The 115,343-nt window shown below is 37.5% G+C and carries 66 protein-coding genes and 37 pseudogenes; 51 read left to right on the top strand and 52 right to left on the bottom strand.

Features of this window, described 5'->3' with window-relative positions; all coding sequences use genetic code 11:
* Positions 1-35: 35 nt before the first annotated feature.
* Positions 36-398: pseudogene (locus tag BTN50_RS00490) on the bottom strand (transposase); the annotation flags it as partial.
* Between the two features lie 542 nt (positions 399-940).
* On the opposite strand from BTN50_RS00490, the gene BTN50_RS00485 reads away from it, so the two are divergent.
* A complete protein-coding gene (locus BTN50_RS00485) occupies positions 941-2,437 on the top strand; it encodes an aldehyde dehydrogenase (RefSeq protein WP_096618632.1) in 1,497 nt (498 codons plus the stop codon).
* Positions 2,438-3,192: 755 nt separating this feature from the next.
* Entirely contained in the window at positions 3,193-3,489 is a 297-nt protein-coding gene (locus BTN50_RS00480; protein WP_096618631.1) for a DUF406 family protein, read from the top strand.
* 139 nt (positions 3,490-3,628) lie between these two features.
* Here BTN50_RS00480 and BTN50_RS00475 read toward each other — a convergent pair.
* Positions 3,629-4,507 (bottom strand): annotated as a pseudogene (locus BTN50_RS00475) (transposase).
* Positions 4,508-4,588: 81 nt separating this feature from the next.
* Between BTN50_RS00475 and BTN50_RS10600 the strand changes: the two are divergent.
* Both BTN50_RS10600 and BTN50_RS00470 read left to right on the top strand, forming a co-directional pair.
* Positions 4,589-4,760, top strand: a pseudogene (locus tag BTN50_RS10600) (IS5/IS1182 family transposase); the annotation flags it as partial.
* Positions 4,761-5,308: 548 nt separating this feature from the next.
* Positions 5,309-5,724, top strand: a pseudogene (locus BTN50_RS00470) (CBS domain-containing protein).
* A gap of 116 nt (positions 5,725-5,840) precedes the next feature.
* Here the strand turns inward: BTN50_RS00470 and BTN50_RS11870 are convergent.
* Positions 5,841-6,639: pseudogene (locus tag BTN50_RS11870) on the bottom strand (transposase); the annotation flags it as partial.
* Between the two features lie 222 nt (positions 6,640-6,861).
* Between BTN50_RS11870 and BTN50_RS00460 the strand changes: the two are divergent.
* Positions 6,862-7,374, top strand: a complete 513-nt coding sequence (locus BTN50_RS00460; protein WP_096618629.1) for a low molecular weight protein-tyrosine-phosphatase — start codon at positions 6,862-6,864, stop codon at positions 7,372-7,374.
* A 173-nt stretch (positions 7,375-7,547) separates the two neighbouring features.
* Positions 7,548-7,685 (top strand): hypothetical protein, encoded by a 138-nt coding sequence (locus tag BTN50_RS09175; protein WP_161492870.1) that lies wholly within the window; start codon positions 7,548-7,550, stop codon positions 7,683-7,685.
* 559 nt (positions 7,686-8,244) lie between these two features.
* Here BTN50_RS09175 and tamA read toward each other — a convergent pair.
* The 4 genes and pseudogenes from tamA to BTN50_RS00440 form a co-directional block, all read right to left on the bottom strand.
* Positions 8,245-9,969, bottom strand: coding sequence for an autotransporter assembly complex protein TamA (tamA, locus tag BTN50_RS00455; RefSeq protein WP_096618628.1), 1,725 nt, complete (start codon positions 9,967-9,969; stop codon positions 8,245-8,247).
* Between the two features lie 94 nt (positions 9,970-10,063).
* Positions 10,064-10,927 (bottom strand): annotated as a pseudogene (locus BTN50_RS00450) (IS5 family transposase).
* A 385-nt stretch (positions 10,928-11,312) separates the two neighbouring features.
* Positions 11,313-12,001: pseudogene (locus tag BTN50_RS10595) on the bottom strand (IS5 family transposase); the annotation flags it as partial.
* Positions 12,002-12,081: 80 nt separating this feature from the next.
* Entirely contained in the window at positions 12,082-13,911 is a 1,830-nt protein-coding gene (locus BTN50_RS00440; RefSeq protein ID WP_096618626.1) for a response regulator, read from the bottom strand.
* A gap of 377 nt (positions 13,912-14,288) precedes the next feature.
* Between BTN50_RS00440 and BTN50_RS00435 the strand changes: the two are divergent.
* The 3 genes and pseudogenes from BTN50_RS00435 to BTN50_RS00425 all read left to right on the top strand — a co-directional run.
* A pseudogene (locus tag BTN50_RS00435) lies at positions 14,289-15,203 on the top strand (IS5 family transposase).
* Positions 15,204-15,737: 534 nt separating this feature from the next.
* On the top strand, positions 15,738-17,423 hold the full coding sequence (locus tag BTN50_RS00430) for an aspartate:alanine antiporter (protein ID WP_096618625.1): 1,686 nt from the start codon (positions 15,738-15,740) through the stop codon (positions 17,421-17,423).
* 498 nt (positions 17,424-17,921) lie between these two features.
* A pseudogene (locus tag BTN50_RS00425) lies at positions 17,922-18,152 on the top strand (transposase); the annotation flags it as partial.
* Positions 18,153-18,206: 54 nt separating this feature from the next.
* On the opposite strand, the gene prc reads toward BTN50_RS00425, so the two are convergent.
* Together prc and proQ are read right to left on the bottom strand one after the other, a co-directional pair.
* Positions 18,207-20,201 (bottom strand): carboxy terminal-processing peptidase, encoded by a 1,995-nt coding sequence (prc, locus tag BTN50_RS00420; protein WP_096618623.1) that lies wholly within the window; start codon positions 20,199-20,201, stop codon positions 18,207-18,209.
* Positions 20,202-20,218: 17 nt separating this feature from the next.
* Complete coding sequence (gene proQ / locus BTN50_RS00415; RefSeq protein ID WP_096618622.1) at positions 20,219-20,875, bottom strand: RNA chaperone ProQ; 657 nt, start codon at positions 20,873-20,875, stop codon at positions 20,219-20,221.
* A 744-nt stretch (positions 20,876-21,619) separates the two neighbouring features.
* On the opposite strand from proQ, the pseudogene BTN50_RS00410 reads away from it, so the two are divergent.
* A pseudogene (locus BTN50_RS00410) lies at positions 21,620-22,534 on the top strand (IS5 family transposase).
* 209 nt (positions 22,535-22,743) lie between these two features.
* Here BTN50_RS00410 and ptsG read toward each other — a convergent pair.
* The 3 genes from ptsG to BTN50_RS09820 form a co-directional block, all read right to left on the bottom strand.
* Positions 22,744-24,177 carry a PTS glucose transporter subunit IIBC gene (gene ptsG / locus BTN50_RS00405; RefSeq protein ID WP_096618621.1) on the bottom strand — a complete coding sequence of 478 codons (1,434 nt, stop codon included), beginning with the start codon at positions 24,175-24,177 and terminating at the stop codon, positions 22,744-22,746.
* Between the two features lie 678 nt (positions 24,178-24,855).
* The gene (locus BTN50_RS09825; protein ID WP_161492869.1) at positions 24,856-25,008 is read right to left on the bottom strand and encodes a hypothetical protein; all 153 of its coding nucleotides are present in this window, start codon (positions 25,006-25,008) and stop codon (positions 24,856-24,858) included.
* On the bottom strand, positions 25,001-25,141 hold the full coding sequence (locus BTN50_RS09820; protein WP_161492868.1) for a hypothetical protein: 141 nt from the start codon (positions 25,139-25,141) through the stop codon (positions 25,001-25,003). The genes BTN50_RS09825 and BTN50_RS09820 overlap by 8 nt, the downstream gene beginning before the upstream one ends.
* A 248-nt stretch (positions 25,142-25,389) precedes the next feature.
* Here BTN50_RS09820 and BTN50_RS00400 point away from each other — a divergent pair.
* The 7 genes and pseudogenes from BTN50_RS00400 to BTN50_RS00375 all read left to right on the top strand — a co-directional run.
* Positions 25,390-25,905 (top strand): annotated as a pseudogene (locus tag BTN50_RS00400) (IS5/IS1182 family transposase); the annotation flags it as partial.
* A gap of 283 nt (positions 25,906-26,188) precedes the next feature.
* Positions 26,189-26,383 (top strand): hypothetical protein, encoded by a 195-nt coding sequence (locus BTN50_RS00395; protein WP_096618620.1) that lies wholly within the window; start codon positions 26,189-26,191, stop codon positions 26,381-26,383.
* A gap of 160 nt (positions 26,384-26,543) precedes the next feature.
* A pseudogene (locus BTN50_RS10590) lies at positions 26,544-27,165 on the top strand (transposase); the annotation flags it as partial.
* 125 nt (positions 27,166-27,290) lie between these two features.
* Complete coding sequence (gene tadA, locus BTN50_RS00390) at positions 27,291-27,785, top strand: tRNA adenosine(34) deaminase TadA (protein WP_096618619.1); 495 nt, start codon at positions 27,291-27,293, stop codon at positions 27,783-27,785.
* A 533-nt stretch (positions 27,786-28,318) separates the two neighbouring features.
* Positions 28,319-29,197: pseudogene (locus BTN50_RS00385) on the top strand (IS5 family transposase).
* 781 nt (positions 29,198-29,978) lie between these two features.
* Positions 29,979-30,631 (top strand): annotated as a pseudogene (locus BTN50_RS10335) (hypothetical protein).
* A gap of 506 nt (positions 30,632-31,137) precedes the next feature.
* Positions 31,138-31,320: a DUF3545 family protein gene (locus BTN50_RS00375; protein WP_096618618.1), complete on the top strand. Its 183-nt coding sequence runs from the start codon at positions 31,138-31,140 to the stop codon at positions 31,318-31,320.
* 236 nt (positions 31,321-31,556) lie between these two features.
* Here the strand turns inward: BTN50_RS00375 and BTN50_RS11865 are convergent.
* Positions 31,557-31,655 (bottom strand): annotated as a pseudogene (locus tag BTN50_RS11865) (IS5/IS1182 family transposase); the annotation flags it as partial.
* Between the two features lie 450 nt (positions 31,656-32,105).
* Here BTN50_RS11865 and BTN50_RS11860 point away from each other — a divergent pair.
* Together BTN50_RS11860 and ygfZ are read left to right on the top strand one after the other, a co-directional pair.
* The gene (locus tag BTN50_RS11860; protein ID WP_394336753.1) at positions 32,106-32,282 is read left to right on the top strand and encodes a hypothetical protein; all 177 of its coding nucleotides are present in this window, start codon (positions 32,106-32,108) and stop codon (positions 32,280-32,282) included.
* A gap of 605 nt (positions 32,283-32,887) precedes the next feature.
* Positions 32,888-33,865, top strand: coding sequence for a tRNA-modifying protein YgfZ (ygfZ, locus tag BTN50_RS00365; protein WP_096618617.1), 978 nt, complete (start codon positions 32,888-32,890; stop codon positions 33,863-33,865).
* A gap of 69 nt (positions 33,866-33,934) precedes the next feature.
* On the opposite strand, the pseudogene BTN50_RS00360 reads toward ygfZ, so the two are convergent.
* The 4 genes and pseudogenes from BTN50_RS00360 to xseB form a co-directional block, all read right to left on the bottom strand.
* Positions 33,935-34,802, bottom strand: a pseudogene (locus tag BTN50_RS00360) (IS5 family transposase).
* A gap of 169 nt (positions 34,803-34,971) precedes the next feature.
* Positions 34,972-36,837 (bottom strand): 1-deoxy-D-xylulose-5-phosphate synthase, encoded by a 1,866-nt coding sequence (gene dxs / locus BTN50_RS00355; RefSeq protein WP_096618616.1) that lies wholly within the window; start codon positions 36,835-36,837, stop codon positions 34,972-34,974.
* Between the two features lie 1,044 nt (positions 36,838-37,881).
* The gene (gene ispA, locus BTN50_RS00350) at positions 37,882-38,781 is read right to left on the bottom strand and encodes a (2E,6E)-farnesyl diphosphate synthase (RefSeq protein ID WP_096618615.1); all 900 of its coding nucleotides are present in this window, start codon (positions 38,779-38,781) and stop codon (positions 37,882-37,884) included.
* Positions 38,774-39,019, bottom strand: a complete 246-nt coding sequence (xseB, locus tag BTN50_RS00345; protein ID WP_096618614.1) for an exodeoxyribonuclease VII small subunit — start codon at positions 39,017-39,019, stop codon at positions 38,774-38,776. Before xseB ends, ispA begins: the two co-directional genes overlap by 8 nt.
* A gap of 208 nt (positions 39,020-39,227) precedes the next feature.
* Here xseB and pomA point away from each other — a divergent pair, with 208 nt between their 5' ends.
* From pomA to thiI, 3 genes are all read left to right on the top strand, one after another.
* A complete protein-coding gene (gene pomA, locus BTN50_RS00340) occupies positions 39,228-39,989 on the top strand; it encodes a flagellar motor protein PomA (protein ID WP_096618613.1) in 762 nt (253 codons plus the stop codon).
* Positions 39,990-40,044: 55 nt separating this feature from the next.
* Positions 40,045-40,929 carry a flagellar motor protein MotB gene (locus tag BTN50_RS00335; protein WP_235610999.1) on the top strand — a complete coding sequence of 295 codons (885 nt, stop codon included), beginning with the start codon at positions 40,045-40,047 and terminating at the stop codon, positions 40,927-40,929.
* Between the two features lie 102 nt (positions 40,930-41,031).
* Positions 41,032-42,477 (top strand): tRNA uracil 4-sulfurtransferase ThiI, encoded by a 1,446-nt coding sequence (gene thiI / locus BTN50_RS00330; protein WP_096618612.1) that lies wholly within the window; start codon positions 41,032-41,034, stop codon positions 42,475-42,477.
* A gap of 471 nt (positions 42,478-42,948) precedes the next feature.
* Here thiI and BTN50_RS00325 read toward each other — a convergent pair.
* Positions 42,949-43,760: pseudogene (locus BTN50_RS00325) on the bottom strand (IS5 family transposase).
* Positions 43,761-43,889: 129 nt separating this feature from the next.
* On the opposite strand from BTN50_RS00325, the pseudogene BTN50_RS09155 reads away from it, so the two are divergent.
* The 3 genes and pseudogenes from BTN50_RS09155 to BTN50_RS09810 form a co-directional block, all read left to right on the top strand.
* A pseudogene (locus BTN50_RS09155) lies at positions 43,890-44,066 on the top strand (IS5/IS1182 family transposase); the annotation flags it as partial.
* Between the two features lie 391 nt (positions 44,067-44,457).
* Positions 44,458-45,054 (top strand): GTP cyclohydrolase II, encoded by a 597-nt coding sequence (locus BTN50_RS00320; RefSeq protein WP_096618611.1) that lies wholly within the window; start codon positions 44,458-44,460, stop codon positions 45,052-45,054.
* 1,324 nt (positions 45,055-46,378) lie between these two features.
* Positions 46,379-46,549, top strand: a pseudogene (locus tag BTN50_RS09810) (IS5/IS1182 family transposase); the annotation flags it as partial.
* Positions 46,550-46,651: 102 nt separating this feature from the next.
* Here BTN50_RS09810 and dapE read toward each other — a convergent pair.
* From dapE to ligA, 3 genes are all read right to left on the bottom strand, one after another.
* Positions 46,652-47,788, bottom strand: a complete 1,137-nt coding sequence (gene dapE / locus BTN50_RS00310) for a succinyl-diaminopimelate desuccinylase (RefSeq protein ID WP_096618610.1) — start codon at positions 47,786-47,788, stop codon at positions 46,652-46,654.
* Positions 47,789-47,854: 66 nt separating this feature from the next.
* On the bottom strand, positions 47,855-48,205 hold the full coding sequence (locus BTN50_RS00305) for an ArsC family reductase (RefSeq protein ID WP_096618609.1): 351 nt from the start codon (positions 48,203-48,205) through the stop codon (positions 47,855-47,857).
* 459 nt (positions 48,206-48,664) lie between these two features.
* Positions 48,665-50,677, bottom strand: coding sequence for an NAD-dependent DNA ligase LigA (gene ligA / locus BTN50_RS00300; RefSeq protein ID WP_096618608.1), 2,013 nt, complete (start codon positions 50,675-50,677; stop codon positions 48,665-48,667).
* A 779-nt stretch (positions 50,678-51,456) separates the two neighbouring features.
* Here ligA and BTN50_RS00295 point away from each other — a divergent pair.
* Positions 51,457-52,192, top strand: a pseudogene (locus BTN50_RS00295) (IS5 family transposase); the annotation flags it as partial.
* A 286-nt stretch (positions 52,193-52,478) separates the two neighbouring features.
* Here the strand turns inward: BTN50_RS00295 and grxD are convergent.
* A complete protein-coding gene (gene grxD / locus BTN50_RS00290; protein ID WP_096618607.1) occupies positions 52,479-52,820 on the bottom strand; it encodes a Grx4 family monothiol glutaredoxin in 342 nt (113 codons plus the stop codon).
* A 245-nt stretch (positions 52,821-53,065) separates the two neighbouring features.
* On the opposite strand from grxD, the gene BTN50_RS00285 reads away from it, so the two are divergent.
* The gene (locus BTN50_RS00285) at positions 53,066-53,650 is read left to right on the top strand and encodes a Fe-Mn family superoxide dismutase (protein ID WP_096619498.1); all 585 of its coding nucleotides are present in this window, start codon (positions 53,066-53,068) and stop codon (positions 53,648-53,650) included.
* Positions 53,651-53,974: 324 nt separating this feature from the next.
* Here the strand turns inward: BTN50_RS00285 and cspD are convergent, their stop codons facing one another.
* Positions 53,975-54,205, bottom strand: coding sequence for a cold shock domain-containing protein CspD (gene cspD, locus BTN50_RS00280; RefSeq protein ID WP_096618606.1), 231 nt, complete (start codon positions 54,203-54,205; stop codon positions 53,975-53,977).
* A 588-nt stretch (positions 54,206-54,793) separates the two neighbouring features.
* Positions 54,794-54,904 (bottom strand): transposase, encoded by a 111-nt coding sequence (locus BTN50_RS11855; RefSeq protein WP_096618605.1) that lies wholly within the window; start codon positions 54,902-54,904, stop codon positions 54,794-54,796.
* Positions 54,905-55,108: 204 nt separating this feature from the next.
* On the opposite strand from BTN50_RS11855, the gene BTN50_RS09805 reads away from it, so the two are divergent.
* Positions 55,109-55,249: a hypothetical protein gene (locus BTN50_RS09805; protein ID WP_161492863.1), complete on the top strand. Its 141-nt coding sequence runs from the start codon at positions 55,109-55,111 to the stop codon at positions 55,247-55,249.
* Between the two features lie 22 nt (positions 55,250-55,271).
* On the opposite strand, the gene apbC is transcribed toward BTN50_RS09805, so the two are convergent.
* Positions 55,272-56,357 carry an iron-sulfur cluster carrier protein ApbC gene (gene apbC / locus BTN50_RS00265; protein WP_096618603.1) on the bottom strand — a complete coding sequence of 362 codons (1,086 nt, stop codon included), beginning with the start codon at positions 56,355-56,357 and terminating at the stop codon, positions 55,272-55,274.
* A 490-nt stretch (positions 56,358-56,847) separates the two neighbouring features.
* Positions 56,848-57,072, bottom strand: coding sequence for a hypothetical protein (locus BTN50_RS00260; RefSeq protein WP_096618602.1), 225 nt, complete (start codon positions 57,070-57,072; stop codon positions 56,848-56,850).
* A 35-nt stretch (positions 57,073-57,107) separates the two neighbouring features.
* Between BTN50_RS00260 and BTN50_RS00255 the strand changes: the two are divergent.
* A pseudogene (locus BTN50_RS00255) lies at positions 57,108-58,027 on the top strand (IS5 family transposase).
* A 236-nt stretch (positions 58,028-58,263) separates the two neighbouring features.
* Here BTN50_RS00255 and pepB read toward each other — a convergent pair.
* From pepB to BTN50_RS00225, 6 genes and pseudogenes are all read right to left on the bottom strand, one after another.
* The gene (gene pepB, locus BTN50_RS00250) at positions 58,264-59,568 is read right to left on the bottom strand and encodes an aminopeptidase PepB (protein WP_096618601.1); all 1,305 of its coding nucleotides are present in this window, start codon (positions 59,566-59,568) and stop codon (positions 58,264-58,266) included.
* Positions 59,569-59,804: 236 nt separating this feature from the next.
* A pseudogene (locus BTN50_RS00245) lies at positions 59,805-59,945 on the bottom strand (IS1 family transposase); the annotation flags it as partial.
* 67 nt (positions 59,946-60,012) lie between these two features.
* Positions 60,013-60,748, bottom strand: a pseudogene (locus tag BTN50_RS00240) (IS6 family transposase).
* A 119-nt stretch (positions 60,749-60,867) separates the two neighbouring features.
* The gene (locus tag BTN50_RS00235) at positions 60,868-61,602 is read right to left on the bottom strand and encodes a UDP-2,3-diacylglucosamine diphosphatase (RefSeq protein ID WP_096618599.1); all 735 of its coding nucleotides are present in this window, start codon (positions 61,600-61,602) and stop codon (positions 60,868-60,870) included.
* A 242-nt stretch (positions 61,603-61,844) separates the two neighbouring features.
* Entirely contained in the window at positions 61,845-62,075 is a 231-nt protein-coding gene (locus BTN50_RS11850) for a peptidylprolyl isomerase (RefSeq protein WP_394336752.1), read from the bottom strand.
* A 453-nt stretch (positions 62,076-62,528) separates the two neighbouring features.
* Positions 62,529-63,209 (bottom strand): annotated as a pseudogene (locus BTN50_RS00225) (IS6 family transposase).
* Positions 63,210-63,388: 179 nt separating this feature from the next.
* On the opposite strand from BTN50_RS00225, the pseudogene BTN50_RS10570 reads away from it, so the two are divergent.
* From BTN50_RS10570 to BTN50_RS00215, 3 genes and pseudogenes are all read left to right on the top strand, one after another.
* A pseudogene (locus BTN50_RS10570) lies at positions 63,389-63,484 on the top strand (IS5/IS1182 family transposase); the annotation flags it as partial.
* Positions 63,485-63,762: 278 nt separating this feature from the next.
* A complete protein-coding gene (crl, locus tag BTN50_RS00220) occupies positions 63,763-64,167 on the top strand; it encodes a sigma factor-binding protein Crl (protein WP_096618598.1) in 405 nt (134 codons plus the stop codon).
* Between the two features lie 101 nt (positions 64,168-64,268).
* Positions 64,269-64,979, top strand: a pseudogene (locus BTN50_RS00215) (IS6 family transposase).
* Between the two features lie 63 nt (positions 64,980-65,042).
* Here the strand turns inward: BTN50_RS00215 and lolE are convergent.
* The 3 genes from lolE to BTN50_RS00200 are packed head-to-tail and all read right to left on the bottom strand — an operon-like array spanning position 65,043 to position 68,180.
* Positions 65,043-66,290, bottom strand: a complete 1,248-nt coding sequence (lolE, locus tag BTN50_RS00210) for a lipoprotein-releasing ABC transporter permease subunit LolE (protein WP_096619497.1) — start codon at positions 66,288-66,290, stop codon at positions 65,043-65,045.
* Entirely contained in the window at positions 66,290-66,991 is a 702-nt protein-coding gene (lolD, locus tag BTN50_RS00205; protein ID WP_096618597.1) for a lipoprotein-releasing ABC transporter ATP-binding protein LolD, read from the bottom strand. Before lolD ends, lolE begins: the two co-directional genes overlap by 1 nt.
* On the bottom strand, positions 66,984-68,180 hold the full coding sequence (locus BTN50_RS00200; RefSeq protein WP_096618596.1) for a lipoprotein-releasing ABC transporter permease subunit: 1,197 nt from the start codon (positions 68,178-68,180) through the stop codon (positions 66,984-66,986). The genes lolD and BTN50_RS00200 overlap by 8 nt, the downstream gene beginning before the upstream one ends.
* Positions 68,181-68,522: 342 nt before the next feature.
* On the opposite strand from BTN50_RS00200, the gene BTN50_RS00195 reads away from it, so the two are divergent.
* Genes BTN50_RS00195 through BTN50_RS00185 form a run of 3 tightly spaced genes read left to right on the top strand, consistent with a single transcriptional unit; the run spans position 68,523 to position 73,459 of the window.
* The gene (locus tag BTN50_RS00195) at positions 68,523-69,089 is read left to right on the top strand and encodes a PilZ domain-containing protein (protein WP_096618595.1); all 567 of its coding nucleotides are present in this window, start codon (positions 68,523-68,525) and stop codon (positions 69,087-69,089) included.
* A 9-nt stretch (positions 69,090-69,098) separates the two neighbouring features.
* Positions 69,099-72,563 (top strand): transcription-repair coupling factor, encoded by a 3,465-nt coding sequence (gene mfd / locus BTN50_RS00190; protein WP_096618594.1) that lies wholly within the window; start codon positions 69,099-69,101, stop codon positions 72,561-72,563.
* A 38-nt stretch (positions 72,564-72,601) separates the two neighbouring features.
* Positions 72,602-73,459, top strand: coding sequence for a peptidoglycan binding protein CsiV (locus tag BTN50_RS00185; RefSeq protein ID WP_096618593.1), 858 nt, complete (start codon positions 72,602-72,604; stop codon positions 73,457-73,459).
* 13 nt (positions 73,460-73,472) lie between these two features.
* Here the strand turns inward: BTN50_RS00185 and BTN50_RS00180 are convergent.
* Positions 73,473-74,185: pseudogene (locus tag BTN50_RS00180) on the bottom strand (transposase).
* 279 nt (positions 74,186-74,464) lie between these two features.
* Between BTN50_RS00180 and BTN50_RS00175 the strand changes: the two are divergent.
* Positions 74,465-75,324 (top strand): annotated as a pseudogene (locus BTN50_RS00175) (fructosamine kinase family protein).
* Positions 75,325-76,085: 761 nt separating this feature from the next.
* On the opposite strand, the gene BTN50_RS00170 reads toward BTN50_RS00175, so the two are convergent.
* Entirely contained in the window at positions 76,086-76,415 is a 330-nt protein-coding gene (locus tag BTN50_RS00170) for a BolA/IbaG family iron-sulfur metabolism protein (RefSeq protein ID WP_096618592.1), read from the bottom strand.
* 287 nt (positions 76,416-76,702) lie between these two features.
* On the opposite strand from BTN50_RS00170, the gene hinT reads away from it, so the two are divergent.
* The 5 genes and pseudogenes from hinT to BTN50_RS00145 all read left to right on the top strand — a co-directional run bounded on the left by hinT (position 76,703) and on the right by BTN50_RS00145 (position 80,913).
* Positions 76,703-77,053: a purine nucleoside phosphoramidase gene (hinT, locus tag BTN50_RS00165; RefSeq protein WP_096618591.1), complete on the top strand. Its 351-nt coding sequence runs from the start codon at positions 76,703-76,705 to the stop codon at positions 77,051-77,053.
* 36 nt (positions 77,054-77,089) lie between these two features.
* Positions 77,090-78,532 carry a COG3014 family protein gene (locus BTN50_RS00160; RefSeq protein WP_223823300.1) on the top strand — a complete coding sequence of 481 codons (1,443 nt, stop codon included), beginning with the start codon at positions 77,090-77,092 and terminating at the stop codon, positions 78,530-78,532.
* Positions 78,533-78,609: 77 nt separating this feature from the next.
* Entirely contained in the window at positions 78,610-79,200 is a 591-nt protein-coding gene (gene lpoB / locus BTN50_RS00155; protein ID WP_096618590.1) for a penicillin-binding protein activator LpoB, read from the top strand.
* 91 nt (positions 79,201-79,291) lie between these two features.
* Positions 79,292-80,179, top strand: a pseudogene (locus tag BTN50_RS00150) (IS5 family transposase).
* Positions 80,180-80,340: 161 nt separating this feature from the next.
* Positions 80,341-80,913, top strand: a complete 573-nt coding sequence (locus BTN50_RS00145; RefSeq protein WP_096618589.1) for a YajG family lipoprotein — start codon at positions 80,341-80,343, stop codon at positions 80,911-80,913.
* Positions 80,914-81,106: 193 nt separating this feature from the next.
* Here the strand turns inward: BTN50_RS00145 and BTN50_RS00140 are convergent.
* Positions 81,107-81,833, bottom strand: a pseudogene (locus BTN50_RS00140) (IS5 family transposase).
* Between the two features lie 189 nt (positions 81,834-82,022).
* A complete protein-coding gene (locus BTN50_RS00135; RefSeq protein WP_096618588.1) occupies positions 82,023-83,357 on the bottom strand; it encodes a sigma-54-dependent transcriptional regulator in 1,335 nt (444 codons plus the stop codon).
* Positions 83,358-83,688: 331 nt separating this feature from the next.
* Here BTN50_RS00135 and BTN50_RS00130 point away from each other — a divergent pair.
* The 3 genes and pseudogenes from BTN50_RS00130 to BTN50_RS10565 all read left to right on the top strand — a co-directional run.
* Positions 83,689-84,315, top strand: a pseudogene (locus tag BTN50_RS00130) (transposase).
* Positions 84,316-85,168: 853 nt separating this feature from the next.
* On the top strand, positions 85,169-86,860 hold the full coding sequence (locus BTN50_RS00125) for an NAD-dependent malic enzyme (RefSeq protein WP_096618587.1): 1,692 nt from the start codon (positions 85,169-85,171) through the stop codon (positions 86,858-86,860).
* A gap of 1,387 nt (positions 86,861-88,247) precedes the next feature.
* Positions 88,248-88,355: pseudogene (locus BTN50_RS10565) on the top strand (IS5/IS1182 family transposase); the annotation flags it as partial.
* Positions 88,356-89,207: 852 nt separating this feature from the next.
* On the opposite strand, the gene gltX reads toward BTN50_RS10565, so the two are convergent.
* On the bottom strand, positions 89,208-90,638 hold the full coding sequence (gltX, locus tag BTN50_RS00110; RefSeq protein WP_096618586.1) for a glutamate--tRNA ligase: 1,431 nt from the start codon (positions 90,636-90,638) through the stop codon (positions 89,208-89,210).
* 81 nt (positions 90,639-90,719) lie between these two features.
* Between gltX and BTN50_RS10560 the strand changes: the two genes are divergently transcribed.
* Positions 90,720-90,860, top strand: coding sequence for a hypothetical protein (locus BTN50_RS10560; protein WP_190319711.1), 141 nt, complete (start codon positions 90,720-90,722; stop codon positions 90,858-90,860).
* Between the two features lie 193 nt (positions 90,861-91,053).
* Here the strand turns inward: BTN50_RS10560 and BTN50_RS00100 are convergent, their stop codons facing one another.
* Together BTN50_RS00100 and BTN50_RS00095 are read right to left on the bottom strand one after the other, a co-directional pair.
* Positions 91,054-92,082, bottom strand: a complete 1,029-nt coding sequence (locus BTN50_RS00100) for an ABC transporter ATP-binding protein (protein WP_096618584.1) — start codon at positions 92,080-92,082, stop codon at positions 91,054-91,056.
* Positions 92,079-93,710, bottom strand: coding sequence for an ABC transporter permease (locus BTN50_RS00095; RefSeq protein WP_096618583.1), 1,632 nt, complete (start codon positions 93,708-93,710; stop codon positions 92,079-92,081). The genes BTN50_RS00100 and BTN50_RS00095 overlap by 4 nt, the downstream gene beginning before the upstream one ends.
* A 1,075-nt stretch (positions 93,711-94,785) precedes the next feature.
* Between BTN50_RS00095 and BTN50_RS10555 the strand changes: the two are divergent.
* Positions 94,786-95,472, top strand: a pseudogene (locus BTN50_RS10555) (IS5 family transposase); the annotation flags it as partial.
* 225 nt (positions 95,473-95,697) lie between these two features.
* Here the strand turns inward: BTN50_RS10555 and BTN50_RS00085 are convergent.
* From BTN50_RS00085 to BTN50_RS00075, 3 genes and pseudogenes are all read right to left on the bottom strand, one after another.
* A complete protein-coding gene (locus BTN50_RS00085) occupies positions 95,698-96,927 on the bottom strand; it encodes an ammonium transporter (RefSeq protein WP_096618581.1) in 1,230 nt (409 codons plus the stop codon).
* Positions 96,928-96,950: 23 nt separating this feature from the next.
* A complete protein-coding gene (gene glnK, locus BTN50_RS00080; RefSeq protein ID WP_096618580.1) occupies positions 96,951-97,289 on the bottom strand; it encodes a P-II family nitrogen regulator in 339 nt (112 codons plus the stop codon).
* A 681-nt stretch (positions 97,290-97,970) separates the two neighbouring features.
* Positions 97,971-98,858 (bottom strand): annotated as a pseudogene (locus BTN50_RS00075) (transposase).
* Between the two features lie 102 nt (positions 98,859-98,960).
* On the opposite strand from BTN50_RS00075, the pseudogene BTN50_RS10550 reads away from it, so the two are divergent.
* Positions 98,961-99,080: pseudogene (locus BTN50_RS10550) on the top strand (IS5/IS1182 family transposase); the annotation flags it as partial.
* A 255-nt stretch (positions 99,081-99,335) separates the two neighbouring features.
* Here the strand turns inward: BTN50_RS10550 and speB are convergent.
* From speB to BTN50_RS11725, 3 genes are all read right to left on the bottom strand, one after another.
* On the bottom strand, positions 99,336-100,274 hold the full coding sequence (speB, locus tag BTN50_RS00070; RefSeq protein ID WP_096618579.1) for an agmatinase: 939 nt from the start codon (positions 100,272-100,274) through the stop codon (positions 99,336-99,338).
* A gap of 84 nt (positions 100,275-100,358) precedes the next feature.
* Entirely contained in the window at positions 100,359-102,281 is a 1,923-nt protein-coding gene (speA, locus tag BTN50_RS00065; protein ID WP_096618578.1) for a biosynthetic arginine decarboxylase, read from the bottom strand.
* A 557-nt stretch (positions 102,282-102,838) separates the two neighbouring features.
* On the bottom strand, positions 102,839-102,964 hold the full coding sequence (locus tag BTN50_RS11725) for a hypothetical protein (protein WP_256386970.1): 126 nt from the start codon (positions 102,962-102,964) through the stop codon (positions 102,839-102,841).
* Between the two features lie 982 nt (positions 102,965-103,946).
* Between BTN50_RS11725 and BTN50_RS00060 the strand changes: the two are divergent.
* Positions 103,947-104,865 (top strand): annotated as a pseudogene (locus BTN50_RS00060) (IS5 family transposase).
* A gap of 371 nt (positions 104,866-105,236) precedes the next feature.
* Positions 105,237-105,722 (top strand): SsrA-binding protein SmpB, encoded by a 486-nt coding sequence (gene smpB, locus BTN50_RS00055; RefSeq protein WP_096618577.1) that lies wholly within the window; start codon positions 105,237-105,239, stop codon positions 105,720-105,722.
* Between the two features lie 764 nt (positions 105,723-106,486).
* On the opposite strand, the pseudogene BTN50_RS10545 reads toward smpB, so the two are convergent.
* The 4 genes and pseudogenes from BTN50_RS10545 to fieF all read right to left on the bottom strand — a co-directional run.
* A pseudogene (locus tag BTN50_RS10545) lies at positions 106,487-106,945 on the bottom strand (transposase); the annotation flags it as partial.
* Positions 106,946-107,087: 142 nt separating this feature from the next.
* Positions 107,088-108,050 (bottom strand): 6-phosphofructokinase, encoded by a 963-nt coding sequence (pfkA, locus tag BTN50_RS00035; RefSeq protein ID WP_096618574.1) that lies wholly within the window; start codon positions 108,048-108,050, stop codon positions 107,088-107,090.
* Positions 108,051-108,321: 271 nt separating this feature from the next.
* Positions 108,322-108,465, bottom strand: coding sequence for a hypothetical protein (locus tag BTN50_RS12605; protein WP_394348996.1), 144 nt, complete (start codon positions 108,463-108,465; stop codon positions 108,322-108,324).
* Between the two features lie 833 nt (positions 108,466-109,298).
* Entirely contained in the window at positions 109,299-110,189 is an 891-nt protein-coding gene (gene fieF / locus BTN50_RS00025; protein ID WP_096618573.1) for a CDF family cation-efflux transporter FieF, read from the bottom strand.
* A 2,107-nt stretch (positions 110,190-112,296) separates the two neighbouring features.
* Here fieF and aceE point away from each other — a divergent pair.
* Together aceE and BTN50_RS00005 are read left to right on the top strand one after the other, a co-directional pair.
* Positions 112,297-114,960 (top strand): pyruvate dehydrogenase (acetyl-transferring), homodimeric type, encoded by a 2,664-nt coding sequence (gene aceE, locus BTN50_RS00010; protein WP_096618572.1) that lies wholly within the window; start codon positions 112,297-112,299, stop codon positions 114,958-114,960.
* Between the two features lie 13 nt (positions 114,961-114,973).
* The coding region (locus BTN50_RS00005; RefSeq protein WP_394336751.1) for a biotin/lipoyl-containing protein at positions 114,974-115,343 on the top strand (370 nt) is incomplete at its 3' end.

Here is a 115,343-nt window from a genome sequence, read left to right as displayed (position 1 = left end):
CGATCTACTAGTATAATCATAGTTTGTTAATGCTAACTGCCATGGTTGTTTACTTCCCATGCGTCCTTCTCGTAGATTTCTAACCCCATAAAATCAATGACTAAGTGCTAAACGATTCCTTGAATTTTCATCTTGGACGCAACATTAACTATTTTGGCACGCTTGGTAATGCATGAATAGTGAGGAAATAACAACGGCAGTTGAGTCAGTTTGAAAATAGAATTAATCAATCCTTGGAGACCTCTCGATGGCATTGATAACACACGTTTAACCAGGAGGTCTGTTGTAATGACTAAGTCACTAAATAAACGTTGTTTTCCATGATTACACTGCTTGGTTTGATTGCATAACTGAGTGGTCTCTTCATCAATCCATAATATTAGTGAACTACGATTGATTAAAGCTTAATTATACTGCTTCCAGTTAATTCTTTTGTAGCAAAGTTTGCTCATAGACCTAAGTATTCAAATGATCCTAGCCATTGAGAACATAGATTAATAATTTAGTTCTCTGATTTAGGAAATAAAGACATGGTTCAAGTTAAAAAAATATTCGGAGGGATCTTGAGTCGAAGGGAGTACCATGCCCAGATTGGCGCTACCTATACCATGATAAAAGCGTTAAATAAGCTAATTGATTAGGTATACCTAAAACTAAAGCGCGCGTCTAATCGCGAATTATGTTGAAATTTGTTATCTGAACTAGGATTAGGAAACAAAGTCTCCACCATACTCAATGCCGTACTTTTGAACTGTAATTAGGTGCTAACAAAACAGTAGTTAGCATACATGATAGCCACAATAACTACTCCACAAAAAGTAAGTATATGAAACTAATGGCAATCGATTGAACACATACCTAATAACTTATTTGTAAAACATTTTTACATGGTGCATAGTGAGTAAAAATTTAGTTTATCATAAGTAATACAGAGATAAATATGAATTCATTAGTGTCACGCAGTGATTGGGAATCTTACGCAAAAAAACTTAACATTCGTGGACAGGCTTTTATTGACGGTGAATACATTAATGCCGCATCTAATAATACTTTTGCTTGCATCAGCCCTATAGATGGAAGATTGCTCGCTAATGTAGCCAGTTGTGATCTCGCAGACGCAAACCATGCTGTTTTAAGTGCACGCACCGTATTTAATAGTGGTGTATGGTCACAATTAGCCCCTGCTGAACGAAAAAAAATCATAATTTTATTTGCGGAATTGATCAAAAAAAATGGCAATGAATTAGCACTTCTTGAAACCCTAGATATGGGTAAACCTATTCGTTATTCAAAAGAAGTGGATGTCAATAGCTCCGCTCGTGCCATTCAATGGTCAGGTGAGGCTGTCGATAAAATTTATGATGAATTAGCCCCGACGCCGCACAATGAAATCGGCATGATTACCCGCGAGCCTATTGGTGTTATAGCAGCAATTGTACCATGGAATTTTCCCATGCTGATGGCATGTTGGAAACTCGGCCCCGCGCTGGCTTCAGGGAACTCAGTGATCTTGAAACCATCAGAAAAATCGCCTCTTTCGGCTATCCGTTTAGCGCAATTGGCGATGGACGCAGGTATACCAAAAGGTGTGTTAAATGTACTCCCAGGTTTTGGCCACACAGTAGGCAAAGCACTCGCTTTGCACATGGATATAGATACGCTAGTCTTTACCGGCTCGACACGTATTGCCAAGCAATTAATGATTGATGCAGGTAAATCTAACATGAAGCGCGTATGGGTTGAAGCCGGCGGAAAGAGTCCTAATATTGTTTTTGCTGATGCTCCTAATCTTGATGATGCTGCTGACTCAGCAGCATCTGCTATTGCCTTTAACCAAGGAGAAGTATGCACAGCAGGCTCTCGTCTTCTCGTGGAAGCATCAATTAAAAATGCATTCATTGAAAAAGTAGTTACTGCGTTAAAAGGCTGGCAACCAGGGCACCCGCTTGATCCAGATACGCAGGTTGGCGCCATAATAGACCAACAACAATTTGATACAGTGTTGGAATATATCAAAAAAGGTACTGCCTCAGGTGCAAATATTGTATGCGGTGGCTCGCAGGTAATGGAACAATCAGGCGGTTTATTTATTGAGCCGACAGTCTTCGATAATGTAGACAACACCATGAGCATTGCACGCGAAGAAATCTTCGGGCCTGTGCTATCCGTGATTACTTTCGATACCATCGAAGAAGCTATCGCTATTGCGAACGATACAAACTATGGCCTTGCCTCTGCGGTCTGGACCTCTAACATAAGCAAAGCGCATAAAACAGCAAAAGCGTTAAAAACTGGAATGGTATGGATAAACCACTATAATGGTGGTGACATGACATGCCCATTCGGTGGTTACAAACAGTCAGGAAACGGACGAGATAAATCTCTGCATGCATTTGAAAAATACACTGAATTCAAAGCTACGTGGATTAGATTATAAGGGTTTTATTTCCTTGAGCATTCAGGTCAATGGACAAGCGGCGCCGCAAAATAACCAGCTAGAAGCAATACAACAACAATTTAATTAATTATTGCTTACTAACGTTTTAGATTGGTGTAGAAGCCATTCAGTTATGAAATTAAACCGAGCTGAATAATCGGATAAAGAACTCATTTATTTAATAATTTAGCTATTCTCCTCCTTATAAGCTTTCATCCTCCGTAGAATCAATGCAAAGTACTGGATAGTTCCGTTAGTTTTCGTCTTGAACGCAATGTTGGCCTTTGTAACTTGCTTTCTCATACATAAATAATACACGAATGACAACAACAGTTGAGCAAGCTTAAAACAGAGTTAATGAATCCCCCGTAAACCTCTCAATGGCATTAAAAATATTTATTTGACTATGAGACCCATTGTGATAGCTATTTTGCTAGATAAACGAGGTCCCCCCCATTATCTGGCTCAATTTAATTCCTTCATTTAGGAAACAAAGCTGTATCAGTTTGGCTATAAAACGGAGGAGGACAAATGCATCAGTAAAAACATTACATGTCTAAATTGATCTTACGAACCATTTTAGCTTTAAAACTTTTTATTTGTAGCATGACACATGCAATAACCTGGGTAGATGTTATACAATAGCGACTTCCATCCCAACAAAAAAATTCACAGCTATGAATGTTTGATTTAGTAATATTACGAAAATTTTAATGGATAATAACTATTATTATCCCTCATCAAGAGAGCACACAATGAACCACAAAGAATATCAAGTATGTGATGCATGCGGGGTTGCCGTTGAAATAGGTTATGTTATTAGTGAAGGAGATGATGTTGCTGACGTTGAAATATTTGCTTCAAACAAAACGGCTGCTATTGCTAAGTTTCACGATTATTTAGCTCTAGCAAAGCAAGTAAATGCTTATGTCATTCATGACTTTGATGAAGCAACCGATTTTGCGTTCAATCGGCTACAAGTGAAACTAAAATTTGAATGCAGTGCAGAAAAATTAATTTTTGAACTACGTAGCCGTGTTTTCACTAGATAATTCTTACACTGCCTAATCACTAAAGTTAATAGGCATAAATAAAAAAAGTTATTACAATCAATAACTTTTTTTATTTGGCCTTGTTTCGACTTAGTTTCCTAATCCGGGTTCAGATAATCAATTTTAATATGATTAACAATTAAACAATCACTGTTGTTTTAGGAATACCTAGCCCGGTAAGTTCATTTAACGCTTTGAGCATGGCGTAGGTTTCCTTAATCTGAGCATCATGCTCCCTTAGGTTCAATGTTCCTCTAAAAAATTTTTTAACTCGAACGATGATCGCCTCTGTTAAAAAATGTTTATGACTATCATATTTCGTTTTTGAATGCTGATTTGAGCCGCATGACTTCTGGTAACTAACCGCTAAATTACACGGATGGCTTCGTTTTTAAAAAATTGTTCCTTTTTTTGGTAAAATGACTGAAACTCCCCATTTAATACGAATGATTTCGTAACATTATCTAGGGTCGTAAACTCCCTCATCTTATGTTTCATTTATTCTGCGGCGGATCTGTTTGAGCAAGTAAAGTAGCATTTAACCGTCAGCCACATTTGATGCACTTAAGTCAACAGCAATAATTTCATGCATATTTATATCTATCGCTAAATGTAGCTTGTGCCAGACTCAAGATTTACCGTCAGAGCCATGCTTTTTTACTTTCTATTCACCTTCACCATAAACTTTGAACCTTCATATGGAACACAAGTTAACTATTTTGGCCCGCTTGTTAATGCATCAATAGTAAGGGCATGATAACGGCATCTGTACAAATTTAAAAACAGCATTAATTAATTCTTAAAGACCTCTCAATGGAATTGAAAATACGCGTTTAACTATGAAAGCCATCGTAATGGGTAAGTCGCTAAGTAAACGAGGTCTCCCATGATTATCCTGCTTAGTTTGATTCCATAGCTGAATAATTTCTTCATCCATTCAGAATGTCAGTGAGCTACTATTTATTAGAACTTGATCATACTGCTTCCAGTTAGTTATTTTGTAGCGAAGCTTATTCATAAACCTGAATATTTAAGTGAGCCTCACTGTTTAGAGTGTTGATTGAAAATTTAGTTCCCTTATTTAGGAAATAAAGCCGATCACCATAAACGTTCCATAGCAAAAAAAGCAATGGGTCGAGTTAAAAAAGCTACTGGGAAGGACATTGAGCCTAAGAAATCACATAGCTCAGATTAGTGAAACCGACGCCATGGTAAAAGCATTACGTAAGATGACAGGACGAAGTCTGTCTAACACGAAAGCGATTGTCTAATAGTCAAATCATGTTGAAATTTACTGTCTAAACTAGAATAATGTTAGTAGTTTCACCCCCTTAGTCAACACTAAATAGTAACGTAAAGAGTTATGCTCTGTTTTTAATTAATTTAAACGGCGCATAAGCCAAACGGTGAATAAGGTAAGAGCAAAGTTGAACCAGCATATTTTGCACGGACATGAGCATTTACGTGCAATTGTTAATTCAGCAAATTAATTAGTGAGGTAGCGGTAAACAAAATGAATGTAGTAAATTTTGGAGTCTCGATGCCAAAATTGATGAAAAACTATTACTCTCACCATTATTACGCGGATAGCGAGACGAAAGGCTTGTTTCTTTGTTTGACATCGAAAAATTAGGTGTTTTTCCATATAGTGAAAAAATTTGGCAGAAACCGTCAACATTGACAAAAATAGCGTCTCCATTATTTTTGTGCACATACTTGTGTAATCAATAGTTTTTCAAACACTTAGGTCACTCACTGTGGTATTAGCTACTTTATTGTGCGCAGTTCAGGCTACTTAATGTTCCAAATAGGGGGATTTATGGAATCAATAAAAGTCAGAGACTATATGACTAGAAACCAGTGACTTTTAAAACTTCTATGACTTTGTCGATCGCACTGAAAAAACTGTTAAATTTTCATCAAACAGGCGGTCCTGTCATTGATAATAATAGTCATCTTATGGGCTTTTTGTCTGAGCAGGATATGATCCATAAACTGTTAAAAGTGGGTTATTACTGCCAAGACACCAATACGGTCGAAGACTGTATGCATAAAGAAGTTGTTACAATCACGCCTGACGACAACATCATTATACTTGCAGAACAAATGCTGCCAGGGATACCAAAAGTATATCCTGTGTGTGAAAATGGGCGATTAGTAGGTATTGTTTCACGGCGTGACATTTTGAAAGCGATAGCCACCCATATAGATGATTGTTTTCATCATCCAGTTTAGCTAATCAATTATTCTTAATGTCAATAGTTTTGTTCTTTAATGCGAGTTCAGATAGCAAATTTCTACATGATGAACTATGAAAGAATTGCTTTCATTTTAGGCATATCTAGCTCAGTCTACTTATTTAATGCTTTTATCATGGCTCCAGTTGCATCAATATGGAGTATTGTAATCCCTTAGGCTCAATGTCCCCCCCCCGAATAGCTTCTTGACTCTAAACATTACCGTCTTTCATCGAAAAATTTATGGTAACTGACCTCTAAATTCTGTGGATAACCATGTTCTTCACAAGCGACTTCTTTTTAGGTGGAATATGAGTGAAACCGCTCGTTTAATGCAAAGAGTTTTGTAATACTATCTTATATAATAAGCTCTATCGGCTGATATTTAATTAATTTTTTTGACAAGTCTGTTTGAATAAGTTAGATAGCACCTCGTCGTTAGTCACATTTGATGCACTTAACTCAGAAGCAATTATTTTATGCGTATTTATATTTAGCGCTAAATGTAATTTGTGCCAGACTCTACGTTTCCCATCAATGCAATGCTTTTTTACTTTTAATCCGCCCCCACTGTAAATTTTCATCCTCGCAGAACCAAGGGCTAAGTGCTAAATGGTTCCTTTAATCTTCGTCATGAGTGCGACATTAACCGTTTTGATTCACTTGCAAATGCATTAATAATGATGACATTGAAACGATGATTTAGCACCTTTGAAAACAAAATAAATTAATCCTTGTAGACTTTTTGATGGCATTAAAATACACATTTGACCATGAATCGTCGTAATAGCTAAGTTCTGCAGTAAACGAGATCTCCCCCCCTATTACCCAGCTTAGTTTAATTTTACAGCTGAATAGCTTCTTCATCAATTTAAAATATTAGTGAGCGATGATCAAGTAAAGCTTTATTATACTACTATTAGTTGGTTATTTTGCAGTAAAGTTTGCCCATATACCTGAATATTTAAATGAACCTAGCTATTAAAACGTAGCTTAATACTTTAGTTCACCTGATTTAGGAAACAATGCTAGTATTAAGAGTAAGTAGTACCTCATAATTTAATAAAATATTTTTGCTCTATTTTAGCGTATTAAGTATCATCATATTTTACTGATATCTAGTTCTGGATGGACCATGTCCCGTCAATTGTCTGATACATCTATTTTAATACCTAAAATTCTTGTTGTCTGTATGGGCAATATCTGTCGTTCCCCAACAGGTGAGGCTATATTGCGTGCACGAGCGGCAGAGCGCGGATTAAACGTGGATATTGATTCTGCTGGAACCATTGGCTTCCATGCTGGAAGTAAACCAGATTATCGTAGCAAAAAAGCAGGTGAAGCAAGGGGGTACAGTTTTTTTGGAATCCGTTCAAGGCAGATAAAAGATACTGATTTCGAACGATGTAACATGATTTTAGCAGCAGACAAAGCAAACTATGCCGATCTTATAGATATCTGTCCACCTGAGTACAAACATAAAATTTCACTGTTTTTAAGTCATAGTAAATCAAAATTGAATGAAATCCCAGACCCTTACTTTGGCAGTACTCGTGATTTCGAACATGTATTAAATTTAATTGAAAATGCTAGTGATAGTATTCTTGATTATTTTGATAAAACCATATCTGAGACTCAATTAACTTAAAGATGCCAACTTGCGCACCTAAAACTTGTCAGATAATCGTGGGGAAAACCTCGTTTATTGAGCGATTTAAACATTGCGATGGTTTTCATAGTCAAACACGTATTTTTAATGTAATTGAGAAGTTTGCAAGGATGCATTAATTCTGTGCTCAAACTTGCTCAGCTGTCCTGTCGTTGCCCTATTCTCATTGTTCATGCATTAGCAAGCAAACCAAAACTGTTAATGTCGCGTTCAAGATAAAGCTCAAAAAAAATATTCAACACGTAGCCATTAATTTTACAGGGCTCAACGTCTACAATGAAGATGAATAAAAAGTAACAAAGCATTCCACTAACGGTAAAAAGCAGCCTAATTTGTTTAAAGAGATCTGCTGTAAAATCAATTGGCTATCCGACAATATTGCTGATGACATAAAATAATTTTACAAAACTATTCGTATTCAACGAGCGGTTCCACTCATCCCACCAAGAAAAGAAGTAACTTTTTAAAAAAGAGGCTAACCACGTAATTTAGTGGTTAGTTATTAGAAGTGATACGGTTCAAATCAACATTAAAAAATAAGGTATAATTACCATAAACGTTCCATATCAAATCCAGCAATGTTTTGAATCAAAAAATTATTGGGAGGGACATTGAGCCAAAAAAATTACAATGCCCATATTGATGAAACCTACGCGATAATAAAAACGTCACGTAAGTTAACAGGGCTAAGCATGCCTAACACAGAGCAAGCATCTAGTGGTTAATTGTGTTAAAATTTACTATCTGAACTCATATTCGGAAACGAAGCTGACTAGCATTTCAAATTTTACACTCCCAAATGTGATAATCAATGCACCGCTGCGACGCAAAATTACTGAGTTAAATGCATCATAGCTCTGGCCCTAAACTAAAGTGTAATCGAAAGTCATCTCTTGTGTTTTTAAAGCCATGGGCAACATCAAATCGTACTGGACCAATAGGAGATTCCCAACGTACACCAACACCAACTGACATATTCCAAGACGGAGCTCTGTTTGTCCATGTATCGCCTACATCCGTAAACATAGCTACCCAATAATTACCTGTTATCCGATAGTTATATTCTAAGCTACCAGTCGTTATGTAGCTACCACCTAGTGGTTTACCTATATTATTTTTTGGCGAAATTAACTCATACCCGTAACCACGGATACTGTTATCACCACCGGCGAAGAAACGCAGTGATGGCGGTACACGCTTAAATTCGTGAGTGAACACGCCACCACCATTCAAACGCATGATAATTCGATTGTTTGTATTGAGACTGCGGATCCATGATGTTTGCCAAACCACGCGACGCAAATTGATCTCAGCTCCCCATAGGCGATCGGTGACATCAAATGTAATTGATTCTTTGCCCCCCCAGGATGACATCGCACCACTTTGATGTTTTACGCGAAAAAAATTAATACCCGGCAAGAATAGGTTTATAATATTTACATTTGTACCTTGCGTATAACCTGTATACAACCAGTTAAAATGCACAGAGCCTTGCCAACCAGAGTCATATTTCCAGTGACGAGAAACGGATGACGACCATGCAAAACTCTCTATATTACTATTCTCATGCTTAACAAAACCAATTTGCACTTCATAATACTTATGCTGAAAACCTTCGAGAGGAATCTTGTAGGTAGACCCCAAAATTGTCTTTGGTTTCGACACATACAGATCCGTATGCAGACTATGCCCGCGCCTGTTCAACCACGGCTTCATCCAACCAAATTTAACCCTAAGACCAGAATCCGTTGAGTAACCAATACCAGTTTCCAATTGATTGCTCGGCGCAGGATTAAGATACACTGAAATAGGTATGCGATTGTCGCGCATGTAATCGAACTCCGCCTCAATCAATACCGAAGAGAACCAACCCGTGTTGGACAATGCTTGATTGTAAGCACTTAAATCACTAGCTAAATATGGATTGCCTTCTTTAAGCATCAATATACTGTCTAATAGCTGTTCGTTAATATGACTATTTTTATAAATAATTTGACCTAAGTGATAACGGCTTCCACTATTGAAATGAAGTCGAATATACGCTTTTTTAAGCTTCGGTGCGACTTCTAAACGCGTTAGTGCGTAATCACTATCGAAGTATCCACGTCGAATGGCAAGGCTCTGTATACCAGATTTAAGGGCATCATATTGTCCTTGATTTAATACATCACCCTTTTTAGGAGCCGATTTCAAAAAGGTTGCAAATGCAGGATCGAATGCCGCAGCACCATTGAGTTGCACATCAACATCAGTGATCAATATCGGAGGGCCATCTTTTATATCAAGAACTACAGTGATATCTTTATTAGACATATTATCTTCGATGGAAAACACGATTGTCGAATCGTAGTGCCCAAGTGCTTGCAGGGCTTTGCTGACTTCGTTGGTAATACGCGCTTGAAAACCAAAATCCAACTGTCGTTCGCTATCGGGTATAGCATCAAGGTAAACGCTAACATTTTCTTTCAATCGTTCCTCGAGACCATGAATGTCAAATTTAATGCCTGCGATTACTGCCCCATGCACCCACATCAATCCACTCATTAGCCAAGATATTAATTTTTTCTTCATCATCAACTGAATGTCTTTTTCTCACTTTGAGCTTCACACTGTTCAGACTTTATTTGCTAATTCGAGTTCAGATAATGAATTTCAACAGGATTAACTATTAAATAATCGTTTGCATTTTAAGCATATCTAACCCGGTAAACTTATTTAACGTTTTATCGCGACGGGAGTTTCGCTAATCTGAGCATTGTATTCTCTTAGGCTCAATGTACCTCCCAATAATTTTCTATTAAAAATATTGCCATCTTTGATAGGGAACGTTTATGGCAACTATGCCTCGTTTTTCAATGCTGATTGAAACCGTATAATTTTAGCAACTGACCGCTAAATTACACGGATAACCTCATTTTCAAAAAATTATTCCTTTTTTTGGTGGGATAAGTGGAACCACTCGTTTAATACGAACGATTTCGTAGCATTGTTTGGTGTCGTAAACACCATCGGCTAATATTCCATTGATTTTTTGGCGGGTCTGTTTAAGCAAATTAGGTAGCACTTCATCATCAGTCACATTTTATGCATTTAACTCAGCAGCAATGATTTCATGCATATTTATATCTACCACTAAGTGTAATTTGCACCAAACTCCCCATTTTTCATCAGTATCATGCTTTTTTACTTTTCGTTTTCCTTCACCGTAGGCTTTTAGCTCCATAGAAGCAATAGCTAAGTGCTGAATGTTTCTTTTATTCTTCGTCTTGAACGTGACGTTAACCGTTTTGACTCGTTTGCTAATGCATGAATAGTGAGGGCATGGCAACGGCAATTGAGCAAATTTGAAAACAAAATTAATTAACCCTTGCAGACCTCTCAATGGTATTAAAAATATGCATTTCACCATGAGGGCTACCGTAATGACTCAGTTGCTAAATTAACGAGATCTCCCATGATTACTTTGCTCCGTTTGATTCCATAGCTAAATAGCTTCTGCACCAATCCAGGATGTTAGTGAGTCACGATTAATTAAAGCTTAATTATACTTCTTCCAGTTAGTTGTTCTGTAGCGCAGATTATTCATAAACCTGAATATTTAAGTGAGCCTAACTGTTTGGAGTATTGATTGAAAATTTAAATTTTATTTAGGAAATAATGCCAATTCAAATAAATATTTTTTAATAAAAACAGCAATAGGTCGAGTCAAAAAACTACTGAGAAGCACATTGAGCCTAAGGAATCATACAACTTAAATTAAAAAACCGACGCCATGATAAACGTGTTACATAAGCTAACAAAACTAGGGATATCTCACACGAAAGTAATTATTAATAGTGAATTATGTTGGGATGTACTATCTAAATTAAAATTAAGAAACACAGCCATGCTCATTTGCCGTATAATTACGAAAAATTAACCGCTAAATTACGAGGATGACCTCATTCCCAAAAGTTGTCCCTGTTCTTGGTGAGATAAGTGGTATCACTCATTTAATACGAACCATTGCGTAACATTGTGTGGCGTTGTAAGCACTATCGCCTGATGATTCTTCATCTGGTCTATTTAAGCAAATTAGGCAACACGACACTGTTAGTCATATTTGATAGATTTCAATCATCAGCAATGATTTCATCCGTATTTATATCTATCACTAAATGTAACTTACGTCAAACTAGACGCTTGCTGTAAGTGCCATACTTTTTTATTCGCCGTTCGTTTTTACCGTAAATTTTCCGATTAGTAGAATCAATAGCTAAGTGCTGGGTAAGGCCTTTAGTCTTCATATTACACACGACATTAACCGTTTTGGCTCGTTTGCTAATGCATGAATAATGAGAGCATAATAACGGTAATTGAGTAGGTTTGAAAAATAGAATTAATGAATTTTTACTGCCCTTTCAATAGCATTAAAAATATGCGTTTAACCATGAGCCGTTGTAAGTGGTAAGTCACTAAATAAACGAAGTTACCCATGATTCCCCCGCTTAGTTTGATGTCATAGTTGAGTAGCTTCTTAATCAATCCAGAATATTAATGAACCACTATTGATTAAAACTTGATTACACTGTTGCCAATTGATTATCTTGTAGTGAAGCGGGTTCACAGACCTGAATATTTAAGTGAATCTAGTTGTTTAGAACGTATCTTGATAATTTAGTTCCTTAATTTAGAAATAAAACCGATCTATGCGTCAAATGCTAGATGTTTTTTACCAGCCCATTTTAATATTACATTAATCATGCATTTTTTACTCACAGGTTTCGGTAAAAAATCATCCATACCGACACGTCTACACTTTTCTTTATCTTGATCGCTTACATTTGCAGTCATAGCAAGAATGGGTAGAGCTCGACCATGCTCATTGAGTGTTCGAATAGCTTTGCAAGCTTCAAAACCGTCCATCTCCGGCATTTGTAAATCCATTAAAATTATTGTATAATGATCTAGCATTATAGCTTCTATAGCTTCACGCCCATTATTTGCGGTAATAACTTTAAAGCCTGAACGTTCTAACATTGTTCTTGCTACGAGTTGATTCGCAACATTATCTTCTACCAGTAAAATAAGTATTTCACTGCTAGTATGATATGACTCGTGGTTCTCTATTGCAGATATGCTTTCTTCCGGGAAGTGCATCTGGCAAGGAAGTATAATTGTAAATTCGCTTCCTTCATTAACGTTGCTCTCAAGGGTCAGTTTACCACCCAACAATGTTGTTAATTTACTTGATATTGCTAGTCCCATACCTACACCACCATACTTACGGGCGAAGGTGGCATCTTTCTGTCTGAATGGTTCGAATATGATGTCTTTATATATATTATCAATACCGATACCGGAATCTCGAACTTGAATTTTTATGCCTTTTGGAAAAGTATGAGTCATGATTAATTCTACTTGGCCATCGTTAGTAAATTTAAGTGCATTACCAACTAAGTTTGTCAATATTTGAGCAAATTTTCCTTTATCTGTGCTGGCCAAAAAACGATGATTTAGGTTATTACAAAAGGATAAAGTAATGTTTTTTTTCTTGGCCGCAGTTTCGAAAAGAGCAAAAACACTTTTGCCCACTTCACTAATATCGAATTCTTCTTCTTGAACCTTTAATGTGCCTACATCAATCTTAGAGTAATCGAGAATGTCATTTAATTGACTAAGTAGTAAATTAGCAGCATCATCAGCCATCTTGGTAAGATTTTCACAATATGAAGGAAGGGACTCTTCTTTTAATATATCAAGAGCACCCATGATAGCATGCATTGGTGTACGAATTTCATGGCTCATGGTTGCAATGAATTGAGACTTTGCAACATTTGCGGTTACTGCAGCCCCTTTGGCCTCTTCCAATTCAAGTTCTCTTGCCTCTTTTTGCATGATGTGAACCGATAACATGTCAACACAGTTATCGAGACGTTTGAGTTCATCGTGACTTTTATGCAAAGTAAAATCAGCATGTGCGATTGACATTAGCCGTTGGTTGATTCGGGAAATTGGTGAAAGTAATAAATACTGAGAAATAATGTAAATTAATGCTGCTAGTGTCAGCAAGGTGATAGCAGTGTACATACGCATTTGCTCTACGTGAACATTGATGTCTTTCATCATCTGTTTTTTGCTTAGCGAGATACGCATGGAGCCTGCAAGTTGATTTACGTGATTAATATTATTGGTGAAATTTAATGCCATTGAGTTGTCATCATGTGGTCTGTCACCCCATTGTCCTACTTCAGTGCCATTGATATTTAGGATAGATACGTAGCAAAGATCAGAGTAATGTACAGCAAGCTGTTTCAGTTTATTGTTCAAGTAGGTGCGTCGTTCAGCAATTACATCAGCAGAAAAGGTGGCTGCAAGCGCTGAAAAATTAGCTTTAATTTGTGTGTCCATTTGTTGCTCAAGATAACGTTTTTCAAATGAGCGAATAGCTTCTCCAGCTATATAACTCAAACCTACCGTCAACATTAATACTAGCATAATATACTTGAACCATAATGGTAACTCATTAAATTTCATGCATATGCTCCCATGATGTCCGAAACAAGATACAGTGTGTTTGTTGAATTAGACATTTTTCATTTTGACTGTCGTTATGCATGTCTATTCAGTAAAAACTGTCAGTACGTTTATCAATCCACACGATGTCGTTACTGTGCATATCATTGCATGAAGCTTGCCAACCAAATTTTTCACTTAGTATTGATGTTATGGTCATGTATTTAATAAACTGATCGTGCTTTAAAGATAATGCTCATATTCAATACATGCACTAATTCACATTATTGTGCATTTTCGATAATTTTGAATATAAGACCGGCTTTGCTTTTTAAATCAGGGAGCTCAGTTATCAATTTACGTTCTAAACAGCTAAGTTCACTTAAATATACAGGTCTATGGACAAGCTTCATTACAAAATAATTAACTGGAAACAGTATAATAAAACTTTAATTAATCGTGGTTCACTAATCTTTTGGGTTGATGAAGAAGCCATTTAGCTATGGAATCAAACTAAGCAGAGTAATCATGGGAGACCTCGTTTATTTAACAAATTAACTACTATGACGGCTTTCATGGTCAAACAAGTATTTCAACACGTTGATAAATCTGCAAGGATTCATTAATTTTGTTTTCAAACTTACTCACCTGCCATTGTCATGTCCTCCCTATTCAGACATTAGCAAGAGAGACAAGATGATTAACGTCGCGTTCAGGACAAAGATTCAAAAAATTATCCAGCATTAACCATCTATTTTACGAAACAGAAAGTTACGGTAAAGGTTAATAGTAAGTAAAAAAGCATGCACTGATGGGAGACGGCGAGTCCGGCGTGAGTTACATATAGTGGTAGATATAAATACACGTGAAATCATTGCTGTTAAGTTAAGGACATCACATGTGACTGACGGTGAGGTGCTGTCTAACTTACTCAAACAGCTCTGCTTCTGAAGCAATGAAATATCAGGCGATGGTGCTTGCCATATCAAACAATGCTACGAAACCGTTCGTATTAAACGAACGGTTCTGCTCATACCACCAAGAAAAGAAACAACTTTTTGGAAACGAAGTTACCCGCGTAATTTAACGGTCAGTTACCAGAAGTTATACGGTTTCAATCAGCCTTGGAAAAGAAGTATAATTACCATAAACGTTCCCTATCAGAGACGGTAATATTTTGAATCAAAAAAACACTTGAAAGGACATTGAATCTAAGGGCGCACGCCGTTCAGATTAGCGAAACCTACGCGATGATAAAAACGTTACATAATTTGATAAGACTAGGTATGCCTATAACAAAAGCGATTGTTTAATAGCGAATCATATTGAAATTTGTTATCTGAACTCGAATTAAGAAACAAGGCTGTTCCAATCGTCTTCACCTAGCCTTCATTTTGAACTCGACGTTAACCATTTTGGCTCACTTGCTAATGCATGACCAGTGAGGGTATAATACTGGCAGTTAAGCAAGTTTGAACATAGAACTAATGAATCCTCTAAAATCTTTCAAAGGCGTTAAAAATACGCTTTTAACCATGAGAGCTGTCGCAATGGCTAAGTTGCTAAGTAAACGAAGTCTCTTATGATTATTCTGCTAAGTTTGATTCCATAGCTGGGTAGTTTTTTTCATTAATCTCGAACATTAATAAGCCGAGCTGTTGAAAGCGTAGATTGATAATTTAGTGCCCTAATTTAGGAAACAAAGCTTTTTATAAGCCATTGTCTAAATTTTAATAATTTCATAGAATAAAATACTAAGTATTACGAACCTTTTCATTACAAAAACTACAAAGTGTGTATAATATCGCTCCAGAATTTTCCTCCTCTTGCATGCGGATTACGGTTAAGTGAATATAGACGTATACAACTTGCTTGTACAAAATGATATTCTTCTTCTTTTTGTTGTTCTTGCTATTGGTCTTGCCATTGGAAAAATCAGAATTGGTAATTTCCAATTTGGTAATTCTATTGGGATGCTTATGACAGCCCTTAGTTTTGGGCATGCTGGTTTTATCTTTAGCCCTGAAGCATTGAACATAGGCTTTATGCTGTTCATCTTTTGTGTAGGCATCGAAGCTGGCCCAAACTTCTTTGGTGTCTTTTTTCGCGATAGCAAATCCTATTTAGTGCTTGCCCTTACAGTGCTCAGCGCTTCTGTGGGTATCACACTATTGATGCGTTATCAATTTGCTTTGGATAACAGCATTGCTACAGGAATGATGGCAGGTGCAATGACCGCTACGCCTGTATTGGTAGGCGCCAAAGATGCGCTTAATGCGGGTTTAGCAGGTATGGGTTATTCCCCCCAACAACTTGCTGAGATGATAAATAACCTCAGTGTGGGCTACGCCCTCTCCTATCTCGTTGGCCTTATTAGTCTAATTCTGGTCGCTAACCTAATGCCTAAATTGCAAAAGGAAAATCTCGCGCACTCTGCGCAAAAAATTACCATGGAACGTGGTCTAGGCAGTTCATCTCAGCGCAAAGTATATCTGCCAATCATCCGAGCATATCGGGTAGGCCCTGAACTCATCAACTGGGTGGATGGACGAAACTTGCGAGAACTGGGCATTTATCGACAAACAGGTTCTTACATAGAACGTATACGTCGTAACGGTATTTTAGCAAACCCTGACGGTGATGCTATTTTGCAAGAAGGAGATGAAATTGCTTTAGTAGGTTACCCTGATAGTCACGCACGTCTCGATCCATTTTTTCGTAATGGCAAAGAAGTCTTTGACCGCGACTTACTCGACCTGCAAGTGGTTGAAGAAGAGATTGTGGTCAAGAACGGCAGTATTATCGGAAAACGCCTCTCTGATTTAAACCTGTCTGAATACGGTTGTTTTTTGAACCGTGTAGTGCGTGCACAGATTGAAATGCCAATGGATCATAACATCATGTTATCTAAAGGCGATGTATTACAGGTCAGTGGTGAAAAACGCCGAGTATTAGGACTTGCTGAACGTATAGGTTTTATCTCGATTCACAGTCAAGTATCAGACATGTTGGCGTTTTGCTCATTTTTTATCTTTGGCCTCATTTTTGGTTTAGTTACCATGACATTTGGCCAAATGACACTTGGTCTAGGTAACACATCTGGGTTGTTAATTTCGGGTATTTTGCTTGGGTTCTTACGTGCAAACCACCCAACCTTTGGTCACGTCCCTCAAGGTGCAATTAATATGGTGAAAGAACTTGGTTTAATGACGTTCATGGTAGGTATAGGCTTGAGTGCTGGCGGAAATTTGTGGGAATATCTACAACAAATGGGCTGCACTATCATACTGGGGGCACTAGCTGTAAGTATTGTTCCCGTGCTTCTTGCTTATTTGGTTGGGGCGTACATTCTAAAGATGAACCGTGCTCTACTGTTTGGTGCCATCATCGGAGCTCGAACTTGCGCACCTGCGATGGATATGATGAACCAACATGCTAGCAGCATTGTTCCAGCACTTGGCTACGCAGGCACTTACGCCATTGCGAACGTATTATTGACTTTTGCAGGTACACTTCTCGTTATTTTATTTTGAATCCAAAAATCAACGTACAGTCCGCAAAGGATTCAAACGCAGGCATTGACTTCAATACGTTAATTCTGATTTAAAAGTGGCTTTACTTTTTAATTCTAGTTCAGATAACAAATCTCAACATGATTCACTATTAGACCATCGCTTGCGTGTTAGGTGCACCTAGTTTTGTCAGCTTATTTAACGTTTTGTCATGGCTTAGGTTTCGCTAATCTAAGTTGTGTGATGTCTTAGACTCAATGTCCCTAGCAGTAGTTTTTTAATTCTAACTACTGCTGTTTTTGCTAGGGAACATTTATGCTAACCGGCTTTACTTCCTAAATAAGATAACTAAATTTTCAACTAATACTTTAAACAACTAGACTCACTTCAATATCCAGGCCTATGAACAATCTTCGCTACACAACAGCTAACTGAAAGCAGCATGATAAAATTTTAATCAATCGGGGCTCACTAAAATTGTAGAGTGATAAATAAAATATTCAACGATGGAATTAAACTAAACGAAATAATTATGGGAGACCTCATTTAGTGAGCAACCTAACCATCACTACAGCTTTCATAGTTAAGCGCATATTTGTAATGTCATTAAAAGGTCTGCAAGGATCTGCTCATTCTATTTTCATACTTGCTCAACTGTCGTTGCTATGCTCTCACTATTCATACATTAGCAAGCGAATTAAAGTGGGTAATGTCGTGTTTAAGACGAAGACTAGAGGAACCATCCCGTACTATAAGAATATTAATTCTATTGCTATAAGTTACTTAGGTATCGTTATCTTGCTACTAGCCTTTCCTGAATTTAGCTAAATCCAATGTAATCGCTGCAGCTTCATTCAAATAAGCATCAGGTTCTTCATAGTCACTTGGTACATCATCTAATGTTTTGAATGGCTTAGCACTCAACATTACTTGACGACTATTCAAACGGGCTAAACGCTTAGCATCAGCTTCTTCACGTGTAGCAAGGCGTGACTTTTCATTAAGTGAAATCTTTTTATCCTCTTTACGTAATTTGTATTCAGCAATATCTTCACGAATAAAACCGAATTCTACATCTTTCTTAATACGAGATTTGTGAATTCTGTCTAATGCCACCACTAATGTTTTAGTGGTGTCCACTTTATTATATACTACTGGATCAATGTTATCCCACGGCAATGCATTTTTTGCTATACTTTCACCAGTTTCATCCGGATTAACAGCTGTTGGAAAAGCAATATCAGGAACAACACCTCGGTTCTGCGTACTGTCACCGTTAATGCGGTAGAATTTTTGAATAGTATATTGAATATATCCTAAGGGCTTATCGAACAAATCGTAAATATATTTCAGTGAACTATGTTGTTGAACCGTTCCTTTACCAAATGATTGTTCACCAAGAATTATAGCCCGACCATAGTCTTGCAATGCTGCAGCAAATATTTCGGATGCAGATGCAGAGTAACGGTTAATCAGCACAGTTAAAGGCCCATCATAGTAAATGGCATTATCACTATCACTATTTATTTTAACGCGTCCATTACTATAGCGAACCTGAACAACAGGACCACTTTTTATAAATAAACCCGTTAATGCAGACGCCTCATTCAGCGCACCACCACCATTATTGCGAAGATCAATAACTATACCAGTTACTCTATTTCTATTGAGTTTGGAGATTTCTTTCTTAGTATCTTCAGCAAGACCAACATAAAAACTTGGCACTGAGATAATGCCTACACTATTTTTTAATACTTCAGATTTGACTGCGCGCTCTTTTAAACGAATTTTATCACGAACAATCATTACCTTGTAACTTTTTGAATCAGTACCTTTCGGCAAAATTTCGAGTCTTACTTTGCTAGCCTTCGGACCTTTGATCAACTGGATGACGTCGTCAAGACGCCACCCAATAATATTAACAACTGGATTATCGTCCTGAGCAACTCCAATAATTCGATCACCTGGAGATAGTTTCTTAGAATTTGATGCAGGTCCACCCGAAACCAAAGAACGAATTACCGTAAAATCATCTTCAATTTGCAGCACCGCACCAATCCCTTCCAAAGACAAATGCATTTCTGATTGAAATCGTTCTGCAGTACGTGGTGAAAGATAACTGGTATGAGGGTCAACCTCACGAAAGAATGCATTCATATAGACTTGAAATACATCTTCACTCTTGGTCTGGATTAAGTGCTTAAGGACATTATTATAACGTTTTTTCAATGTTGCTTGAATGTCAGCCCATTCTTTTCCTGCTAACTTCAAGTTCAATGCATCATTTTTAACTCGTAAACGCCAAAGCTCATTGAGCTCGGCTTCATCCTTTGCCCATACATCATCACTACGATCAATGAGCATTACCTCATCTATATTAAACGTAATTTCACTATCCAGCAAAGATAATGCGTATTGATATCGCTCAAAATGATTTTGCAATGATACGTTGAAAATATTATAAGCCGCAGAAGTATTACCTGAACGTAATTGATCATCAAACTCCAAACGCCACTTCGATAATACATTAACTTCTTGTTGCGTGAAAAACAATCGATTGAAATCAAGTGTTTTGAGATAGCTACTGAAAATTTTTGTTGAAAATGCATCATTCAGTTTGAATTCCCTGTAATGCGATTGTTCGAAATGGTGGATAATACGCTTGCTAGCAGTCTTATGCTGTGCTTCAGGCATCAGTGTAGGTAAGTTGCCAGAATCATACTTAGTCTCTAAGGCGTGCTCTGATGTTGTCAACATCATGCTGGCAATAATCATAAAAAAACGGATTCGACCGGTCATGCGTCGCGGATTTTCCTTTATGAGTTGAGGTGTTCCGCCTTAATTAGCATGGTCAAACCATTACTCAAACGTACGCGAATCTCATTTTTATTCAATTCTACAACCGTAGCGGGCATGTTACCATTGCCTATGTTAATGTTAACGTGCTTACCTACAATAATATCTTTAGTATTGAGTTCACGACGTAACTCAACAGGTTTCTTATTAACCTTGGTATTTTTTATTTTTTTTGATCGAAGTGTTATTTGGTTAGCTGTTAATTTATCTACTTTCAGCCTTTTCTTGTCTTTCCCATTCGCCTTTTTCTTATCCTGCTCTACCACTTGTTCTTTACGACGTTCTGCAACACGAGCTTTGCTCTCAGCTAATATTGTTTGAGCGTGGTCAATATGCTCTTGCTCAAGTTCACCACAATTAACACCATCTAGATCCACGCGAACAGAGCCAGCTTTCATACCGTAAAGGTAACGCCAGGAAGATGTATATTGACGAATAGCGGCACGAAGTTGGGTTTTACTTACCTTTGGATCATCAGCAATACGCTCTGACAAATCTTGGAATATGCCAATTTTTAGGGGATGCGCTTTACCTCTTAGAGTAAAACAGTTTGGAAAAAGTTCAGCGATATAGGCAATAATTTGTTTGCTATTGACCAGTTTTTCAGTATTTTCCATTTTCCTTCCTGTCTCTTTGTGCAAGACGACAATAGAGATTGCATACGAATTGACAAAATAAGTGCTTAGTATTATAATTACTTGTATCTGAAAAACCATAAAAAAACTTAAATTTAGACGTGTTTTACGATTTATTGACCAAGCAAGTGAAAGCGGTTTCATAAAACTATTATTTTTTGCTTTTTCTTGACTATCTATATTAAATAGTATTTAAGTTTATTCTTCATATGACATGGTAAGATAATTTCTAAATTACTTGCAGTATCACATTAAACATTTTTATGGAAAAATTTTTTTGAGTGAAAGCCCTGTGGTAGGCTCTTTTACTATATAAAATACGAAAATAAACTAGCTTACCTTGAAACGAACCTAATCCCAGTTCTTTACCATAATCAAGTTCATTAAATAAAAAAAGCATTCCCATTAGTAATGATTTGCAATATGATCAGGTTCATCCTAAAGACTTTATTTTCTAATTCAAATTCAGATAGCAAATTTCAATACAATTCACTATTAGACGATTACTTTTGTTTCAGGTGTAACTCATTCTATCAGCTTATTTGGTGCTTTTATCATGGCGTAGGTTTTATCAATCTGAGCGTTGTAGTCCATTAGGATCAATGTCCCTCCACGTAGTTTTTAATTCAAGACATTACCATCTCTGCAACTTTATTTTCTAAATAAGGGAACTAAATTATCAATCTACACTGCTAAACAGCTAGGTTAACTTAAACATTCAAATTTATGAACAAGTTGCGCTACAAAACAACTAACTGGAAGCAGTATAATCAAGCTTTAATGAATCGTGGGTTACTAACATTCTGGGTTAATGAAGACGCTATTTAGCTATGGAATCAAACTAGGCAGGATAATCATGGGAAACCTAATTTATTTAACGATTTAGCCATTATGATGCCTCTCATGGTTAAATGCGCATTTTAAATGCCATTGAGAGCTCTGCAAGGATTCATTAATTCTATTTTCAAACTTGCTCAACTGCCGTTGTCACGCACCTCACTATTCATTAGCAAGCGAGTGAAAACGGTTAATGTTATGTTCAAGACGAAAACTAAGAACCACCCAGCTCTTAACCATTAATTCTGCAAGTTTCAACGTTTACAGTGAAGACGAATGAAAGTAAGAAAGCTCTGGTACTAATGAAAAACAGCGAAGTCTGGCGCAAGTTACATTTAGCCATAGATATAAATACGCATGAAGTCATTGCTGCTGAGTTAAATGCATCAAATATGACTGGCCGTTAAATGCTACGTAATTTGCTTAAACAAACTTACCGAAAAATCAATGAAATATCCGGCGATGAAACTTACGACACAAGGCAATGTTACGAAATCATTTGTATGAAACGAGTGGTTCTAATCATTCCACTAAAAAAGGAATAACTTATTAGGAATCAGGTAAGTAGCATAATTTAACAGTTACTTACCAAAAGCTATACGATTCGAACAAGCACAAGAAAAAGAGGTATGATTACCACAAATACTCCATATCAAAAATGGTAATGTTTTGAATCAAAAAATTACGAAAAGTACATTGAACCTAAGTGATCATAATACTTATATTAACGAAACCTCCGCCATGATAAAAGCGTTACATAAGCTGACAGAGCTAGGTATACCTAAAACGAAAGTAATTGTTTAATAATGAATTATGTTGCGGTTTGCTATTTAAACTTGGATTAGGAAACATAGCTTTCTTGTGGCCCAAATATTAACCCAACAGATCAGTTATGAAACAATTGTTAACAGCTATTCTCCCAAAAAGTGCATATGCTTTGAAGTTCAAGATGAATACTACTTTTTAGATGCTAAAGCCTGCATCTTCAAGTTAATTGGGTATGACCATGGGTATTAGTTATTACGAATCCACTCATCCATTTCTGCTTTTAAGTTATCAGACTTTGTGCCGAAGACCGCTTGAACACCTCCACCTACAATAACCACACCAACTGCACCTAATTTCTTTAGCTTATCTTGATCAACATGATCAGTTGAAGCAACAGCAATGCGAAGACGAGTGATACATGCATCTAAACCGGTGATATTGTCTTTACCACCAAGTGCCATGACTAATTCCTTAGCCATATCAGAGCCGCTGCTCATTGTCATTTTATCATTTTTTTCTTCATCTTCACGCCCAAGTGTTTTCAGATCGAGCTTCACGATAGTGACACGAAATACAATATAATAGAACACTGCATATGCCATACCCAATAATAAAAACAACCATATTTTTTGCGAATTAGCTGACAAAACAACAAAGTCAATCAAACCATGAGAAAACGATGTCCCATGAACCATACCTAAGATGTTAGTCAGAGCATATGCAGTGCCAGCCAGTACAGCATGAATAACATAAAGAACTGGGGCAACAAAAAGGAATACAAATTCTATTGGTTCAGTAATACCCGTTAAGAAGGAAGTCAGTGCTGCAGACATCATCATTCCACCAACTTTAGCTCGGTTTTCCGGTTTAGCAGTGTGCCATATTGCAATAGCAGCAGCTGGCAAACCAAACATTTTGTACATAAATCCACCAGCTAATTGACCAAAGCCATTCCCTGTCATACGTGATGTTTCATCAGCTACCATGTAGCAAGTCAAGATACCAGTATGGGTCACACCAGCTGGTGTAATACATTGACCTGCTTCATAAAAAAACGGTGCGTTCCAAATATGGTGCAATCCAAAGGGGATTAACGCACGTTCAACAATGCCATAAATACCAAAAGCTAATTCAGGATTTTGAACCGCGGCCCAGTGAGAGAACGTAGCAATAATCGAACCAATCGGAGGCCAAATAACCGACAAAACAATTGCAAGCCCAATACTTAAGAAACCAGTGATAATTGGTACTGAACGTTGACCTGCGAAGAAACTAATATAATCCGGTAATTGAATGCGGAAGAAACGGTTAAAGACCCAAGCTGCAACACCCCCAGCCAAAATACCTCCCAACACACCAGTCTCGATTGATTCAACTCCGAATACACCAGCCATAACCTTCAGTATATTGATCATGATGTAGTAGCCTACTACTGCCGCTAGGCCTGAAACACCATTGTTATTTGTAAAGCCAAGGGCTAAACCAATAGCGAACAACAATCCCATATGCCCAAAAATTGCAGCGCCAGCGCTCATCATAGTGGTAGAAACAATGCTTGGTAGCCACGAGAAGTCTGCAGCACCAATACCTAGCAAAATGCCTGCAACAGGCATTACTGATACGGGTAGCATCAGTGCCTTACCGACTTTTTGCAGATTTGCAAAAAGATTTTTAAACATAATAATGCTCCTGAGGATAATGCAAGTTACACTCAAACCTCTATCCAATTGAGTGCTAGACAACTTATCAATATGTGTAAATGAATGTATAATATAAAGATGCTGCTTATATGACTCTATGTCATACAGTGAGTTTAGTTAAAAACTATATATATATCACAAACAAAATCACATTAATTGTATTTATCAGGCTAATTAAGCTATTGTATTTAAATAATTTAAACGGATGCTTTTAGTTAAATTATTTAAATAATAATAAAGAAAATATTTTAAAAAAAGTTATTATATGTAATAAAATAATACATATTGTAATAATATTTTCAATATAATTTAACCTTATACCAGTAAGCTAAAAGTAAGTCTATACTCTTACTTATTGAAAGTATTTAATTTATTAAAAATGTAGAATCGTTGTCTAGTTTTTTAAGGTGAATTTGAACCTTATAACTATGAGTAATTGATCGCCAAATTACGCGGATAACCTCATTTCCAAAAAGTTGCTTCTTTTCTTGGTGGGATGAGTGAAACCGATCGTTTAATACGTACTAATTTGTAACATTATCTGGTGTCGTAAGCACTATCGCATGATTTTTCACTACTCCTTCAGCGGGTCTATTCAAGCAAGTTAAACCGCTCTTTACTGAGCAGCATTAATTTCATGTGTATTCATATCTACCTCTAAATATCACATGCGTCAGATTCGTCATTTTCCATTAGTACCATGTTTTTTACTTTCCATTCACCTTTACCATAGATTTTTAGCTCCGTAGCGACTTTGTTTCCTAGCTTAAATTCAGGTAACAAATCCCCACATAATTCACTATTAGACAATAGTTTTCGTATTAGACATACTTAATCTTGTCAGCTTATTTAACACTTCTATCATGCCGCCGGTTTCACTAATCTGAGTTATGTGATTCATTAGACTTAAGATCCCTACTAATAGTTTTTTAACTTGAACCATTACTATCTCTGCCATCGAACGTTTCTAGTAACTCGTTTTATTTCCTAAATTATGGAACTAAATTTTCAACTAGCACCTTGAACAACTAGGCTCACTCAAATATTCGGGTCTATGAGCAATCTTCGCTACAAAACAACTAACTGGAGGCAGTATAATCAATCGTAACTAACTAACATTTTGGATTGATTAAAAAGCTATTCAGCTATGGAATCAAACTAAGCATTATAATAATGAGAGACCTCATTGATTTATCTATTGATGCTACAGAGCTCAAAGCCTGTGGCGAAGGAAAATGTACAGTAAAAAAGCATGGCACTGATGGGAAATAACGAGTCTGGCATACATTACATTTAGCGGTCGGTATAAGTAAGCATGAAATCATTGCTGCTGAGTTACATACATCAAATGTAACTGACGGCGATACTTGCTATATCAGATAAATGTACAAAACCGTTCGTATGAAACGAGCAGTTTCACTCATACCACCAAAATAAGAAGTAACTTTTGAGGAACGAGATCATCCGTGTAATTTAGCGGTCAGTTCCCAGAAGTAATACAGTTCCAATCAGCATTGCAAAACGAGATATGGTTACTATAAATGTTGCCGATCAGAGACGACAATATTTATAGTCAAAAAACTACTTAGCGGGACATTGAGCTTAAGGAATTATAATGCTCAGATTAGCGAAATCTACGCCATGATAAAAGAGTTACATAAGTTAACCAAGCTACATATGCTTAAAATAAAAGCACTCGTTTCATAGTTAATCATGTTAAAATGTGCTATCTAAACTCAAGTTACGAAATAAAACAGTGTAGAGCATGAGCCTGCATCTTTAATAAACTAAAGATTTTCAATGATTACTGGTATAAATACAAAAATAAAGATATAATAAACATACTTAATCTAGAAAGATCATTTGTATAAATACATATTACTATCATAATTTGCTTATTTCAATTAAAATCATTCCATAAATGATAGACACTTCCTTTCAAATCAATCTTACTTAAAATAACTTCTCAACGTTGCAATCAAGAGAGTATATGCAAAAGACAAAACCTTCCAACCGGACAGATTGGCTCATTTTTTTTCGCAGAGCTAAAACAGTCGATACGCTAGACGTAATGCTAGATGCCGCACTTAAAAAGCTGAATACACCTAGCAAGCAAGCTGATGCAATACTCGGTCACGAGGCGAGATTCGACGAAATTGAAAATTTTAGAAAAAATTTTCGATGAAGAGAAAGAGAATACCCAATAACAATAGCTAAATTAACGTGTTCATGTAATCATATAGCTTTGTTTTTTGATTCCAATTCAGATAGCAAACACCAGCATGATTCACTATAAAACAATCGCTTACGTGTTAGGCATAAACTTTGTTTCAAACTTTGCTTAACTGCAGTTGTCATGCCCTTACTTTTCATGCATTAATAAGCGAGCCAAAACGGCTAACGTCACATTCGAGACGAAAAATAAAGGTAACATTCCACACTTAGCCATTTATTTTACAGGGCTCAAAGTCTACGATGAATTTGATGCAAGTTATACCTTGGGATAGATATAAATACGTATGGAATCATTGCTGCTGAGTTAAGCACATCAAATGTGACTGACAGTGAAGTGCTACCTAACTTACTCAAACAGACCCGCGAGGAAATCAATGAAATATCAGCCGATGGCGCCTACGACACCGGACAACGTTACGAAACCGTTCGTATTAAACGAGCGGTTTCACTCATCTCACCAAGAAAGGAACAATTTTTTGAAAACGAGTTTACCCGCGTAATTTAGCGGTCAGTTATAAGAAGTTATACAGCTCAAGTAAGCATTGAAAAATAAGGTATAATTATTATAAACGTTCCCTATTCAAGGCGGCAATATTTTGAATCAAAAAACTAATCAAAAAGACGGTGAGCTTACGAGATCATAATGCTCAGATTAGTCTAACTTACGCCATGATACAAGCATTAAATAAGCTGACAAGATTAGGCACACCTAAAACAAATGCGGTTGTTTAATCATTAATCATATTTAAATGTACTATCTGCATTTGAATGAAGAAACAGAGCTCTTTTTTGACATATGCTACAGTGAGATACTTAGCATCATACCGAGTGATTACATGCCTGCTATGGAAAACAACATGACACAAATCGAAATAGACTACCAATTCATGCAACGAGCAATCGAGCTTGCTGGCAATGCAGGAGTGGAGGGAGAAGTGCCAGTAGGTGCCGTTATCGTTCTTCATAACATCGTAATTGGCGAAGGTTGGAACCGTTTAATTGGTCAGCATGATGCAACGGCACATGCGGAAATGATAGCATTACGTCACGCGGGGAGAACGCTTGAAAATTACCGTTTGTTAGATGCCGTATTGTATGTCACGCTAGAACCGTGTCCAATGTGTGCATGCGCTATGGTACACAGTCGTATTAAAAAAGTAGTCTACGGAACACCTGATACAAAAACGGGGGCAGCAGGGAGTATCATGAACTTGTTTAATTATGAAGGTGTTAACCACCATGTCGCTTTTCAAGGTGGAGTGATGAAAAAAGAATGTCGTGAACAGATTCAAGCTTTTTTCCGTCGTCGTCGTGCAGAAAAAATAGAAAAGAAGCATATAAAACTACCCTAGCCACGGAATCATCATGTAATACTTTGGTGAAGAAAGAGCTTGATTAAACATGCGTTCAATCATCAGCATCCAAGTATACAAAGTCTGCCCATGTATTCACTTATTCTCGGTATGATTATTGCGGCTACCTCTGCTATTAAATTTTTTTGCCAGCAAATAAGTACCTAGCAAAGATACAAAATGAACAATGGTTGAGATCTGCACCACTATTGAACCTTCCAGTTTGAGTATAATGAAAGTTAAAACGCATATTATTGTACTGACTATGAATCATAATAATATTCACGCTTTAGGATCAAGTGACTTTGTTTCCTAATTCGAGTTCAAAGAGCAAACTCCAGCATAATTCACTATTAAACAATCACTTTCGTTTTAGGCATATCTAGTCCTGTCAGCTTATTTGACGCTTTTATCATGCCGTAGATTTCATTAATCTGAACTGTGTGCTCCCTTAGGGCTGTGTTTCCTAAAGCAAGGAACTAAATTATCAGTCTACTCTTTAAACAGCTAAACTAACTTAAATATTCAGGTTTATGGATAAACTTTGCTACAAAACAACTAACTACAAGCAGTATAATCAAGCTTTAATCAATCGTAGCTAACTAACATTCTGAATTGATAAAGAAGCTATTCAGCTATGAAATCAAATTAAGCTAGGTAATCATCAAAAATTTCGGCTTTTCAACAATTTAACCATAACGACAGCCCAACGGTTAAATGCGTATTCTCCATGCCATGAAGAAGTCATCAAGAATTCATTAATTTTATTTTTAAACTGACTCAACTACTATTGTCATGCCCTCACTATTCACGTCTTAACAAGCGAGCCAAAAGAGTTAGCGTCGAGTTCAAAACAAAGACTAAAGTAACCATCCAGCACTTAACCATTGATGCTACTAAACTCAAAGTTTACGATGAAAGCGAATGGAAAGTAAAAAAATTGTACTAATGGGAAACAGCGAGTCTGACGCAAGTTACATTTAGCGATAGATATAAATACGTCTGAAATCATTGTTACTAAGTTAAGTGCATCAAATGTGACTTGACGACCCAATACTACCTAACTTGCTCCAGTAAACTCGTTAAAAAATTAATGTAACATTAGTCGGTGATGCTTGCCACACCAGACCATGTTATAAGAACGTTCCGATTAAATGAGAAGTTTCACTTATGCAACGAAGAAAAACCATTTTTGGGGAACGCAATCATCCGCGTAATTTAACGATAAGTCGCCAGAAATGATACGGTTCTAATCAGCATTGGAAAACGAAATATGGCTACCATAAACGCTCCTTAATTCCCTGCCAAAGACGGCAATATTTCAAGTTAAGAAACTACTGGGAGAGACATTGAGCTAAGGATTACAATATCAAATTAGTGAAGTCTACACCATTATAAAAACGTTAAATTAGCTAACAGAACTAAGTATGTCTAAAATAAAAGCATTCTTCTTATAGTAAATCATATTAAAATTTGCTATCTGAGCTCAAATTAAGAAATAAAGATGATTAGCACTGCAGAATCGAGTGCGTGCTACTAGCACAAAATTAATCTATTTCATGGAATTTTAGAGCTAAATTCGGGTGATTAAAAAGTGACCTATAAATTATTAATGGGATATTAAAATAGAATCATTTTATTTTTATTTACTTAAACAAGCTTTATTCAACTTTGAATTGTATCTCTCATTCGGAAATTTATCAAATAACGTTCTACTTTAGCATGTTGAATTAAAAATATATTGATTATAGAGATTACTATCAGACTCATTTTTGGCAGAGGTTACCCACAAATTTTGTGGATAACTATATTCTTCACATTATTTATTCCAAAATATTAGTCTTATTTTCTTTATGAAAATAAAGAACCGTATCTACAGTAAATTGTACATATGATTAGCCTCTTTTAAAGTGGATGCGTCATCAGTGAATTTAAACTTTGTTTCCTAATTTAAATTCAGATATTGAATCTCAACATAATTCCCTATTAGACGAGAACTTTCGTGTTAGACATACCTATCCCTGTCAGTTTATTTAATGCTTTTATCGTGACGTAAGTTGCATTAATTTAGGCATTATAATCACTTAAACCTAATTTCCCTCCGAAGGGTTTTTTTATTCAAAGCGATTTTATTTACTAAATCAGGGAACTAAACTGCCAAATAACTAATAGGAACCGTATAATGAAGCTTTAATTAATCGGGGTTTACTAACCTTCTTAATTGATGAAGAAGCTATTTAGCTATGGAATAAAACTAAGCAGGGTAATCATGGGAGACTTCCTTTATTTAGCGGCTTAGTCATTACTACGGCCTTCAAAGTCTAAGGTGAAGGACAATGGAAAATAACAAAGCATGGTACTGATGGGAAACTGCGAGCCTGGCGCAAGTTACATTTAGTAGTAGATATCAATACGCATGAAATCATTCCTGCTGGGTTAAGTGCATTAAATATGACTGCCGGTGAAGTGCTACCTAACTTGTTCAAATTGGCCTCGCGAAAAATTAATAAAATATCAGGCAATGGCGGTTATGAAACCGTTCGCATTAAATGAGCGGTTCCAATCATCCCATCAAGGAAGGAAGCAGTTTTTGGAGAGTTCGGTCACTCATGTAATTTAGTGGTCAGTTACCAAAAATTAGAAGGTTCAAACCAGCATTGAAAAATGATGCATAGCTATTATAAACGTTCCATAGCAGAGACGGCAACGGTTCGAGTCCAAAACTACTCAGAGAAGCGTTGAACCTAAGGGATTGCAATGCCTACATTGGTTAAACCGAAGCTATGATAAAAGCGTTACATAAGCTAATCGAGCTAAGTATGCCTAAAACAAAAGTGAGCACCTAATAGTTCATTATACTGAAATTCATTATCTGCATTCAAATTAGGAAACAGAGCCTATTAAATAAGTTGATTATGATTTAACGCTAATCCTCAAAATAAACGGTAGCCACAATAACTATTCATAAAAGTAGACACATTACACTAGGTACAATAATACTATGAATTCATAATTCCTCCATTTGCTTGAAATGACTCAAGATAGAAACAATCTGATATTTCAAATCAACTTAAATGCATGATAAAGTCATTAGTATATTCATTGATCGTATGCATAATTTTCAGATCATCATCAACTTATTGAATACATGACCTCAATTACCATTGTTCTTTACGTATAGTAAAAAATACATAAGACTATACCACTGTATGCATTTCGTATAAACCTTTAGAAGAGGTGATTTACACATTCCAAAAACTTCACTTAAATGCAATAAATGGGTAACACTTCAATTTTATTTTATCAAAAGGCTGGTATTTAAAGAATAACCGCTAGGAAAATGAGGTGAATCATGAATCGCTTTATCTTTTATGAAATCTTTGAAAAAGAACAACCACAACGCGGCAGACGGACGAAGCAAGCAAAGCTTAAATGGAGAGAAATAGAAGCACTAAAAGATCGACAGCGTCTTCGTAAAGAACTACAAGATATCAATATGCTGGGTAACTTACAAGATGATGATTTTGATTTATAGTTTATCATAGTAAGCTCCGGATAAATTTATAGGCATAATGAAATATGCATGATAAGTAATAAAAAATAACGCGGTACAAGTGCCATTTTTATTATTCTTAATGAAGTACAAATTATTTGTCTTAAGTTACATTCAAATAGAAGGTTCCAATATAATCAATGATTAGATGCTTGCTTTATTTTAGGAATACCTAGCCCTATCAGCTTATGTAACACTTTGATCATGGCGCAGGGTTAGCTAATCGGAGCATTATGCTCTCTTAAGATCAATGTCCCTCCAAATAAATTTTTGACTCTAAACATTGCCGCCCCTGATAGGGAACGTTTATGGTAATTGGTTTTATTCTCTAAATAAGGAAACTAAATTTTCAAGTAATACTCTAAACAGTTAGAATCACTTAGATATTCAGGTCTATAAATAATTTTTGCTATCAAATAATGAACTGAAAACAGTATAATCAAGCTTTAATCAATAGTGGTTCACTAATATTTTGAATTCATAAAGAAGCTATTTAGCTATAGAATCAAATTAAGCAAAGTAATCATGGGAGATCTAGATCATTTAGTGACTTAGCATTAATTCTACGGAACTCAAAGTCTACGGTGCAGGAAAATGAAAAATAAAAAAGCATGGCACTGATGGGGAGCGGCGAGCCTGGTGTAAGTTATATTTAGCGGTAGATATAAATACGCATGAAATCATTACTACTGAGTTAGGTGCATCAAATGTGACTAACGGTGAAGTGTTACCTAATTTATCCAAGCAGCAGACCCGCTGAAAAATGAATGAAATATCAGCCGAGAGTGGTTACGATACCAGACAATATTATAAAACCGTTCGTATTAAACGAGCGGTTCCGCTCATCCCACCAAAAAAAACAATTTTTTGTAAACAAGAGCATTCATATAATTTTGCGGTCAGTCACCAGAAATTATACAGTTCAAATTAATCGTAGAAAATGAGGCATGGTCACCATAAATATTCTCTATCAAAGACGGTAATATTTAGAGTCACACGCTTCTAAAAGGTACATTGCGTTTAAAAAATCATAATGCTCAGATTAGAGAAGCGTGCCCCATGATAAAAGCGTTAAATAAGCTTACAAAATTAAGTATATCTAACACGAAAACAATTGCCTAATAATCAATCATGTGGCAATTTACTGTTTGAACTCGAATGAGGAAAGAAAGTCCGTTTAACCATGAGAGCCCTCGTAATTGCTAAGTTGCTTAATAAGCAAAGTGTTTCATGATTACTCTGCCTAGTTTAATTCCATAGTTGAATGGCTTTTTTATTAATCCAAAATGTTGAAAGCCATGATTAATTATATAGCGTTCAGTTAGTTGTTTTGTGACTAAGCTCAACCATAGACCTGAATACTTCAGTGCATCTTGCTACTTAGCAGAGTGGGTTAATAATTTAGTTCGCTAATTTAAAAATAAAGTTAGTTTTTGACGTCTCAAACCAATAATAAGATTCAGTACATTATAGATAGAGTATGTAAAATGCTGACTTTCTTTCATTAGAGCATTATCATGGTGATCTAAATATTTACAAGAAAAATACTATGACTAACTGGTATCAAACACACGATTTCTCCCGATTACCATTGTTTTCGAATAGCATTTTACCAGCATTATCGGTAATTGCCCTCGACAACACCACACTTATTACCGTCAAAGGTGATGATGCTATTAGTTACCTGCAAGGTCAGCTCACGTGTGACTTAGTGTCGTTGAACAGACACTTCTCAACTCTTGCTGCGCATTGTGATGCAAAAGGTAAAGTGTGGTCAGTACTACGCCTTTTTCATCATCTTGAATGCATTGCTTACACTCAACCAACTGCCATCGCTGAAAAACAACTGATCGAACTTAAAAAATACGCTATTTTTTCAAAAATAAATTTTGAGATCAGTACCCTAATATTACTTGGCATCGCTGGTGCAAAAGCAGATGATACGATGCTGTCCCGTGACATAGGAAACAATAATGTATGCGCTACCCAAACAGGTACAGCCGTTCGCATCGAACCTAATCGTTGGTTACTTGCCATGGAGACCTTTGAAGCGGATAGCTTACTGAATGAATTGACTGAAAGAGCTACATTAAGTGATTCATCACTGTGGAATTTACTCGAACTACGCGCTGCAATCCCTTCACTTACGTATGATACAACCAATAAATTTATACCGCAATCACTAAATCTCCAAGCACTTAACGCGATTAATTTCAAAAAAGGTTGTTATATAGGTCAAGAAACTGTGGCTCGAGCTAAATACCGTGGCGTAAATAATCGAGCAACTTATCTAATGCAAGGTTACACTGATACATTACTAGAAGCTGGTGATGTAATGGAACGCCGCGTGGGTAAGAGCTGGCGTCCTGGAGGCATAATTTTATCAGGTTATCCATTTGATGATGGGCAAGCATTGGCTCTGGTTGTTATATCAAACAACTTAGGCGATGATACAGAGTTCCGTCTTGCTAATACGACAGCGATTTGGCAAAAGCTACCACTGCCTTACAGCTTAGAAGATGCCTAAATATATCTAGTATGTATGGCTTTGTTTCCTAATTTGAGTCCAGTTAGCAAATCTTAATATGGTTCACTATTAGACAATTGCTTTCACTTTTGACATATCTATCCCTGTCAGCTTGTTTGACGCTTTTATCATGGTATAGGTTTCGCTAATCTAAGCATTATGATCCCTTAGGCTCAATGTCCCTACAAGCAGTTTTTTAACTCGACCATTGCTGTCTATAATAAGGAGCATTTATAGTAGCCATACCTCATGTTCCAATCTAATTTGAACTGCATAACTTCTGGTAATTGACCGCTAAATTACGCAGATGATCGCGGTTCCAAAAAGTTGCTTCTTTTCTTGGTGGGATGAGTGGAACCGTGCGTTACATACGAATAATTTTGTAATATTATCTTGTGTCGTCAGCACTATCACCTGATATTACATTAATTCTGTGGTGGGCCTATTTAAGTAAGTTATGCAACGCTTAACCGTCAGTTACATTTGATTCACTTAACTCAAGAGTAATAATTTCATGCGCCTTTATGTCTACTTCTACATGTAACTTGCGCAAGATTCGTAGTTTCCCATTAGTACCATGCTTTTTTTACTTTCCATTCTCCTTCACCGTAGACTTGGAGCCCTGCAGAATCAATGGCTAAGTGCTCAATGATTGCTTTATTCTTCGTTTTAAACACGACGTTAACTATTTTAGCTCGCTTGCTAACACATGAATAGTCAGCGCATTACAATGGTCATTAAGCAAGTTTAAAAATAAATTAATAAAATCTTGTAGACCTCTCAATAGCATTGAGAATACGCGTTTAACCATGGGAGGCTATCGTAATATGACTAAGTTACTAAATAAACGACGTCTCCCATAATTACCCTACTTAGTTTGATTCCATAGTTGAGTAGTTGTTTCATTAATCAAAAACATTAGTGAGCCACTATTGATTAAAGCTTAATTATACGACTTCCAGTGAGTTGTTTTGTAGCAAAGTTGATTCAGTGAACTAAACGTTTCAGTGATCCTAGCTGTTTAGAGCGCAGATTGATAATTCAGTTCGCTGATTTAGGGAAAAAGGTCCTAAGAACAGCCTATTGCATAGGTGACTATTCTGACATTAGTCTGCAAGGTAGCGCCTAATCTGTGCCTCTATGCCTTTGCTATCAATCTCTAATTCTTCATGTAATTCTTGCTGCGTACCTTGATGGATAAACTTATCCGGCAGACCAATCTGAAGGACTGGTTTAATTTGACGTGATTTCATCAAATATTCAATAACACCAGACCCTGCACCACCTGCAATAGCATTTTCTTCAACTGTGACTATTGCATCATGCGTTGCAACTAACTCGTCGATCAATGCTTCATCCAATGGCTTAACAAAACGCATGTCTGCCACAGTCGCGTTAATATTTTTTGCGGCTTCAAGTACATAGGTTAACATAGTACCAAAACTTAGGATTGCAATGCTTTCACCTTGACGACGAATAATGCCTTTGCCAATAATAAGTGTTATCATTTTTTGTTGAACTTCAGCGCCACAGCCCGTACCTCGAGGGTACCGGACGGCTGATGGACCTTGGTACTTGTGACCAGTATAGAGCATTTGACGACATTCATTTTCATCGCTTGGTGCCATGATCACCATGTTTGGAATACAACGCATGAAGCTTAAATCAAATGCCCCTTGATGGGTTTGACCGTCAGCACCTACCAAACCACCGCGATCAATCGCAAACATTACGTGTAAATCCATGATGGCAACATCATGGATCAATTGGTCATAGCCACGTTGTAGGAAGGTCGAATAAATTGCGACAATAGGATTATACCCGCCAATTGCCATACCTGCCCCTAAGGTGACTGCATGCTGTTCTGCGATCGCGACGTCAAAATAACGATCTGGATATTCTTTGGAAAAACGAACCATACCAGAGCCTTCGCGCATGGCTGGTGTAATGGCGAGTAGTTTTTTATCCTCTGCTGCCATGTCACACAACCAATCGCCAAAAATTTTGGAGAAAGTTGGACCCGAAGTTTTAGTTTTTGGGAGTTTGTTATCTGCTGGGTTAAATTTAGGCACGGAATGATAGCCTATAGGATCTTTTTCCGCAGGCTCATAGCCTTTACCTTTTTTTGTCATAACATGCAGAAATTGTGGACCATTAAGATTACGTATGTTCTTAAGCGTTTTGGCTAATTCTTCTACATCATGACCATTAACAGGTCCTATGTAGTTAAAACCTAGCTCTTCGAATAAGGTCCCAGGAACAACCATGCCTTTCAGATGCTCTTCTACACGACGGACTAATTCTTTAATTGGTGGGGCGCCCGAAAGAACTTTTTTTCCGCCTTCACGAATGGAAGTATAAAAATTACCCGACAATAACTGTGCTAGATGATTGTTTAAAGCACCGACGTTTTCGGAAATAGACATTTCATTATCATTGAGGACAACCAACATGTCTGAGTGCACATCACCAGCGTGGTTCATTGCTTCAAACGCCATGCCTGCAGTAATGGCACCATCACCAATAACACTCACAACTTTACGCTCACGACCTTCTTTTTCAGCAACAATTGCGAGCCCAAGTGTAGCACTGATAGACGTGGAACTGTGACCAATAGACAAAACGTCGTATTCACTTTCTTCACGCCAAGGGAAGGGGTGCAATCCTCCTTTCTGGCGGATGGAAGACAAGCGTTCACGGCGTCCTGTCAAAATTTTATGAGGATAAGCCTGGTGTCCAACATCCCATACTAAATGATCAAAAGGTGTATTGTAGACATAATGCAGCGCTACAGTTAGCTCTACTGCTCCTAAACCCGAGGCAAAATGTCCGCTAGAATCGCTAACAGAGTTGAGGAGGTATGTGCGTAGCTCTGCACATAATGTCGGTAATGTGTCCCGCGGGAGTCTTCGCAGTTCATCGGGAGTATTTGCCAGTGCGAGCGTTGGGTATTTTGCGATATCGAGCGTCATATACTCAATCAACTTGAAAATCCAGGTTTGGGCACCTGAAACTTATTATTTATTCGGGAGATCAAAAAGTTTAGAATCTTTATAAGAGTCACAATGAAAAATTACTCAATAGCTTTTGGGAAATAAAGCTAACTTTTAAAGTACTCTTTATTTCCTGATTCTTCATGTTCCACTTTCCATGGCCACTCTATCAAAGTTAAATTTGGTCTGTAAGGAAACAAATAGTGAAATTCCATATTGAGAACAGCTGACACATCTGTGACGAAGTCACTTCAATAACATCCCGATCCACCGAGAATAGCATAGCACTGATGAGCTAATACGTCATTCTCTCTCAATTTGAAAAAAACAGGCAATATTTATACTGTTTATTATCTCATACTCTCTAACCACAGTGCCCGCAATATCACGAAAATTTATGGTGCCAATGATATTCAGACAACTACGGTTACCAGCCGTTTCGAGAACATTATAATGCCTTTTGCATAATCATCTATGGCATCAACGAATAACATGAATTCATCTTTAGTACAAAGAGACTTCCATGCCTTATAATTAAGAATATAATTTTTTTATTTTTCGATATTAAATGTGTATGAGGCCACTTGTGCATCCATGCTACCGTGTATTCTCCCCAAACAGTTCATTAACAGGCAATCATTTAATAAGCATAATAGCACATTAACGTGCTGAAGTACTTAATAGTGGGTATTGGCTCAATGATAGATAGCTGTTTACGCCACCATTTTTAAATTTCAGTTTTTCAAATTCTTCGTAGTCTTTGAGGAAACATAAAACTAATTTTTTTATGGCTAGGTAGAACCTTAGAAATAATGGCTTCTTCCAACCTTAGAATCTGAAAAATACCACTTTTATACGGTCCCGTGCTTGACCATTACACATCATATCATGTTGGATTTTTAGTTTGTATTTTTTACTATTGATTAAAAAATTTATACAGTTGATAGCATGAGCCTAAATAATTAATAAATCCAGCACCTTCAATGATTATGAGTATATATTCGCTTGGCACGACTTATTTTTTTAGTTATTACGCTCGATGATATACTTGGCGAATAGTTCCAATTGTTGTGTATTATAGGGAATTGCATCAAGCGCGTGTATTGATTCTTTATAGAGAAGCTCTGCTTTCTCTTTTGCTCCTTCAATACCGAACAATGCGGGATAGGTACTTTTATTCGCCTCAATATCGGAACCTTGTGGTTTTCCAAGTGTTTTTGTATCGCTTGTAATATCGATAATATCATCTTGCACCTGAAAAGCGAGACCTATTGCTTCAGAAAATTTATCGAACTGCTGTAGACATCTAACTCCTTTCCCCCCCGCGGCATAAGCACCCAGTCTAACTGCGCATCTTATTAGTGCACCAGTTTTGTGTCGATGAATGGTTTCTAGTGCTTGAAGGTCTATGTGTTTGCCTTTTGCCGCAAGATCAAGTGCTTGTCCTAAGCACATACCTGCTGCACCAGATGCAAATGCAAGTTCCCTTATCATGTGAATACGATACGCATTACCTTGGTCACAAAGCTCACCTTCAGCAAGAATGGTGAAGGCTAGGGTTTGAAGTGCATCACCTGCAAGCACCGCATTCGCCTCATCGAATGCAACGTGACAAGTCGGTTGCCCTCGACGTAAGTTGTCGTCATCCATTGCTGGCAAATCATCGTGAATAAGCGCATAAGCATGCATGCATTCGACAGCTGCAGCTGGTGTATCTAGTGCTTCATCAGATAAGCCTAAAAGTTGGCCTGTTACATAAGTGAGATAAGGCCGTATGCGCTTTCCCCCAAGTAAAGAGCCATGTTTCATGGCTTGAATTAAAGGCTGATCTTTATGACCGAGCGAATCCATCCAGTGCTCAAGTTGCACAATGCTACGTTGTTTATATTGACGAAGAGCAATTTGCAGTGTAGAGCTATTCATCGCAAGTATCTTCGAACTGTTCTAACGGCGCATTATCATTTTTAGCCAAAAGAATTGCGATGCGTTGTTCAGCATCTGTTAAGGTCTTCTGCCCTTGCCGAGCTAGTGATATACCTCGTTCAAATTGTTTTAGTGCTGAGTTTAGAGAGAGTTCCCCATTTTCAAGGGCATTAATAATACTATCCAACTCTTTGAGTGTTTCCTCAAAGGTTATATTTTCTAACTTTTTAACTGCCATGATCATTCTACATTAGAAATAATTATGGAAAAGTTAACCCAGCACCTGATGAGGGTCAAACCCTTAAATGGAATTATGTATATTTAATTTTTTATAAATTTCATTGAACCGTTAAAATTATTATCGTTACTGCCGCTAAACATAGTAGTTATTAAGATAGTTAGATAATTCGCGGGTTAATCTGGCTACATATAAAGGGAATCTAGCTGTGGATCTTGCGACATTAGTGGGGATTTTGGGCGCATTTGCTTTCATTATTATGGCGATGATGTTGGGTGGAACCCTTAGTATGTTCGCGGATGTGCCGTCTGCGCTGATCGTATTTGGTGGTAGTATGTCTGTTGTAATGATGAAATACACTATGGTGCAATTTTTTGGTGCATTTAAAATTGCAAGCAAGGCCTTCATGTTTAAGACTGATGATCCTGAAGATTTGATTGCGACAGTAGTTGAAATGGCTGATGCAGCACGTAAAGGTGGTTTTTTAGCATTAGAAGAGATGGAAGTGACCAACTCTTTCATGAAAAAAGGCGTAGATATGCTAGTGGATGGTCATGACGCCGAAGTTATAAAAATAACTCTTCAAAAAGACATCACAATGACCGATGAACGACATGATAACGGTGCGCAGTTTTACAGTGCTATTGCTGATGTTGCTCCCGCAATGGGAATGATAGGTACACTAGTTGGTCTGGTTGCAATGCTTTCAAACATGGATGATCCAAAAGCAATCGGTCCTGCAATGGCAGTTGCACTTTTAACAACTCTCTATGGTGCCATGCTTGCTAATATAGTGGCCATTCCGATCGCAGACAAACTTCGCATGCGTAAAGACCAAGAAAAATTGAATCGGCATCTCATTATGGATGGCCTTCTTTCCATTCAGGATGGTCAAAATCCACGTGTTATCGATGGTTACCTAAAAAACTACCTCAATGAAAAAAAACGTGTCATTGATGTAAATGCATAAGGGACCTGAGGTGAAAGAAGAATGCCAATGTCCCCCTCCTGGCCTTCCTGCTTGGATGAGTACGTTCGCAGACTTAATGTCACTATTAATGTGCTTTTTCGTACTCCTACTCTCTTTTTCAGAAATGGATGTACTTAAGTTCAGGCAAATTGCTGGCTCCATGAAGTTTGCGTTTGGTGTGCAAAATGTATTAGAAGTAAAACATATTCCAAAAGGTACAAGCGTTATTGCACAAGAGTTTCGCCCAGGACGACCTGAACCTACTCCGATTGAAGTGATTATGCAACATACTATTAACATAACACAGCGTTCATTGAATTTTCAAGACGGAGAATCGAATCGTGCAGGTGGATCAAAACGTAAATTTACAAAATTAGAGGGCGGCTCAACTACAAATGAAGTCTCATTGCAGGAACATACGAAAAACGTAGAACCGATGTCAAACATAACACCATTAGTAGTACAAGCTCTTGAACGAGAAATAGAAGAAGGTATAATTGAGGTTGAAAACTTAGGTCAGCAACTCATTATTCGCATTCGAGAGCAAGGTGCATACCCTGCAGGCTCTGCTTTCCTTCAACCTAAATTCCGTCCTTTAGTTCGTCAAATCGCTAATTTAGTTAAAGATGTTCCCGGTGAAATTAGGGTTTCCGGTCATACGGATAATTCGCCACTTGATTCAGAGTTGTACCGATCTAATTGGGATTTATCCGCCCAACGTGCGGTGTCAGTTGCACAAGAAATGGAACAGGTGACTGGATTTGATCCTATGCGAATGCGTGTAGAGGGTCTAGCTGGTTCAATGCCTCGCGTGTCGAATGATTCTGTAGAAAATAAAGCCCTTAACCGTCGAGTGGAGATTTCAGTAATGCAAGGTAAAGCTAAAGAGTCAGATGCATTGTCTGCAGGCGCGCCTGTTCAGCCTATTCAAAAAAATTAGCGTTAGTGGTAAAACTACTGTTTCGTTCGTGTTGGGTCATATCGAATACGTTATGCTTAATGTATAATTCACGCCTTTATCGTAGTTTTAGCGAAACCTATTATGAAATTTATTGTAAAAATTCACCCAGAAGTAATGGTTAAAAGTGAATCTGTACGGAAGCGCTTCACGAAAATTTTAAACAATAACATCCGAAATATTCTTAAAAAAAAATCAGATTCTATGGCTGTATTCAACCGGCGTGATCACATCGAAATTATCCTAAAAAACGATTTTGAGCGCAAAATTGCACTGGAAGTGCTTACCCAAACTCCTGGTATTCATCATGTGCTAGAAGTTGAACAGACACCGTTTACAAATTTACACAATATCTATGAAATTGTGTCTGCGACGGTGTGTGATCAGCTTGAAGGCAAATCATTCTGCGTCCGAGCTAAGCGCCGTGGTAATCACGAATTTACGTCTATTGATGTAGAGCGCTACGTAGGTGATCACTTAAACCAATATGTCAAATCTGCACGAGTACAATTGAAAAATCCTGACATAACGGTTCGCTTGGAAGTTGATAAAGAAAATGTGAACGTTATTAGAGAACGTTTTAAAGGCTTGGGTGGTTTTCCATTAGGAACTCAAGAAGATGTATTGAGCTTAATTTCTGGTGGTTTTGATTCAGGTGTTTCAAGCTACCTGCACATTAAACGTGGTAGTAAGGTACATTATTGTTTTTTCAATCTTGGTGGTGCGATTCATGAAATAGGTGTTCAACAAACGGCTTACTACCTTTGGAAAAAATTTGGTTCTTCTGCCAAAGTAAAGTTCGTATCTATTGATTTTAAACCTGTTGTAGTTGAGCTTCTAGAAAACGTCGAGGATGGTCAAATAGGTGTCGTACTTAAACGCATGTTTATTCGTGCAGCATCTCAAGTTGCAAAAAGGTACGATATTCAAGCATTAGTCACAGGCGAAGCACTAGGACAGGTTTCAAGCCAAACACTCACTAACTTGCGTATGATTGACAACGTGTCAGATACACTAATTCTTCGTCCCCTGATCAATTGGGACAAAGAAGATATCATTAATTTAGCGCGTAATATAGGTACGGAAGATTTTGCTAAAACCATGCCTGAATATTGTGGCGTAATTTCTCGTAAGCCAACCATCAAAGCTGAAAAAGCGAAGTTAAACATAGAAGAAGCTAAGTTTAACTTTGATGTGTTAAACAAAGCTATTTACAATGCGCGTATTATCGATATTCGTGACATTGCAAAGCTAAGCACTGAGAAAGCACCAGAAGTCGAGCTAATCAAAGACATCCCAGTTAATGCGGTGATTTTGGATATTCGTAGTCCTGAAAAAGACAATAGCACATTAAAAATCGATGGTGTGGAAGTAGCGCATATTCCATTTTTTAAATTAGCAACAAAATTTAGTAATTTAGATCAAAATAAAACATATTTACTTTACTGTGATCATGGTATTATGAGTCGTTTACAAGCAATGTATATGCAAGAAAATGGTTTTAACAACGTTAAAGTATATAGACCATAGGGTTTTATACTTTATGATTTATAAAAATCAGTCATATACTCATTGGTTTGCTCCTTGCGTAATGTATAAGCTTTTTCTGAATACTAATTGTAGCTGCTGTTAATTTTGAGTAGAGCCTTCAAATTACAGCAATACGTTCATCCTCGCATATATGAAGTATCGCTTTTAGACGAGGTACTTATTCACTTTGTAGATGAATCCCATTTCCTGCATATTAAAAGGATGCTTAGTTGCACAGTGTTGTTAAAATGTTTAAAACTACAAACAAACCTCATTAATAATAATGTTTAACACTCAAGTTCGAGCTGAATTACGGATACCAACATCGTTTGTAGTAAACTCAATAATATTTTCTTGATAGAGAAAGATATGGACCTGATGAGTAAAGGGATCACTCTCGATTAATTTACTGGAAAAACCAGTGTTATTTCTTAATTTGAGTTCAAATAAAAATTTTAACATGATTAACGATTAAACAATCACTTTTATTTTAGGCATACCTAACCAGGTCAACTTATTGAACGTTTTTATCATAGCGTAAATTTCACAAATCTGAGCATTATGATCTCTTAAGCTCAATGTTCTTTTTAATAGTTTTTAAACTCGAAATATTGCCGTCTCTGATAAGGAACGTGTATGGTAACCATACCTCTTTTCCAATGTTGCTTGGAATCGTATAACTTCTAGTAATTCATCTCGAATCTTGATGGTATGAGTGAAACCGTTCGTTTAATACGAATGGTTTCATAACATTGGCTGGTGCCGTAAGTACCATTGACTTATACTTCATTGATTTTGCAGCGTGGCTGTTTAAATAATTTAGGTAACACTTCACCGTCAGTCACATTTGATACACTTAACTCAGCTGCAACGACTCCATGCATATTTGTATCTACTGTACTTGCGCCAGACTCGCCGTTTTCTATCAGTACCATGCTTTTTTACTTTCCATTCTCCTTCACCGTGGACTTTTAGTCCCGTAGCATCAATAGCTGGGTGCTTCCTTTATTCTTCGTCTTGAACGTGGCATCAACCGTTTTGGTTCGCTTGTTAATGCATGAATAGTAGGAGCATGACAATGGCAGTTGAGCAAGTTTGAAAGCAGAATGAGGAATCCTCGCAAACTGCCCCATGGCATTACAAAATACGCATTTAACCATGAGAGCCGTCATAGTGGCTAAGTCGCTAAATAAACGAGGTCTCCCATGATTACTCTGCTTAGTTTGATTCCATAGCTAAATATCTTCTTCATTAACCTAGAATGTGAGTGAACCACAGTTGATTAAAGCTTGATTATACTACTCCCAGTTAGTTATTTTGTAACGGAAACTATTCATAACTTGAATATTTCAGCGATCTTAATTATTTAGAGTGTTGGTTGAAATTAGTTCCCTTATTTAGGGAATAAGGTCAGTTATCATAAACGTTTCCTAACAGAGACAGCAATGGTTCGAGTCAAAAAACTACTGGGAGGAACAGTGAGCCTAGGGAATCACACAACTCAGACTAGTGCAACTGACGCGATGATAAAAGCGTTAAATAAGCTAACAAGACCAGATATACCTAACATAAAAGCGATTGTTCAATAGTTAATCATGTGAGGATTTGCTATTTGAACTTGCATTAGGAAACAAAGCCTGTAATAGGTGACAACAGTGTCATGTAGCTGGTGTATGCATTGGCGAAGGAGCCATTATAGATGTGAACTTAGTGGTTAAAGTTGAATTTTTTGCCATGGTTGCTTGGCATCCTTCTATCGCCTTGAAATGCTTGCATTGATAGTTTTATAAAGTATAGCTTTCGAACATTATTATCACGTGGATGTTGATTGATTGGCGGTATGTTTAGAGTTCTGGTACGATTATCCATCATGTTGTAATAAATATTATAATGTAATAATTTTATGGTTCTAAGTACATGGCTTGTGAGATCTAGAATGTGTATATCGGTGAAAACCGAATGAAAAGAGAATTACAGTCGATGGCAAAAATAAGAGCAAGGATTGCTTTGAATGTGGGTGTAGGCAGTCAAACCCCCGCAGAAATTCTGTCGTTTGAAGGTCTAAACACGGAGAATGAGCACGTCGCTATCATCTTTAAAAATGTTGATCAGTTTCAAGATACACCATTGGTTCGCATTCACTCCGAATGCCTTACTGGGGATGTTTTCCACTCTTCTCGTTGTGATTGTGGCGAACAGTTAGAAGAAACGATTCAAAAGATGGGTGAGCAAGGTGGTATCTTGCTTTATCTACGTCAAGAGGGAAGAGGTATTGGCTTGTATAATAAGCTTGATGCTTATGGGCTTCAAAGCTCGGGTATGGATACATATCAGGCGAATAATTATTTGGGTTTTCCAGATGACTTGCGTAGCTTTGAAGATGCGGCAGACATGTTGAAAGCGCTTGGAGTAACAGTAATTCAACTTATCACAAATAATCCAAAAAAAATAAAAGAAATTCAAGAATATGGAATTGAACTAAGTGATGTAATTGGCACTAAAGCACATTTAAAAAACGATAATAGACAATATTTGCAAGCTAAGATATCTTACGGTAAGCACAAGTTAACACTTTAATTTTACATTATATAAATTCAAAATAAAAACTTAGCCCTCAGCTAATCATAATACAATAAGTTGATCATGGTTTAAAAAATATAGGCTTCTTTATCGTTTATTCTTGTTAGTTTTAACTATATATTGCTTACCAATTAAGAGTTTATGATCTCGAATATATGTTTCCAGCGCGTAAGCTAGGCATGAATTATGCCACATTGAATCGCTGAGTCTTAAAGTATGTTCTGCAACTAGAGCAAGCTTTTAAAAAAGAAATCGCTGCATGGCCACATCATAGTGAATGCATGATATTTACGTGCAAACTAAAATATTATGTACTATATCTATATAACGTTGTAGGTGAAAATAAGATACCACTATTGATTTTTAGCTCTTTAAAAATCGTGATTAATCTTCGTGTATGCTTTTATTGGACTGTGCTCTCTCAATCAGAGAACTAACTTATTAATTTATGCTTTAAGTGGTCTTATTTCTTACTTAGAGTTCAGATCGCCAATCTCAACATGATTCACTATTAAACTCTTGTTTGCGTTTTAAACATACTTACTAGCTATATCAGCTTATTTAACATTTTCATTATGACGTAGAATTAACTAATCTAAGCATTGTAATTCTTTAAGCTCAATATCCTTACAGAAATTTTTTTAATTCGAAACTTTGCCGTCTCTGGTAAGGAGCGTGTAGTATAATCATATTTCGTTTTTCAATGCTGATTTGAACCGTATAACTTCTGGTAACTAACCTTTAAATTACGCGGATAATTTCGTTTTCAAAAAATTATTTTTTGCCTTGGTGGGATGAGTGAAATCGTTCGTTTAATATGAACGGTTTCACACATTGTCTGGTGTCATAAGCACCATCGGCTGATATTTCATTAATTTTGCGGCGGGGTTGTATGAGTAAGTAAGTAGCACTTCATCATCAGTCACATTTGATACACTTCACTCAGTAGCAATGATTTCAAGCGTATTTATATCTACTGTTAAATGCCGCTTTTGTCAGACTCGCCGTTTCCCATCAGTACCATCTTTTTTTTACTTTCCATTTTGCTTCACCGCAGATTTTGAGCTTCATAGAATCAATGACTAAGTATTAAATAAATGAGGTCTCCCATTATTATCCTGCTTCGTTTGATTTCATGGCTGATTAGCTTCTTCATGAACCCAGAATGTTAGTGAGTCACAATTGATTACAGTTTGATTATGCTGCTTCCAGTTCGTTGTTTTGTAGTGAAGATTATCATAGATCTGAATATTTAAGCGAACCTAACTATTTAGAATATTGCTTAAAAATTTAGCTCCATTATTTAGAAAATAAAGCCGATTTCCATAAACGTTCCATGGCAAAGACAGCAATGGTTTTAGTCAAAAAACGACTGAGAGGGACATTAAGTCTCAGGAATCATACAATGCAGATTAATGAAACCTACGCTATGATAAAAGCATTAAACAAACTGGCAAGACTAGGCATGCCTAACACGAAAGTAATGGTTTAATCGTTAATCATGTGAGGATTTGCTATCTCAATTCAAATTAAGAAACAAAGCCTAATTAATAATAATCCTAAATTTGACTTTTTAAATCAACAGTAGTCTAACTTATTGTACTAATATTTTTTTCAATACTTTTTGATACATGTTAGATAGCTTTTCTAAATTAGCTATGCTGACGCACTCATTGACTTTGTGGATGGTTGTATTTACTGGTCCGAGTTCAATGACTTGAGTACCCATCCGCGCGATAAAACGCCCATCAGAAGTGCCACCTGTTGTCAACAATTGAGGTTTTTGATTGTTCACTTCATCAACGGCGGTAACAACTGCATCAAGCAATGTACCTGTATCTGTTAAAAAGGGATAACCACTGAATGTCCAAGCTAAATCATATTCCAGATTATGTTTATTAAGCACAGCATAAATACGTGATTTAATGTTATCAGCGGTTAACTCTGTACTGAAACGTAAATTAAATTGCACCTGAAAATTGCCGGGAATAACATTACTCACGCCTGTTCCTGCTGCTAAATTTGAAATTTGAAAGCTGGTTGGTGGAAAGTACTCATTTCCATTATCCCATAGCATACTCGCAAGTTCAGCCAATGCAGGAAGTACTTGATGGATAGGGTTGCGTGCCAGTTGTGGGTAAGCAACGTGGCCTTGAATTCCTTTGACGATGAGGTCGCCCGTGATTGAACCGCGTCGGCCATTCTTTATTACATCTCCTACGACATTTGTGCTTGAAGGTTCGCCCACGATACACATATCAATAATTTCATTGCGTTTTACCAAGGTATCAACCACTCGAGTAGTGCCATTTATAAACGAACCTTCTTCATCAGACGTGATAAGAAACGCCAATGAGCCAGTGTAAATTGGGTTCTCTGCCACAAAACGTTCAGTAGCAACCACCATGGCCGCCAAAGAACCTTTCATATCTGCTGCACCACGGCCATACAGATATCCTTCAATGATTGTTGGTTCAAACGGAGGTGTGTGCCATTGCTCGACAGGGCCAGATGGAACAACATCAGTATGACCGGCAAAAGCGAATAATGGGGCTTTAGTACCTCGGCGGGCCCATAGATTAGTAGTATCTTCAAATACCATCCGTTCGACAGTAAAATGTATTTTTTCAAGTCGTTGGATCATGAGTTCTTGGCATCCTCCATCTATAGGGGTTACGGATGGACGCTTGATTAAATTTTTAGCTAAAGATAATACAGCACTGTCTGTCATGGGGGGATGTGCATCCTCGTAATTTATTTAAATACTACGAATTAAATTCTACTATTTTTGATGGCGTTATTCACCAAAAATGACAGCATACTCATCCAGTTTAAAGCCAAGATAATAGTGGCCTTCATGTTCCAGTACAGGGCGTTTTATAATGGTCGGTTGAATTAACATTAACGCAATAGCATTAAATTCATTTAAATTATTTTTTTGTTCTTTGGACAATGCGCGAAAAATAGTGCCTTGTTTATTAACAAGTCTTTCCCAGCCAAGCTCTTTTATAAATTTTTTAAGCATATTTTGATTAATGCCATTTTTACGATAATCGTGAAATGAAAAGGGTTGATTTTTAGCTTCTAGCCATATAAGGACTTTTTTTATGGTGTTACAATTCTTAATTCCGTAAACCACTGTACTCATAAATTTCTTCCTTTTAAAGTTATGTTTTAAGGCGCTAGACTGACATTGAGACATCTAGAAAGCAGGACGCTAACTGTAATACAAGTAGGTTTTGTTTCCTCATGTGAGTTTGAATAGTAAATTTCAACATGATGAACTTATGACAGATACTTTTAATAGTACGCAGTAGCCCAATTCCTAAACTAGTTACTCAGCATGATAACGTCGTTTATGCACCTCAATGTAGCCAGTTTATTTAATCGCTTTTTAGACTCACTTTAAAGAAATATGTTTTGGAAACGTATTAATATCGTGGTCTTGGCAAAACTCGGCAGTAACCTATACTTTTTTCAAAACTTAGACATAAAAAATGAGCTTCGCCAACATTTAAATCTCTTATGAAGCCCTTTTGGAACCATTCAATCTTCGCAACAATCAGCATGAAACCAATACTATCGATTTCATTTAAAAATGTATGACTTAATTTAAAAATAGTTTAATCATCTCATTTTCATTTAAAATTTCGATGCCTAATGTTTGTGCTTTAGCTAATTTCGACCCCGCAGCCTCACCTGCGATAAGTAAATCAGTTTTTGTAGACACGCTACCAGTGATTTTCGCGCCAAAGGCTTGTAATGCTGCTTTTGCATCACTACGAGTCATTTGTGACAAAGAACCTGTAAGAACTACAACCTTACCATCAAGCAATAATGATTTGCTTTTATCACGAAGTTTAATTTCATGCCAATGAATACCAACTTCAAGCAATGCATTAATGGCGTTTTTATTTTTTTCTTCGCCAAAGAAAGATGTCACATGTTTTGCGATAACGGCACCTACATTATGCACGCTAACCAATTGTTTTTCTGAAGCAGTACGAAGCACTTTTAAAGTAACGAAAGAATGCGCAAGGGTCGCTGCCATTGTTTCACCCACCTCTCGGATACCCAGTGAATAAATAAAGCGAGCGAGTGTGGTTTTTTTTGCTTTCTTGATAGAAAGCATGATCTTTTGTGCAGATCTAGGTCCCATACGCTTAAGCATCGCAATTTGCTCTGCTGACAGCTTGAAAAGGTCTGCTGGCTCTTTAACTAATTCTTTATCAATCAACTGCTTAATAATTTTATCACCAAGACCATTTACGTTTAAGGCTTTACGCGAAAAAAAATGTTTAATAGTTTCTTTGCGTTGCGCCAAACAAATGAGTCTTCCAGAACAACGTGTCACAGCTTCACCTTCAATACGTTTAACATGCGAATGACAAACAGGACATTCCGTAGGAAACACAATTTTTTTGGCATAATCAGGCCGACGACTTTTTACAACACATACAATTTGAGGAATCACATCTCCAGCACGACGAATAATCACCGTATCACCAATTTTAATGTCTAAACGCACTATTTTATCGGCATTGTGCAGCGTTGCGTTGGAAATGGTAACACCACCAATAACAATTGGGGCCAACTTTGCGACAGGTGTAATAGCACCTGTTCTACCAACTTGGAACTCCACGTCCAATACAATTGTGATTTTTTCTTGTGCAGGGAATTTATAGGCAATAGCCCAACGTGGAGCTCTTGCAATAAAACCTAGTTGTTTTTGAGTAGCAATAGCATCAACTTTAATGACAACACCATCAATTTCGTATGGAAGTGTATTACGGAGCGCTATCATGTTTTGGTAGTAAGCAATTACATTACTCAATCCCTTCACTTTTTTTACTTCAGAGCTCAGTGGTATTCCCCATTGATGTAACTGCTTTAAACGGCCAAAATGTGAATCGTCAACTACTTCTGATATAAGACCAAGAGAGTAGGCATAAAAGCGTAGTGGGCGCGTAGCCGTTATTTTAGGGTCTAGTTGACGAATGCTGCCTGCTGCCGCATTTCGTGAGTTAACAAAAATTTTTTTACCTTTTTTTAAATTTTTTTCGTTCAGCTTATTGAAGCCCTCTTTTAACATAAGTACTTCACCACGTACTTCTAACTGTACTGGCCAATCAGTGCCTTGTAACTGTAAGGGTACATTTTTAATCGTGCGCGCATTGTTAGTAATATTTTCTCCTGTGGTACCATCACCACGTGTTGCTGCTCGAACAAGCACACCTTTTTCATACATTAAACTAACCGCTAGTCCATCCAGTTTCGGTTCACAACTAAATGTAAAATCGTCTGCACGATTCAATCTCTCTTTGATCCGTTTTTCGAACGCCAGTAGGTCTGTGTCATCAAACGCATTATCAAGAGACAGCATCGGAATTTCGTGGTGCACTTGCATAAACGCATTTAATGATCGGCCACCAACACGCTGGCTTGGCGAATCAGCAGAAATATTTTCAGGATGATCTGCTTCTATTGCCCGCAACTGCTGCATCAATTGATCATACTCAGCATCAGGAAGCTCAGATTTATTTTCTACATAGTAAAGATGGCCATGATAGTTCAGTTGAGCTTTCAGTTTCTGCAATTGTTGTTGAATGTTAGTGGTCATCAGTGTTCCTATGCGCTGCCATCACTCTCAGCGATGCATAAATAGAATGAGTATTCGTATAACTGCAAGTTTTCTTGCGTTTCAATTAGATAAAGCATATTTATATATTGTATTACCTAAATCAGGAAACTCAATTATCAATCTACACTCTAAATAGCTAGTATGCTCAAAGTAATCGCACTGTCATTATCCAACACAATAATGGTTGCAACGGTATTATCTTTTAACTCTACATTGTCAACTACCGCAAAAAATTATTCTTTTTTTAAAATGCAGTAAAGAAGAAATCAGGAGCAATAAGGCTTTAAAAGTTAACTCTTTCCATGTGCTGCTACCGCATCCTTCAAGCACACCTTAACTCCAATATTTTTAAAAAAACAGATTTTTTTACTATTTTATACCAGTAATTAGTGAAAATTTCTTCAATTTAAAAATAGTACACCCACTCCGTCGTTCGGAGCGGTAGTAAATTATTATTGAAACAACTTTGTTCCCTAATTCCAGTGCAAACAGCAAATCCCAACATGACAAATTACAAAAGATCATTTTCGTATTAAGTATATCTAACCCTCTCAGCCTATCTAACGTTTTTGCCATCCCGTAAGTTCCGCTCATCTGAACGTTATGATTCCTTAGCTTTTTGTTTCCTAAATGAGAGTGCTCAATTATCAATTAATGTTCTAAACAGCTAACTGGAGGCAATATATCAAGCTTTAACCAATGGCGGCTCACTAACAGCCTGAATTAATTAGGAAGCCATTCAGCTATAGAACTAAACTAAGTCGGGTAATGATGGCAGACCTCCTTTATTTAACGACTTAGCCATGACTACATCCTTCATGGATAAACGCGTATTTTCAATGCCATTGAGAGGTCTGAAAGGATTCATAAATTCTATTTTTAATTAGTTAAGCTGTCATTGTCATACCCTTATTATTCATGCGTCAGCAAGCGAGCCAAAATAATTAACGTCATGTTCAAAACAAAGAATACAGGAACCATCTAACATTTAGCTATGGATTTTACAGGACTCAAAGTCTACGGTGAAAGAGAATGGAAAGTAAGAAAGCATGGCACTAACAGTAAATGGTGAGTCTGGCGCAAGTTGCATGAAGTGGTAAATATAAATACGCATGCAATCATTACTGCTGAGTTAAGCTCATCAAATGTAACTGACGATAAAGTGCTACCTAACTTATTCAAACAGACCCGCCGGAAAATTCATAAAATATTAGGCGAGAGTGCCTACGATACCAAGCAATGCTATGAAACCGCTCGTATTAAACGAGCGGTTTCACTCATCTCATCAAGAAAAAGAACAACTTTTTAAAAACGAAATAATCTGTGTAATTTAGTGATCAATTACCAGTAATTATACGGTTCACCTCAGCCTGAACAGTGGGGGGTATAGTTACCACAAACGTTCCTTATCAAAGACGGCAATATTTTACATCAAAACAATTATTCGGAGAGATATTGAGTTTGAGGGATCACAATGCTCAGATTAGAGAAACCTCGCAATAATAAATAATGTTAAATAAGCTGACCAGATTCAGTATAGCTACACAAAAGCGATTGTCTAACCGTTCCTAGTGTTGTGATGTGTTATTTAAACTTGCATGAAGAAACAAAGTCCATGAGAGTTATCGTAATGGCTACATCACTCACTAAACTAATATTTTTTGATGTTGTTGTTTAGTTTGATTCCATAGCTAAATGCCTTTTTCATCAATTCAAAACATTAATAAGCTACTATTACTTAATAGTTTGGTTCTCTGATTTAGGAAATATAATTCAAAATTCACTTAATTATTTTTTCATTGTCACGACGTGCTGCAGCATTTTTGACGATTGACTGGAGCTCGCCTTTTTGGAACATTTCCAAAATGATATCACAACCACCAATCAACTCTCCTTCAATCCAAAGCTGTGGAAAAGTTGGCCACTCCGCATATACTGGTAATTCAGCGCGAATATCGGGATTTTGCAAAATATCTACGTAAGCAAATTTTTCACCACATGCTATTAGTGTTTGACTGGATTGAGAAGAAAAGCCACAACTCGGTTGCTTAGGTGAACCTTTCATATAAAGTAAAATCGTATTTTTTTCAATTTGTTGTTTAATTTTATCAATAGTTTTCATTACTTCCTCGAACATCAAGTGTGACGATAATATCAATTTTAACTGGAAAAAGAGTATAAAAAAACATCTAAAAACTATAAAGGCATATTTATAAATTTTTAAATTATTCTTTTCATACAGTAAAAACTTGTTAAACTTCTTTGCAGTCAGTCTATAAGTAGAAACGTCGACTCATGTAGTGTATAGAAAATCTACAGGAAGCAATAATGTTAGGGGGAAACCCCACCATCATGGAGAATCAAGTAATGGCATTTCAACTACCAGTCCTCCCTTACGAAAAAAATGCACTTGAGCCACATATGTCTCAAGAGACTATAGAATATCACTACGGTAAACATCACCACGCTTACGTTGTTAAACTTAATAGCATAGTTGAAGGTACAGAGCTTGAGAATCGATCTTTGGAAGAGATTGTCAAGACATCAACTGGTGTTGTTTTCAATAATGCAGCACAAATGTGGAACCACACGCTTTACTGGAACTGTCTTAGCCCAAATGGCGGTGGTGAGCCAACTGGTGAGCTTGCAAATACAATTTCTAAGTCATTTGGTTCTTTCGAAAAGTTCCAAGCTAAATTTACTGATTCAGCCATCAATAACTTTGGCTCTTCATGGACTTGGTTGGTTCAAAAAGCTGATGGCTCCCTGAATATAGTTAACACATCAAATGCGGGTACACCTCTGACTGAAGATGGTGTGACACCACTTCTAGCCATTGACCTCTGGGAACACGCTTACTACATTGATTTCCGAAACCTACGTCCAAACTACATAAAAGCATTTTGGGCATTGGTTAACTGGGAGTATGTTGTTAAAAATTTAGCAATGTAATATGCTAATTTTAATTACACTAAATTGTGTGTAGTTAAATACCTCGCAGCGACGAGGTATTTTTTATCTTCCAAATGGCCTTGTCTACTAATTCAAGTTTAGATAGTAAATTAGGAAACAAAATCAGAAGTCATGCGTAGCAAAAAACAATGTTTATTGTAAATAATTAACATTAAAGAAACCATTTAAGCATATTTTATTGTAATTTTTTATAGATAGTGTATACACTGTAGAGCTATGAATATATGATAAGTTTTAGATACTCCAGCCTGCAGCCTGCGTATACAGGCTAATCAAGTACACACGAAAGGAGTAGACTCTAGTCTACTCTTCAATTTTTGAAGTTGCGTCCTCTATTGGCACAATCTGACTAACGTGATAACCTTTTGGACCTGCAAAGACTTCATAATTAACGGTTTGACCGGCCTTCAATGTTCGATAACCATCCATTTTAATCGTTGAATAGTGAACGAAAATATCACTATCACCCTCATCAGGACAGATGAAACCAAACCCTTTAGTATTATTAAACCATTTAACTGTACCACTTGCCATGCGAAACATTCCTCTTGCATTCAAATTGCATAACTATGAGTAATATTTACATCTGTGATCGTGTTACTCATTGGTAATTGATGTCATATATTTTTACTACAAGTCACACTTTAGTGAAATGATTCAGGCAGTCAAGCTCTGCGTAATGCATATCACAATATTTTAATAAAATAACCAAAGATATGGAAAAAAATGGAATTTCTTTCCTAAATTAGAGTATTAAATAGGAAACAAAGTATGCTATAAAGTCTCTCGCTTAATATGAATGGTTTCGTAGCATTATTTGTGTCATAAGCACCAGTCGGCTAATATTTCATTAATTTTTCAGTGGGTCTGTTTGAGGAAGTTAGGTAGCACTTCACAGGTAGGCAAATTTGGTGCACTTCACTCAGCAACAATAATTTCATGCGTATTTATATCTATCGCTAAGTGTAACTTGTGCCAGATTTATTATTTGCCATTAGCCATGCTTTTTACTTTTATTTTTCTTCACTATAGACTTTGAGCCCTTAGAATTAATAGTTCAGTGCTGGATGTTTACTTTATTCTCCATCTTGAACGTGACGTTAATCGTTTTGGTTCATTTGCTCATGCATAACATGAATAGTGAAGGCATAGCAACGGCAGTTGAACAAATTTAAAAACAGAATCAATTAATCCTTGTAGACCCCTCAGTGGTATTGCAAATACGCATTTCATCACGAAGCCGTCGTAATGGTTAAGTTACTAAATAAACGAAGTCTCCCGTAGTTACCCCGTTTTGTTTGATTCCATAGTTGAATAGCTTCATCATCAATCCAGAATGTTAGTGAGCCCAACTATCTAAAGTGTTAATTGAAAACTTAGTTATTTTACTTAAGACATAAAGCCGGTTACCATAAACGTTCCCTAGCAGAAATAGCAATGGTTCGAATTAAAAAATTACTGGAAGGGACATTGAGCCTAGAGAATCATGCAACCCAGATTAGTGAAACCTACGCCATAATAAAATCATTCAATAAACTGACAAGACTAAGTATGTCTAAGGCTCAAGTGATTGTCTAATAATGAATAATATTTAAATTTATTAATTGACAACAGATATTTGTGCAGGCGCAACCTCGCTACTCCAATAAAGTCTGCTCGCCACATTTAACGCTATTTGCTGATAAATAGCTGTATGTTCACTATCTGGTTTGCTCACAACGGTTGGTCTTCCCGCATCCATATCTTCGCGAATATCAATATGCAAGGGGACTTGTCCAAGCAGTGGTAAGCTATATTTCAACGACATTTTCTGTGCGCCACCTTCACCAAAAATAGCTTCATGATGACGACATTGACTACAAATATGATAGCTCATGTTTTCTACTATCCCGAGCACAGGTACCGCGACTTTTTCAAACATAATAACACCTTTAATAGCATCGGTGAGAGCTAAATCCTGTGGGGTCGTCACTACAACCGCTGCAGTTACTGGAAATTGCTGTGCCAAACTCAGTTGAATATCCCCAGTACCTGGAGGCATATCAACAATTAAATAGTCTACATCCGGCCAATGTGTTTCATTAACTAATTGCGCAAAGACTTTTGATGCCATCGGCCCACGCCATACCATTGCATTTTCATCAGACACAAGATAACCAATAGAATTGCTATAAAGGCCATAAGCTTCAACAGGTTCCATGCTTTTCCCGTCTAACGATATTGGTTGTTTTCCTTTTGTTCCTAACATCAACGGCAATGAAGGCCCATAAATATCTGCATCCAAAAGACCAATTTTTGCACCCTGAGCATGAAGAGCAAGCGCTAAATTAACTGCGGTCGTCGACTTACCTACTCCTCCTTTCGCAGAGCTAACGATGATTATATTTTTTACTCCCTGAAGCAGAGTTTTATTTCCCGCTTTCAACGCCGCAATGTCTTGAATCACTTTGAACCTAAGCAAAGAGATATTCAGCTTAATGCGGTCCTTAATCCAAGCATCCAACTCAGATATCAATGCACTAGCGGCAAAAGGCAACCTTACCGTAATTTCATTATCCTCTGACTGAAAAACTAAGCCATATTGGTTTGCCCAATCCTTGATAAATGCATGATGTTCAAATTGGTTAAGTAATGTAATTACGGCAAGCAATTCAACTGCATTTACTTTGTTACGACCATATACCATAGTAAATACCTCCCCTTCTTTGTTCCACTTTCATCAAAGTCAAGTCTTCCACTAGTCTAATAAAAAATTTACAAGATACACACTTTTTACACACAAGCAAAAAGCTATCTTAGACGCGTAGTAATTCATCGATTACAGATAGCACAGGAGGTCATGTATTCAAGAAGTTATTCTTCGTATAAAATATGTAATTTTTATGGTGATTATTATCAGGCTATATTCCTTAATGCAAGTTTTGATAATAAATCTCAAACATGATTCACTATTAGACGCTCACTTTTATTTTTAGCATCCCTAACCCTATTAATTGATGTGTCGTTTTTATTGTGTTATAGATTTCACTAATCTGGCCATTATAATTCTGTAGGATCAATGTCCCTCAGCAGTTTTTTAATGCGAAACATTGTCGCCTTTAATAGAGAACGTTTATGGTAACTGTGCCTCGTTTTCCTATGCTGATTTGAACCGTATAATTTCTAGTAACTGATTGCTAAATTACGCGGATGATCTCGTTTACAAAAAGTTGCTTCTTTTTTGATAAAATGAGTGAAACCATTCGTTTAATGCGAACAGTCTTATAGGATTGCCAGGTATCGTCAGCGCCATCAACTAAAATTGCATTGATTCTTCGGTGGGTCTGCTTAAGCAAGTTAAGTTGCACTTTACTGTCAGTTGCATTCGATGAACTTAACTTAGGAGCAATGCTTTCATGCATATTTGCAACTACCTCTAACTGTAATTTTCATGTCTATGAATAAGTTTCCCCACAAAATAACTAGCTGGAAGCTGTATAATCAAGCTTTAATCAATCGTGGCTCACTAACATTCTTGATTAATGAAGAAGAGATTCAGCTATGGGACAAAACTAAGAAGGGTAATCATAGGAGATCTCGTTTATTTCACAATTTAACCATCACAAGGTCCCTCATGATTAAATACATATTTAAAGTGCCATTGAAAGGTCTGCAAGGATTCATTAATTTATTTTCAACTTCCTCAACTGACATTACTGTCATGCCCTCCTATTCATGCATTAGCAAGCTAATTAAAATGGTTAACGTCACGTTCAAAACGAAGAATAAAGGAAGCATCTAGCACTTAGCCATTCATTTTACGGGGTTCAAAACCTACGGTGAAGATGAATGGAAAGTCAAAAAGCATAGTACTGATGAGAAACGGCTAGTCTGGCGCAAATTACATTTAAAGGTAGCTGTACATACACATAAAAGCATTGCTGCTGAGCTAAATGCATCAAATGTGACTGACGGTGAAGTGCTACTTAACTTGCTTAAATAAACCTGATAAAAAATCAATGAGACATCAGCCGATGGTACTTATGACACCAGACAATGTTACGAAACCATTCGTATCAAACGAGCGGTTCCAATTATTTTATCAAGAAAAGGAGTAACTTTAGGGAAACGAGATCATCCACGTAATTTAGCGGCCAGTTACCAGAAGTTATACGGTTCAAATTAGCATTGAAAAACGAGGTATGATTACCCCTAAACATTCTCTATCAAAAACAGTCATGTTTCGAGTCAAAAAGTTACTGGGAGGGACATTAAACCTAAAAAATAATAAAGCTTAAATTAATTAAATCTACAAATAATACAACCGTTAAACAAGCTGACGGAATTGGTATGCCTAAAACAAAAGCCATCGTCTAAGAATGAATCATGTGAAGATTTACTTCCTCCATTCAAGTTAAAAAATTATAATTATATTCCACAATCTTGTCCTTGTACATAAAAAGTACCTCTTTTATCCAGTCAAGCGCACGACAACTATTAATCTTATTGTATTAAATTTATAATTATTGACTATAGAGTAGAAAAAATTTTACAGTTCATAGTATACTTCTGAATCATTCATAAATCAAGCTCCTTCAATGATTACGCATGTATTAACTGCCTGATTCATCCATCAAGATTCGCGACAATGTTTTGACACCCATACCTGTTGCGCCCACAGACCATTTTTCGTTAGCTACTTTGCGATATGCACCAGAGCAATCGAGGTGAATCCAGCCTTTTTGGTAGTTATCAACAAAATAAGATAGAAAGGCAGCGGCAGTACTCGCGCCAGGTGAATACAACCCCGACCCTACGTTTGCCAAATCAGCAAAACTTGATGGCAACATATTGCGGTGAAATTCAGCCAGTGGTAGCTGCCACATGCCTTCATTCTCTGCTTCTGCAGCATTTAAACAACGTCGTGCTAACGCCTCGTCAAATGAGAACAATGCATGGTAGTCATTACCCAAAGCCATTTTTGCTGCCCCTGTTAAGGTTGCACAATCAATAGTTAATGCAGGTTTATGTTTATTTGCATAAAGTAAGCCATCAGCCAATACCAATCGGCCTTCGGCGTCTGAGTTTAGAACCTCAACACTCACTCCATTTTTGTAAGTGATGATATCACCAAGCTTATAAGCGTTACTTGAAATCATATTCTCTGCGCAGCATAGAATAAGTTTTATACGCTTATTAAGCCCTTGTGCAATCGCAAGGGCCAATCCACCGGTTGCCATTGCTGCACCACCCATGTCGGCTTTCATTGAATCCATAAAACTAGATTGTTTGATACTGTAGCCACCTGAGTCAAATGTAATACCTTTACCGACTATACACGCAAAGACCTCTGTCTTTTCATCGTTTGTTGGGTTGTAGTCCAATTGTAGCATGGCTGGTTTTCGTGCGGAACCTCTACCAACGGTATGTACACCTACCCAACCGTGCTCAAGTAGGTCAGCACCGCCGACGATTTTGTAACTGACATGTTCGGGGTTTGGAGCTTGTGATTTAATGAATTCTCCTGAGCGTACAGCTAATTGTTGTGGGCCAACTGCTTCAGCTGTTTCATTAATTATTTGACGAACCCAATCGGTTGTCATAATACGATTTTTTAGTATTTGTTGCTGTTTGCCTTCTACCACTGAGGCGTCAAATTTATAATCTGTTTTTGGACCACGCAATCCTTGATAAAATGCCCATGCGGTTTCAACATCCCAATTATCTCCACTTAACGCGACATTGCGGATACCTTGAGTATCCAATTTACGTGCTGCCTGTTGAATATTGTCTAGCGCTGCTTCTGCATTTGCATGAATAAGTGCACCATTTTGATCAAAAGAAATAACGGTATTTGTACCGCCCCACGCGTCAGCTGCTGTCTCATATGTTAGTGTGATAAGCATTTTGTCGATCATGTTAAACTCCCTATGCATAGCTCTTACTGTAACAATTGTACAACGTTTTATTCAGTTGATTGACCTTCTATACTTATCAATGGTGAAATTTTTATGTTCGCCACAATAATTTTATTACATCGGTATCATTAAAAATGTTCAGCATAACGTATTGAAGCATACAGTTGGCTTCAGCCCACTTTAATAAATTTAATGCACCTAAAAAACAATTACGTATTCAATAAAGTGATTATGATTCAAATACAATACTCATGTTCAATGAATGTACCAATGATTTTGTTATGCATTTGCATTGGTTTTAAATATCTAATCGTCTTTCTATGAAGCCGTTTCAAACTGATGCGAGGAGTGAAATTTTTTTCAATACGCTGTATATAAAGCATGTCAACGGGGCTGTTGCAACTAATTATAGGATGCAGATCTACCCAGTAATGGGCTTAACGATTACTGATAAATCACCGCAACATTGAATAGACGATTCCTGAAGGCGGATCTCTCCCGAACAAGAGTTTTACCCTCATCATGACGTAACAAGAAATCAAATTGGCCTTTGTTCAACCTTCGCAGTGATTCGAATCCCTCGATGGTTGACCAGGCTCGCTTTCGTATTTTAAAACCGCCGGAGCTGACAACGAGCTTCTTGATGGGGGCGTGATCGGACTCGATACCATTATTGAGATACTTCACTTGCCGTTGCTCGACATCCGCTCGCAGCTGTCCCTCCTTCTTCAGGCGCAAGATAGTATGAGCATACTAGGAATGCTTGTCTGTGCTCAAGGTCTTAGGCTGAGTGTCTACATCATAGTATCTTAGGTACCGTTTCAAGAACTGATAAGTCGCGTTTTTATTACGTTTTGGGAGAAATAGAAGTCCAGTGTCTCGTCTTGCTTGTTGATAGCTCGATACAGATAATGCCATTTCCCTTTCACCTTGACGTAGGTTTCATCGAGCTGCCACGAAGAATCTGCTCGGATGAATTGATGGCGACGTAACTTCTTGCGTAATGCTGGGCATATTCCATAAACCAACAATAAATGGTCGAGCGGTTAACCGAAACCCCTCGCTCTGCCAGCATGTCGCTGAGATTGGCGTAGCTCATTGGGGTCGAACCATACCAGCGCAGGCACCAAAGAATGATTTCAGGAGCAAAATGTTTCCATTTAAATGCGGGATTGGTCATTGAGTCACTAGATCAGAAAAGACAGAACTAAATTCTGTGTCTTGGTTGATTTTTTTGCAACAAAGCCGTTCATTATGTTGAAATTTGCTATTTCAATTTGAATTAAGAAACAAAGCCGTTTAGTAACCCAATGTGTGTGATGCCAACTGACAGCCGTCTTCGGTGCAAGAAAGTACAGAGCTTTGAGTATACCAATCACCTAGAACGATTCGTTGTGTGAACTCAGTGTTAGTACTCATAGACACAGTATGAACATACGGACGGTGCGTATGTCCATGGATTATCTGTGTTACGCCATATACTTTCATTAAACGCGAGACTTCATCTGTGTCTACATCTATGATGTCTTCAGTTTTTTGTTGGTTGCTTTTTACGCTACTTTTACGAATTTTTTCGCCGATATTTTTACGATACGATAAAGGAAGTCGTAAGAATAGCCACTGAGTAAATATATTCCTCACTTTCCTCCTATAGCGCTGATAGTCTTCATCGTGTATGCATAAAGTATCGCCATGCATGATGAGCGTCTGTTTGCCGAAAAGGTCAATCACGGTATGCTCAGGCAACAATATCATGCTAGACTCTTTCGCGAAATATTTACCAATCATGAAATCGCGGTTGCCATGAATGAAGTAAATAGGAACGCCATGTTCGGATAATGTTTTCAAGGCGGAGGCTATTTTTCGATGAAGCGGAGTATTATCATCGTCACCGATCCAAACCTCAAATAAGTCTCCAAGAATATATAACATGGATGCGTGCAGAGCTTCTTCATTTAGAAAGCGGCAAAAACAATCAGTAATTGCAGGATGAGAAGGACTTAGGTGTAAATCTGATATAAAAAGTATTGTCATAGGAAAGTGAACTGCCATAGGAAAGAGAACTGCGATGATTATCGTTGTCTCTCGATGTATTATTCTCGATGGTTACGCTGTTGACCTGCACTGTCCCAACACGAATATCTTCGTGCACGTAGACCCATTTATTTGTCGCACCATTTTTAATTTTATTAATTATGCCCATGCCTTGTACAATTTTAGCAAATAGACCTAAATCTAGGCCATTCATTGACTCTTATTTGCAGTCTAGGAAAGTGCTACCATTTAAGTTTGTGAAAAATTGAGAATTCATTGAATGCGACTCTATCGCTCAGGGTGCGTGCTACCGTAAAAATACTGGTCTTATTCCTTAAAGTATTATTCGCTTCATTTTTAATTGGGGTTTGTAACTCTTTTTCTTCTATGCCAGATGTCATATTACTGCCTTGACCTATGAAATTGTCAATGATACGGTGAAAAAACGTACTATCATAAAAACTGTTCAGCAATGTTGCAAAAAATTTATCTGTATTTGAAGCGCTTTTTCAGTGTTAGGTTGGATTTGAATATCATCAAAACTAGAATGCAATATAATCATATTTTATTCTATTTAAAATCATTTAGTAGAGACAATTGATTCTATCTCAACGAAAGGGACATTTAACTGATTTAACACAGAGCATATAGAGCTAAGTTGTGTGCTGTGCGATTGCTGTGTATTAAAATAGTGTGTATTCGTAATTACAGTGAATGCTTTATTGTTGAATGAGTAAAGGTCATATTATGAAAAATATAAGTTTCTCTAACCAGCAAATAAAAATTTAAAGTCCAACATATCTTCATTAATAAATTTTGTTTTTTAATTTGAATTAAACCCACAAAAAGTGACTACAATCACTTGATATCCCTGACGGATAAGTGCGGCACACGGATGCAGATCTACCCAGTAATGGGCTTAACGATTACTGATAAATCACCTCAACATTGAATAGACGATTCCTGAAGGCGGATCTCTCCCGAACAAGAGTTTTACTCTCATCATGACGTAACCAGAAATCAAACTGGCCTTTGTTCAACATTCGCAGTGATTCGAATCCCTCGATAGTTGATCAGGCTCGCTTTCGCATTTTAAAACCGCCGGAGCTGACAACGAGCTTCTTGATGGGGGCGTGATCGGACTCGATACCATTATTGAGATACTTCACTTGCCGTTGCTCAACATCCGCTCGCAGCCGTCCCTCCTTCTTCAGGTGCGAGATAGCATGAGCATACGAGGAATGCTTGTCTGTGTTCAAGGTCTTAGGCTGAGTGTCTACATCATAGTATCTTAGGTACCGTTTCAAGAACTGATAAGTCGCATTTTTATTACGTTTTTGGAAAAAATAGAAGTCCAGTGTCTCGTCTTGCTTTTTGATAGCTCGATACAGATAATGCCATGTCCCTTTCACCGTGACGTAGGTTTCATCGAGCTGGCACGAAGAATCTGCTCGGATGAATTGATGGCGACGTAACTTCTTGCGTAATCTTGGGGCATATGCCATGAACCAACGATAAATGGTCGAGCGGTTAACCGAAACCCCTCGCTCTGCCAGCATGTCGCTGAGGTTGGCGTAGCTCATTGGGGTCGAACCATACCAGCGCAGGTACTAAAAAATGATTTCAGAAGCAAAATGTTTCCATTTGAATGCGGGATTGGTCATTGAGTCACTAGATCAGAAAAGATAGAACTAAATTCTGAGTCTTGGTTGATTTTTTTGCAACAAAGCCCTATTTAGAGTGTTGATTAAAAATTTAGTCCTCTCATTTAGAAAATAAAGCCACGTACCATAAACGTTACCTAGCAGAGACAACAATAGTGCGAGTCAAAAAGCTACTAGGAGGGACATTGTGCCTAAGGAATCATACAAGTCAAATTAAATAAACCCACTCCATGATAAAAGCGTTAAAGAAGCTGACAGGATCAGGTATACTTAAAATGAAAGCACTTATCTAATAGTGAATTATGTTGAATTTTTCTATCTGAACTCAAATTAGGAAACACATTCGAAATGATGAAGCGGTTTGAGAATACTGTGTAATCTAGGTCAACAAATTGTCTTAATTTCGAGACAATATTTTGAATAATTGCTCTGAAGACGAAGTTTGAGTTGTTGCGTGTTATATAATTAGACCTAACTTATATAAATGGAGCTTGCTATGACTAGAAAGATCAAAATGTTATCCCACGGAAGACTACTTACGAGGTTTACTCAACTCGGACCTTATATTAGACAAAATAAATCGTCAGAAGAAGGCTACTTCTTTGATTGTTTATCTGCATGTGTGAATGCACAAAAGCTACCAGAAAGCCGAGAGTTCTGGGGTTGGTGGTTAAAATTAACGCCGAAAAAAGGTGGATTTGAATATGCGTATACCTTTGGTAAATTTAATACAGAAGGCAATTGGAAAATGGATCATGTACCCAAGAGATGTACCAAAGAAGTGACTAAATCATTAGAGATGTTCTATAAAAAAATTTCTAATTTTGTTGAAAATGAATTGCAACTAGAAATTACTGCTCTGTCATCCCTTAAGCATCCACAACTAGGTCCTGCTGCGTAAATTCCACGCATTACCGCTGATAGTAATATAAACGGCTTTGTTGCAACAAAAATCAACCAAGACTCAGAGTTTAGTTCTGTCTTTTCTGATCTAGTGACTCAATGACCAATCCCATATTCAAATGGAAACATTTTGTTTCTGAAATTATTCTTTGGTGCCTGCGCTGGTATGGTTCGACCCCAATGAGCTACGCCAACCTCAGCGACATGCTGGCAGAGCGAGAGGTTTCGGTTAACCGCTCGACCATTTATCGTTGGTTCATGGCATATGCCCCAGCATTACGCAAGAAGTTACGTCGCCATCAATTCATCCGAGCAGATTCTTCGTGCCAGCTCGATGAAACCTACGTCAAGGTGAAAGGGAAATGGCATTATCTGTATCGAGTTATCCAAAAGCAAGGCGAGACACTGGACTTCTATTTCTCCCAAAACGTAATAAAAACGCGGCTTATCAGTTCTTGAAACGGTGCCTAAGACCTTGAACACAGACAATCATTCCTCGTATGCTCATGCTATCTCGCGCCTGAAGAAGGAGGGACGGCTGCGAGCGGATGTCGAGCAACGGCAAGTGAAGTATCTCAATAATAGTATCGAGTCCGATCACTCCCTCCCATCAAGAAGCTCGTTGTCAGCTCCGGCGGTTTTAAAATACGAAAGCGAGCCTGGTCAACTATCGAGGGATTCGAATCACTGCGAATGTTGAACAAAGGCCAGTTTGACTTCTGGTTACGTCATAATGAGGGTAAAACTCTTATTTGGGAGAGATCCGCCTTTATGAATCGTCTATTCAATGTTGAGGTGATTTATCAGTAATCGTTAAGCCCATTGCTGGGTAGATCTGCATCCTATAATCTATAATTAGTTGCAACAGCCCCATTAGCAACGTGTATTTAACACTGATACAGGATGCAATTTACAAGCACGCTGGGCAGGATACCATGTTGCCAATAAGCTTAATACAATCGCAGTAGTAGACACCAAAAACATATCCGTGAGGTGGGGTTCTATTGGCAAGAAATCAATAAAATAAATATCTCCAGAAAGTAACACTTGACCTGTAAAAATTTCAATCCAACAGATAAATTCCGTCAAATTTGAAGCGATTACAAAACCTACGAAACAACCAATAATACTGCCAAATAAACCTGAAAGCAGACCATGCCAAATAAATATCGTTCGGATTAGCCTATCTTTCGCACCCATAGTACGTAACACAGCTACGTCAGTAGCCCGATCTTTGACTGCCATCATTAAAGTAGAAACAATATTGAAGCATGCGACACCAATAATTAATATCATAACCAAATGCATAATGGTTCTAACCATTTGAATATCGCGATAAAGAAAACCATATTCCTGCGTCCAATTCTTCAAGCCCACATATTCTTTTAAAGTTTTACCCACTTCACGCACGATATTGGGAGCCTCAAGTGGTTCGGTTAGTTTTAAGGCAATACCAGAGACAAAGTCATCCATTCCAAGATATGTTTGTGCATCTTTAATCGGAATCAAGGATAGACCATGATCAACTTTTCCGCCTAAACTTAAAATGCCAGATACTTGCAATCGAATGCGTTTTGGTGCGCGTAATTTGAATTCGGAGTCAGGGGAAGAAATTAATGCCGTGAACCAATCCCCAATATTTACATTCAAGTAATCGGCAATGCCCTTACCAAGTACAATCGAACGATTACCTGGTACCAATGATTGCCAGCCTTGATCAAGCACATAATTACCAATATTACTCACTGTGGCTTCTGCGTTAGGGTCAATACCTCGGATTTGAACAAGTTTAAAATTTGTGTTTTTTTCAAGTAAGGCGATAAATGTAACGTATGGCGCACCGGCTTCCACTCTTGGATTAGCTACTGCCGTGACTCGCATATCTTTCCATGAAGAGAGATACGTATCAACACCTTCCAACTGTGCGTGTGGAATAACAGCAAGCACACGCTTTTCAAGCTCATGTTTAAAACCATTTATTGCTGATAAACCCACAATAATAACCATTACTCCAATCGAAATACCGATCATTGCAGAGAGAGAAATGAAAGAAATCAGTTTATTACGATGTTTTGCTTTGCTAAACCGCCGCCCAATAAATAACGCCAAAGGTTCCATCATCATGTATGTACAGTTGGCTTAAACGTTTCAACAAACTGGCCATCTAACATGGAAAGCTGGCGGTCCAATTTCCTTGCTAATTCTTGATCATGAGTAACGACTAAAAATGCCATATTGAATTCTTTATTTAACTGACGAATTAAAGCATAAATATCAAGGGCCGTTTTATGATCGAGGTTACCTGTTGGTTCATCAGCCAATACTAAGGCAGGGCGATTTACGACAGCACGTGCAATTGCGACTCGTTGGCGCTCGCCACCAGACAGCTCAGAAGGACGGTGTTCCCTACGGTGTATTATACCTACTGCATCTAATATTTCCAATGCTTGACGTTTTGCATCTGCCGGTTTCTTACCACCAATTAATAGTGGCATCGCCACATTTTCAACGGCCGTAAAGTCAGCTAATAAATGATGAAATTGGTAGATAAAACTAATCGATTGATTGCGTAATATTGCTTGATCAGACGCTCGCATTTTCATTAGATCTTTACCTTTAAATAATACAGTACCGCTAGTCAAAGAATCCAGCGCACCAAGGATATACAATAACGTACTTTTGCCAGAACCTGACGAGCCAACAATGGCAACAAGTTCACCTTTATCGATAGTAAAAGACACACCTTTCAGCACCTGAGTTTTAAGTTCACCTTCTTGATAGGTTTTGACCACATGTGAACACGTTAACAATACATTACTCATAGCGAAGAGTATCTGCCGGACGAATAGACGCCGCATTAATCGATGGGAATAGAGTGGCAACAAGACTTAAGACAATAGTACTCACCACAACCAAGATAATTTGCTCATATTTAACAATGACAGGCAATGGCAAGCTATTACCAAGTAAACGAATATTCATTATAGACATAATGCCGTTAACGTTTAATGCCACGATAGTACCTGCGATACCACCTAGAATAGCCCCAATAATACTGCTGCTGGCTCCTTGAACAATAAATAAATACACAATGGCGCTTTGCTTCATGCCTTGCGTTTTAAGAATGGCAACTTCCGATTGCTTCTCCATCACCACCATTACCAACGCTGAAATAATATTAAATGTAGCAACCAAGATGATCAGACTCAACATCAACCCCATCATATTTTTTTCCATTTTTATTGCTTGGAATAACTCACCGTGAAGCTCACGCCAATCAGACCATTCATAGCCAAGTGATTCCGCCTTCACTTTTAACGCTGGCACGTCAAAAGGATCATCAATAAACAAGCGTAAATCTACGGGTTGAGTATAAGGCAAACGCATTAGTCTCCCCACGTCATTTATATTAGCAAACATCACTTGTTCATCAACGCCTGTTGCTGTGTCATAGATACCTGCTATGGTAAAATTACGCTGCGAAGGGATACGCCCGATTGGCGTAAACTGACTAGCACTGGTGATTATCACCCTCACTTTTTCATCGAGCGAGATATCAAGTTGCTTTGCAGTTTGTTGTCCAACTACCAATTTGTAACTACCAGCTGTTAAAGCATCAACTGATCCTAGCACCATAAACTGACGTACGGGTTCAACACATTGAGGATCAATCCCGAGTAATCTTCCCACTCCCAGAGAGGCAATACTTTGCACGATGACATCCGTCGATACCACCGGTGCGGTGCCTACAATACCATCCCACTTTAAAATTGTATTAATATCTGGTGTAAAATTCGCATCCCCTGCGATAATGGCTTGTGGTAGAATACTTAAAATACGGGTTTTAAGTTGGCCTTCAAAACCGTTCATAACAGAAAGCACAGTAATCAACGACATCACGCCAATAGCGATACCTGCTGTAGACATATAAGAAATAAACCGCCCAAATTTATCGCCTGAATGACCTTGCAAGTAACGTAGGCCAATAAACACCGGTAACGGATGAAACATAGTAGCAATTCTCAATAAAATAATACGTTGTAGAACGTTATATCACAGCAAGTAAGATTTTGTGTTTGAATACTTCTCAGTTAAACACTGAAAAAACACACTCATATAATGTAAGAATACCTTTAAAATTAGTGAATTGCCACTATGTCCTACAAGGGGTTGAGTAACTTTTGCATGATGTTACATGTCTTACATGAGGAAAGTTTATTTTTACAATGTCGCTTCAATTTATATATCAAAAAAATAATAGTATTATAAAAAATGCTACGAACTCAGGCAACAGGTTGAGAAATCGAGGTTACTGCGTAATAATCAACTGATTACAATGTATTAGGATAAGTCATGAGCCAGGATGAATATTTTTCAGTACATGCACACTTAAAAATTAATGTAGAAATTTTAAGTCATGATGAACATGTGCCTTCCAATGTTGAATTTGAGCGTGAAATTCCAATTTCATTTCGTATTGCTAGCGCATGCAGCAATCTCGACAGTAATATAGAGAATGAACTCAATGCTCTACATCATGATAATAGTCAAGCGTTGTCAAAGTGCCTGCATGCTCAAAGCGAAAAAATAAACCTACTCCTCGGATTTATGCTTGCTCAGCAAGATGATCCCAAATTACGCCACCAAACCGAAACCTTTGGTGCCAGTAGTTTGACTTTTATTACGAAGACATCGTTCAAAAAAGGTCAACATATTCGTCTAAAGCTCTTTCTTGAACATCCTCATTCTGCTATATACTGCTATGCTAGCGCCTACAGTTGTGAAGAAAGAAACGGCAAACACGCAGTTGGTGCAAAGTACATACGGTTACAAGACAATGATAGAGATGTCCTTATTCGAGCAGCATTGCATCAACAACAAAAACTCCTTCGTCAACGAACACTGGAAAGAGATAGCTAAGTCAATTCAATGATAAAACAAATATTTTTTGATTTACCTGCCCCTGAAAAAGCAGGTGATACACGCATTCTTGCCAACCTTCACGGTTCGGCTCTTTCTCTTACTATTGCGCATATCGCAACCCAGCAAAATCGCATGATTTTGCTGGTTGTACCTGACAACCAAACAGCATTGAAACTTGAGCCCGAGATTAAGCAGTTTACGGGTTGTGAATGTCATATATTTCCTGATTGGGAAACGCTACCCTATGATAGCTTCTCGCCACATCAGGACATTATCTCTGATCGAATTGCGCTTCTATACCAACTACCGCGACAGCGAAGCGGCATTCTCATAATTTCGGTTAGCACCTTACTGCAAAGAGTCATACCTCGCTCTTTTTTGATGCAGCATGCATTCACCGTCAAGAAAGGCGATCTTATCTCACGTAAGAACCTGTGTGATTGGTTAGAACTCTCAGGCTATCGCCATGTTGAACAAGTTATCGAACATGGAGAGTACGCTAGTCGTGACTCCATTATTGATCTATATTCTATGGGATCTAGTCAACCTTTTCGCATAGATTTTTTTGATTATAGGGTGGATACTATTCGTGAGTTCGATCCTGTAAACCAGCGTTCAACGCAGAAACTGAATCAAATTAATCTTCTACCAGCACACGAGTTTCCTACCGACGACGATGCAATAGAACGATTCAGAGGACGTTGGCGCGAGCGTTTCGACGCACGTCGCGAGCCAGAATCTATTTATCAACAAGTCAGCAAAAGAACCTGGCCTGCAGGTATTGAGTATTGGCAGCCATTGTTCTTTGATCAAACCGAAACTCTGTTCGACTATTTACCCAAAAACACATTACTGCTAACCTCTGGAAATATTAACACAGCAACGCAAACATTTTTGGCCGATATTAAGAACCGTTTCGATCAACGCCGTGTAGATCCACTTCGTCCACTGTTAGCACCAATGGAACTTTGGCAAACTAACGAGGAGCTATTTAGAGCATTCAAAGCCTATCCACGCATCAAGCTGAAGCGTAACATTATAAAAGAAAGAATCGGTCACCAAAACGCGCCTATTCGTTTTCTCCCTGAACTAACCGTTAACCAACAACACAAAGATCCGCTCTATGCAGTAAAAAAATTTATTAAAAATTTTACTGGCAAAATAGTCTTTTCAGTAGAAACTATAGGTCATCGTGAAGCAATATTAGACTTATTGTCGCACATAAAAATACGCCCAATGGTTTGCCAATCGCTGGGTGAAGCCCTGCAGTCTCCGACATCATGCTCTTTAGTGATTGGCCCAGCTGAATATGGTTTTGTTTCTGAAAATCCTGCATTTGCATTAATTTGTGAAAATAATTTATTTGACGCACAAGTTATTCAGCAACGACATCGCATTAATAAGAAAACCTCAACCAACAGTGATATTTTAATCCGTAATTTAGCTGATCTGCAATCAGGCCAACCCGTTGTTCATATAGAACACGGCGTTGGGCGTTACGGTGGATTGCAAACCTTGGAAGCAGGTGGCATCAAAGCCGAATACGTCACCTTGGAATACCAGCAACAGTCTAAACTTTATGTGCCCGTTTCATCATTGCATCTGATCAGTCGATATAGCGGGGGCACAGAAGAATCAGCACCTTTACACCGGCTGGGTGGAGAAACATGGGGAAAAGTACGCAAAAAAGCTGCTGCAAAAGTACGAGATGTTGCGGCAGAACTGCTCGATGTATACGCAAAGCGAGCCACAAAATCCGGGTTCGCATTTAAACATGACCGCGAATCTTATCTTAATTTTTGTTCTGGTTTCCTATTTAAAGAAACACCTGATCAAAGTCAAGCTATTAATGCAGTGCTATCTGATATGTGCCAGCCAATTGCCATGGATCGTTTAGTGTGTGGTGATGTTGGTTTCGGTAAAACAGAAGTTGCTATGCGTGCGACTTTTCTTGCGGTAAATAATAGTAAGCAAGTAGCAATATTAGTACCAACCACTCTTCTAGCTCAACAACACTCCGAAATTTTTCGTGATCGTTTTGCCAATTTAGCTGTCCGTGTTGAAGTGCTTTCTCGCTTTAAATCAGTCAAGGAACAAAAACTGATTTTGACAGATGCAGCAAAAGGCAAGGTTGATATTCTTATAGGTACACATAAATTAATTCAAGATAACGTGTGCTTTCGAGATCTCGGCTTGTTGATCATTGATGAAGAACATCGCTTTGGAGTTCGTCAAAAAGAAAAAGTCAAAGCAATGCGCTCAGATGTCGATATCTTGACATTAACCGCAACACCCATTCCTCGAACTCTGAACATGGCTATGAGTGGCATGCGAGATCTTTCTATTATCGCCACACCGCCCTTACGTCGACTCGCAGTCAAAACCTTTATATGCGAAAGTGATAACGTACTGATTAGAGAAGCAATGCTGCGTGAAATAATGCGCGGTGGGCAAGTATATTTTTTACACAACGACATAGACAGCATTGAAAAAACAGCAGATGCATTGGCTAAGCTGGTGCCAGAAGCTCGTGTTACCATTGCACATGGTCAGATGCGAGAGCGCGCATTGGAACGCATCATGTCCAATTTTTATCATCAACGATTTAATGTGCTAGTATGCACCACCATCATTGAAACAGGTATAGATGTTCCAACCGCAAATACCATCATCATGGATCGTGCTGACCACTTTGGTTTAGCACAACTGCATCAATTAAGAGGGCGTGTTGGACGTTCTCATCACCAAGCTTATGCTTACATGCTCACCCCGCATCCTAAACGCATGACCAAAGATGCCCTAAAACGTTTAGAGGCTATAGCTTCTTTGGAAGAGTTGGGCGCTGGTTTCACTTTAGCAACCCATGACCTTGAAATTCGAGGGGCTGGTGAGTTACTGGGTGACGAGCAAAGTGGCCAAATCCAGACGATTGGTTTTATCCTTTACATGGAAATGTTGGAACAAGCAGTTAAAGCACTTAAAGAAGGCAAAGAACCATTACTTGAAGATCTGTGGAACCAACAAACCTATGTTGAACTTCGTCTACCAGCCATGCTACCAGATGCCTATATTCCGGACATTAACACGCGTTTATCGCTATATAAACGCATCGCAAGTTCTAAAACTCAAGATGATGTGAAAGAGTTACGTGTTGAATTGATTGAAAGATTTGGTTTACTCCCTGTTGCGGCAACAAACTTGCTTAAGGTTCAGCAAATAAAACTAGATGCAGCAAGGCTTGGAGTCCGAAAAATTGATGCTCATGATAAAGGTGGCATGATTGAATTTACTCCAAATGCTCAAATTAATCCTGAATTTTTGGTAAGTTTGCTACAATCTCACCCTAGTCGTTACCGTTTCGATGGACAAACCAAACTTAGAATTGCTGAGTCGCTAATTGATAGCCGTGAACGAGTCACGTTTATCGAGACTTTACTAATAGAATTTGCTAATAATGTGTTGGTTGCCTAAATCTAAGATATTTGACGTAACCGAACTGGAGTAATGCTTTGAAGAAGCTAATTGTCCTGCTGTTATACACCATTAGCTGGTCATCACTAGCCGAGCGTATATATGATGTTGAAGTCATCGTATTTAAAAGAAACCAAAATTCAGATACAATAAAAGAAAATTGGCAGGAAGAACTAAATAATAATGATTTTTTTAATGCAATTTCAGTGCTTGATTCAGTCACACTCTCTTCACGTGACATCAAATTGTTACCAAAAAGTGATTGTAAGTTGAATGAAGAATATAATCTTTTATCTCGGCACGTTGATTTTAAACCACTCCTTCATGTTGCATGGCGTCAAAATGATGGTAGCAAAAGTATTATGCCTAAGCTACGTTTCACTGCAGGCATAAAATATGACAATGACTTCTACACTAATGAAACATCAGAAGATGTCCAAGGGTATAGTCATGCATTATCTCTAAATGGCGACTCAAATATAACGAAACAAAATGGTTCAATGTATGAATTAGACGGGTTTATTCGTGTGTATGTTGAGCATTACCTATTCATAGAAACTGATCTTATTTTACGTGAGCCTGGCGAGCGAAAAGTATTAGATGATATCAGCGCCACACCTGCATCTATTCTGAAACAACCTAATACGCCCGCAAAAAATATAACTCAAGATGGAACAACAATGATTAAAAACACGGAGAACGTTAATAGTTCGGATGTAAAATTTACAAAAACACAGCAATTAAAACGTACTTACACCATCGAAAAGTATTTACAGTCTTACACTTTCAAACAAAAACGCCGCATGAAAAGTGGTGAAATTCATTATTTAGATCATCCTTTTATGGGTCTCATTATTCAAGTAACGAGAGCTAATTTGAATATGATTAACTACTAAATGAGACTTTCATTTAAGTCCAACTTAACACTGTCAGATTATTTAATATTTTTATCATTGCATAAATTGAGCCAATCTGGGCATTGTAATCCCTTAAGCTTAATGTCCCTATGAAAAATCTTTTAACTTGAAACATTGGCGCCTCTAATAGGCAACGTTATGGGTAACCAGACCTCGTTTTATAATACCTATTTGAACCGTATAACTTCTGGTAACTGACCGATAAACTACGCGGATGACTGCATTTTTAAAAAGTTGCTTCTCTTCTTCGTGGAATGAATGAACCCGCTCGTTTAACACGAACGGGTTCGTAACCTTATCTTGTGTCATAAGCACTGTCGCCTAATATTGAATTGATTTTTCAACGGGTTTGTTTGAGTAAATTAGGTAGCACACCACCGTTAGTCATATTGGGTGAGTTGAACTCAGCAACAATGATTTTATGCGTATTTATACCTATCGCTAAATGTACCTTGCATCAAACTCAACGCTAACCGTCAATGCCATACTGTTTTACTTCCCATTCGTCTTCACTGTAGGCTTTCAGCCTCGTAGCATTAATGACTAAGTTGCTAAATAAAAGAGGTCTTCCACGATTACTCTGCTTCATTCAATGCCATAGCCGAATAGCTTTTTTTCATCAATCCACAATGCTAGTAAGCTGTAATTGATTAAAGATTGATTATACTGTTTCCTGTTGGTTACTTTATAATGACGTTTGTCCATAGACTTAAATATTTACGTGAATCTAGTTATTTAAAGTGTAGATTGATAATTTAGTTCCTAATTTAGGGAGCAAAGCTTGCTCAGTTTTTAACTGTACTAATAAAAACAAAAATACATTTAAATAATAAACTTAATCTTTGATCTGGAGATGTATCATATTTTACAGCAAAAATGATGAAGACATCATGGTTTGTGCTCTAATCACACTTTACTCTTGCAAGATTACGCTACTATTTTGCTATTGTATTATTTTGCGTACTGAAACATAGAGGTATACTTATGTGGCATTCGCTTGCTGTCCAGCTGTCTCTCACATTCAGGCAACAGCTTGAAATTAATGAGATAACACCCATTGATAGTAGCGATATTAATGAATGTTATGTCATCAGTTGTGGAAGTATTAAATTTTTCATAAAAGTAAACGTACGTGAAAATCTTGCCATTTATGAAGCTGAAATTGAAAGCCTAAGACACTTAGGACTCAGTAGTATAGTTTCGGTTCCTCAAGTCATTTACATTGGGATCATTAAAGAAAAGGCAGTGCTGGTGCTAAATTATATTCCCATGAAAGCCCTGGATAAAAAAATGCCTATTTACTCGGCAGAAAACTAGCGAGCCTCCACCAATGGGGGAGCAACTAGAATATGGTTTTGACATTGATAACTTTATAGGAACAACGGAACAGAGAAATAACTGGCACCGAAAATGGGTCCATTTTTGCTGATCACCGTATAGGCCTTCAATTACAGTTATCAGAAGAACGCAATATGTCATCTGGTGATATTGAGACTATCGTTGAAACTATCAAAGAACGTCTTAATGGGCATTAGCCGCAACCATGTTTGCTGCATGGAAATTTATGGGCAGGTAATGCGTCAATGCCGATTAACGGTCCTATCATCTACGATCCGGCATGTTATTGGGGAAACAGAGAAGTCGATATAGCAACCACACAGTTATTCCCAGGGTTCCCCAAAATATTCTACCAAGGCTATAACGAAGTGTGGCCATTTGAATCTGAGTTCTACGAACGAAAAGACATCTATAATCTTTACCATATGCTCAATCATTGCCTCTTATTTGGTGGACATTATTTAGAAGAAACGAAGGTATTAATCAATAAATTAGATTTATTGTAATACAGTAAATTGCAAACTTACAATAATTAGTTCAGAACGAACGCTTCATTATTTTTGGTACTTTAGCAAATATTTTATAACATGGTATTTGATAATACTATGCACACTTTCTTTTATTAGGATGCATTGACTTCCATGATTTTATTTTGATATGTTTGGGTTACTTGTTAATGTACTGTACGTCTTGGCAGAATACCCATATGACAGTATTCGGAGAGGTAAGCTAAGTGTCATGTAACCAGCATTAACACTATTGCTGGCATAGATATTTGTATCAATCAAATTGTCCGCTAATATTACCATAAACATTCCCTAGCAGAGACAGCAATGGTTTGAATCAAAAAACTACTGGAAGGAACGTGGAGCCTAAAGACTCATACAGCTCAAATTAGTGAAACTGACGCCATGATAAAAGCATTCAATCAACTGACGAAGCTAAGTATCTCTAACACAAAAGTGCATGTCTAATAGTGCATTATCTGGAGATTTACTATTTGAGCGCGAATTAGGAAATAAACCTATACTGATACTGAGGCAACAAGTGCAGGGGGTTGAATTATAGCCAATATTCAAACAAAACCGCTAATATATCTATTTATGAACAGTTTTATTCATTAATAACCTACTTGTGCCTGAAGGATAATATATATATAATTTTTAAAAATTTTTTTAACAAAATCTGATAAAGTGGTTGGTACATTCATTGAATATGAGTATTACCTTTGCATGAATAATTTCCATTTCTAACAGCTCCTTTAGTTTTAGCCAATATCATTCTCAAATGTGGCTCCACCGTGACAAGGTGGTGACACTGAAAATTGATCGCTTAAATCATTCCACTCGCGTTCCGTATATGTATGAATTATTAAAGCATAGAGACCATGTTGCAACTCATCTTTTAACGCTCGATTAACCGCGCGATGTCTGGCTAATATATGTTTTCCTTCAAAGGTAATTGCTACGACCGTCACTTTAAAGTGACTTTCAGAGCCTACAGGTACATTATGCATATGACTTTCATTCACTACATCAAGGAATATTGGAGAGAATGCCACGGTTAACTTCTGTTGAATTTTTTGTTGAATAATCATTATTTACTATAATTTTTATTAACTTATGTTATGCCATGTTGCCTATACTGCTATCAACTTGAAAAAGCAGGCTGGAGCATATGTAACATATCATTTATTCTATGCTCCATAGTACCTCCAATAAAACAAGTACTATATCAAGATATATTGTTTATTGATATGGAAGTTTATTAATCTTTTACGCAGAATCACACACAGGTTGCTATAAAAATGCTGTTTCATATTGCTCATTGTTAGCATCTCTCGCATACTAACAAGTGCATGTAATCATTCTGTTGGAGGTACTTATGGCCGAAGAAACTATATTTAGTAAAATCATTCGTAAGGAAATTCCTGCTGACATAGTCTATCAAGATGATCTTATAACCGCATTCCGCGACATTAATCCTCGTGCGCCAAGCCATATTCTTATTATACCAAACAAGCTGATTCCAACTGTTAACGATATTGAAACCGAAGATGAAGTCACAATGGGTCGTATGTTTACAGTAGCGAGAAAGCTTGCAAAGGAAGAGGGTATCGATAAAGATGGTTACCGTTTGATCATGAACTGTAATGTGCATAGTGGGCAAGAAATTTATCATATTCATATGCATTTGGTGGGTGGTCACTTTTTGGGCCCTATGCTGATCGGTTAATGTTCGGCTTTCAATGTATTGCTCTCAAATATTATTATGTATTTTTTAAATCAACGTATTTTTCATTGCAAACAGGCCAAGACGGACAATTATTGTTATCTATTTGTTGTTAGTACGTTGTGCATTGCACTTGTTGGTTGTGCAAATTTATCCGTTCAGACCCTGTTTAGTCACTACTCGGCAGCACTTGAAAAAACAAGAATGCTCACTTCACGTGGTCAATATCAAGCAGCATTGACATCATTTCCTAATACACTTTATAGTGATATTTTAACGGGTATGGAGCGGGGACGCTTGGCTTTACTTGCTGGCGATGCTGTCTTGAGCCAAAGCATATTACAGAAAGTTGATACTCAGGTGACTGAACAGCAACGTCAGGCGATCATGCCACTCTCCGAAGGTTTGAATCAAGTCGGTTCGTTGTTTAGTAATAACAATATGCTAACATACTCACCACCAGGGTATGAGCTTGGGTTTATGCATCTTTATTTAATGTTGAATTACTTAAGAAAAAGTGATCTTGATGGAGCGTTGGTTGAAGCGCGCCGTGCAAACTATGTGCAAAAAAATGCGTTGCAATTACGAGCGAAAGAACTTAAACAAATTAAAAATACTATTCAGCAAAATGGCATATCAGATAACATAGGCGCTATAATTTCTCATTATCCTGATGCTGGAAAAATGTTAGGCGGCGTTCAAAATGGGTATCTTTTTTATCTGTCTGGTTTATTGCATGAAATTGAACGAAATTTGAATAGTGCATTTATTGATTATAACCGTGCATTGGCGGTTGAACCTAACAATACATACGTTGCTGAGTCTGCTAAACGCGTTGCCATAAAACAAGGTCGTCAAAGTGCACTAATTCTTCTTGAAAAAAAATATGGTCCATATGTACAACCTGTGCATAATAGTGCGACATTGGTTATCTTAAATGAACAGAACATAGTCAACGCCAGGCATGCATGGAGATTACCTTTATGGTTGTACGATAATCATAACAATCTTGTGTCTTATTCAGTGTCGTTACCATATTACCGTTCATTATTTAACACACCTCAAGGTGCAATATTGATTGATGATATTTTGGTAAAACCGTTGCAGCTCACTGACGTAAATGCTATGGCACAGCAGTTTCTTAACGAATCTCTGCCCTCGATGGCCGCACGGCAAGTGTTGCGAATTGTGGCAAAAAATGCAGTTCGTAAGTCGCTAGCAGAACAAAATAAGCGTGGTATAAATAATTTAGTTGCTAATATTTTCAACGTGTTGAGTGACCAACCCGATACACGTAGTTGGCAAACATTGCCACAAACCGCGGGTGTTTATAGTGGTTTCTACCCAGCCGGACAGCATGTAGTTACTGCAGATGGAAAAATAATAAACATTATACTCAAATCAGATCAGATAACGTTGCTATGGTTATTCAGACACGGTGGTAACGTTATTTATTGGCAAAGCTTTTTAAGCGGAATCTAGTGTGAATCACCGTGGTGTTTCTGTCATTACGTATCATTCAGTGACATATCTGGTCATGACTAAAATAGGATTATGAAATGAATAAAAACATAATTATATTAGTGGGAGTGATGCTCCTTATGGGTGGCTGCTTGCAAAAAGTGAACTATGGTGATTCGCAGGAAGTGGAAACGACCACCATAGAGTTCGGTTCTACCGACTTGCAAAAAATTGCTGTCGACATGACAGACAGCATGCTTAATTCGAGTAAAATTGCTGAAATTATACGAGACAATCATCCAATTTTATTTGTTGAATCAATCAAAAATAAAACAGCTGAACATATTGATACTGAATCTATTACGGATAGTATTAGCACTCGTCTGCTTCAATCTAAAAAATTTCGCTTTGTTGATATGACTCGTATGGATGCTGTGCACGATCAGTTAAATTTTCAAAAAAATAGTATATTAGTAAATAATAGTACCGCAACTCAATTTGGTGAAATGGTGAGTGCGCAATACATGCTGTATGGTAACTTGTCTAGTATCAACAAGCGCACTAGTAATGATGAAAATGTTTATTACAAGATGACGATGCGTTTGATAGATCTGGAATCTGGCATGATTGAATGGGCTGATGAGACGGAAATACGTAAAAAGCAATCTAAATCTTTATTTGGTTGGTAAGCATACTCTCATGCGGTGATATTTCTTTGTGTAACAGATTTGTTTTCTAAGTCAGGAAATCAAATTATCAATCTATGTTCTAATCTTCTAAATTCACTTAGATCTTGAAATCTATAAGCAAGCTTTAATCAATCGTGGTTCACTAACACTCTAGATTCATAAAGAAATCATTCAGCTATAAAATTAAACTAAGCAGGGTAATCATGGAAAACCTCGTTTATTTAGTCACTCCGCCGGCCCTCATGGTTAAATGCGTATTTTCAATGCACTGAAAAGTCTGCAAGGAGTCATTAATTTTGACTTCAAGCTTGCTCAATTACCATTACTATGTCCTTATTCTTCATGCATTAACAAGCGAGCCCCAATGCTTAACGTCACGTTCAAGACGAAGAACAAAGGAAGCATCTAGAATTTAGTCATTTATTTTACGGGACTCAAAGTCTACGGTTAAGGAAAATAGAAAATAAAAAAGCATTGTCTTGATGGAAAATGGGGAGTCTGGCGCAAGTAATATTTAGCGGTAGATATAAATACGCATGAAGTCATTGCTACTGAGTTAAGCGCCTCAAATATGACTGACAGGGGGTGCTACCTAGATCATTCACATAGACCCACTGAAAATCCATGAAACATCAGCCAACGGTGCTTACGATACCAAACAATGTTACGAAACTGTTCGGATTAAGCGAGAGATTCCACTCATCCCACCAAAAAAAAGCACTTTTTGGAAGCAAAATCATATGAGTCATTTAGCAGTCAATTACTAGAAGTTATATAGTTCCCATTAGCACTAAAAAACGGAGTATAGTTATTATAAATGTTCCATAGTAAAATATCAATGGTTTAAATTAAACAACTACTGAGAGGGACATAGAGCTTAAGATAGAATAATGCTCAGATTAGCGAAACTTATGGCATGATAAAAGCGTTACATAAACTGACTAAGTTAGGTATACCTAAAACTAAAACGATTGCTTAATAGTGAATTATGTGGACAATTTGCTTCTGAACTCGAATTAGGAAATAAAGTCGCTAAATTGCAACATTTTCTAGATAATTCACAAATTATTACTTTCGATAGTAAGTTTATTGCGGTTGAAGCTTCTAAATAAGGCAAGTATCAAAGGAATGTATTAAACCATGAAAAAACTTTTGCTTGTATCTGGGTTTATTCTAGCTTTGAGTGCTTGCTCAACATCTAAAAAATCACAGCTTACAATTTCTCCACAACCAACTATCTCATCCATTGCTATTACTCAAAATGTACTGGTTATGGTTGAAAGCCGCGACTTGCGTACCGCACAATTCGTTGCAATTATCGATAATGGCCCCCAAAATATACAGCTCATTCATCCTACATCAAATATGCGAATTATGCTTGAAAATGCGTTAATACGTCAGTTAAGTTCTCAAGGCTATCGAGTAACTACCCATGCAAAAGGTAAGCTTCGCTTAGATCTTCTTAATTCACTGGTGAAAGTTGAATATTCAGCTTTCTCTCATACTATAACCACCAATGTTCAAATTCAGTTAGTTGCTGAAACAAGTAATAATAAATTTGTGCAACGCTACTCCGGCCAGTCAACAACTCAAGGTACAATAAGTGCATCATTTGTAGATATGGAAATTGCGTTAAACCGTCTGCTTGAAGCCGCATTGCAAGATATTGCGCGTGACAAAAAACTTTCTTCCTTTATGAATAAAAATTTTTAATGAAAGTAATAATTAAGGCAGCATTAACACCGCACTGTTTATAGTTGCATGCTAATAAGCAATGCTTATCCAACTGTTGAAAGCAACACAATATAGGATAGTTTTAAACTAGAACTTTATGCTATAAAAGCACCTAAAATAAATTTTATTTTCTAGTTTGAGTTCATATAGTAAATATCAACATGATGAGTTATTAAACGATAACGAGTATTTTAGGAATCTCGAACCCAATCAGCTTATTGAACGCTTGTATCATGACGTAAATTTAGCTAATCTGAGCATTATGATTTCTTACACTCAATGTTACACCGAGTGATTTTTTTGACTCGCAACATTGCCTTCTTTAATAGGGAACGTTTATGGCAATTGACCACTAAATTACGCGGACGACCTAGCCTTCAAAAAATTGCTCTTTTTCTTGGTGGTATGAGTGAAACCGTTCGTTTAATACGAACGATTTCGTAACATTAGCTAGTGTCGTCAGCACCATCGGCTGATATTTCATTGATTTTTTCAACGGGTTTGTTTGAGTAAGTTAGGTAGCACTTCACCGTCAATTACATTTAATGCACTGAACTCAGCAGCAATCATCTTATGTACGTTTATATCTACCGCTAAATGTAATTTGCGCTAGACTAGCTATTTTTTATTAATGCTGTGCTTTTTTACTTTCCATTCTCCTTCACCGTAGAATTTGAGCCTCGTAAAATCAATGACTAAGTGCTGGATACTTCCTTTATTTTTTATCTTAAACGTGACGTTAACCGTTTTGGTTCGCTTTCTAATGCATGAATAATGAGGGCCTTCGCAATGCTTAAGTCGCTAAATAGACGAGATCTCCTATGATTCCCCTGCTTAGTTTGATTCCATATTTAAATAAATTTTGCATTAATCCAAAATGTTAGTGAGTCACGGTTGATTAAATCTTAATTATATTGCTTTTAATTGGTTATTTTGTAGTGGAGCTTGTTCATAGACCTAAATATCTAAGTGAACCTAGCAGATTATAACATAAATTAACAATTTAGTTTTCTGATTTAGAAAACAAAGCTGTGCAAATCAAATCAAAACTGCTAAGACGATTGTTATGCTAACTAAAGCATACTGAATCAACGAAAACTACGCGGAGCAGAAATTAAACTGTGTTTATTCAGCAGACGATACATGGTCGCACGTGAAACACTCAGCTCTTTTGCAGCAGCAGAGACTTGACCATTGTTGTTCTCCAATACAGTCAACAATGCATCACGTTCAGATTCTTCACGAATTTTGCGTAGACTTTGTTGGTAATCTCCTTGACGTGGAAGATCTAAATGTTCTGCTTCGATTACCACATTATCTGCCAAAAAAACAGCACGTTTCACTTGATTAATGAGTTCACGTACATTACCGGGCCAACTATAGTTGACCAAAATTTTATTAGCTTCTTCTGAAAAGGTACGTGCTTGCGTATTATATTGACGAGCAAATTTCAACAAAAAGTATTCTGCCAACTCAGGAATGTCTGCACCACGTTCTTTGAGTGAAGGCACAAAGATACGTAGAACATTCAAACGATAATAAAGATCTTCACGGAACATTCCTTCCGTTACCACTTTTTCCAAAACCATATGAGTCGCAGCTATTACACGCACATCTATTTTTTTTGCATATTTATTATTATGTGATTCAACGGTACTATCTTGAAGCAGATGCAAAAGGTTTGATTGCAAGTTAAATGGTAAATCACCGATTTCATCCAAGAACAACGTTCCTTGATGAGCTTTTTGGATCTTACCTTCCGTTGAACTATCCCCAAATAATTCCGATCGAATGAGTTTTTCAGGAAGCGCACTACATTTAACTGACATAAAGGGTCCTTTTGCTCGTGTAGACGCGTTATGGATAGCCATACCCACCAGCTCCTTACCCGTCCCACTTTCTCCGTGAATAAGTACAGAAACATCCATCAGAGCAACGCGGCGTACTTGGTCACGCAGTTTTTTCATAATTGACGTTTTTCCAAGCAGACCCATGTCACTGTGATCACCAAGCTGAGGCCATACATGACGCTCAAGTCTGAGCATGCCCAATTGGTGTGCAATAGTACTCATTAATTGGTTATCAGGGATAGAAGATGTAAAATAATCGATACAAAAACTAACAATAAACTGGCAGATCGCATCATTGTTAAGTTGATTTTCACGGATAAGTGCCAACCAACGCACTTGCTTATTGCGATTAATAAGTGATGCTATTCCATTCAAGCTGAAATCATCGTGCCTAATATCTACTATGCCAATACAAGGACCAACGTCCTGAAGGAGGGCTTGCGCGGCTCTGAGGTCATAGCAACGATGACAATGCCATCCTGCTTGTTCCAAAGTTGCTAACCATGGTTCGTATGTTGCACCTACTACAACCAGTGAGATTGGGACCACCTCAGATCTAAATTGCATACGCATAGTACCTGCCTTAAGTCATCCATTAACGACATGTGTTCCAAAATTAATGAATATCATTATATACCCGTGTTAAATGAAGTTGCTTGATTTTAAGCACAATGAGAATCCAGCTATGTATTATGCAAACAATGCTGACCTCATATCAAGAGCAAAGATTAGAAGTTCAACATAAGATAATCTATCACTGTCGAAGTTGTGAGGCTTTGTTTATTAAATCAGAGAACTAAATTATTAATCTACGTTCTAAGCAGATAGGCGCACTTAAATATTCAGGTCTATGGATAAGCTTCGCTATAGAACAACCAACTAGAAGCAGTACAATGAAGCTTTAATTAATCGTTGCTCACTAACATTCTGGGTTGGTAAAGAAGCTACTCAGCTATGAAACCAAACTAAGCAGAGTAAAATAAAAATTTTGTTTATCTAATGACTTAGCCTTTACGACACCTCTCATGGCTAAATGTGTATTTTTAATGCCATCGAGAGATTTGCAAGAATTCATTAATTCTATTTTTTAAACTTGCTCCACTGCCATTGTCATGCCCTCATTATTCATGCATTAGAAAGCGAACCAAAACGGTTAAAATCACGTTTAAGATAAAAAAATCAAGAAAGTATCTAGCACTTAACCATTAATTTTATGGGGCTCAAAGTCTACGGTGAAGGAGAATGGAAAGTAAAAAAGCATGGTACTGATGGGAAACAGCAAGCTTGGGGCAAGTTACCTTTAGCTATTAATTACCAGAAGTTATACGGTTCCAATCAGCATGGGAAAACGAGGTATGGTTACAATAAACGTTCCCTATCAGAGACAGCAATGTTTCGAGTCAAAAAACTACTAGAAGGGACATTGAGCTTAAGAAAGCATAATGCTCAAATTAGCAAAATTGATATCATGCTAAAAATATTCAATAAGCTAATTGGGCTAGGTATACATAAAATAAAAGCAATTATTTAATCGTTAATCATGTTGGGATCTGCTATCTGAACTCGAATTAGGAAACGAAACCCATTGAAACAAAAATTTTACCGTCGTAGAATGTTTGAAAGCACTTCATAAAAAAGTGATTAGATATTTAACATGAACTGAAATACACGATAAAATCAGTAGCACATTCATTGACCATGCAAATTACTTTTAAGGCAAAATCAACTTATTGAATATATGGCCCAATTTATTTTAGTTAAACCAATAGAATGCAGTGCCAGAGCGACAATAATCATCTTTGATTTATCAGTAAATCAATAGTCAACCTTAATAGCATCATGCACGTCTGCGCCTACTTTCAAGCTAATACTTGCGACAAACAAGCCAAACTAAAAAAACACACGCTACGCGACAATACCCTATCACTAATACCTTTTCAAAACTGGCTGCTCATCACGGAACGAGAGTAGATTTACCTGTACCAACATCCACTTTGATTATTAGTTTTTTCTGTAGCAGGATCATTGTGATTCACTCGCAACGAGTATAAATGGAAAATAAAGTGCTAGCATTGGTTTAATGGTAATTGTTTGGGACTGTAGGATACAAGTAAGTTTATTTCCATTCCCTTACAAACGACTCTTTAAACTAAATTAAATTTTATCTGTATCTACATATTTCAATTGAAATTTTATTCTACACTACATTAACACCAAATAAATAATGGACTATTATTATAAGTTCGTTATTTCTATGTGTCTGTTGTTAAAAAATTTTTACTTGATACTTATGCATCATTAATGAAATTTTATTTTTTGACTTAAAAGTCATACTATTTATCATATTTTATTGTAATTTTAAATGCTTTGAGTTATTATTAATAATGTATAATCAAAAACGTCCTCTCTATATCCCTTACGCTGGACCAGCGTTATTAGAAACTCCATTGCTTAATAAAGGTAGCGCCTTCGCTATTGAAGAACGTATGTTTTTCAACCTTGAAGGCCTTCTTCCTGAAGCCATCGAGTCCATCAAGGAACAAGCTGAGCGTGCATATAAACAGTATCAGCGCTTCGAAAATAATATGGATAAACACATTTATCTGCGCAATATTCAAGATACTAACGAAACACTATTTTACAGACTGGTTAACAACCACGTTACTGAGATGATGCCTATTATCTACACTCCAACTGTTGGCGCAGCATGTGAAAATTTTTCCAACATTTACCGTCGTGGTCGTGGTCTATTCATATCATATCCAAACCGGTTTCGTATAGACGAGATGCTGAACAATGCATCTCGTCATAACGTTAAGGTCATTGTTGTGACTGATGGTGAGAGGATTCTTGGTCTGGGCGACCAAGGTATAGGAGGTATGGGTATTCCTATCGGGAAATTAGCATTGTATACCGCATGTGGCGGTATCAGTCCTGCATACACATTACCTATCATTCTGGATGTTGGAACCAATAACCCACAACGGTTTTCAGATCCAATGTATATGGGTTGGCGCCATTCCAGAGTAACGGGAGAAGAATATGATGATTTTCTTGAAGAGTTCATTCAGGCCGTTCAACGTCGTTGGCCTAATGTTCTTATTCAATTCGAGGATTTTGCACAAAAAAATGCAATGCCACTTTTAAAGCGCTATAAAAATCGCGTTTGTTGCTTTAATGATGATATTCAAGGTACCGCTGCTGTCACTGTTGGTTCATTAATCTCTGCATGTAAAGCAGCTGGCACTTTACTTGCAAAACAACGCATTACTTTTTTAGGTGCAGGTTCAGCAGGTTGTGGTATTGCAGAGGCAATAATTGCACAGATGGTATCTGAAGGAATTTCCGATGAACAAGCACGTGACCTTATTTTCATGGTTGATCGCTGTGGTTTACTTATTGACACCATGCCAAATTTACTCGACTTTCAACACAAACTCACACAAAAGCATAAAATACTGAAAGACTGGAAAGTTGGTGACCAAACTGTATCGTTGTTGAACGTGGTTAAAAATGCTAAACCAACAATTTTAATTGGTGTATCTGGCGCATCAGGATTATTCAGCGAAGATGTGATTAAAACCATGCACAAAAACTGTAAGCGCCCTATTATCTTTCCTCTATCAAACCCAACTAGTCGTATTGAAGCTACACCTGCCGATATTCTTCGTTGGACCAATGGCAAAGCACTTGTAGCAACAGGAAGCCCATTTGCGCCCGTTTTATTAGATGACGGGCGTATATTTCCCATTGCACAATGCAATAACAGTTACATTTTCCCTGGTATAGGCTTAGGTGTCCTTGCTGTTGACGCTAAACGAGTCACTGATGAGATGCTAATGGAATCGAGTCACGCACTCTCTGAATGCTCACCATTGGCAAAATCAGGGTTTGGAGCATTACTTCCCCCATTAGAAGACATTCATTTTGTGTCTAAACATATTGCTTTTGCAGTAGCAAAAAAAGCCATTAAACAAGGCGTCGCGGTTGAATTAACTGAAGATGCATTAAAAAAGAAAATATCCGCCATATTCTGGCAACCAGAATACCGCCAGTATAAACGCACCGCTTTTTAGTATAGATCTACTGCGTAGTAGATTCAAGTACGGATACTACTGTTTTATTTACATATTTTTGCTATTATTAACTTAATTTTTTAAAAATTAATACTGTTTAACCTGAAATGCCTTTACGTAAAAGAATATTTATAATTCACTATTCTCTCTGCTACATTGCTTTTTTTATAATAGCGGTGATAGACTTCTGAGTATTTTACCAATCGTAAAAGACGGATATATTACTCGATCCTAAACATGCTTCCACGCCATATTACCCTGGTTTTGGCACCAGTAAATACATAGGTACACATCGCAATCTATATTATATTGATCGTATTGAAGCTGCTCAAGCTTCTCTATCAAGAGAAGAAATTTGATATACTATTACTAAGTGGTGATAATGCACATCTTTTTTATAATGAACCGTGGACAATGAAACAGGACATGCTACTTGCTGGTACCCCAGACGATAATCTTGTCCTCAATTATGCAATTTTCGATGCGAATCAATTCACTTTGGTAACACAAGCATTTCACTGTAAATGAGCTCTTTTTATTGTAAATTAATATGATATTGATGCAATCTACCTTGCTGTACCGAGTCCAACTGATTTTGTAAGTTTTAAACCGTATGCGAAAAATATTTGTACGTGTAAAAGCAGTGCTTGATATCTATGTACTAGATGCTCAGCCTAAGTTCCTTGACCCTAAAAAAATATTTTTTTCAAAAATAGTAGTATGTAAAGCACTAATTCTGTGAATTTTTTAAAGAATGCATTGTATACATTTCCAATCAACAGCGTCATCACTAGTAACATACCATAAGTCCCAGTCCAGCAATTTACTTGAATATGCGGGCTTGAGCACCTGATAATTATCCTTTATTAGGAGTACCTAAAACGACAGTAAGCATTTAGTAATGCACCATGTTGTTACTTTCTCTCTACATTCAAATTAAGAAATAAAACTAAACACAAATAACAGTATTAATACTGATGTGTAGCACTTAAATCAAATGATAAATTTAAATATTTTCCATAAGGAGTACCTCAATGTACTTTTTTATACTTTGTTGACAAGCATTGTAAGTACATTCAAGCGGCAACATTAGACAACATGGCTTGCCATGGTAGTGGCGTTGCGCACTATAGTTTATTATATATTTTTGCATTAAATTTGTTTGAAGCTTTATTGCTTAATGGGAGTTCAGATAGCCAGTCCCAACATGATTCAGTATTAGGCAATCGTTTTTAATTTTAGGCATACTGAACCTGGTCAGCTTATTTAACACTATCATTATGGCGTAGATTTCACTAATCCGAACATAGTTACTCCTTGAGGCTCAATATTCTTTTAAGTAGTTTTTTGACTCGAATCAGTTAGGCTAGCTTAAATATTCAAGTTCATGAATAAGCTTTGCTACAAAACAACTAACTAGAAGCAGTATAATCAAGCTTTAATTAATCATGGCTCACTAACATTCTGCATTGATGAAGATGCTATTCAAAGGTTTGCAAAATTTCATTAATTTTATTTTCAAACTTGCTTAAACAGACCCCGTCGAAGAATCAAAGAAATATCAGGCGATAGTGCTTATTACACCTAGGTAGTGTTACAAAACTGTTCATATTAAACACGCAATTCTACTAATTTCACTAAAAAAGGAACATTTTTAGGAATCGAGATTATCCGCACAATTGATCAATAAATTTCCAAACATTACATGGTTCAAATTAGCATTGAAAAATGCAGTATAGTTACCATAAATGTTCTCTATTAGAGACGACAATTTTTTGAGTTCATAAGTTACTTGGAGGAACCTTGAGCTTAAGACATTACCATGCGCAGATTAGCAAAACCTACGCCATGATAAAAAAATTAAATATACTGATAGTATAAAACTATACCTCAAACGAAAGCAATTGTCTGATAGTTCTTCATGTGGAATTTGCTATCTGAACTCAAATTAAGGAATACCAATGAGCAGTTCGTCATTCTTAGTCGGACACAGTTAATCTATGACATTGGTATTTATTTATTTATTAAGTTAGACTGTCAACATTGTGTAACTTAATCTGTAACGAAAAAACATGGAAGAATAACATATTAAATATTAAATATTAAAGGTTTATATAAAAATAGAAACTACACTTATGAACTTTATGCACACCCAACCAACAGAAAAATTAACATCGTAAAATTTCAAATACTGAAGGAGACCCTTAACAATATAATCATATTGCTTTTCGACTATATTGAGTAAATAAAAAATAAATATAACTTTTATCCAAAAACTTAGATATAAAAGAACACCTCACTAAAAAAATTTTACAGCATAAGAATTTGTAAAATAAGTAATTTAGGTTTATTGCACCTCGTATTGAGAAATGAACGTTAGTGCTTGTTCAATTCTGGTGATAACCCGAGTTTTTCCAACTAACATCATAACAGCATCGACTGAGGGAGACTGACTTTGTCTCGTTACAGCAACGCGAAGAGGCATACCTACTTTGCTCATTGCAAGCTCTAATTCATTGCAAATATCAACGATAACCGTATGCAGATTTTCCGTAGTCCAGGAATGAAGCGTTTTCACTTTATTCAGCGCTAATTCCAGTGCTTCTTTAGCAGCAGGCTGAAGGTATGTTTTAGCTGCATCCGTCTCAAAGTCTTCAAAATTTTCAAAGTCTTGGTAAAAATAACGACTTTGTTCTGCGAGCTCAATTAATGTATTACAACGTTCACCAACTAACTGAATTACATCAGTGATTACAGGACCATTCGAAGTATTAATTTCTTTTTTATCCAAGTGCCACTGAAGGTATTTAGCTATATATTTCGGTTCTAACGACCTAATATAGTGGTTATTTAACCACAAAAGTTTATCCGCGTCAAATGCCGATGCTGACTTACTAACTGCCTCTAAACTAAACAAACTAATCATCTCTTCCAAAGAAAATATTTCCTGATCACCATAAGACCACCCCAATCGGATTAAATAATTCAACACAGCCTGAGGCAGATAGCCTTCATCACGATACTGCATCACACTCACCGCACCATGGCGTTTGGAAAGTTTGGTGCCATCATCACCTAGAATCATCGAACAATGAGCAAACTCAGGGAGTGGTGCTCCAATCGCTTTATAGATATTAATTTGACGGGGCGTATTATTGATATGATCTTCACCACGAACTACTTGGGTAATTTTCATATCCCAATCATCAACAACGACACAAAAATTATACGTTGGGGTACCGTCAGTACGGCGAATAATCAAGTCATCAAGTTCGCTATTTGCAACTGTAATATGGCCACGAATTTTGTCATTAAAGACCACTGAACCTTCTTTGGGATTTCGAAAGCGAACACAAAAAAGTGAGCTTTCTGTTGCTTCTGTATTTGCAGCTATCACTCGCGGATGATAAGCGTCATATCGAGGTTTAGTGCCAAAAGCAATCTGTTCTTTACGGATTTCATTAAGAAGTTCTTTGGAAGCGTAGCACTTATAAGCCTTATTTTCAGCTAAAAGTTGCTCGACAACTGCATTATAACGATCAAATCGTTTAGTTTGATAATACGGGCCTTCATCCCACTCGAGATTTAGCCACTGCATTCCCTCAATAATCGCATTAATCGCTTCTTGAGTACAACGCTCAATATCAGTGTCTTCAATGCGAAGAACAAACTTTCCACCAGTGTGCTTAGCATAAAGCCATGAATAAAATGCAGTACGGGCACCGCCTACATGCAAGAAGCCAGTCGGACTTGGTGCAAAACGTGTTTTAACATTCATGTTAATCCTAGTACGTTTAACTAAATTTTATTAATACAGATGGAATTCTATTTTAATGTCATTGTATGTGAAGCCATACGCTTGAACAATGTTCAACTTACCCAAATTGGCAAAGCCTACACCATGATAAAAGCATTAAATAAGCTAACAACGCTAAAATTAGAAAACAAAACCATTGCAATGCTGCTAGAATATGTAGTAAGTAAAATGAACATTTATTAGGCGTAATAAATACCTTAAACTAATACTGTATTTATCTAAACGATTTTCAACACTCATCTTATAGTTTATTTACTATTGTACCATCAAAATATTATTGAGCAATTATGATCATAAATTTTTGACTATATTTGGACATAAAAAAGCCTCAGTCATAGGTCATCCAACTATAGCGAGTCACCTATTACTTAAATTTTTATTTTAATTCAAACAATATTGGGACATGGGGATGAATTGTTAATCGTACCTTATCACCAGTATCAAGCAATTGGTTTGAATATACTATTAGTATTTGACCATTAACTTTTACCAAATATCGGCAGTTATCCCCCATAAACTGTGCATCACACACAATCCCATTTCCCTTACTATCAGGTAGTATTGATAAATTATGAGGACGGATAAGCCACTCTAATGCATGACCACGGTCTTTTTGCTCAATAGGCCATTCACCTAACGGTGTGATCATACTTTTATTATCAATGCTTGATACTGGCACATATGAACTATGTCCTAAAAAATCGGCAACAAAGCGACTACTTGGACGGTAATACAGCTCAGTTGAATCACCATATTGTTCAATCATACCTCGATTCATCACCGCAAGCTTATCCGCAAAAGCGAAAGCTTCTTCACGGCTATGTGTAACAAATATTGCAGTAACACCTTGTTGCTTAAAAATTTTTTTTATTTCTTTGATTAAGCTGTGACGAACTTGCGTATCGATATTAGAAAATGGTTCATCGAGCAATAATAAATCAGGCTTACAAGCGAGTGCACGAGCAATAGCAACACGTTGCTGCTGACCACCAGAAAGCTGATGTGGGTAACGACCATCTAAACCATCCAGTTTTACTAACTTAAGCATATCTTTTACACGAGCGTCAATACGAGATTTTTTCCAATGTTTAATGCCAAACGAAACATTACCGCCTACAGTTAGGTGTGGGAACAAGGCATAATCTTGGAAAATCATGCCAACGTTTCGCTGCTCTGGTGGTACATTGAGGTGCATATTTACAATTATGCGATCATTTATTGCCATTGTGCCATCGTCTAATGGTAATAAGCCTGCAATGGCTTTTAATAAGGTCGTTTTGCCACAACCACTAGAGCCCAGTAAACAAATAATTTCACCTTTACCTACATTAAATGAAAGGTGACTTAATACGGCTTGACCATTGTAGCGACAGGTCACGTTACTAACGGATAGCGCATCATTCATAAATGGCTTTGCTCCAAAGAACGGTTAATCATGATCAACGGAATTAGCCCTACTAGTATTAACAAAACAGCAGGTAATGCTCCGTATTCAAGTTGTTCATCCGATGCGTAGTTAAAAACATAAGTTGCCAGCGTTTCGTAATTAAATGGGCGCAGCAAAAGTGTAGCATTTAGTTCCTTCATTGATTCAATAAACACTAGCAATATAGCAATTAAGCACCCACGACGAATCAATGGGAGCTGAACCCGCTTAATCATGCTACGCATACTGCATCCCATAGTCCGCGCAGCCATATCCAGTGAAGGAGAGACCTTAGCTAAGCTTGATTCAACACTGCCTATTGCAATTGCGCTAAAACGCACAACAAACGCGGTCAATAACGCAAACATAGATCCGGAAAACAGCAATCCTGGCTTATCCCACCCCGTTTCTTTTGCAATGCTATTCATCAGGTGATCAGCACTAGTCAGAGCAATGAGCACACCTATTGCCAAAATAGTGCCTGGAACGGCATAACCTAGCGATGCTAAGCGCGCAGGTACATTACGTAATGCCGTGACAGAAAAACGTTGATAAAAATTTACCAGTAAAGCAATCGCTAGTGCAATTACTGCCGCTACAGAAGAGACGTATAAACTGTTCAAACTACACTGAAAAAAATTATCAATGGAGCTTGAAAAATAATAATCTTTCGTGTAGATAAGCAGCTGACCAAACGGGCCAATAAATGCAATGATAAACAGGCTCCAGCACCAAACTGTGGCAAATAGTTTGTATCTTCCTCGTAAGTGCACTTTAGTGACTTTATCGGCACAGGCATGTTGACAAAATAATTCTTGTTTATGGCGGCTGTATCGTTCACTACTTATCAAGAAGAAAATAACCAGTAACATGATAGCCGAAATTTTGGCCGCTGCATTTAGGTTAGAATATTCTAGCCATGTGTCATATACTGCCGTCGTTAACGTGCTCACTGCAAAATAACGGACTGTTCCGAAGTCTCCCAATGCTTCCATGGCCACCAAAGAAGCACCTACAGCAATCGCTGGACGAGCTAAAGGTAGGGAGATACGAAAAAAACTTTGCATGGGTGAACAACCCAACAATCGTGCTGATTGTGTTAACGTAAGATTTTGCTCCATAAACGCCGCGCGGGCCAGTAAATAAACATAAGGATGCAAGACAAGCGCTAAGACAAAGCATGCTCCAGGTAAGGTGCGAAGATCAGGGCACCAGTATTGTGCTACTGATGTCCACCCCGATACGTATCTAAGAAACAACTGAATGGGTCCAGCATAATCAAACCAATCAGTATAAATATAACCAACAATATAACCAGGCATTGCAAGAGGAAGAACTAATGCCCACTGTAACCAGCGATCACCAAAGATAGAGTAATTTGCCATTAGCCATGCAGAGGGAATGCCCATAATCAAAGATAAAAATACAGTTCCCGTAACTAATAATACTGTGTTGAGCGTATAAGTACCTATCACTGTAGACATCAGATGGCTAAATACATCAGTAGTTTCACCTATAGCAGTATAGAAGATTACTAAAATCGGTAAAATTATCAGTAATGTAAATACCCAGCTATTAATTTTCAAAAATAGGTTCTGTGCTAACATTATCTACTACATTATGCCGTCAGAATACACTGAGGGAAATACTTTTTACCATTACCTTCACAGGATAAAAGCATTATAAGTGGAATTGTAATTTATTAAAAATTTCATCGCTTTTACGCGATCTTTTACATACATTGGCTGTACTATGTCTGGAGCCAAAACACCATCTAAATTTATGCATTTTCTATTTTACACATATTATGTCATTTTATACTGCTAATCTTCACATGCTTATCATTAGCTATTAGTAATGGCAGTAAACACTATACATTTAAGCTATTTGTTTATTATCAGACGATATCTTACTTAGATAGTAATAGTTGCCTAGCGGAACATTGCAGCAGCTTTTTAAAATAATTTTCTTTATCACAACCATTCCCTTGGGGCGTAAACAACACAGCGAACAGAAATTTATCTATTATCACTGTCTCAGCATTGTGCGAGAGGTGTTCATTAATCATGTCACGATTACATAACTAAACCCAATTTTCACTCACTAATTTAATCAAACAAGAGATATCACCCGTCAACAGCACGTGAAAGTCTGTATTCACCACGTTAGTTCCATCAACAATGGTTGAGGTAGAAATATACATTCACTATTTCCACAGCATATGTAACACTATTAATACCTATCAATTCAAGTACCAACATAAATACTACAATAAATTTTTAATTAAATATTTTTTAAACTGAAACTAAAAAATAATTTTTTATTAAAAAAATTAGTATACATATTATTGAAGCGTATACAATAACACTTATTGTATTTTCATAGAAGAAGCTGACATCATTATATGGAAAACTATTAAGTTCTAAATTTTGCAATAATTTATCTCACAGGGACTCTAACGTTGTTCCAAATTCAGTTTTAGATAGCAAATCTCAATATGATTCACTATTAAACGATTGCTTACGTTATAAGTATACTTAATCCTACCAGCTTATTTAATGCTTTTATTATGGTGCAAGCCTAGAAAACCGTTTATGGTAATCGGCTTTATTTCCTAAAATAGGAAGCTAAATTTTCAATCAACTCTCTCACACAGCTAGGCTAACTGAAATATTCATGTCTATGAACAAATCTCGCTACAAAAAAACTAACTGGAAGCAGTATTATCAAGCTTTAATGAATAGCCGCTCACTCACATTCTAGATTGATGAAGAAGCTATTCAGCTATGGAATCAAACTAGGCAAGACAATCATAGAAGGCCTCATTTATTTAGTAACTTAATCGCTACGACGGCCTCATAGTTAAATGCGTATTTTCAATGCTATTAAAAGATCTGCAAGGATTCATTAGTTGTGTTTTTTTACTTTTCTTCACTGCCATTGCCGTGCCCTCATTATCCATGCATTAGTAAGCGAGCCAAAACAGTTAACGTCACGTTCAAGACGAAGAATACAGGAACTATCCAGCACTTAGCCATTGATTCTATAGGGGCTCAAAATCTACAATGAAGGAGAATGAAAAATAAAAAGCATGGCACTGATGTGAAACGGTTAGTCTGGCGTAAGTTACATTTTGTGGTAGATGTAAATATGAGTACAATGATTGCTGATGAGTTAAGTGCATCAAATGTGACTGGCAGTTGAGTGTTACTTAACTTGCTCAAGCAGACTCGACAAAAAACTAATGCAATATTAGCCGATAGGGCTTGCGACACCAGACAATGTTATGAAACCGTTCGTATTAAACGAGCGGTTCCACTCATTCCACCAAAAAAAGGAACAACTTTTTGGGAAAGAGGTCATCCGCAACAATCTAGCAGTCAGTTAGGGCTTTGTTTCCTAATTTGCATTCAGATCGTAAATCCCAACATTATTCACTATCTAAACTCAAATTAGGAAACAAAGCCTTTCCAGTTGATTGCTTTATAGAAATAATTTATTAAACAAATTAAATATTTAAGTACATTTATGCTGTATAGTGCGTAAATTGATAATTTAGTTCTCTGATTGAAGAAACAAAGTCGTGAACTCTACTTATTTAATGCTTATAAACTCAGGGTAGGCATCTACACCACAATCATGAGCGTCCATACCGTCAAGTTCTTTTTCTTCACCAACACGAATACCCATCGTTACTTTTAAAACACCCCATACTAAGAGACTAACACTAAATGCCCAAGCAAAGATAATAACCGCACCTAAAAGCTGAGCACTAAATGACGCATTTACGTTACTCAAAGGAACCAACATTAAGCCGAACAAACCACATACACCATGTACCGAAATCGCACCAACTGGGTCATCAATTTTCAATTTGTCCAAACCGATTATGCTAATAACAACTATCGCACCAGAAAAGCTACCAATAAGCAATGCAGCAACGGGTGATGGTGACAATGGATCAGCGGTTATAGCAACCAAACCCGCCAATGCACCATTCAATACCATGGTCAAATCCGCCTTACCCCACGTCGCTTTACATACTGCTAAAGCAACAATGGCACCGGCTGCCGCTGCGGCATTAGTATTCAAAAATATTTGACCGACAGCCGTAGCGCTTTTAAAATCTGACAGCATTAATTGCGAACCACCATTAAAACCAAACCACCCAAACCATAAGATAAAAGTACCTAGTGTCGCCAATGGCATGTTTGAACCTGGAATTGGGTAAATTTGTCCGCTTTGTCCGTACTTTCCTTTGCGCGCACCCAGTAGTAATACACCTGCTAATGCTGCTGATGCACCCGCCATATGAACAATACCTGATCCTGCAAAATCACTAAAACCTGCTTTTGATAAAAAGCCACCACCCCAAGTCCAGTAGCCTTCTACCGGATAAATTGCTGCTGTAAAAATGACTGAGAAACTAAGGAACGCCCAAAGCTTCATGCGTTCAGCAACCGAACCAGATACAATAGACATTGCTGTTGCGACGAAGACCACTTGGAAGAAAAAATCAGATTCTAAAGAATGGCTGGCACCTTCTCTTTGCGAACCGATCAAATGGCCAAACGATGGTAACCAGCCACTTTCAGAGTTATCAACATACATAATATTGTAACCTACGAGCAAGTAAGTAGTACAAGCTATAGCATAAAGACATACGTTTTTTGTTAAAATTTCAGTGGTATTTTTCGAACGAACTAAGCCTGCTTCTAGCATGGCAAAACCAGCCGCCATCCACATAACCAATGCACCTGACATTAAGAAAAAAAATGTATCAAGTGCATAACGCATCTCTATTATTGTATTTGCTAATTCCATGGTTATTTACTCCCTAAACGTATTTAAATTGCTTCAGCATCCATTTCACCAGTACGAATACGTACGACTTGTTGAAGATCATAAACAAAAATTTTTCCATCGCCAATCTTGCCAGTCTGTGCTGCTTTACTGATAGCTTCGATGATTTCATCAACGTTTTCATTGTGTGCAGCAATTTCTAGTTTTATTTTTGGTAAAAAATCAACCTGATATTCCGCGCCGCGGTATAGCTCAGTATGTCCTTTTTGTCGGCCAAAACCTTTTACTTCAGATACCGTCAGGCCATCTACACCAACTTCAGCTAATGCTTCACGCACATCATCAAGTTTAAAAGGCTTGATTATCGCATTGATTAGTTTCATTCCTGTCTCCTTGAACCATAAATAAAATGTTCTGCTAAGCAGCAAAATTTCACGTGCTCAGCTTATTAATAATAAGTAGTCTGGACATAACATTAAAATTTAATGATTTATAAAAATTATAATGATGTATTCATTTCACCATTACTAAACAAATGTTGTCAAAGGAAAGAATCGTGCACCAATAGATGCCATGCAAAAAAGAAGACAGATAGTTTTAAAAATTAGATCTTAAGCACTCTCTTACCTCAACGTAATAAACACAAAGAAAAAATTAGCAACTATAACGACAAATTAAAATTTTGCCTCGCTCCAAGTAATCAAGTGAAACGTTTAAAGTCACAAAATAATATGCCTACTTCATAGGCGTGAAAGTCGTTCTATAATATTTCTTTATCGTAACGTTACATAAGGACGTTGACTTGCACCAAGACTTCCTGTTAGGTTAGTTGTAAGTTCAAGATCTTACCTTCTCGGCTTCCTTCAATGTTATAATGCATAACACATTGAAAATTATTAAAAACATTTATTATTTCAGCATGTTCAGTACTAAATTTACGAATAAATCAACGAGCCAATATTTCGTGTCCCATGAGCAATTCAACATGAAAACTGTCGTTTAAAATATTGTGGTGAAATTCATGACCCACGTGATATATTGAAGTTTTATTCCCTAATTTGAGTTCAGGTAGCAAATCCCAGCATGATTAACAATGAAATGATCGCTTTTGTTTTAGGCATATCTAATCCTGTCAGCTTCTTTAACGCTTTTATCATAACGTAAATCTCGCTAATTCGAGCATTCTGATCTCTTAAGCTCAACGTCCTACCAGTAGTTTTTTAACTCAAATATTGCCGGCTTTGATAGAGAATATTTATGATTACTATACCTCGGTTTTTAATATTAATTGGAACCATATAACTTCTAGAAACTGACCGTTACATTACGCGGATAACACTCGTTTAATGCGAACTATTTCGTAATATTGAAGAGCCATAGGCTGATATTTCATTAATTTTTCAGCAGGTTTGTTTGAGCAAGTTAGATAACACTTCACCGTCAGTTACATTTGATGCACTTAACTCAGCACCAATAGTTTCATGCGTATTTATATCTACCACTAAATGTAGCTTTCAGCAGACTCACTGTTTCCCTGCAATACCATGCTTTTTTACTTTTCATTTTTTACCACAAACTTTAAGCCCCCTAGAATCAATGGTTAAGTATTGGATGCTTTCTTTATTCTTCGTCTTGAACGTGACGTTAACCGTTTTGACTCGCTTGCTAATACATGAATAGTGAGAACATGGCAATGGCAGTTGAACAAGTTTGAAAACAAAATTAATGAATCCTTGCAAATCTCTCCATGGCATTGCAAATATGCATTTAACCATGAAGACCGTAATAATGGCTAAGTTGTTAAGTAAACGAGGTCTCCCATTGTTACCCTGCTTAATTTAATTGAATAACTGAATGGCTTCTTCATTAATCCAAAACATTAGTTAACCATGATTGATTAAAGTTTGATTATATTGCATCCAGTTAGTTGTTTTGTAACGGAGCTTATTCATAGACCTGAATGTTTAAGCGAGCCTAGCTAATTAGAGCGTAGATTAATAATTTAATTCTCTGATTTAGGAAACAAAGCTCTATAAAAGACAGCGATACACTGAGTTAAAAAACTACTGGGAGGAACATTGAGCCTAAGAGATGATAATACCCAAGTTGGCGAAACCTGCACAAAAATACAAGCGTTCAATAAGTTGATAAGACTAGGTATGCCTAAAATGTAAATAAGCATTTAATCGTTAATCATATTGACATTTGCTTTCTGTACTCAAATTAGCAAACAAAATCATTCACTATTCACCGCTCATCTGTGTTGCATAAAGGCCACTAGGGGATCAAAGGTGGGTTTAAGGTCATGCGATTTGCTATGTTTGGAGCTGGGATGTCTGGCCGATAGTACGTTTTGAAGAAAGATATAATTTATCTGAATGCAATTAATCACAAAAATAGAAAATGCCGGAACAGTCCGACATTTTTTGCTAGTTTAAACCACATTCCGCTTTCTTGTGGTTCACCGCCCAAACGTGGAGTAGATCAGTGGCAATGGTTGCTGCTGCAAGTGATGTTAGTTCTGCGTGGTCATATGCAGGAGCGACTTCAACCACGTCCATACCAATTAAGTTAATGCATTGAAGCGCACGAATCACTTGTAAAATTTTCGCCGTGCTTAGGCCGCCACAAACAGGCGTACCAGTGCCAGGTGCGTAAGCAGGGTCAAGGCAATCAATATCAAACGTCAGATAAACCGGATGGTTGCCGACACGATTCTTAATTGTGTCAACTATCTTATTAACAGGCCAATCATTCGCTTTTGTAGCGTCCACCACTTGATAACCCAAGGTATAACCGTGTTCAGTGCGAATACCTATTTGAATAGAACTGTATGGGTCAATCAAACCTTCGTTTGGCGCATGATAGAACATAGTGCCATGATCGTACTGACTACCCATGTCGTAAGTGTCCGTGTGGGCATCGAAATGAATCAGTGCTATTTCACCGAATTGTTTTGCGTAAGCACGTAACAGTGGCAGAGTCACAAAGTGATCGCCTCCAAAAGTCAGCAAGGTTTTGCCTTCTGCCAGCAAACTGGATGCGTGTGCTTCTAGGCGCTCACACATTTGTGCAGCATCACCACAATTGAACACCAAATCACCGCAATCTGCGATTTTAATTTCTTTAGTTAGGGAAAAGTCCCATGGCCAGCATTTACCTTCCCAAGCGAGGTTAATTGAGGCTTGGCGAATGGCGCCTGGACCCATACGACTGCCCGAACGACCTGTGGTTGCCATATCAAACGGTACACCAGTGATAACAACATCTGCGTCAAAACCTTGTGGTTGAAATACCAGAGGTTGACGTAAAAAACCGAACGCATTCGCGTACAGCGAATAATCTGGAAAATTAGCAAGAGTTGCCATAACACTCTCCATAAAATCAACTGGCTACCTGCTTTATTCATTCGCTAGTGAGCCACCATTAGTAATAACGATTAATGACCCACGTTAGCGATAAGTACGAATATCTTCGAGGTAGGTGTAACCATTTAAGCCTTCTGCCAATTCCGCCAAGATTGCACCTCGTTCTTCTTCTGGTAGTGCAGCTTTCGCCATTTCTTCATACTGTTCGAGAAATAAGTTAGCATCAAGGTGAACGTAACGCAGTACATCGCCAACACTGTCACCACGTTCGATTTCTTTGATGTCATAGCGGCCATCTGGACTGCACCGTACTACAGCTGTGTCTGTGTCACCAAATAGGTTGTGCATGTCACCCAAGATCTCTTGATACGCACCGACTAAGAAGAAACCTATGCGATACGGTTCTTCATCTGTCCATGCAGGCACCATCAGCGTACTTTCGATCCCTTGGCCTTCAACGTATTGGTCAACAGCTCCATCTGAGTCACATGTGACATCAAGCATCACTGCACGGCATTCAGGTGCTTTATCGAGGTTGCTCAGCGGAAGAATAGGGAAGACTTGGTCAATACCCCATACATCTGGCAGTGATTGAAACAATGAAAAATTTAAAAATAACTTGTCTGCCAGCCGAATATTTAGCTCATCAAGAACAGGACGGTGTGCGCGATTTTTATGTGACATTTTGCAAGACAGCTCGTAACAAATGCGAAGACTAATTTGTTCTGCCCATGCTCGCTCTGTAAAGTTCACCATGCCCATTGCAAATTGCATGTGTACTTCTGTTAAATCACTTTGATTATCGTGATAAATTTCAACCAGAGAACGATGATCGATTGATTGACTTAGATCTTTAAATGAGTGCCACATGTTATGTAGAATCTGCGACACATCGGCTGCTGGTGCAAACACTTCCTCACGTTGGTAACTCTCTACGCCTACAACGTCAGTAATCAGGACAGCATGGTGCGCGGTTAAGTTGCGGCCTGATTCAGAGATAATGCGCGGCATTTGAATGTCATATTCTTTACACACATCACCAATGGTGTAGACAACGTTATTCGCATATTCACGAAGGCTATAATTCATTGAGCAGCAACTTTGACTGCGGGTGCCTTCGTAATCAATGGCCAATCCACCACCTACGTCAATTGTAGTAATGCCCGCGCCTAATTTATATAGTTCTGCAAATACACGTGCCGCTTCGTTCACACCTGAACGTACATCGCGAATATTAGCAATTTGTGAGCCTAGATGGGAGTGCATTAATTGAAGTGAATCGAGCATATCGTGCTCACGTAACGTTTCCATCACGGTCAGTACTTGCGATGCGGACAGACCGAACTTTGATTTTTCGCCACCGCTTGCTTGCCACTTGCCTTTTCCTTGAGACGCTAAACGCGCGCGTATGCCAAGACGCGGCTTTACAGCCAGGGCTTTGGCTTCTTCTAAAATCGTGTTAAGTTCTGACAACTTTTCAAGCACGATATACACTTCGTGACCCAGCTTTTCGCCGATGAGTGCAAGGCGTACGTATTCACGGTCTTTATAGCCATTACAGATGATCACTGAGCTCGCTTGTTGCGCCATGGCAAGCACTGCCATCAATTCAGGTTTGCTTCCAGCTTCTAAACCCAATTGACGCTGTTGGCGTGCGTATTGGCTCTTTAGGATCTCACTCACCACTGGCTCTTGTTGGTTAACCTTTATTGGGTAAACCGCCAAATATTGACCTTTATAGTCGTAATCTGAAATAGCATCGTTGAAGGTTGAGCACAGGCTATCTACCCGGTGGTGAAGAATATCGGGGAAACGCACTAAAACTGGTAGTGATACACCTTTGGCAATCAATTCGTCGGCCAATGAAGATAAAGCAATTACATTATTAGGTTGGTTTTTGTCTGGACGAACGATGACTTCCCCACTTGGGTTAATGTCAAAATACCCTTGGCCCCAATACGGTGTGTTATAGACATCGCGTGCGTCGTTAATTGACCAATCGTTCATGTTCTTTACCTCATATAATGATTGAGCACATGTAAATGGCGCTAATGATGCTAATGGCGTGAAGGCCTGTTTAGCTAAGTCATGTACAAAATAATGGATACAACGATTACGTTAATGCTGGTTATTTTCTGCATACCTACTAATAAAACTGCATTTAATCAGGTAAGTGCAAGCGTTGAATAGGTTCAAACGTTGGAATCATAACGACATATGCGTCTCGACGACATCTTTTTCTTGACTTGATTTATGATGAAAGTTTCAATAATAAATTTTAACATGATTCACGATTAAATGAACGCTTGCGTTTTAGGCATATCTAACCTAATCAGCTTATTTAGCACTTTTATCATTGCGTAAAAAATTCGCCAGTCAGTGCATGGTAATCCCTTAGGCTTAATATTCCTTTGAACAGTTTTTCGATTCAGGACATTGCTGTTTCTTACAGAGAACGTTTATAGCAACCATACTTTGTTTTTCAATGCTGATTTAAACTATATAATTTTGGTAACTGATCGCTAAATTATCCGAATGATTTCGTTCTCAAACAGTTGCTTTTTTTAGTTGGATGAGTGGAACAGCTCGTTTAATACGAATGGTTTCGTAACACTTCTAGTATCGTCAGCACCATCGCCTAATATTACATTGATTTTTAGGCGGGTCTGTTTGAGCAAGTTAAGCAGCACTTTACCGTCAGGTACATTCGACGCACTTGGCTCAGTAGCAATGCATGGATGCGTATTTATATCTACCGCTACATCTGGCCTACACCAGACTAGACGCTTTCCACCTATGCCCTGCTTTTTTACTTACCATCAGCTTTCTCCGTAGACTCTCAACTCCGAATAATTCATGGTTAAATCGTTAAATAAATGAGGTCTCATTCGATGATTCTGCTTGGTTTTATTCCATAGCTCAATAGCGCTTTCATCAGTCCAAAATATTAATTAGCCTAGTTGTTTAGAGCGTAAACTGATAATTCAGTTACTTAATTTCAAAAATAAAAGCTCCCAAAATCTATTATAAAATATAGGCATGCTGCATCTAAACTAGAAGAACATTGAATATAAAAAATTATAAATCCTTTCTCCGTATTTGGATGTGAATAATCTTAGTATACAAACAATACAAACAATACAAAAAGCAAATATGGCTCAAATTATGCATTATTTCAAACAAAATCATGTATTATTGACACCCTAGGAGTCGCTTAGGCCTGATGACTTTTTCACGTATGAAGAATGGGAGCAGTGTATCATTCAGCTAACTAAGTTAAACTATTATAGTTTAGCAGAATATTTTTACCTACAAAAAAACTGATGATTAGATTGCGAAAGTGATAACATGCAGTAAGCGTTATGTCGTGGTTTTGTTCACTAATTAAAATTTAGATAGCAAATCCCAACATCATGGACTATTAGATGCTAGCTTGCATTTTGGGCATACTTAGCCTTGTAAGCTTATTTAACACTTCATCATGGTGGTGGCTTCACGAATCTAAGTTCCATGCTTTTTTAGACTCAATCTCCCTCCAAGTAGCTTTTTAACTCGAACCATTGTTGCCTCTGTTAGGGAACGTTTATGATAACCAGCTTTATTTCCTAAATAAGAAAACTAAATTTTCAATTAACACTCTAAACAGTGAAGTTCACTGAAATATTCAGTTCTATGAACAATCTTCGCTACAAAACAACTAACTGTAAGCAATATAATCAAGCTTTAATCAATCGGGGCTCACTAACATTCTAGACTGATGAAGAAGCTATTCAGCTATGCAATTAAACTCAGCAGGATAGTCATGGCAGATCTCGTTTATTTAGCAACTTAGTCATTACAACGGTCCTCATGGTTAAATGCGTATTTTCAATGCCATTGAAAGGTCTCAAAAAATTCATTAATTTTGTTTCCAAACTTATTCAACTACCATTGTCATACCCTCACTATTTATGCATTTGCAAGCAGCCAAAATGGTTAACGTCACGTTCAAGACGACGAATAAAGGAAGCATCCAGCACTTAACCATGGATTTTGTGGGGCTCAAAATCTACGTTGAAGAAGAATGAGAAGTAAAAAAGCATCGTATTGGTGGGGAATGATGAGTCTGGCGCAAGTTACATTTAGCGGTAAATATAAATACGCATGGAATCCTTGCTGCTAAGCTAAGTGCATCAAATGTCACTGACAGTGAAGTGTTACCTAGCTTACTAAAACAGACCCGCCGAAAATTAATGAAATATCAGCCGATCGTGCTTCCGACACCAGACAATGTTACGAACCGTTCGTATTAAACAAGCGGCTTTACTCATCTCACAAAGAAAAGGAATAACTTTTGAGGAACGAGGTCATCCGCGTAATTTAGCGGGCAGTTACCAGAAGTTATACGATTCCAATCAGTATTAGAAAACGAGGTATGATTACCATAAATGTTCCCTATCATAGACGGCAATGGCTCAAGTCAAACACTACTAGGGGGGTGACATTAAACTTAAGAGATCATAATGCTCAAATTAGCGAGACTTACGCCATGATAGAAACGTTAAATAAGTTGACAAAACTAGGTATGCCTAACACAAAAGTGAGCACCTAATAGTTCATCATATTGGGATTTACGCTCTGAATTTGAATTAGTCAACAAAGCTTAGCTATGGTAATAATTAAATTTTTTGAGCTTGTTAAACCACTACATCACTTACATCTTACGGATGTAAGTGATACTATTTTTATGCGGCCATACATTCGATTATCACAAAATTTATCATGCTGAATCTCAAATCCTTATTTTAACTTTTAGTTAGAAAAATTTTTCAGCCTAGAATAAGATTCCGAATCATTAAGAAACCAAGCACCTTCACAATTATTAGTATAAACTCTTATTTCCGTGAACGAATCTAACGAGAATCTAAAAATTTAATAAAAATTATATCACCATTCACTGCCATTACGTATAATAGCATAATTATGGTAAAGAAAAATTTAAAAAATAAAGTAGGCACTAATACAATTGTGCAGAACCGTCAAGCTAACCACGATTATTTTATTCAAGATGACATTGAAGTAGGACTTGTGCTACAAGGCTGGGAAGTAAAATCTCTCCGAGCCGGTAAGGTCAACATCACGGAAAGCTACATGTTTTTTAAAGATGGTGAAGCTTACATGTCTGGTGCCACAATCACACCACTGCGCGTTGTTTCTACACATATAGTAGCAAACCCAACGCGCATCCGAAAGCTATTGCTAAAACGTTGTGAACTAGACGCATTAATAGGTAGGGTAAATCGAGACGGTTATACTCTTGTCGCCTTATCTATGTACTGGAAACAGTCTTGGGCTAAACTTAAGGTTGGTCTGGCAAAAGGTAAAAAGCTTCATGACAAACGTGCTTCTTCAAAAGATCGCGATTGGAAACGTGATAAAGCGCGTATCATGAAGCATTCAACCAGATAAATGAGTGTTATTTCTTAATGCGAGTTCAGATAGCAAATTTCAATGTAATGAACTACTAAACGCTCTCTTGCACTTTAGGCATACTTATCCCTGTCAGCTTATGTAACTCTTTTATTATGGCGTCAGTTTCTCCAGTCTAAGCATGATAATTCCTTAGACTCATTTTACAATGCTTATGTGAACCGTATAACTTTTGGTAACTAACCGCTAAATTGCACAGATAATCTCGTACCCCAAAAATTGTCTCTTGTCTTGATGGGATGAGTGGAACAGCTTGTTTAATGCGAATGATTTTATAACACTGCTTGATGTCGTAAGCATCATCGCTTGCTAATGCATAAAAAATGAAGACATGACAACGATAGTTAAGCAAGTTTGTAAATAGAATGAATCATTGCTAACCTCTTAGTGGTATTGAATAGGCGAAATTTTCCACGATTACTCGGCTTAGTTTGATTTCATAGCTGAATAACTTTTTCATCAATCCAAAGTGTTAGTGAGCCACAATTAAGTAAAGCTGAATTACACTACTTTCAGTTAATTTTTGATAGTAAAGTTAGTCCATATACTTGAATATTTCAGTTAACCTAGCTGTTTAGAGCGTATATTGTAATGAAATTTCCTAATTTGAATTAAAATTTGCTATCTGAACTCGAATTAAGAAAAAATTTTATTTAGGCTCAATACCACTCTCAGGAGTTTTTTAACTAGAAATACTACCTAGTGTTGTAAGCTCTATCGTCTAATATTTCATTGATTATTCAGCGGGGCTGTTTGAACAAACTAGGTAGCACTTCACTGTCAGTTACATTTAATGAACTTAATGTAACAACAATGATTTCATGCTTATTCATATCTACCGCTAAATGTAACCTGCATCAAATTCGACATGTTCCGTAAAGTTTCAGCCCTGTAAAATCAATGACTAAATGCTGTATGGTTCCTTTAATTTTTGTCTTGAGCGCAACAAAAACGGTTTTCGCTCGTGTGTTAGCGCAAGAATAATAAGGGCATAATAACGACAATTTAACCAGTTAAAGAACAAAATTAATGAATCCTTGCAAACTTATCAATAGCATTGAAAATACGCGCTGGACCATGAAAACCGTTATAATGGCTAAATCACTAAATAAACGGGGTCTCCCATGATTATCCTGCTTCATTTGATTCCATAGCTCAATGACTTCTTTAACAATCCAAAATATCAGTCCGTCATGATTAATTAAAGCTTAATTATACTGCTTTCAGTTGGTTATTTTGTAGTTAAACTTGTTCATGGCCTGAATATTTAAGTAAACCCTGGCCATTTAAGATACGGATTAATAATTGAGTCCCCTGATTTAGGAAATAAAGCCGGTCTGAAACTTAAAATAATTTGTTTGCAACATCGTAAAGATCTTGGCGAAACGGACGACACATATTTTCAATTGCATGCATTATATCATGGTGAATCAAATTTTCACATTGAACACCTACACAACGACCGCTTTCACCATTATTCAGCAATGCGACCGCGTATGCACCCATGCGAGACGCAAGGATCCGGTCAAATGCGCATGGCTGACCGCCACGCTGAATATGTCCAAGAATGGTAGCACGTGTCTCTCGACCCGTTTCACCTTCAATGTGTTGAGCTAGATCGTTTACATCAGTTATTAGCTCAGTGATTGTGATGATTGCGTGCTTTTTACCTTTATAGATACCCTCTTTTATTTTAGTCAGAAGCTGCTCTTTATCAAAGCCAAGTTCTGGTGTCACAAAATATTCACAACCCCCTGCGATAGATGCCATCAAAGTCAGATCACCACACTGGCGACCCATCACCTCAACGATGGAAATACGCTGGTGAGAAGAAGAAGTATCTCGCAGACGGTCAATCGCTTCAACAACAGTATCTAGTGCTGTTAAGTAACCTATAGTGTAATCAGTACCAGGGATGTCATTATCAATGGTACCAGGTAAACCAATACATGGAAAACTCATTTCAGTCAATTTTTTTGCACCCATATAAGAACCATCACCACCGATAACAACTAGTGCTTCAATACCATGCATTTTCATGTTTTTGATGGCTTGCTCACGAACTCTTTCGTCTTTGAACTCAGGGAAACGTGCTGAACCTAAGAAGGTTCCACCTCGGTTGATGATGTCTGAAACACTAGTACGGTTTAGCTTTTCAATGCGGTTCTGATGGAGACCTTGATAGCCATCATAAATTCCGTAGACCTCAATACCTTCACTCAATGCCGCGCGTACAACACCGCGGATGGCTGCATTCATACCCGGTGAGTCACCACCACTAGTCAAAACACCAATTTTACTAACCATTATTACCCTCTAAATTGCCCTCTAATTTTGAGAATTGAAACTTCAAATCCACTATCGCATGTTGAGAAATGGAGCTTAGAACCCTACTTACCTAAGAAAAATTTTATGGGATATCGTGGGTTTACCCTAGGCATATTTGATACACTAGTCTAGCTTGCCGGCTGCTTATTTAAAACTGTAACTTTCTTTTTTATGTAAGGCCAATATAATTTAAAAATTATTTTTTGTTAATCAATATCAGTAACAATTACAACAATTTGAACTATGTTTCCTAATTTTTTAAATAAAATTTCAATATGATGAACCATAAGACGTTCAATTTTGTTTTAGACATACCTAGCCCAATTAACTCATTTAACACTTTTACCATGGCATAGACTTTATTAATCTTAGCATTCAGATCCCTTAGGCTCAATGTTCCTCCCCCCCGAATAGTTTTTTGACTCGAATCATGGCCGCCTCTGATAGGGAACGTTTATGATCACTATACTTCGTTTTCCAACGCTGATTTGAATCATATGATTTTCTGGTAGGTAAACGCTAATTATGCGGATAATCTCGGTCCTCAAAAATTATTTTTTTTGGCTGGAATGAAGCGAACCACTCATTTAATACGAACAGTTTCATAACATTATCTGGTATCATAAACTCTATCGCCTGATATTTCATTGATTCTTAGATGGGTCTGTTTGAGCAAATTAGGTAGCACTTTACCGTCAGTCACATTTAATGCTATTTCATTTAGCAGCAATTATTTCATGCGTATATATATCTCTCGTTCAATGCCGGATGGTTCCTTTAGTATGAATTTTGAACGTAATGCCAACCATTTTGGCTCGCATTGCTAATGCGGGAATGGTGAATGGCGAGGGCATGCTTAACGGCAGTTAAGCATGTTTTAAACAAAATTAATGAATCTTTGCAGGCCTATTCATGGTCTTGAAAATGTGCTTTTAACCATGAAAGCCATCATAATGGCTAAATCCCTAAATAAATAAAATTTTTCATGATTACCCTGCTGAAATTTGATTTCATAGCTGAATGGCTCCCTCATCAATCCAACATGTTCGTGAATCACGAGTGATTGAAAGCTTCATTATACAGCTTCCTGTCGGTTGTTTTGTAGCGAAGCTTGTCCATGGACCTGAATATTCAAGTGGAACCTAGTTGTTTAGAGAGTAGATTGATAATTGAGTTCCTTCATTGAAAAAATAAAGCTAAGTATTTGTGACAATACGTGTATAAATTTTATTCTTGAGAGTCTTTTCCTACGACTGATGCCGGATCTTGGTGGATCAATACATCAGACATCGGAAAAGCAACTTCTAACCGGCTTTCTACTTCATCCGCAATTAGATGAGCATCAACTAGTTTTATGTTATCGTCCAACTCTAGGTGCAGTTGAATAAACCTCGTAATACCTGCTTGTCGAGTACGAAGATCGTGAACGCCATGAACACCTGCGACGGTGGAAGTAAGTAGCATGATTTTTTCTTGATCCTCAACTGAAAGTTGATGATCAAGAAGTGATTGTACCGCATTTTTGATCATCCTAAATGCGCTTGCCAGAATAAAGATCACAATAAAAAGTGCAAATACTGCATCAGCTTGCGTCACGCCATACCATGCTAAACTCAGTGCAACAATAATCGCTATGTTCATAAGAAGATCTGACTGATAGTGAATGGAGTCAGCAGAAATAGCTTGACTGCCTGTCTTATATACTACCCATTTTTGGAATAACACCAAACATCCAGTGATAATAGCCGCAATGATGCTCACCACTATCCCTGCTTCTGGGTGGTGCAGTTCAGACGGACGGAACAACCGCTCCATTCCATTAAACAACAAGAAGCCGGCTGAACTAACAATGAAAACAGCTTGCACCAGTGCTGCAAGCGATTCCGCTTTTCCATGTCCGAAGCGATGTTCTTCATCCGCTGGTTGAAGAGCATAACGCACCACCACAAGGTTAGTTATAGAAGCTAATAAGTCAATCAATGAGTCTACAAGTGAGGCAAGTAAACTCACCGAATCTGTGTACCACCAGGTAAAAAATTTTATAACAAGAAGGCCAGTGGCTGTAATAGTGGCTGCCCACGCAGCCATTTTAACGAGTCTGACATAGTTTTTATTCATACTGAGAACGTATCCTGGACAAGTTTTGAAAGTATACCGTTTTTTGTGCTATTTTAAAAAATCATCAAATTAAAGAAAATTTTGTGTCCTAAACTAGGGAACTAAATGATCAATCTATGCTTTAAACAGCTAGGTCACTTAAATATTTAGGTCTATGGACAAGCTTAGCTACAAAACAACCCGCAGGAAGCCATATAATCAAATGTTAATCGAGCATGACTCATTAACATTCAGGATTGATGAAGAAATCATTCAGCTACGGAATCAAACTAAACGGGGTAAAGATGGAAAACTCCGTTTATTTAGCGATGAAGCCATTATGAGAGCTTTCATGGTTAAATGCGTATTTTCAATGCTATTAAGAGGTTAGCAAAATTTACTAATTTTATTTTAAACTTACTTAACTCCCGTTGTCATATCCTCATTATTCGCGCATTAGCAAACGATTCAAAATAGCTAATATCGCATTCAACACGTTGGTTTTACGAATTTAAGGTTGATGATACAGAAAAGGGGGCAAGTAAAGAAGAATGGCACTGATGGGAGATGGCGAATTTGACGTAAATTGCATTTAGTAATAGATATAAATGCGCATTAAATCATTGCTACTAAGTTAAGCTCATTAAAGATGACTTACGGGTAAATACTGCCTCACTTGATCCAACAAACCCACCGAAGAATCACTAAGATATGAAACGATAGTGCTTATGATACAAGACAATGTTAAAAAACCGTTTATATTAAACTAGCGGCTCCACTCATCGTACTAATAAAGGGCGCTGTTTTTGGGGAATGAAGGCGTCAACGTAATTTAGTGGTTAGTGACTAGGAGTGATACGATTCAAGTCAGCAGTGACACACAGCGTATGGTAACCATACTATCAAAAACTGCTCGGAGGAACATTGAGCTTAAGGTATGACAATGCCCAGATTTGTGCAACCTACACCTAGATAAAATATTACATAAATTGACAGCACTGAGTATGCCTAAAATGAAAGCAATAGTCTAATAGTGCATTATTTTAAAATTAGTTACCTGAACTCAAATTAGGATAGAAGACCTAATATATATGATGTAAATTAAGTTTACAGTGGACACTTTCTCCACGGTCTGTTAAATTTTTAACTGTTTTTTAAGTGGTCCTATAATTTACACTAGACCAGTCTTTGGGGTATGACGTTGCAGAAGTCCCGGCATCAGGACATAAAGATAAATAATGGGAATACAACGACTTCGTCAACCCCAGCTATCAAATGTTATTAAAGAAGAACTTAAAATCTTAATTTTTAAAAAGACGTCCTCTCAGTGCAAAAATTGACACTGTAGCAAGAGTTAGTAAAATACTTTAATGATTATCTCCCTTCTGTAGACGAAATTATACAGTCTTTAGAAGAAAAACAATTTTTAAATTGTAAACATGGTGATGATACCTGTGTCAGGAATCATTATACTAATGCTTATATGAACCACTTATTAAATTATTAGCTGAGAACCCAGGATCACAATTGAATTTACTGAAAATATCATCATACATTAGAGGATATTTCTTTTTATATTGCTGTGCTACGTGGAGCCAAAAAATATTTAACGAGCATTTGTACATGCCATGGTATGACCAGATCCGTGCAACTTAGCAACTTTTAAACAGAGGTAAGTGCAGTTATGCAATATCTAATTGCCATGACTAAAGCATTACACCATGTTGTATTACTGCACATTATGCGTAAATTAGCTCCACTACTAGTGTAAAAGATTATAAAAAATTTTTAACTTGCTTAATCATGATAATGATGTGGTTGAAAAGGTCAGTATACACAGAGCGAAACTTGCGCAAAAATTATTGCTAAGGCACTCAAAAATCCGTCTGGCATCATATCCATATGTAGCTTTTATTGAAAAAATGTTGTCGGGTTTCAGTCGAAAAACAAGTCGCCAAGAGCGCTCGCTCCGCAAGATTTAGCAGCGTAATGATGAACTGGAATAACTCATCCTGACTGTTTTATCAATAGTATCCTAAAAAAAGCACCGAGGTAGCTGTTAAAAAACATTTTTCAGCTGCGATACATTTATTTTGTACGAGTCAATCAATGAAAGGATAGAATCGTCATGTCTGAAATCATAAAAAATGACGTGGACGCACTAGAAACTCAAGAGTGGTTGGAAGCTCTCGCCTCGGTCATTCGTGAAGAAGGAGTAGAACGTGCCCAGTACCTACTTGAACAAGTTATAGAAAAGGCACGCCTTGACGGTGTTGATATGCCTACTAGCATCACTACCAATTATGTGAATACCATCCCTGCAGATAAAGAACCTACATATCCAGGTGACGTAAATCTGGAACGTCGTATTCGTTCTATCATTCGTTGGAATGCGATCATGATTGTATTGCATGCCTCGAAAAAAAATTTGGACTTGGGTGGCCATATGGCGTCTTACCAATCTGCATCTACTTTCTACGAAGTATGTTTTAATCATTTTTTTCGTGCGTCTAACGAGGTGGATGGCGGTGATTTAGTTTATTATCAAGGCCACATTGCTCCAGGTATTTACTCTCGTGCATTTATTGAAGGCCGTTTGACTGAAGGGCAGCTTGATAATTTTCGCCAAGAAGTTGATGGTAAGGGTATTCCTGCTTACCCTCACCCTAAACTGATGCCTGAATTCTGGCAATTTCCGACTGTTTCCATGGGATTAGGTTCTATTTCTGCTATTTATCAAGCTCGCTTTCTAAAATACTTAGAAGGCCGTGGTCTGAAAGAAACCAAAGCTCAGCGCGTTTATGCATTCTTGGGTGATGGTGAGATGGATGAGCCAGAATCACGCGGCGCAATTTCATTCGCGGCTCGTGAAAAATTGGGCAACCTATGCTTCCTAATCAACTGTAACCTTCAACGTCTAGATGGTCCAGTCATGGGTAATGGTAAAATCATCCAAGAATTAGAAGGTCTATTCAAAGGGGCTGGTTGGAACGTGATTAAAGTTGTTTGGGGTAATGGTTGGGACAAACTGCTAGCCAAAGACACCACGGGTAAACTGCTTCAGTTGATGAACGAAACTCTCGACGGTGATTACCAAACATTTAAGTCCAAAGATGGCGCTTACGTTCGCAAAAATTTTTTTGGCAAATACTTAGAAACTGCTGCGCTCGTTGCTAGCATGACGGATGAAGAGATCTTCGCATTGAAACGTGGTGGCCATGAGTCATCTAAAATATTTGCAGCGCTTAAAAATGCGCAAGAAAAAAAAGACCGTCCGACCGTTATTTTAGCGAAAACCGTTAAGGGTTACGGCATGGGTGAAGCAGCAGAAGGAAAGAATATTGCGCATGGTGTGAAGAAAATGGATATGACACATGTTCAGCACCTACGTGATCGCTTAGGTCTACAAGATCTTATTTCTGATGAAGATATGAAAACTCTGCCATACCTAAAACTAAAAGAAGGTTCAGCAGAATATGAATACTTACATGCACGACGCAGTGCGCTGCACGCCTATACGCCTAAGCGGCTACCTAAGTTCACTGAAGCACTGGTCATTCCTGAAATGGAGGAATTCAAATCACTGCTTGCAGAGCAAAAACGTAATATATCTACCACCATGGCATTTATTCGTACTTTAAATATTTTACTAAAAAATAAAAATATTGGCAAAAACATCGTTCCTATTATTGCAGACGAAGCTCGTACTTTCGGTATGGAAGGCTTGTTCCGTCAAATCGGTATCTATAATCCGTTTGGGCAGGCATATACTCCTGAAGACCATGGTGTTGTTTCTTACTACAAAGAAGCAACCTCGGGTCAGGTCTTGCAAGAAGGTATTAATGAACTGGGTGCTATGTCTTCATGGGTAGCTGCGGCAACTTCTTACAGTACAAATGATTTGCCAATGATCCCGTTCTACATTTACTACTCAATGTTCGGTTTTCAACGTATTGGGGATATGGCGTGGATGGCTGGTGACCAACAAGCACGTGGCTTCTTATTAGGTGCAACTGCGGGGCGTACTACTTTAAATGGTGAAGGTTTACAGCATGAAGATGGTCATAGTCACATTCAAGCAAACACTATTCCTAACTGTATTTCTTACGATCCAACGTTCGCGTACGAATTAGCGGTGATTATACAAGACGGTATCCGTCGTATGTACGGTGAAAATCAAGAAAATATGTTTTACTATCTGACGCTGATGAACGAAAATTATGCAATGCCAGCAATGCCAGAAGGAGCTGAACAAGGTATTCGTAATGGGATCTACAAACTTGAATCTTATGCTGGTGCAAATAAAGTTCAGCTAATGAGTTCTGGAACCATCATGAACGAAGTACGTAAAGCTGCACAAATCCTTAGTGATGAATACGGTGTTGCATCGGACGTTTACTCTGTAACTTCGTTTAACGAGTTGACGCGTACAGGTCAAGATGTAGAACGCTTCAATATGTTGAACCCAGATGCAGAGCAAAAAGTGCCTTATATCACTCAAGTCATGGGGGCTGAACCAGCCATTGCAGCTACGGATTACATGAAGAACTATGCAGAGCAAGTGCGTGCATTCATGCCATCTAAATCATTTAAAGTATTGGGAACTGATGGTTTTGGTCGTTCAGACAGCCGAGCTAATCTACGCCATCACTTCGAGGTGAACGCAAGCTACGTTGTAGTTGCTGCGCTTAGCGAGCTAACAAAACATGGTAATATTAAGAAATCTGTAGTAGTTGACGCTATCAAAAAATTCGGTATAGATACTCAAAAAGTAAACCCACTGTACGCGTAAGAGGCAGGAATCAATGACAATCGCAATTAACGTTCCCGATATCGGAGTCGATGAGGTTGAAGTTACAGAAATCCTCGTTAGCGTCGGCGACACAGTTGAAGAAGAACAGTCGCTAATCATTGTTGAAGGTGATAAAGCGTCGATGGAAGTTCCTACATCACAAGCAGGTGTCGTAAAAAAAATTAAAGTAGCAGTAGGAGATAAAGTCTCTACAGGCTCTTTGATTATGGTCTTTGAAGAGGCTGGCGCAGGTGCAGCACCTGTGATTGAAGTTCCTACTGTAGCCTCTGCTGTAAAAAAAGTGTATGTTCCAGATATTGGTAATGATGAAGTCGAGGTTACCGAAATTATGGTGACAATTGGCGATAGCATTGCAACGGAAC

Source organism: Candidatus Enterovibrio altilux (assembly GCF_002381345.1).
Taxonomy (GTDB): domain Bacteria; phylum Pseudomonadota; class Gammaproteobacteria; order Enterobacterales; family Vibrionaceae; genus Enterovibrio; species Enterovibrio altilux.
The sequence above is the reverse complement of the archived record's forward strand: the minus strand, read 5'-3'. Positions and strand labels throughout refer to the sequence as shown.

What these genes read in the sequence shown, in the direction of transcription:
- BTN50_RS00375 (WP_096618618.1), top strand. Translation starts at nt 31,138, where the DNA reads ATGAATCGCTTTATCTTTTATGAAATCTTTGAAAAAGAACAACCACAA.
- apbC (WP_096618603.1), bottom strand. Translation starts at nt 56,357, where the DNA reads ATGGTATATGGTCGTAACAAAGTAAATGCAGTTGAATTGCTTGCCGTA.
- smpB (WP_096618577.1), top strand. Translation starts at nt 105,237, where the DNA reads ATGGTAAAGAAAAATTTAAAAAATAAAGTAGGCACTAATACAATTGTG.
- BTN50_RS11855 (WP_096618605.1), bottom strand. Translation starts at nt 54,904, where the DNA reads ATGAAATGCGTATTTGCAATACCACTGAGGGGTCTACAAGGATTAATT.
- aceE (WP_096618572.1), top strand. Translation starts at nt 112,297, where the DNA reads ATGTCTGAAATCATAAAAAATGACGTGGACGCACTAGAAACTCAAGAG.
- BTN50_RS00285 (WP_096619498.1), top strand. Translation starts at nt 53,066, where the DNA reads ATGGCATTTCAACTACCAGTCCTCCCTTACGAAAAAAATGCACTTGAG.
- BTN50_RS00440 (WP_096618626.1), bottom strand. Translation starts at nt 13,911, where the DNA reads ATGAAATTTAATGAGTTACCATTATGGTTCAAGTATATTATGCTAGTA.
- BTN50_RS00170 (WP_096618592.1), bottom strand. Translation starts at nt 76,415, where the DNA reads ATGATTATTCAACAAAAAATTCAACAGAAGTTAACCGTGGCATTCTCT.
- gltX (WP_096618586.1), bottom strand. Translation starts at nt 90,638, where the DNA reads ATGAATGTTAAAACACGTTTTGCACCAAGTCCGACTGGCTTCTTGCAT.
- speA (WP_096618578.1), bottom strand. Translation starts at nt 102,281, where the DNA reads ATGAACGATTGGTCAATTAACGACGCACGCGATGTCTATAACACACCG.
- lpoB (WP_096618590.1), top strand. Translation starts at nt 78,610, where the DNA reads ATGAATAAAAACATAATTATATTAGTGGGAGTGATGCTCCTTATGGGT.
- ligA (WP_096618608.1), bottom strand. Translation starts at nt 50,677, where the DNA reads ATGACCACTAACATTCAACAACAATTGCAGAAACTGAAAGCTCAACTG.
- BTN50_RS00095 (WP_096618583.1), bottom strand. Translation starts at nt 93,710, where the DNA reads ATGTTAGCACAGAACCTATTTTTGAAAATTAATAGCTGGGTATTTACA.
- dapE (WP_096618610.1), bottom strand. Translation starts at nt 47,788, where the DNA reads ATGACAGACAGTGCTGTATTATCTTTAGCTAAAAATTTAATCAAGCGT.
- tadA (WP_096618619.1), top strand. Translation starts at nt 27,291, where the DNA reads ATGACACAAATCGAAATAGACTACCAATTCATGCAACGAGCAATCGAG.
- proQ (WP_096618622.1), bottom strand. Translation starts at nt 20,875, where the DNA reads ATGGAAAATACTGAAAAACTGGTCAATAGCAAACAAATTATTGCCTAT.
- thiI (WP_096618612.1), top strand. Translation starts at nt 41,032, where the DNA reads ATGAAATTTATTGTAAAAATTCACCCAGAAGTAATGGTTAAAAGTGAA.
- ptsG (WP_096618621.1), bottom strand. Translation starts at nt 24,177, where the DNA reads ATGTTTAAAAATCTTTTTGCAAATCTGCAAAAAGTCGGTAAGGCACTG.
- BTN50_RS00235 (WP_096618599.1), bottom strand. Translation starts at nt 61,602, where the DNA reads ATGACAATACTTTTTATATCAGATTTACACCTAAGTCCTTCTCATCCT.
- xseB (WP_096618614.1), bottom strand. Translation starts at nt 39,019, where the DNA reads ATGGCAGTTAAAAAGTTAGAAAATATAACCTTTGAGGAAACACTCAAA.
- ygfZ (WP_096618617.1), top strand. Translation starts at nt 32,888, where the DNA reads ATGACTAACTGGTATCAAACACACGATTTCTCCCGATTACCATTGTTT.
- prc (WP_096618623.1), bottom strand. Translation starts at nt 20,201, where the DNA reads ATGACCGGTCGAATCCGTTTTTTTATGATTATTGCCAGCATGATGTTG.
- BTN50_RS00125 (WP_096618587.1), top strand. Translation starts at nt 85,169, where the DNA reads ATGTATAATCAAAAACGTCCTCTCTATATCCCTTACGCTGGACCAGCG.
- BTN50_RS00395 (WP_096618620.1), top strand. Translation starts at nt 26,189, where the DNA reads ATGCAAAAGACAAAACCTTCCAACCGGACAGATTGGCTCATTTTTTTT.
- speB (WP_096618579.1), bottom strand. Translation starts at nt 100,274, where the DNA reads ATGGCAACTCTTGCTAATTTTCCAGATTATTCGCTGTACGCGAATGCG.
- lolE (WP_096619497.1), bottom strand. Translation starts at nt 66,290, where the DNA reads ATGATGGAACCTTTGGCGTTATTTATTGGGCGGCGGTTTAGCAAAGCA.
- BTN50_RS00485 (WP_096618632.1), top strand. Translation starts at nt 941, where the DNA reads ATGAATTCATTAGTGTCACGCAGTGATTGGGAATCTTACGCAAAAAAA.
- cspD (WP_096618606.1), bottom strand. Translation starts at nt 54,205, where the DNA reads ATGGCAAGTGGTACAGTTAAATGGTTTAATAATACTAAAGGGTTTGGT.
- fieF (WP_096618573.1), bottom strand. Translation starts at nt 110,189, where the DNA reads ATGAATAAAAACTATGTCAGACTCGTTAAAATGGCTGCGTGGGCAGCC.
- grxD (WP_096618607.1), bottom strand. Translation starts at nt 52,820, where the DNA reads ATGAAAACTATTGATAAAATTAAACAACAAATTGAAAAAAATACGATT.
- BTN50_RS00135 (WP_096618588.1), bottom strand. Translation starts at nt 83,357, where the DNA reads ATGCGTATGCAATTTAGATCTGAGGTGGTCCCAATCTCACTGGTTGTA.
- BTN50_RS00200 (WP_096618596.1), bottom strand. Translation starts at nt 68,180, where the DNA reads ATGTTTCATCCGTTACCGGTGTTTATTGGCCTACGTTACTTGCAAGGT.
- crl (WP_096618598.1), top strand. Translation starts at nt 63,763, where the DNA reads ATGACTAGAAAGATCAAAATGTTATCCCACGGAAGACTACTTACGAGG.
- dxs (WP_096618616.1), bottom strand. Translation starts at nt 36,837, where the DNA reads ATGACGCTCGATATCGCAAAATACCCAACGCTCGCACTGGCAAATACT.
- pepB (WP_096618601.1), bottom strand. Translation starts at nt 59,568, where the DNA reads ATGATCGACAAAATGCTTATCACACTAACATATGAGACAGCAGCTGAC.
- glnK (WP_096618580.1), bottom strand. Translation starts at nt 97,289, where the DNA reads ATGAAACTAATCAATGCGATAATCAAGCCTTTTAAACTTGATGATGTG.
- lolD (WP_096618597.1), bottom strand. Translation starts at nt 66,991, where the DNA reads ATGAGTAATGTATTGTTAACGTGTTCACATGTGGTCAAAACCTATCAA.
- BTN50_RS00480 (WP_096618631.1), top strand. Translation starts at nt 3,193, where the DNA reads ATGAACCACAAAGAATATCAAGTATGTGATGCATGCGGGGTTGCCGTT.
- BTN50_RS00100 (WP_096618584.1), bottom strand. Translation starts at nt 92,082, where the DNA reads ATGAATGATGCGCTATCCGTTAGTAACGTGACCTGTCGCTACAATGGT.
- BTN50_RS09805 (WP_161492863.1), top strand. Translation starts at nt 55,109, where the DNA reads ATGGTTCGAATTAAAAAATTACTGGAAGGGACATTGAGCCTAGAGAAT.
- pfkA (WP_096618574.1), bottom strand. Translation starts at nt 108,050, where the DNA reads ATGGTTAGTAAAATTGGTGTTTTGACTAGTGGTGGTGACTCACCGGGT.
- BTN50_RS00260 (WP_096618602.1), bottom strand. Translation starts at nt 57,072, where the DNA reads ATGCATGAAAGCATTGCTCCTAAGTTAAGTTCATCGAATGCAACTGAC.
- BTN50_RS11860 (WP_394336753.1), top strand. Translation starts at nt 32,106, where the DNA reads ATGAAATATCAGCCGAGAGTGGTTACGATACCAGACAATATTATAAAA.
- BTN50_RS00305 (WP_096618609.1), bottom strand. Translation starts at nt 48,205, where the DNA reads ATGAGTACAGTGGTTTACGGAATTAAGAATTGTAACACCATAAAAAAA.
- BTN50_RS00460 (WP_096618629.1), top strand. Translation starts at nt 6,862, where the DNA reads ATGTCCCGTCAATTGTCTGATACATCTATTTTAATACCTAAAATTCTT.
- BTN50_RS00320 (WP_096618611.1), top strand. Translation starts at nt 44,458, where the DNA reads ATGGCAAAAATAAGAGCAAGGATTGCTTTGAATGTGGGTGTAGGCAGT.
- BTN50_RS00195 (WP_096618595.1), top strand. Translation starts at nt 68,523, where the DNA reads ATGAGCCAGGATGAATATTTTTCAGTACATGCACACTTAAAAATTAAT.
- ispA (WP_096618615.1), bottom strand. Translation starts at nt 38,781, where the DNA reads ATGAATAGCTCTACACTGCAAATTGCTCTTCGTCAATATAAACAACGT.
- BTN50_RS00145 (WP_096618589.1), top strand. Translation starts at nt 80,341, where the DNA reads ATGAAAAAACTTTTGCTTGTATCTGGGTTTATTCTAGCTTTGAGTGCT.
- BTN50_RS09820 (WP_161492868.1), bottom strand. Translation starts at nt 25,141, where the DNA reads ATGGTTCAAGTTAAAAAACTATTAGTAGGGATCTTAAGTCTAATGAAT.
- mfd (WP_096618594.1), top strand. Translation starts at nt 69,099, where the DNA reads ATGATAAAACAAATATTTTTTGATTTACCTGCCCCTGAAAAAGCAGGT.
- BTN50_RS00085 (WP_096618581.1), bottom strand. Translation starts at nt 96,927, where the DNA reads ATGGAATTAGCAAATACAATAATAGAGATGCGTTATGCACTTGATACA.
- BTN50_RS00335 (WP_235610999.1), top strand. Translation starts at nt 40,045, where the DNA reads ATGAGTACGTTCGCAGACTTAATGTCACTATTAATGTGCTTTTTCGTA.
- BTN50_RS00160 (WP_223823300.1), top strand. Translation starts at nt 77,090, where the DNA reads ATGTATTTTTTAAATCAACGTATTTTTCATTGCAAACAGGCCAAGACG.
- hinT (WP_096618591.1), top strand. Translation starts at nt 76,703, where the DNA reads ATGGCCGAAGAAACTATATTTAGTAAAATCATTCGTAAGGAAATTCCT.
- tamA (WP_096618628.1), bottom strand. Translation starts at nt 9,969, where the DNA reads ATGATGAAGAAAAAATTAATATCTTGGCTAATGAGTGGATTGATGTGG.